This is a genomic window from Corallococcus exercitus (genome assembly GCF_042231735.1).
In the GTDB taxonomy this organism is placed as follows: domain Bacteria; phylum Myxococcota; class Myxococcia; order Myxococcales; family Myxococcaceae; genus Corallococcus; species Corallococcus exercitus_B.
The window spans coordinates 6800280-6913065 of the sequence record NZ_CP102577.1; the positions used below are offsets into that span (position 1 = coordinate 6800280).

Annotated in this window: 103 protein-coding genes (1 of these 103 running past the window's edge); 40 read left to right on the forward strand and 63 right to left on the reverse strand. The window is 70.3% G+C overall.

Annotated elements, in window-relative coordinates:
- The first annotated feature begins 98 nt into the window (after positions 1-98).
- Positions 99-1052 (forward strand): oxidoreductase, encoded by a 954-nt coding sequence (locus NR792_RS27160; protein WP_375755601.1) that lies wholly within the window; start codon positions 99-101, stop codon positions 1050-1052.
- A 127-nt stretch (positions 1053-1179) separates the two neighbouring features.
- Positions 1180-1494 carry a hypothetical protein gene (locus NR792_RS27165; protein ID WP_375755602.1) on the forward strand — a complete coding sequence of 105 codons (315 nt, stop codon included), beginning with the start codon at positions 1180-1182 and terminating at the stop codon, positions 1492-1494.
- Positions 1495-1503: 9 nt separating this feature from the next.
- Here NR792_RS27165 and NR792_RS27170 read toward each other — a convergent pair whose 3' ends face one another.
- Positions 1504-2466, reverse strand: a complete 963-nt coding sequence (locus NR792_RS27170) for a helix-turn-helix transcriptional regulator (protein WP_375755603.1) — start codon at positions 2464-2466, stop codon at positions 1504-1506.
- A gap of 3 nt (positions 2467-2469) precedes the next feature.
- Between NR792_RS27170 and NR792_RS27175 the strand changes: the two genes are divergently transcribed.
- The gene (locus NR792_RS27175) at positions 2470-2778 is read left to right on the forward strand and encodes a hypothetical protein (RefSeq protein WP_375755604.1); all 309 of its coding nucleotides are present in this window, start codon (positions 2470-2472) and stop codon (positions 2776-2778) included.
- Between the two features lie 6 nt (positions 2779-2784).
- Here the strand turns inward: NR792_RS27175 and rsmG are convergent, their stop codons facing one another.
- From rsmG to NR792_RS27205, 6 genes are all read right to left on the reverse strand, one after another.
- Complete coding sequence (rsmG, locus tag NR792_RS27180; protein WP_375755605.1) at positions 2785-3438, reverse strand: 16S rRNA (guanine(527)-N(7))-methyltransferase RsmG; 654 nt, start codon at positions 3436-3438, stop codon at positions 2785-2787.
- Positions 3439-3514: 76 nt separating this feature from the next.
- Positions 3515-5356 (reverse strand): tRNA uridine-5-carboxymethylaminomethyl(34) synthesis enzyme MnmG, encoded by a 1842-nt coding sequence (gene mnmG, locus NR792_RS27185; RefSeq protein ID WP_375755606.1) that lies wholly within the window; start codon positions 5354-5356, stop codon positions 3515-3517.
- Positions 5357-5829: 473 nt separating this feature from the next.
- Complete coding sequence (locus NR792_RS27190; protein ID WP_375755607.1) at positions 5830-6384, reverse strand: hypothetical protein; 555 nt, start codon at positions 6382-6384, stop codon at positions 5830-5832.
- A gap of 129 nt (positions 6385-6513) precedes the next feature.
- A complete protein-coding gene (locus NR792_RS27195) occupies positions 6514-7191 on the reverse strand; it encodes a glutathione S-transferase family protein (protein WP_375755608.1) in 678 nt (225 codons plus the stop codon).
- A gap of 37 nt (positions 7192-7228) precedes the next feature.
- Positions 7229-7690, reverse strand: a complete 462-nt coding sequence (locus tag NR792_RS27200) for a macro domain-containing protein (protein ID WP_375755609.1) — start codon at positions 7688-7690, stop codon at positions 7229-7231.
- 12 nt (positions 7691-7702) lie between these two features.
- Positions 7703-10525 carry a M16 family metallopeptidase gene (locus NR792_RS27205; RefSeq protein WP_375755610.1) on the reverse strand — a complete coding sequence of 941 codons (2823 nt, stop codon included), beginning with the start codon at positions 10523-10525 and terminating at the stop codon, positions 7703-7705.
- A gap of 251 nt (positions 10526-10776) precedes the next feature.
- Between NR792_RS27205 and NR792_RS27210 the strand changes: the two genes are divergently transcribed.
- Positions 10777-11208, forward strand: coding sequence for a hypothetical protein (locus NR792_RS27210; RefSeq protein WP_375755611.1), 432 nt, complete (start codon positions 10777-10779; stop codon positions 11206-11208).
- Positions 11209-11229: 21 nt separating this feature from the next.
- On the opposite strand, the gene NR792_RS27215 is transcribed toward NR792_RS27210, so the two are convergent.
- Positions 11230-12216 (reverse strand): aldo/keto reductase, encoded by a 987-nt coding sequence (locus NR792_RS27215; protein ID WP_375755612.1) that lies wholly within the window; start codon positions 12214-12216, stop codon positions 11230-11232.
- 289 nt (positions 12217-12505) lie between these two features.
- Here NR792_RS27215 and sppA point away from each other — a divergent pair, with 289 nt between their 5' ends.
- Positions 12506-14302 carry a signal peptide peptidase SppA gene (gene sppA / locus NR792_RS27220; protein WP_375755613.1) on the forward strand — a complete coding sequence of 599 codons (1797 nt, stop codon included), beginning with the start codon at positions 12506-12508 and terminating at the stop codon, positions 14300-14302.
- 6 nt (positions 14303-14308) lie between these two features.
- Here sppA and NR792_RS27225 read toward each other — a convergent pair whose 3' ends face one another.
- Positions 14309-14872: a cysteine dioxygenase family protein gene (locus tag NR792_RS27225; protein WP_375755614.1), complete on the reverse strand. Its 564-nt coding sequence runs from the start codon at positions 14870-14872 to the stop codon at positions 14309-14311.
- Between the two features lie 325 nt (positions 14873-15197).
- On the opposite strand from NR792_RS27225, the gene NR792_RS27230 reads away from it, so the two are divergent.
- Positions 15198-16205, forward strand: a complete 1008-nt coding sequence (locus NR792_RS27230) for a hypothetical protein (protein WP_375755615.1) — start codon at positions 15198-15200, stop codon at positions 16203-16205.
- Positions 16206-16220: 15 nt separating this feature from the next.
- On the opposite strand, the gene NR792_RS27235 is transcribed toward NR792_RS27230, so the two are convergent.
- The 11 genes from NR792_RS27235 to NR792_RS27285 all read right to left on the reverse strand — a co-directional run bounded on the left by NR792_RS27235 (position 16221) and on the right by NR792_RS27285 (position 26443).
- Positions 16221-16829 (reverse strand): Uma2 family endonuclease, encoded by a 609-nt coding sequence (locus NR792_RS27235; protein ID WP_375755616.1) that lies wholly within the window; start codon positions 16827-16829, stop codon positions 16221-16223.
- Between the two features lie 76 nt (positions 16830-16905).
- Complete coding sequence (locus NR792_RS27240; RefSeq protein WP_375755617.1) at positions 16906-18333, reverse strand: tRNA modification GTPase; 1428 nt, start codon at positions 18331-18333, stop codon at positions 16906-16908.
- Positions 18334-18382: 49 nt separating this feature from the next.
- Positions 18383-19564, reverse strand: coding sequence for a hypothetical protein (locus NR792_RS27245; RefSeq protein WP_375755618.1), 1182 nt, complete (start codon positions 19562-19564; stop codon positions 18383-18385).
- Positions 19565-19834: 270 nt separating this feature from the next.
- Entirely contained in the window at positions 19835-20062 is a 228-nt protein-coding gene (locus NR792_RS27250) for a hypothetical protein (protein WP_375755619.1), read from the reverse strand.
- 59 nt (positions 20063-20121) lie between these two features.
- Positions 20122-20919: a hypothetical protein gene (locus NR792_RS27255; RefSeq protein ID WP_375755620.1), complete on the reverse strand. Its 798-nt coding sequence runs from the start codon at positions 20917-20919 to the stop codon at positions 20122-20124.
- Positions 20916-22736, reverse strand: a complete 1821-nt coding sequence (yidC, locus tag NR792_RS27260; protein ID WP_375755621.1) for a membrane protein insertase YidC — start codon at positions 22734-22736, stop codon at positions 20916-20918. The genes NR792_RS27255 and yidC overlap by 4 nt, the downstream gene beginning before the upstream one ends.
- A gap of 52 nt (positions 22737-22788) precedes the next feature.
- Positions 22789-23007, reverse strand: coding sequence for a membrane protein insertion efficiency factor YidD (gene yidD, locus NR792_RS27265; protein WP_120526631.1), 219 nt, complete (start codon positions 23005-23007; stop codon positions 22789-22791).
- The gene (rnpA, locus tag NR792_RS27270) at positions 23004-23423 is read right to left on the reverse strand and encodes a ribonuclease P protein component (RefSeq protein WP_207053737.1); all 420 of its coding nucleotides are present in this window, start codon (positions 23421-23423) and stop codon (positions 23004-23006) included. Before rnpA ends, yidD begins: the two co-directional genes overlap by 4 nt.
- A gap of 15 nt (positions 23424-23438) precedes the next feature.
- On the reverse strand, positions 23439-23591 hold the full coding sequence (rpmH, locus tag NR792_RS27275; RefSeq protein ID WP_120526629.1) for a 50S ribosomal protein L34: 153 nt from the start codon (positions 23589-23591) through the stop codon (positions 23439-23441).
- A gap of 225 nt (positions 23592-23816) precedes the next feature.
- Positions 23817-25529, reverse strand: coding sequence for a serine/threonine protein kinase (locus NR792_RS27280; protein WP_375755622.1), 1713 nt, complete (start codon positions 25527-25529; stop codon positions 23817-23819).
- Positions 25526-26443 carry a DUF2381 family protein gene (locus tag NR792_RS27285; protein ID WP_375755623.1) on the reverse strand — a complete coding sequence of 306 codons (918 nt, stop codon included), beginning with the start codon at positions 26441-26443 and terminating at the stop codon, positions 25526-25528. Before NR792_RS27285 ends, NR792_RS27280 begins: the two co-directional genes overlap by 4 nt.
- A 510-nt stretch (positions 26444-26953) precedes the next feature.
- Between NR792_RS27285 and NR792_RS27290 the strand changes: the two genes are divergently transcribed.
- Positions 26954-27796, forward strand: coding sequence for a protein-glutamine glutaminase family protein (locus NR792_RS27290; RefSeq protein ID WP_375755624.1), 843 nt, complete (start codon positions 26954-26956; stop codon positions 27794-27796).
- A 436-nt stretch (positions 27797-28232) separates the two neighbouring features.
- Positions 28233-29588 (forward strand): chromosomal replication initiator protein DnaA, encoded by a 1356-nt coding sequence (gene dnaA, locus NR792_RS27295; protein WP_375755625.1) that lies wholly within the window; start codon positions 28233-28235, stop codon positions 29586-29588.
- Positions 29589-29593: 5 nt separating this feature from the next.
- Here the strand turns inward: dnaA and NR792_RS27300 are convergent, their stop codons facing one another.
- Positions 29594-30034, reverse strand: coding sequence for a CBS domain-containing protein (locus tag NR792_RS27300; RefSeq protein WP_375755626.1), 441 nt, complete (start codon positions 30032-30034; stop codon positions 29594-29596).
- Between the two features lie 185 nt (positions 30035-30219).
- Here NR792_RS27300 and NR792_RS27305 point away from each other — a divergent pair, with 185 nt between their 5' ends.
- The 3 genes from NR792_RS27305 to NR792_RS27315 all read left to right on the forward strand — a co-directional run bounded on the left by NR792_RS27305 (position 30220) and on the right by NR792_RS27315 (position 32766).
- Entirely contained in the window at positions 30220-31011 is a 792-nt protein-coding gene (locus NR792_RS27305) for a hypothetical protein (protein ID WP_375755627.1), read from the forward strand.
- A gap of 155 nt (positions 31012-31166) precedes the next feature.
- A complete protein-coding gene (locus NR792_RS27310; protein WP_375755628.1) occupies positions 31167-31982 on the forward strand; it encodes a hypothetical protein in 816 nt (271 codons plus the stop codon).
- A gap of 10 nt (positions 31983-31992) precedes the next feature.
- Positions 31993-32766, forward strand: coding sequence for a hypothetical protein (locus tag NR792_RS27315; RefSeq protein WP_375755629.1), 774 nt, complete (start codon positions 31993-31995; stop codon positions 32764-32766).
- A 10-nt stretch (positions 32767-32776) separates the two neighbouring features.
- Here NR792_RS27315 and NR792_RS27320 read toward each other — a convergent pair whose 3' ends face one another.
- Positions 32777-33610, reverse strand: coding sequence for a B-box zinc finger protein (locus NR792_RS27320; protein WP_375755630.1), 834 nt, complete (start codon positions 33608-33610; stop codon positions 32777-32779).
- A 132-nt stretch (positions 33611-33742) separates the two neighbouring features.
- Here NR792_RS27320 and NR792_RS27325 point away from each other — a divergent pair, with 132 nt between their 5' ends.
- Positions 33743-35149 carry a M16 family metallopeptidase gene (locus tag NR792_RS27325; protein ID WP_375761702.1) on the forward strand — a complete coding sequence of 469 codons (1407 nt, stop codon included), beginning with the start codon at positions 33743-33745 and terminating at the stop codon, positions 35147-35149.
- 2 nt (positions 35150-35151) lie between these two features.
- A complete protein-coding gene (locus NR792_RS27330; protein WP_375755631.1) occupies positions 35152-36663 on the forward strand; it encodes a M16 family metallopeptidase in 1512 nt (503 codons plus the stop codon).
- A 66-nt stretch (positions 36664-36729) separates the two neighbouring features.
- Here NR792_RS27330 and NR792_RS27335 read toward each other — a convergent pair whose 3' ends face one another.
- Positions 36730-37014, reverse strand: a complete 285-nt coding sequence (locus NR792_RS27335; protein WP_375755632.1) for a hypothetical protein — start codon at positions 37012-37014, stop codon at positions 36730-36732.
- A gap of 459 nt (positions 37015-37473) precedes the next feature.
- Here NR792_RS27335 and thrA point away from each other — a divergent pair, with 459 nt between their 5' ends.
- Genes thrA through NR792_RS27350 form a run of 3 tightly spaced genes read left to right on the forward strand, consistent with a single transcriptional unit; the run spans position 37474 to position 41360 of the window.
- Positions 37474-39930: a bifunctional aspartate kinase/homoserine dehydrogenase I gene (gene thrA / locus NR792_RS27340; protein ID WP_375755633.1), complete on the forward strand. Its 2457-nt coding sequence runs from the start codon at positions 37474-37476 to the stop codon at positions 39928-39930.
- A 24-nt stretch (positions 39931-39954) separates the two neighbouring features.
- Positions 39955-40605, forward strand: a complete 651-nt coding sequence (locus NR792_RS27345; protein WP_375755634.1) for a TIGR02269 family lipoprotein — start codon at positions 39955-39957, stop codon at positions 40603-40605.
- A gap of 26 nt (positions 40606-40631) precedes the next feature.
- Positions 40632-41360: a double-CXXCG motif protein gene (locus NR792_RS27350; protein ID WP_375761703.1), complete on the forward strand. Its 729-nt coding sequence runs from the start codon at positions 40632-40634 to the stop codon at positions 41358-41360.
- Between the two features lie 19 nt (positions 41361-41379).
- Here the strand turns inward: NR792_RS27350 and NR792_RS27355 are convergent, their stop codons facing one another.
- Positions 41380-41877: a hypothetical protein gene (locus NR792_RS27355; RefSeq protein ID WP_375755635.1), complete on the reverse strand. Its 498-nt coding sequence runs from the start codon at positions 41875-41877 to the stop codon at positions 41380-41382.
- Between the two features lie 98 nt (positions 41878-41975).
- On the opposite strand from NR792_RS27355, the gene NR792_RS27360 reads away from it, so the two are divergent.
- Both NR792_RS27360 and NR792_RS27365 read left to right on the forward strand, forming a co-directional pair.
- On the forward strand, positions 41976-42623 hold the full coding sequence (locus tag NR792_RS27360; protein WP_375755636.1) for a TIGR02269 family lipoprotein: 648 nt from the start codon (positions 41976-41978) through the stop codon (positions 42621-42623).
- A 29-nt stretch (positions 42624-42652) separates the two neighbouring features.
- Positions 42653-43381, forward strand: a complete 729-nt coding sequence (locus NR792_RS27365) for a double-CXXCG motif protein (protein WP_375755637.1) — start codon at positions 42653-42655, stop codon at positions 43379-43381.
- 3 nt (positions 43382-43384) lie between these two features.
- Here the strand turns inward: NR792_RS27365 and NR792_RS27370 are convergent, their stop codons facing one another.
- Complete coding sequence (locus NR792_RS27370) at positions 43385-44065, reverse strand: hypothetical protein (RefSeq protein ID WP_375755638.1); 681 nt, start codon at positions 44063-44065, stop codon at positions 43385-43387.
- A gap of 32 nt (positions 44066-44097) precedes the next feature.
- Here NR792_RS27370 and NR792_RS27375 point away from each other — a divergent pair, with 32 nt between their 5' ends.
- Both NR792_RS27375 and NR792_RS27380 read left to right on the forward strand, forming a co-directional pair.
- Positions 44098-44742 carry a TIGR02269 family lipoprotein gene (locus NR792_RS27375; protein ID WP_375755639.1) on the forward strand — a complete coding sequence of 215 codons (645 nt, stop codon included), beginning with the start codon at positions 44098-44100 and terminating at the stop codon, positions 44740-44742.
- Between the two features lie 27 nt (positions 44743-44769).
- Positions 44770-45495, forward strand: coding sequence for a double-CXXCG motif protein (locus NR792_RS27380; protein WP_375755640.1), 726 nt, complete (start codon positions 44770-44772; stop codon positions 45493-45495).
- A 3-nt stretch (positions 45496-45498) separates the two neighbouring features.
- On the opposite strand, the gene NR792_RS27385 is transcribed toward NR792_RS27380, so the two are convergent.
- From NR792_RS27385 to NR792_RS27405, 5 genes are all read right to left on the reverse strand, one after another.
- The gene (locus NR792_RS27385) at positions 45499-47292 is read right to left on the reverse strand and encodes an alkaline phosphatase D family protein (RefSeq protein ID WP_375755641.1); all 1794 of its coding nucleotides are present in this window, start codon (positions 47290-47292) and stop codon (positions 45499-45501) included.
- A gap of 33 nt (positions 47293-47325) precedes the next feature.
- On the reverse strand, positions 47326-47748 hold the full coding sequence (locus NR792_RS27390; RefSeq protein ID WP_375755642.1) for a VOC family protein: 423 nt from the start codon (positions 47746-47748) through the stop codon (positions 47326-47328).
- A 15-nt stretch (positions 47749-47763) separates the two neighbouring features.
- Entirely contained in the window at positions 47764-48672 is a 909-nt protein-coding gene (locus NR792_RS27395) for a helix-turn-helix domain-containing protein (protein ID WP_375755643.1), read from the reverse strand.
- 7 nt (positions 48673-48679) lie between these two features.
- Positions 48680-49699, reverse strand: a complete 1020-nt coding sequence (locus tag NR792_RS27400) for an alpha/beta fold hydrolase (protein WP_375755644.1) — start codon at positions 49697-49699, stop codon at positions 48680-48682.
- Between the two features lie 71 nt (positions 49700-49770).
- On the reverse strand, positions 49771-50208 hold the full coding sequence (locus NR792_RS27405; RefSeq protein ID WP_375755645.1) for an SRPBCC domain-containing protein: 438 nt from the start codon (positions 50206-50208) through the stop codon (positions 49771-49773).
- Between the two features lie 56 nt (positions 50209-50264).
- Here NR792_RS27405 and NR792_RS27410 point away from each other — a divergent pair, with 56 nt between their 5' ends.
- Positions 50265-50594 (forward strand): ArsR/SmtB family transcription factor, encoded by a 330-nt coding sequence (locus NR792_RS27410; RefSeq protein WP_375755646.1) that lies wholly within the window; start codon positions 50265-50267, stop codon positions 50592-50594.
- A gap of 7 nt (positions 50595-50601) precedes the next feature.
- Here NR792_RS27410 and NR792_RS27415 read toward each other — a convergent pair whose 3' ends face one another.
- The 8 genes from NR792_RS27415 to NR792_RS27450 all read right to left on the reverse strand — a co-directional run bounded on the left by NR792_RS27415 (position 50602) and on the right by NR792_RS27450 (position 59017).
- Positions 50602-51882, reverse strand: coding sequence for an MFS transporter (locus NR792_RS27415; RefSeq protein ID WP_375755647.1), 1281 nt, complete (start codon positions 51880-51882; stop codon positions 50602-50604).
- A gap of 215 nt (positions 51883-52097) precedes the next feature.
- Positions 52098-53834: a CapA family protein gene (locus NR792_RS27420; protein WP_375755648.1), complete on the reverse strand. Its 1737-nt coding sequence runs from the start codon at positions 53832-53834 to the stop codon at positions 52098-52100.
- Between the two features lie 110 nt (positions 53835-53944).
- A complete protein-coding gene (locus tag NR792_RS27425) occupies positions 53945-54451 on the reverse strand; it encodes a DoxX family protein (protein WP_375755649.1) in 507 nt (168 codons plus the stop codon).
- Between the two features lie 115 nt (positions 54452-54566).
- Positions 54567-55346 (reverse strand): tRNA1(Val) (adenine(37)-N6)-methyltransferase, encoded by a 780-nt coding sequence (locus tag NR792_RS27430; RefSeq protein ID WP_375755650.1) that lies wholly within the window; start codon positions 55344-55346, stop codon positions 54567-54569.
- Positions 55347-55348: 2 nt separating this feature from the next.
- The gene (gshB, locus tag NR792_RS27435; RefSeq protein ID WP_375755651.1) at positions 55349-56302 is read right to left on the reverse strand and encodes a glutathione synthase; all 954 of its coding nucleotides are present in this window, start codon (positions 56300-56302) and stop codon (positions 55349-55351) included.
- A 71-nt stretch (positions 56303-56373) separates the two neighbouring features.
- Positions 56374-58119: a serine/threonine protein kinase gene (locus tag NR792_RS27440; protein ID WP_375755652.1), complete on the reverse strand. Its 1746-nt coding sequence runs from the start codon at positions 58117-58119 to the stop codon at positions 56374-56376.
- Between the two features lie 309 nt (positions 58120-58428).
- Positions 58429-58755: a hypothetical protein gene (locus NR792_RS27445; RefSeq protein ID WP_375755653.1), complete on the reverse strand. Its 327-nt coding sequence runs from the start codon at positions 58753-58755 to the stop codon at positions 58429-58431.
- Between the two features lie 7 nt (positions 58756-58762).
- Positions 58763-59017, reverse strand: coding sequence for a hypothetical protein (locus NR792_RS27450; protein ID WP_375755654.1), 255 nt, complete (start codon positions 59015-59017; stop codon positions 58763-58765).
- 325 nt (positions 59018-59342) lie between these two features.
- On the opposite strand from NR792_RS27450, the gene NR792_RS27455 reads away from it, so the two are divergent.
- The 3 genes from NR792_RS27455 to NR792_RS27465 all read left to right on the forward strand — a co-directional run bounded on the left by NR792_RS27455 (position 59343) and on the right by NR792_RS27465 (position 63302).
- Entirely contained in the window at positions 59343-61469 is a 2127-nt protein-coding gene (locus tag NR792_RS27455; RefSeq protein WP_375755655.1) for a tenascin-X, read from the forward strand.
- A gap of 84 nt (positions 61470-61553) precedes the next feature.
- A complete protein-coding gene (locus NR792_RS27460) occupies positions 61554-63104 on the forward strand; it encodes an anti-phage dCTP deaminase (RefSeq protein WP_375755656.1) in 1551 nt (516 codons plus the stop codon).
- Positions 63105-63302, forward strand: coding sequence for a hypothetical protein (locus NR792_RS27465; protein ID WP_375755657.1), 198 nt, complete (start codon positions 63105-63107; stop codon positions 63300-63302).
- A gap of 75 nt (positions 63303-63377) precedes the next feature.
- On the opposite strand, the gene NR792_RS27470 is transcribed toward NR792_RS27465, so the two are convergent.
- The gene (locus NR792_RS27470) at positions 63378-64115 is read right to left on the reverse strand and encodes a DUF429 domain-containing protein (protein ID WP_375755658.1); all 738 of its coding nucleotides are present in this window, start codon (positions 64113-64115) and stop codon (positions 63378-63380) included.
- Positions 64116-64193: 78 nt separating this feature from the next.
- Here NR792_RS27470 and NR792_RS27475 point away from each other — a divergent pair, with 78 nt between their 5' ends.
- Positions 64194-65213 carry an aldo/keto reductase gene (locus tag NR792_RS27475; protein ID WP_375755659.1) on the forward strand — a complete coding sequence of 340 codons (1020 nt, stop codon included), beginning with the start codon at positions 64194-64196 and terminating at the stop codon, positions 65211-65213.
- Between the two features lie 432 nt (positions 65214-65645).
- On the opposite strand, the gene NR792_RS27480 is transcribed toward NR792_RS27475, so the two are convergent.
- Positions 65646-66368: a head GIN domain-containing protein gene (locus NR792_RS27480; RefSeq protein ID WP_375755660.1), complete on the reverse strand. Its 723-nt coding sequence runs from the start codon at positions 66366-66368 to the stop codon at positions 65646-65648.
- A 120-nt stretch (positions 66369-66488) separates the two neighbouring features.
- A complete protein-coding gene (locus tag NR792_RS27485; protein ID WP_375755661.1) occupies positions 66489-69518 on the reverse strand; it encodes a protein kinase in 3030 nt (1009 codons plus the stop codon).
- Positions 69519-69734: 216 nt separating this feature from the next.
- Between NR792_RS27485 and NR792_RS27490 the strand changes: the two genes are divergently transcribed.
- Positions 69735-71633 carry a ribonuclease R family protein gene (locus NR792_RS27490; protein WP_375755662.1) on the forward strand — a complete coding sequence of 633 codons (1899 nt, stop codon included), beginning with the start codon at positions 69735-69737 and terminating at the stop codon, positions 71631-71633.
- 171 nt (positions 71634-71804) lie between these two features.
- On the opposite strand, the gene NR792_RS27495 is transcribed toward NR792_RS27490, so the two are convergent.
- Both NR792_RS27495 and NR792_RS27500 read right to left on the reverse strand, forming a co-directional pair.
- The gene (locus NR792_RS27495) at positions 71805-72548 is read right to left on the reverse strand and encodes a hypothetical protein (protein ID WP_375755663.1); all 744 of its coding nucleotides are present in this window, start codon (positions 72546-72548) and stop codon (positions 71805-71807) included.
- Between the two features lie 70 nt (positions 72549-72618).
- Complete coding sequence (locus NR792_RS27500) at positions 72619-73095, reverse strand: YkgJ family cysteine cluster protein (RefSeq protein WP_375755664.1); 477 nt, start codon at positions 73093-73095, stop codon at positions 72619-72621.
- A 420-nt stretch (positions 73096-73515) separates the two neighbouring features.
- Between NR792_RS27500 and NR792_RS27505 the strand changes: the two genes are divergently transcribed.
- The gene (locus NR792_RS27505) at positions 73516-75558 is read left to right on the forward strand and encodes a PilZ domain-containing protein (protein WP_375755665.1); all 2043 of its coding nucleotides are present in this window, start codon (positions 73516-73518) and stop codon (positions 75556-75558) included.
- A 21-nt stretch (positions 75559-75579) separates the two neighbouring features.
- On the opposite strand, the gene NR792_RS27510 is transcribed toward NR792_RS27505, so the two are convergent.
- Positions 75580-76569, reverse strand: coding sequence for an NYN domain-containing protein (locus NR792_RS27510; protein ID WP_375755666.1), 990 nt, complete (start codon positions 76567-76569; stop codon positions 75580-75582).
- A gap of 205 nt (positions 76570-76774) precedes the next feature.
- Between NR792_RS27510 and NR792_RS27515 the strand changes: the two genes are divergently transcribed.
- Positions 76775-77209: a hypothetical protein gene (locus NR792_RS27515; protein ID WP_375755667.1), complete on the forward strand. Its 435-nt coding sequence runs from the start codon at positions 76775-76777 to the stop codon at positions 77207-77209.
- A 22-nt stretch (positions 77210-77231) separates the two neighbouring features.
- Here the strand turns inward: NR792_RS27515 and NR792_RS27520 are convergent, their stop codons facing one another.
- The 4 genes from NR792_RS27520 to NR792_RS27535 form a co-directional block, all read right to left on the reverse strand.
- On the reverse strand, positions 77232-78245 hold the full coding sequence (locus NR792_RS27520; protein ID WP_375755668.1) for an ABC transporter substrate-binding protein: 1014 nt from the start codon (positions 78243-78245) through the stop codon (positions 77232-77234).
- A 68-nt stretch (positions 78246-78313) separates the two neighbouring features.
- The gene (locus NR792_RS27525) at positions 78314-79075 is read right to left on the reverse strand and encodes an ABC transporter permease (RefSeq protein ID WP_375755669.1); all 762 of its coding nucleotides are present in this window, start codon (positions 79073-79075) and stop codon (positions 78314-78316) included.
- Between the two features lie 14 nt (positions 79076-79089).
- Positions 79090-80007 carry an ABC transporter ATP-binding protein gene (locus tag NR792_RS27530; protein WP_375755670.1) on the reverse strand — a complete coding sequence of 306 codons (918 nt, stop codon included), beginning with the start codon at positions 80005-80007 and terminating at the stop codon, positions 79090-79092.
- A gap of 139 nt (positions 80008-80146) precedes the next feature.
- Positions 80147-80692, reverse strand: coding sequence for a hypothetical protein (locus NR792_RS27535; RefSeq protein WP_375755671.1), 546 nt, complete (start codon positions 80690-80692; stop codon positions 80147-80149).
- A 226-nt stretch (positions 80693-80918) separates the two neighbouring features.
- On the opposite strand from NR792_RS27535, the gene NR792_RS27540 reads away from it, so the two are divergent.
- The 4 genes from NR792_RS27540 (at position 80919) to NR792_RS27555 (ending at position 85758) form a co-directional block, all read left to right on the forward strand.
- Positions 80919-82013, forward strand: coding sequence for a glucose 1-dehydrogenase (locus NR792_RS27540; RefSeq protein WP_375755672.1), 1095 nt, complete (start codon positions 80919-80921; stop codon positions 82011-82013).
- The gene (locus NR792_RS27545) at positions 82010-83863 is read left to right on the forward strand and encodes a glycoside hydrolase family 15 protein (RefSeq protein ID WP_375755673.1); all 1854 of its coding nucleotides are present in this window, start codon (positions 82010-82012) and stop codon (positions 83861-83863) included. The genes NR792_RS27540 and NR792_RS27545 overlap by 4 nt, the downstream gene beginning before the upstream one ends.
- A 32-nt stretch (positions 83864-83895) precedes the next feature.
- Positions 83896-85038 (forward strand): App1 family protein, encoded by a 1143-nt coding sequence (locus NR792_RS27550; RefSeq protein ID WP_375755674.1) that lies wholly within the window; start codon positions 83896-83898, stop codon positions 85036-85038.
- 126 nt (positions 85039-85164) lie between these two features.
- Entirely contained in the window at positions 85165-85758 is a 594-nt protein-coding gene (locus NR792_RS27555) for a hypothetical protein (RefSeq protein ID WP_375755675.1), read from the forward strand.
- Between the two features lies 1 nt (position 85759).
- Here NR792_RS27555 and ppk1 read toward each other — a convergent pair whose 3' ends face one another.
- On the reverse strand, positions 85760-87925 hold the full coding sequence (ppk1, locus tag NR792_RS27560) for a polyphosphate kinase 1 (RefSeq protein WP_375755676.1): 2166 nt from the start codon (positions 87923-87925) through the stop codon (positions 85760-85762).
- Positions 87926-88136: 211 nt separating this feature from the next.
- Here ppk1 and NR792_RS27565 point away from each other — a divergent pair, with 211 nt between their 5' ends.
- A complete protein-coding gene (locus NR792_RS27565) occupies positions 88137-88634 on the forward strand; it encodes a hypothetical protein (protein WP_375755677.1) in 498 nt (165 codons plus the stop codon).
- 42 nt (positions 88635-88676) lie between these two features.
- Here NR792_RS27565 and NR792_RS27570 read toward each other — a convergent pair whose 3' ends face one another.
- From NR792_RS27570 to NR792_RS27580, 3 genes are all read right to left on the reverse strand, one after another.
- Positions 88677-89876 carry a peptidylprolyl isomerase gene (locus NR792_RS27570; RefSeq protein ID WP_375755678.1) on the reverse strand — a complete coding sequence of 400 codons (1200 nt, stop codon included), beginning with the start codon at positions 89874-89876 and terminating at the stop codon, positions 88677-88679.
- Positions 89877-90023: 147 nt separating this feature from the next.
- Positions 90024-91037, reverse strand: a complete 1014-nt coding sequence (locus tag NR792_RS27575; protein ID WP_375755679.1) for a hypothetical protein — start codon at positions 91035-91037, stop codon at positions 90024-90026.
- A 134-nt stretch (positions 91038-91171) separates the two neighbouring features.
- Positions 91172-93406, reverse strand: a complete 2235-nt coding sequence (locus NR792_RS27580) for a tryptophan synthase alpha chain (protein WP_375755680.1) — start codon at positions 93404-93406, stop codon at positions 91172-91174.
- 274 nt (positions 93407-93680) lie between these two features.
- Between NR792_RS27580 and NR792_RS27585 the strand changes: the two genes are divergently transcribed.
- The gene (locus NR792_RS27585) at positions 93681-95954 is read left to right on the forward strand and encodes an ATP-binding protein (protein ID WP_375755681.1); all 2274 of its coding nucleotides are present in this window, start codon (positions 93681-93683) and stop codon (positions 95952-95954) included.
- 25 nt (positions 95955-95979) lie between these two features.
- On the opposite strand, the gene NR792_RS27590 is transcribed toward NR792_RS27585, so the two are convergent.
- Together NR792_RS27590 and NR792_RS27595 are read right to left on the reverse strand one after the other, a co-directional pair.
- Complete coding sequence (locus NR792_RS27590; RefSeq protein ID WP_375755682.1) at positions 95980-96879, reverse strand: MBL fold metallo-hydrolase; 900 nt, start codon at positions 96877-96879, stop codon at positions 95980-95982.
- Positions 96880-97056: 177 nt separating this feature from the next.
- A complete protein-coding gene (locus NR792_RS27595; RefSeq protein ID WP_375755683.1) occupies positions 97057-97500 on the reverse strand; it encodes a cupin domain-containing protein in 444 nt (147 codons plus the stop codon).
- 382 nt (positions 97501-97882) lie between these two features.
- On the opposite strand from NR792_RS27595, the gene NR792_RS27600 reads away from it, so the two are divergent.
- The gene (locus NR792_RS27600; protein ID WP_375755684.1) at positions 97883-100441 is read left to right on the forward strand and encodes a hypothetical protein; all 2559 of its coding nucleotides are present in this window, start codon (positions 97883-97885) and stop codon (positions 100439-100441) included.
- Between the two features lie 100 nt (positions 100442-100541).
- Here NR792_RS27600 and NR792_RS27605 read toward each other — a convergent pair whose 3' ends face one another.
- Positions 100542-101024, reverse strand: coding sequence for a hypothetical protein (locus tag NR792_RS27605; protein WP_375755685.1), 483 nt, complete (start codon positions 101022-101024; stop codon positions 100542-100544).
- A gap of 155 nt (positions 101025-101179) precedes the next feature.
- On the opposite strand from NR792_RS27605, the gene NR792_RS27610 reads away from it, so the two are divergent.
- Positions 101180-102256: a hypothetical protein gene (locus NR792_RS27610; RefSeq protein ID WP_375755686.1), complete on the forward strand. Its 1077-nt coding sequence runs from the start codon at positions 101180-101182 to the stop codon at positions 102254-102256.
- A 91-nt stretch (positions 102257-102347) separates the two neighbouring features.
- On the opposite strand, the gene NR792_RS27615 is transcribed toward NR792_RS27610, so the two are convergent.
- Positions 102348-103799 carry a metallophosphoesterase gene (locus tag NR792_RS27615; RefSeq protein ID WP_375755687.1) on the reverse strand — a complete coding sequence of 484 codons (1452 nt, stop codon included), beginning with the start codon at positions 103797-103799 and terminating at the stop codon, positions 102348-102350.
- Positions 103800-103907: 108 nt separating this feature from the next.
- Between NR792_RS27615 and NR792_RS27620 the strand changes: the two genes are divergently transcribed.
- Positions 103908-105266, forward strand: coding sequence for a restriction endonuclease fold toxin 5 domain-containing protein (locus NR792_RS27620; RefSeq protein ID WP_375755688.1), 1359 nt, complete (start codon positions 103908-103910; stop codon positions 105264-105266).
- Between the two features lie 14 nt (positions 105267-105280).
- The gene (locus NR792_RS27625) at positions 105281-106003 is read left to right on the forward strand and encodes an immunity 52 family protein (protein WP_375755689.1); all 723 of its coding nucleotides are present in this window, start codon (positions 105281-105283) and stop codon (positions 106001-106003) included.
- 6 nt (positions 106004-106009) lie between these two features.
- Here NR792_RS27625 and NR792_RS27630 read toward each other — a convergent pair whose 3' ends face one another.
- The 3 genes from NR792_RS27630 to NR792_RS27640 form a co-directional block, all read right to left on the reverse strand.
- Positions 106010-106405, reverse strand: a complete 396-nt coding sequence (locus NR792_RS27630) for a VOC family protein (protein WP_375755690.1) — start codon at positions 106403-106405, stop codon at positions 106010-106012.
- A gap of 30 nt (positions 106406-106435) precedes the next feature.
- Positions 106436-107368: a TIGR02266 family protein gene (locus NR792_RS27635; protein ID WP_375755691.1), complete on the reverse strand. Its 933-nt coding sequence runs from the start codon at positions 107366-107368 to the stop codon at positions 106436-106438.
- A gap of 74 nt (positions 107369-107442) precedes the next feature.
- Positions 107443-108801, reverse strand: coding sequence for an RtcB family protein (locus NR792_RS27640; protein WP_375755692.1), 1359 nt, complete (start codon positions 108799-108801; stop codon positions 107443-107445).
- A gap of 236 nt (positions 108802-109037) precedes the next feature.
- On the opposite strand from NR792_RS27640, the gene NR792_RS27645 reads away from it, so the two are divergent.
- Positions 109038-109319, forward strand: coding sequence for a hypothetical protein (locus tag NR792_RS27645; RefSeq protein WP_375755693.1), 282 nt, complete (start codon positions 109038-109040; stop codon positions 109317-109319).
- A gap of 81 nt (positions 109320-109400) precedes the next feature.
- Here the strand turns inward: NR792_RS27645 and NR792_RS27650 are convergent, their stop codons facing one another.
- From NR792_RS27650 to NR792_RS27665, 4 genes are all read right to left on the reverse strand, one after another.
- Positions 109401-109751: a DUF2019 domain-containing protein gene (locus NR792_RS27650; RefSeq protein ID WP_375755694.1), complete on the reverse strand. Its 351-nt coding sequence runs from the start codon at positions 109749-109751 to the stop codon at positions 109401-109403.
- Entirely contained in the window at positions 109751-110482 is a 732-nt protein-coding gene (locus NR792_RS27655; RefSeq protein WP_375755695.1) for a hypothetical protein, read from the reverse strand. Before NR792_RS27655 ends, NR792_RS27650 begins: the two co-directional genes overlap by 1 nt.
- A complete protein-coding gene (locus NR792_RS27660; RefSeq protein ID WP_375755696.1) occupies positions 110479-111039 on the reverse strand; it encodes a hypothetical protein in 561 nt (186 codons plus the stop codon). The genes NR792_RS27655 and NR792_RS27660 overlap by 4 nt, the downstream gene beginning before the upstream one ends.
- Positions 111040-111177: 138 nt before the next feature.
- The gene (locus tag NR792_RS27665) at positions 111178-112386 is read right to left on the reverse strand and encodes a BTAD domain-containing putative transcriptional regulator (protein ID WP_375755697.1); all 1209 of its coding nucleotides are present in this window, start codon (positions 112384-112386) and stop codon (positions 111178-111180) included.
- Between the two features lie 326 nt (positions 112387-112712).
- On the opposite strand from NR792_RS27665, the gene NR792_RS27670 reads away from it, so the two are divergent.
- A protein-coding gene (locus NR792_RS27670) for a pilus assembly protein N-terminal domain-containing protein (protein ID WP_375755698.1) crosses the window boundary here: on the forward strand, positions 112713-112786 show its beginning. 253 nt of this gene lie beyond the right edge of the window; the window shows 74 of its 327 coding nt (coding positions 1-74); its start codon is at positions 112713-112715; its stop codon lies off the right edge, out of view.

Below are 112786 nucleotides of genomic sequence, written 5' to 3' on the forward strand. Positions count from 1 at the left end.
CGCCACCCTCCCCTTCCGGGACCTTCATCCGGGTGGCGCCACACATAGGATGAATTGACGCTCTTTTCGCGCGGGGCCCAGGCCTGCACCTTGCGCCCATGACCACGAAACAGCAGCCCCTGAACTCCGGCTTCGGCGCGACCACCACGACTCGCGAGGTGCTGGGCAACACCCGACTGGATGGCACGGTCGCCATCGTGACCGGTGGCTACGCGGGCATCGGACTGGAGACCACCCGCGCGCTCCAGGCCGCCGGTGCCACCGTCATCGTTCCCGCCCGGACTCCCGACAAGGCCCGCGCCGCGCTCGCCGGTTGGGAGCGCGTGGAGCTGGAGCCGCTGGACCTCATGGATCCGGCCTCCATCGACGCGTTCGCCTCGCGCTTCCTCGCGTCCGGCCGGCCCCTGCACCTGCTCATCAACAACGCGGGCGTCATGGCCAGTCCGCTCAGCCGTGACGCGCGCGGGTTCGAATCCCAGCTCGCCACCAACCACCTGGGCCACTTCCAGCTCACCGCCCGGCTCTGGCCCGCGCTGAAGCAGGCGAACGGCGCGCGCGTGGTGTGCCTGTCGTCACGCGGCCACTTCTTCTCCGACGTCGACTTCGAGGACCCGAACTTCCACCAGCGCCCCTACGACAAGTGGGTCGCCTACGGGCAGTCGAAGACCGCGAACATCCTCTTCGCCGTCGGGCTCGATGCGCGCGGCGAGGCCCACCGCGTGCGCGCGTTCGCCGTGCACCCCGGCGGCATCCTGACGGAGCTGGTCCGGTCCATGTCCGAGGAAGAGGTCCGCGCCTCCATCGAGAACTCCCACAAGATGGAGCCGCTGAAGACCCCGGAGCAGGGCGCGGCGACCACCGTGTGGTGCGCGACCAGCCGCCAGCTCGAGGGCATGGGCGGCGTGTACTGCGAGAACGTCGACATCGCCCCGGTCGCGCCTGCGGAGTCCACCGTCCGGCGCGGCGTGAAGGCCTGGGCCGTGGATCCGCAGCGGGCCGACCGGCTGTGGACCGCGAGCGAGGCGTGGACCGGCGTTCGCTTCACCCCGTGATGCGCGGCGCGCGATGTAACCGGGATTTTCGCCGCCACGTACCCGCTCCGTCTTGAACGAGGCGGTGTTCGAACCCCTGTCGAACACCGTCCCCTCGCCCCGGCTGGGGCATGACTGGAGCCATCCCATGATGAAGCTGAAGAAGAGCCTGCGGTTCGCGTTCGCGCTCGCGGTGACGACCCTCGCCGTCGGCTGCGGTCCCGAGGGGGACATGGCGGACGAGGCGGCCATGCAGGAACAGGTCGTCGCGACCGAGGCCCCCGCGGACCTCGCCACGGCCGAGCAGGAGCTCACCGTCTACCGTTGGGTCAGCACGACCAACCCCTGCAAGATCCCCATGAACGTCTACTCGGCGTGCGTCGCGCGGGGCTATGACGGCGGATCCGCCAGCCAGTGTGGCAAGACCGGGACGACGCTCATCCAGTGCTACGTCCGGACCTGATCAGGTGACTCACGGCCGCGGAAACAGCTTCCGCGCGCGCTCCAGATTCAGGCCGGGACGCGGTGCATAGAAGGACACGCGCAGCTCCCGGCCGGCCGGCTCCGAGTACGTGAGCGTGACGTTCTCGAACTCGATGGGCCCCAGCTCCGGAAGCAGGATGACCTTCAACATGGAGGGGGTCTCCACCACGTCGTGCTCGCTCCAGAGGCGCGCGAACTCCGGGCTCGCGGCCTGGAGCTGTGCCACCAGCGCGTCGAACTCGGAGCGGTCCGCGGCCCTCGCGGCGTCCAGCCGGAACCCCGCCACGGCCCGGCGCACCGCGGCCTCCCACGAGGGCATGCTCGCGCGCCGGTCCGGATTCATGAACAACGCCCACAGCGCGTTGCGCCCCTCCGGCGCGGGCCGTGACAGGTCCGGGTAGAGGACCGTCGCCGGTGCGTTCCACGCGATGATGTCCCAGCGTCGCGTGGAGACCAGCGCTGGAAAGGGATGCGTGTCGAGCAGCCGTTGAAGCGCGTCGCTCACCGAATCCGGTGCGCTCACGGCCCTGGGCGCGGGCCGGCCGTGCGCCAGTTCGAAGAGGTGCAGGCGCTCCGTCGGCGTCAGGCGGAGCGCGACCACCAGGCGCTCCAGCAACGGCTCCGAGACGTGGATGTCCCTCCCCTGCTCCAGCCACGTGTACCAACTGACGCCCACGTCGGCGAGGCGTGCCAGTTCCTCACGGCGCAGTCCCGGTGTCCGCCGCCGAGAACCGGAGGGGAGTCCCACGTCCTCCGGCCGCAAGCGCTCACGGCGGCTGCGAAGGAAGCGCGCGAGCTCTGCGCGCCCGGGGCTGCGGGAGGAGTCCGTCACGCGGCGGGATGTAACCCGGATTTTCGTCCCCGCGTACCCGCTCCGTCTGAAACGCGGCGCGGTTCGAACCCCTGTCGAACACCGCGCCCCATCGCCCCGGACGGGGCACCCTGGAGCCATCCCATGATGAAGAAGAGCCTGCGTTTCGCGTTCGCGCTCGCCGTGACGTCCCTCGCCGTTGGCTGCGGTCCCGAGGAGGAGATGATCAACGAGGCCTCTGCCCAGGACCCGGTCGTCGCGACCGAGGCTCCCGCCGACCTTGCCACCGCCGAGCAGGAGCTCACCACCTACGTCTGGGTCGGTACGGGCAACACCTGCAAGGGCATGTTCAACATCAATTCGATGTGCCTCGCGCGGGGCTACGACGGTGGATCCACCAGCAGGTGTGGCAAGTTCGGCAACCTGGAGATCCAGTGCTACATCCGGTCCTGATCCGCCCTACCCCTTCGTGAACACGGCGACCTGGCGCTCGGCGCCGGAGAACGGGAGCCGGTACGCCCGGGCGGACACCACGCGCAGGTGGCGCTCCGCCGCGCGGGCCTGAAGCTCCGCGTCCGTCTGCGCCTTGCCCAGCATCGCCACCACGCGCCCGCCCTCCTCCACGTACGCGGGCGCCAGGTTCAGCCAGTCCGGCAGGTCCATGAACGCGCGCGCGATGAGCACCTGCGCGCGCGGAATCCCTTCCGTCTCCGGCTTTCCTTCCGCTCGCGCGTGCAGTCCGCGCACGCCGGTGAGCCCCAGGCTGGCGGCGGCGGCCTTGATGAACGCGATCTTCTTGCCCACCGTGTCCACCAGCGTCACGCCCAGGCCCGGGAGCGCCAGCCGGAGCGGCAGCCCCGGGAAGCCCGCGCCCGCGCCCAGGTCCAGGAGCGACGTCGCGCCCGTCACCTCCGGCAGCACCGCCAGCGAGTCCAGGAAGTGCTTCTCCAGCACCTCCTCCGGCGCGGTGATGGCCGTGAGGTTCACCTTCGCGTTCCACTTCAGGAGCTCCGCCATCAGCCGCTGGAGCTGGGGCCCCACGTCCGGCCCCACCGTCACGCCCAACGCACTGCATCCGGCTGCCAGCTGATCTGCGAACCGCGCGTTATCCACAACACCTCCACCCCGAAGGGCCCTTCAAGTCCCTGGAATCATTCAGGGGAAATCCATCCCCAGAATTGTCCACACGTTATCCACAGCCCTGTTCCTGATCACTTGACGGCGCCTGCCCGCGCTTGAGCGCGACCAGGAGCAGCGACACCGCGGCCGGCGTCAGCCCCGGAATCCGCCGCGCCTGCCCCACCGTCCCGGGCCGGTGCGCGGACAACTTCTCCACCGCCTCCGTACTCAGCCCGCGCACGTCCGTGAAGCGAAACGCGTCCGGGATGCGCCAGCGGTCGGAGGCCTCGGCCTCGCGCGCCGCCGCCCGGGCGGCCTGGGCGATATAGCCCTCGTACTTCACCTCCACCTCCACCTCCTCCGCGACGTCGGAGGTGAGGGGCGGGAAGTCCTCGCGCCCTTCGGAGAGCTGCGCGTACGTCACCTCCGGGCGCTTGAGCCGCATCGCCAGGCCGGTGCGCTTGAGCCGCGCCACCTCCGCCGTCACCGCGTGGGCCCGCGCCTCGGCGCGCTCCAGGGCCTCCTTCGGCAGGAGCCCCACGCGGTGGCCGTGACGCGCGAGCCGCAGGTCCGCGTTGCCCTCGCGCAAGCGGAGCCGGTGCTCGGAGCGGCTGGTGAACATGCGGAACGGTTCGTCCACGCCCTTGGTGACCAGGTCGTCCACGAGCACCGCGCCGTGCGCTTCGTCCCGCCCCACGACGAGCGGCGGCTCACCCTTCACCTGGAGCGCCGCCTGGATGCCGGCCCACAGGCCCTGGAAGGCGGCCTCCTCGTAGCCGGAGGTGCCGTTGAGCTGGCCCGCGAAGTACAGGCCCGCGACGGCCTTCGTCTCCAGCGTGGGGTGCAGCTGCGTGGGCGGCGCGTAGTCGTACTCCACCGCGTAGCCGTAGCGGACCACCTCCACGCGGGACAGGCCGGGGATGGTGCGCAGGAAGTCCAGCTGCACGTCCGCGGGCATGCTGGTGGACAGGCCCGCCGGATACACGAGCGGCGACGTGGGGCCCTCGGGTTCGAGGAACACCTGGTGCCGTTCGCGCGCGGCGAAGCGCACCACCTTGTCCTCCAGCGACGGGCAGTACCGGGGCCCCCGCCCCACGATGTCCCCCTGGAACAGCGGGGAGCGGTGCAGGTTGTCTCGCAACAGCCGGTGCGTCGCCTCCGTCGTCGCGGTGAGGCCACACATCACGGCGGGCTGCCGCGGGAACGGCAGGCCCTCTTCCATCCGCGTGCGCCAGGAGAACGGCCGCACACTGGTGTCCCCCGGCTGCGGCGTGACGGCGTCCCAGTCGATGCTGTCCCGGGACAGGCGCGCGGGCGTGCCCGTCTTGAAGCGGCCCAGCGTGAAGCCCAGCGCGTGCAGCGACTCCGACAGGCCGCGCGCGGCTTCGTCTCCCAGGCGGCCGCCGACCTCCTTCTGCTCGCCCACGTGCATGAGCGCGCGCAGGAAGGTGCCGGTGGTGAGGAGCACCGCGCGGGCCACCACCTGCGTGCCGTCCCCCAGCACGACTCCCTTCACCCTCCCCTCTTCCGCGACGACGGCGGCCACTTCGCCCTCGCGCACGGTGAGGTTGGCTTGCGTGAAGAGGACGGCCTGCATGCCGGCGGCGTAGGCGTCGCGGTCGCAGAGGACGCGGGTGGCCTGCACGGCGGGGCCCTTGGAGGGATTGAGCGTCTTGACGTGCGTGCCCGCGAGGTCCGCCGCGCGCCCCATCTGGCCACCGAGCGCGTCCAGTTCGCGCACCAGGTGGCCCTTGGCGGTGCCCCCCACGGCGGGGTTGCAGCTCATCACGGCGGCGCGCTCGCGCTTGAGCGTCACGCCCAGGGTGGACAGGCCCATGCGCGCGCACGCGAGCGCCGCCTCGCAGCCCGCGTGGCCCAGCCCCACCACGACGATGTCGTATCGGAGTTCCATCGCGTCCCGGGGGGTATCACGCCCGGACGTGTCCGTGGCAAGCCGGGGCAGGGGGACGCTGTCCACCCGGCTGGCTCCTCCCCTGCCTGGGCCATGGCCCAATCACAGACATGCCCGGGAGTTCGGGAGCACGCGAGGCGGACGGTGGGAGGGGTAACAACGCCGCCCGCCTCGCGCGCACCAGTCATCGTGGATCCGTCAAAGGCGCGCCGGACACACCGGTGGCGTCTCTGGCCCTCGACGGCGATGGCATCCATGGGACCTGCCCGCACGAGTCCCCCGGCCCTCGTGCCTTCACATGGCGTCGCACACACGGGAGCCAGACCTGCCCGTGCGGTGAGGGCGCATGGGATTTCGGACTCGAACCAGCGAGGCCGGCGGACCTCCCGTGTGCGCGACGGGGAAGGGTATAGCGGGGGGGTCTGACATTCCGGGTTCCGGGCCCTTTCACCGGGGCCCGGAACCGCGCGGCGTCAGCGGGTCTGGAGGGGCTTCGCCGTGGGGCAGTGCACGTTGTCCGGGCAGCGCCCCTCGGACTTCGGGATGCACGTGCCGCAGCAGTCCATCTCCTCCGGCCCGCACGAGGGGACGCACGCACCGCACTGCACCTCACCGCCGCAGCCGTCGTCCGCGGTGCCGCACTTCAGCCCCAGCGAGGAGCACGTCGCGCGCTGACAGACGCAGCGGTCGTCCACGCAGGACTCGTTGGGTTTGCACCCGGGAGTGCAGGTGCTCAACGGACCCGAGGCGTCCTTCTTCGGCTCGACGGGCACGGGCGGCGCCACGCAGCGGCCGTCCTTGCACGTGCCGGCCTGACAGTCGCCGCAGTCGATGAAGCCGCCACAGCCATCCGGCGTCCGGCCACAGGCCACCATCGCCTGCGAGCACGTGGCCGGCGCGCAGCCATCCGGCGCCACGTTGTCCCGCGACGCGCGCACGGCGCCGCCACCGCTCGGCGTGCACGCGCCCCACAGTCCCAATGCCAGACACAGTCCGGCCCACCGGCCCAGGCTCCGCACCGCTTCCATGTCTTCCACTCCCCGGGCGCCCGGAAGGGGCCATACCGGCCGGCCCGGGAGCCTCGAACGGCCCCATCATGTGCACGTCCGGCGCGGATGTCCGGGTCCATGCGAGGGGGCAGGGGAGGGGAGGGTGCTTCAGCGCTGGATGAGGCCGCGAGCGCTCTCGATGCGCTGCGCGGCGGTCCGCGCGTCCTCCTGCTTGCGCGGCGTGGGCACGTCCAGTCCGCGCTGCGAGGCAGGACGATTCTCGATGGCGGCCAGCCACCGCTGCACCCCGGGCAGGCCGTCCAGGGACACGCCGGCCCAGTCGTGCGAGCGCACCCACGCCCAGTTCGCGATGTCCGCGATGCTGTAGTCCCCGGCCAGGTACTCGTGGTCCTTCAGCCGGCTCTCCAGCACGGTGTAGAGGCGGCGCGTCTCGTTCTGGTACCGGTCGATGGCGGGCTGGAGCTTCTCCGGGAAGTAGCGGAAGAAGACGTTGGCCTGCCCCTGCATGGGGCCCACGCCGGCCATCTGGAACATCAGCCACTGGATGACGCGCGAGCGGCCCTTCGCGTCCGTGGGCATCAGCCGGCCCGTCTTCTCCGCCAGGTAGAGGAGGATGGCGCCGGACTCGAAGACGGCGAAGTCCCCCTCCGCGCGGTCCACGATGGCGGGGATGCGGCCGTTGGGGTTGATGGCCAGGAACGCGGGCTGCTTCTGCACGCCGGTGGAGATGTCCAGCGGATGCACGGTGTACGGCAGCGCCAGCTCCTCCAGCGCCACGGACACCTTGAAGCCGTTCGGCGTGCCCCACGTGTACAGGTCGATCATGTCACCCTCGCTTCGCGTGTGAAGAGGTGCGCTCCGTCTAACGGCGGAAGCGCACCACGCGCACGTCGAAAGCGGGGGCGTCCCCCAGGGCCTCGCGCATCAGCTCCAGCGCGCGGTCCTCGTTGAAGCTCCCGGAGCCCGCGCCGATGATGGGGAACGCCACGGAGCGAAAAGCGTGCTCCTCCGCGCGCTCCAGCGCGTGCCGCACCGAGTCCTGGATGGACCGCGCGGACGCACGCCAGAGCAGGTTGATGCCCGCGACGTGGATGATGCCCTTGAACGGAAGGCGCCCCGCGCCGGTCACCACCGCCGAGCCCAGGGGCATGGGCCCCGCGCGCGCCAGCTCCCGGAACGGGGCCGTGCCGCCCCGGCGCTTGATGGCCCCGGACACCCCCTGGGGCAACAGCAGCCACCAGGGGATGATGTTCCGGTTCCACGCATTGACGATGGCGTCCACCGGCTGGTCCAGCAGGTCGCCTTCCACCAGTCGCACTGGCATGCGCCGCGGACTCTAGTGGGCCGCCGCCGGAGCCGGAACCGGGGCCTGCTGCTTGGACGCGCCCGCGAAGTCACCCGCGCGCACGACGGTGGCCTTGCTGAAGTCCAGGTGCCTGGACAGGGCCTTGCGCACGTCCTCGGCGGTCAGCTTCTGGAGCTTCGCCTCCACGGCCGCGTCGAACGCGAGCGTGCGCCCGAAGTACAGGCCGTTGGACAGCTGCCGCGCCAGGTTGCCGTCCTGCGCGCGAGCGGACTGGCGGTACTCCAGGAGGCCCGCGCGCGCCTTGTCCAGCTCCTGCGGCGTGAAGCCCTTCTGCACCGCGCGAGTCACTTCCTCACGCATGGCGGCCTCCAGCTTCTGCGCGTTCTGCGGCGCGTGGATGGCGTAGGTGAGGAACCAGCCCACGGTGTCCAGCTCCTCGGCGGAAAGGCTGCTGCCCACGCCATAGGACAGGCCGTCCTGCTGGCGCACGCGCGTGGCCAGCCGCGAGTTGAGGAAGCCGCCGCCCAGCAGGAAGTTGCCCATCATCATGCCGGGCCAGTCCGCGTCGTCGTCGCGAATTTGGATCAGCTGTCCCGCGAGGAAGTACGCGTTGGCCTTGTCCGGTGTCTCCAGCGTGACGGACTTCGGGGCCACGGGCTGGTACGTCCGGGCCACGCGCGCGTACGGGGCCGGGCTCTTCCAGCCGTCGAGCAGGGTGCCCGTGAGCGAGGTGATCTCCTTCGCGTCGAAGTCCCCCACCACCGCGAGCTCCCCGCGCGAGGCGCCGTAGAACTGGCGGTGGAAGTCGCGCGCCTGCTCCAGCGTGACGGCCTTCGCGTCGGCCAGGCGCTCGTCCAGGGTGGGCACGTAGAGCGGGTGGCCCTTGGGGTAGTGCGCGCTCAGCACGCGCCAGAACGCGATGGAGCCCTGGGGCTGCGGCTCGCTGCGCTGCGACTCCAGCGACGCCAGCCGCTCCTGCTTGAGGAGCGCGAACTCCTTCGCGTCGAAGGCGGGCTCGCGCAGCACCTCGGAGACGAGCTTGAGGACCTCCGGGAGGCTCGCGCGCGGGCACTCGATGGAGACGCTGGCGCCCAGCGCCCCGCCGTCCACGCCCACGCGGGCCTTGAGCTTGTCGAACGCGTCGTAGAGCTGCTGGCGGGTGTGCTTCTTCGTGCCGCGCATCAGCATGCTGCCGGCGTAGGAGGCGGCGGGCAGCTTGCCGTTCACGGCCTCCGCGGTGCCCCAGTGCAGGTCCAGCGTGAGGTTGACCATCTCCCCGCGCGTCTTCTTGGGCAGCAGCGCGTACTTCACGCCGGAGGCCAGCTCCCCGCGCTGCACGCGCGACTCGATGTTGGCGGGGGAGGGGTCGAAGGCCTCGCCCTGGGCCACGGGCGCCTTGCCCTGGTAGCCGTCCACCATCTTCGCCACGTCCACCGGGGGCGGCAGCTCCGAGCGGTCCGGCTTGGGCGTGGGCAGGAAGGTGCCCAGGGTGCGGTTGGAGGCCTTGAGGTACGTGGCGGCCACGCGGGTGACGTCCGCGGGCGTGACGGACTCGACGCGGTCGCGGTGCAGGAAGAGCAGGCGCCAGTCGCCCACGGCGGCCCACTCGGACAGGAGGATGGCGGCGCGCTCGGAGTTGTTGAGCAAGAGCTCCGTCTGCTTCGCGAGGCTGGTCTTCGCGCGGTTCACCTCCTCGTCGGTGAAGGGCGTCTTGGAGGCCTCCTCCACGGTCTTGAGCAGCCCCTCGCGCACGGGGGCCAGGGGCTGGTCCTGGCGGGCCTCCGCGCTGAAGCTGATGACGCCCGGGTCGCGCAGCTGGAAGTTGAACGCGCCGGCACGCGCGGCCTTCTTCGTCTCCACGAGCGCCTTGTAGAGGCGGCCCGACGGCACGTCGCCCATGACCTCGGTGAGCACGTCGAGGGCGGCGAAGTCGGGGTGGGCCCCTTCCGGCACGTGGTAGACGCTGGAGAGCAATTGATTGTCGCCCACGCGGCGCAGCGTCACTTCACGCTCGCCGTCCTGGGTGGGCTCCTGGGTGTACGTGAGGGGCACGGGCTCCCTGGGCTTCTGGAGCTTGCCGAAGGTGGACTGCACGAGCGCCAGGGCCTTCTCCGGCTGGAAGCGGCCGGCGATGACGAGCGTCGCGTTGTCGGGGCGGTAGTAGCGCCGGTAGAAGGCCTGGAGCCGGTCGATGGGGACGTGCTCCAGGTCCGCCTTCGCGCCGATGGTGGCCTTGCCGTAGTTGTGCCAGAGGTACGCGGCGCTCATGGTGCGCTTGAAGAGGATGCCGCGCGGGTCGTTCTCGCCGGACTCGAACTCGTTGCGCACGACGGTCATCTCGCTGTCGAGGTCCTTCTGCGCGATGAAGCTGTGGACCATGCGGTCCGCCTCGAAGGCGAGCGCCCAGGACAGGTTGTCGTCCGACGCGGGCAGGGTCTCGTAGTAGTTCGTGCGGTCCAGCCAGGTGGTGCCGTTGGGACGCGCGCCGCGCTCGGTGAGGGCCTGGGGCACGTTGGGGGTGGTGGGCGTGCCCTTGAACATCAGGTGTTCGAGCAGGTGCGCCATGCCCGTCTCGCCGTAGCCTTCGTGCTTGCTGCCCACGAGGTAGGTGACGTTGACGGTGACGGTGGCCTTGGTGGGGTCCGGGAAGAGCAGGACGCGCAGGCCATTGGGCAGGCGGTACTCGGTGATGCCCTCCACGCTCGCGACGGGGGTCAGGGAGGCAGGCTTCGCGGAAGCGCGCGCGGTTGAGGAGGCAGCGGGCTTCGGAAGGGGAGCCGGGGCCAGGGCCCACACGGGCGGGGACGCCAGGAGCAGGGCGCCCAGCAGGGCGAGCGGGGTACGACGCGTCATGCGGTCCTCGGGTGCGAAGGAGTGGGCACGGGACTTCTAACCGCGCCACCGGGTCCTCCCATCCCGAGATTCCCCAGCCCTCCGGGCAGGCGTCCACGGAGGAGGGCCGGGTGGACCGTGGCAGGTCCTGTCCCGCGCTTCCAACCTCACGGGTTGTTAGCTATCCTGGCGCGGATCCGAACCGGAGGTCGAGTGGAATGCCATGTCAGGACAGGGTGGTAGGGGTGCAGCCCATCATCAGGAGGGACGGATTGGCGACGGCGACGGGCGGGGATGTGATGGTGCGGATGCTGCAGGAGTTCCGCGAGCTGCAGGAGGAGTCGAAGGAGCAGTTCGCGCGGACGGAGCGGGCGCTGAGGACGGTCCACATGAAGTGCCGGGTCCTCTTCCGGAAGGCCCAACGCATGTCGGATCGGGTGCATGGCTTCTCGGAACAGGTCAGCGCCTTCGCGCAACAGGTCCGTGCCTTCGATGAAGAGCTGAATGAGTTCCGTGACAACCTCGGTGAACTCACCACGCACGTCTCGACCCTGACGCAAGAAGTGTACGGGATCAAAACCGCGCAGACGTGGATGTTCGGCCAGATGGGCCGCATGGTGCATCACCTCGCGGATGCGCAGACTTCTGACCGCAAACGCATCGACGTCCTGGAAGAGCGCATGGACGACCCCGGGGAGAACTGAGCCCTCCATGCACTCTCGCGCTCAGGCGTAGATGCCCCCCGGCGCCATCGCGGAGCCGGACCCCAGCGCCTCCTCCACCTCGCGGACCTCCTCGGACGTCAGCCGGAAGTCCCCCGCCTGGATGAAGCCATCCACCTGCTTCGCGCTGCGCGCCCCGACGATGGCGGCGGTGACGGACGGCTCTCGCAGCGTCCAGGCAATGGCCGCCTCCGCGGGGGAGCGCCCGTGCCGCGCCGCCACCTCGCGCAGACGCTCCACCAGCATCAGGTGATGCGACAGCTTCGGCTCCTGGAAGTCCGCGCTGCGGCGGCGCCAGTCGTCCTCCGGCATCGCCTGGATGCGCTCGCGTGTCATCGCTCCGGTCAGCAGGCCGGAGGCCATGGGTGAATACACAATCACCCCGATTCCCTGCGTCTGGCAGTAGGGCAGCACGTCGTCCTCAATGCCCCGGTGGATGAGCGAGTACTGCGGCTGCAACGACGTCACCGGCGCGATGCGCCGCACCCGCTCCAGCTGCGAGACATTGAAGTTGGACACCCCCAGCCAGCGCACCTTGCCCTGCCGTTGCAGCTCCGCCAGCGCCGTCCACCCCTCCTCGATCTCCGCTCCGGACTCCACCGGCCAGTGCACCTGATACAAATCAATGGCATCCACCTTCAGCCGGCGCAGGGACGCCTCGCACTCCTCGCGCACCGAGTCCGCCGTGAGCCTGCGGCTGACATGGCCCTCGTCATCCCAGACCATGCCGCACTTGGTGAAGACATACGGACGCTGGCCCCGGCCCTTCAGCGCCTGGGCCACGACCTCCTCGGAGTGCCCCAACCCATACACCGCCGCCGTGTCGATCCAGTTGATGCCTGAATCCAGCGCGCGGTGGATGGCCTCGATGGACTGCGCATCCTCCTGCGCGCCCCAGGCGAACGCCCAGCCGCCCCCGCCAATGGCCCACGCGCCGAACCCCAGCGCGGTGAGGTCCATGTCGGAATTGCCCAACCGTCGCTTCTGCATCCCATGCCTCCCGGGGGCCGGAAGAAGAAGGGCGCGGGCGCCCGCCTGCTGTTCGCGGGCCCGCGCTCGGGCGCCCCTGTTCCTGGAAGGACGGTGTGCACCGCGGCGGCGCTCGCGCTGGCCCGGGTGCCGGCCCGCCCCCAGGCCACCGGGACGGGCGGGCCCTGGCTCCCCGTCCGCCGCCCGTCACTGAATCGCACGCAAGCGTCGTCGGGCGCGCGCGTTGATGGTAGGCCGCCTGAAGGTCGGGGACCGTCCCTCGGGCACGTCACATCAGGAGTCGTTCCGGATGAAACGCTTCTTCATTGGCGCGCTGGCCTTCATCGGAGCGCTGTCCATCCTCTTCGTGGTGGGTGTGGTGGGGTTGTTGATGCTCGCGGCGTCGAGCAAGCCTGGCGTGCCGTCCAACCTGGTGCTGGAGCTGGACCTGCAGCAGCCGCTGCCGGAGTACACGCTGGACACGTCCCTGGCGGGCGCCTTCGGCGAGGAGCCCACGTCGCTGCGGGACGTGGTGGAGGGGCTGGAGAAGGGACGCACGGACCCCCGGGTGAAGTCGCTGGTGGTGCGGATTGGACAGCCCGGCAGCGCCGCGCAGGTGCAGGAGCTGCGGGACGCGGTGAAGGCCTTCCGCGCGGCGGGCAAGCGGGCGGTGGCGTACGCGGACGGCTTCGGCGAAGCGGGCAACGGCACCGGCGCCTACTACCTGGCGACCGCCTTCGACGCCGTCTACATCCAGCCCTCCGGTGACGTGGGGCTCACCGGCCTGGTGATGGAGACGCCCTTCGCGCGCGACGCCTTCGCGAAGTTCGGCGTGAAGCCGGAGTTCAGCAAGCGCGCCGAGTACAAGAACGCCGTCAACACCTTCACCGACGAGTCCTACGGCGCCCCCCAGCGCGAGGCCACGGAGGCCTATGGCCGCAGCCTCTTCAGCCAGGTGGTGAAGGGCGTGGCGGAGGGCCGCAAGCTGTCCGAGGACGAGGTGCGCGCCCTCATCGACCGCGCGCCCTTCATGGGCCAGGCGGCCGTGGACGCGAAGCTGGTGGACGGGCTGCGCTACCGCGATGAGATCCACGACGAGCTCAAGAAGGAGGCCGGCGAGGGCGCGCAGCTGCTCTACGTGGACAAGTACCTGGAGCGCGCGGGCCGGCCGAACCAGACGGGCCCCACCATCGCGCTCATCTACGGCGTGGGCGAGGTGCTGCGCGGCAAGAGCCAGTCCAACCCGCTCTCCGGCGGACAGGTGATGGGCGGCGACACCGTGGCCGCGGCCTTCCGCAAGGCGGTGGAGGACCCGTCCGTGAAGGCCATCCTCTTCCGCGTGGACAGCCCGGGCGGCAGCTACTCCGCCAGCGACACCGTCCGCCGCGAGGTGCAGCGCGCGCGCGAGGCGGGCAAGCCCGTCATCGTCACCATGGGCACGTACGCGGCCAGCGGCGGCTACTTCGTGGCCATGGCCGGGGATAAAATCGTCGCGCAGCCGGGCACGCTGACGGGGAGCATCGGCGTGTACAACGGCAAGTTCGTCACGTCGGAGCTGTGGGCGAAATTGGGCGTGAACTTCGACACCATCGCCTTCGGGAAGAACGCCACCTTCGCCAGCTCCGACCAGGAGTTCACCCCCGAGCAGCGCGCGCAGCTGGAGTCCGAGCTGGACACCATCTACCTGGACTTCACCAGCCGCGCCGCCCAGGCCCGGAACATGCCGCTGGAGAAGCTCCAGTCGGTCGCCAAGGGGCGCGTGTGGACGGGCGAGGACGCGCTGGAGCGCGGGCTGGTGGACGCGCTCGGTGGCTACCCGAAGGCGCTGGAGCTGGCGAAGGAGGCCGCGAAGCTGGAGAAGGACGCGCCGGTCCGCATCGTCGTCTTCCCGCGCCCCCGGCCCACCGGGCAGGTGCTGTCGGAGCTGCTGGGCAAGCACGACGCGGACAACAGCGATGACGAGGCCGCCGGGAGCCAGGCGGTCCTGTCGTCCCAGATGCTGGAGCAGGTGCGGGCCGTGTACCGCGTGGGCGCGAAGCTGGGCCTCACGGGGCAGGGCGCGGAGGGGCGCATGCTGTACGCGCCCGTGCCGGAAGTGCGCTGGTAGCCCACGTCAGACGTGCAGGGGCAGGGGAGTGCGGCCTTCCGTGGGCCGCACCGGCCTGCCGAAGATGCTGTGGTAGCGCAGCGAGTGCGACGCGCAGCGGTGACGGCGCGGATCGAACACGAGGCACTGGGCCACCGGGCCGGCGTAGACGTGCAGCGTGATGCCCGGGACGTTGCCGGCGATGCTCACGCGGTGGATGGAGGCGCGCGGATCGCGGAAGTCCACGTGCCCGGCGCCCACCGGGCCCACCCGCGTCGGGGCTCCCAGCCGCGCCAGGCCAGGCTCCGTCCCGCCCTCCAGCAGCGGGTAGTTCTCCAGGAGGAACTCGCCGCGCTGGATGCTGAACCAGCACTCCTGCCCGTCATGGTCGTGGATGGGAGAGGCCGTGCCCGGCGACCAGCAGTTGACGATGATCTCCATGCCTTCGTCCCGGTGGACGAGGTTGCGCGTGTAGCGGCCCGGCAGGAAGTGCAGGTAGGGCCGCAGGCTGGACGGCTCCAGCTGGAGCCCCGCCATCTCCGCGCCCACCCCCGCGAGCCCCCCGGGGGCAGCGCGGCGCGCGCGGAGCATCCGCACGAACTCTCTCAGGCACGCATCAGCCATGCTTACAGGCTAGGAACGTCTCCGACATCCGGCCACCCTCGGGTCTTCCGGTGAACGTCCGCTTTGTCGTCCCCCCCTCAAGGTTTGGGGCGGGGTTCGTTGAAGAACGGTGAAACCTCGGGAAGACGTGGCCGAACGGCGCCTTCTGGGTCCGAGCAGGCAACCGGCACCTACCTGCACCTCTTCCTCTTTGGTTTCGCTGTAATTTTGCACCCTCCTGGCATAGAGGGGAGGGCGTGATGGGCAGGTCGTCCCGGCCGAAGCACGGAGGGGGGCCGGAGGAGAGCGTGCGATGAAGAAGCGTCTGGGGGACATCCTGCTCGCGCGGGGTGTGGTGGATGCGTTGCAGTTGCAGTCCGCGCTGGCGTACCAGCGCAAGTGGGGCGTGGCGCTGGGGCAGGTGGTGGTGGACCAGCGCTTCTGCACCGCGGAGGCGGTGCTGTCCGCCCTGGCGGCCCAGTCCGGCGTGGAGGCGGTGGACCTGGACGCCCAGCCGCTGGACCCGTCGCTCGCGAGGCTGATTCCGTGCAAGGTGGCGGAGGCGCACCGGGTGGTGCCGCTGCGGCTGGAAGGGCAGGGGCTCCGGGAGGTGCTGGTGGTGGCCCTGGCCGCGCCGGCGAGCCTGGCGACGCTGGACGTGGTGAAGAGCGTGTCCGGCAAGGCGCGGGTGGTGCCGCTGCTGGCCACGGACGCGGCGCTGGGGCGGGCCATCGGGCGGCTGTACCGGGGCGAGCCCGCGACGCCGCAGCGCCGTCCCGGGATGGAGGGCTTCTCCCTGCCGGAGTGGGACGAGTCACTGCCGCTGGTGGTGGGGCAGTCCCTGGCGGAGCTGACGGACATGCCGGCACCGGAGCCCGTACGGGAGCCCGTGCGGGACGCGGGTTTGCCCATGCTGGCGCCCCTGGAGCCCGCGTGGGCACCGATGCCGGCCCCGGCACCGCGCGTGACGGTGCGCGAGCAGGTGCTGGTGTACGGCTGGGGCGCGGACGCGGCGGCCGGCCTGGTGCAGGTGCTGGGCGGGGCGGGCTTCACGGTGAAGGTGGCGAGCACGGGCGACGTGTGCACCGCGAACGAGACGCAGGTGGTGGTGGCGCCGCTGCCCGCGATGGAGGTGCTGGCGCAGCGGCTGCGCGCGCAGGTGCTGGTGGCGGGCAAGGCGCCGGAGCGGGACCTGCCGCGCGCGCAGGCGGTGCATGCGCGGGGCTTCGTGGCGGCGCCGGTGGATCCGGATCTGCTGCTGCGCGCCGTGCGGCGGCTGTCGCGCGCCTCCGAGGAAGCGCGCCTCAAGCGCGCGAGCTGATTCCCCCGGCGGAGGTCAGGGCAGAGCGACGAGCCGGGGCAGCTCCTCCGCCGCGTCCGGGAGCCACAGCGAGCCCAGCTCCAGGGGGACGGAAGGGAAGGGCTCGGCGCGCACCAGGGCGTCGTCCTCGTGGCTCGCGGTGAGGAGCCAGCCGCGCTTGAGGCGCTGGTAGACCTCCAGCGTGCGCGCCACGGGGTCCACCAGCCAGACATGGGACACGCCGGCCCGCGCGTACAGGGGCAGCTTGCGGGCCCGGTCCAGCGCGGTGGTGGCGGGGGTGAGGACCTCGCAGACCCAGTCCGGCACCAGGGTGAAGAAGGCGGCGCCGGGCTCCGGCGGGGCGGCCACGCGCTCACGGCGCCAGCCGGCCAGGTCGGGCACGAGGACGTCCTCGCCCAGGTGCAGCTCCGGCGCGCGCAGGAAGCACCAGCGGCCGTTGCCGCCGCGGCGCGGGTCCAGCCGCTCTCCCAGCTCCACGCCCATCATGAAGGCCGCGCGTGCGGGCGCCACGGAGAGGCGGGGCGAGGCCACCAGCTCGCCATCGAGGATTTCCCCCACCCAGCCCGACGGCAGCGCCGAGAGCAGGGAGTGGGAGGTGGGTTGAAGCTGCTGGAGTGCCGTCATGAATCCTCGGGGAGCGCCGGTGAACGCGAGGCATTCTAGGGAGGGGTCTGACATGCGGACCGCCTCCCGCTGGGCACTACTTCCCGATGCAGAAACGCTGGAAAAGGGTGTCCAGGAGGGCATCGGACACGCTCGTTCCAGACACTTCCCCCAGGGCCTCCAGCGCGAGTCCGACCTCGCCGGAGAGGACCTCCAGGGTGGACACGCGGGAGGCCTCTTCCGCGCGGCCCAGTGCCTCGGCGGTGCGACGCAGGGCGTCCGCGTGCCGCTCGGAGACGAGGGCCACCGCGGAGGGAGTGCCACCGCCCCACAGCCGCGCGAGCACGGAGGTCCGGAGCGCGTCCACGCCTTCGCCCGTGAGGCCGCTGACGCGCGGCGGGGCAGGGGAGGGCGGCGCGGTCCTCCCGTCAGACGCCGCATCGCCGTGCGGCGGGGGCACGGGGCGGGCCGCGTTCACGCTGTCGTTCTCGAAGCCGTGTTCCTTCAGCGCCCCGGTCAGGACGTCGCACTTGCCGGTGACGACGAGCACGGGCGTGTCACCGGCCTCGCGCGTCCATGACGCGGCCTCGTTCCGCGACGTCTCCGGCGGCAGCACGAGCACCGCCAGGTCCACGGCCGCGAGCAGCTCCTTCGTGCGCGCGATGCCCAGGGCCTCCACGCGGCCGGGGGCCTCGCGCAGGCCGGCGGTGTCGTAGAGCGTGACGCCCAGGCCGTCCCACTCGACGCGGGCCTCCAGGGCATCGCGGGTGGTGCCGGGCTCGTCGTCCACCAGCGCGCGGGCCTCGCCCACCAGCCGGTTGAACAGCGTGGACTTGCCCGCGTTCACCGGACCGTACAGCGCCACGCGCGCGCCCTGACGCACCAGCCGCCCACGTCCCACCTCCGCGCGCAGCGCCTCCGCGACGGAGCGCAGCGCGGCGACCCGTGAGCCGGCCTCCGCGTCCGCGCCCTCCGCCTCGTCGGGGAAGTTGAGGACCCCTTCCAGGTCCGCGTGAAGCTCACGCAGCGGCGTCTCCAGCGCGCGGATCCGCTCGGACAGGGCGCCGGACAGCCCGGCCGCGGCGGCGCGCACGGCCGCCTCCGAGTCCGCGGCCACCAGGTCCGCCACCGCCTCCGCGCGGGTCAGGTCGATGCGGCCGTGGAGGAACGCGCGCCGGGTGAACTCACCAGGAAGCGCCGGACGCACGCGCTCGTCCTCCAGCACCCGCGCGAGCAGCAGCCGCAACAGGCGCGGGCTGCCATGCGCGTGCAGCTCCACCACGTCCTCGCCGGTGAAGGACCGGGGCGCCTGGAAGTAGAGGAACAGGCCCTCGTCCAGCACCGCCCCGGCCGCGTCCACGAACGACGTCAGGTACGCATGGCGCGGAGTCGGGGACGCGGGAACCCCGGGCGCGAGCCCACGCCCCACCTCCAGCGCGGCCGGCCCGGACAGCCGGAGGATGCCCACCGCCCCCGCGGCGGGCGCGGTGGCGAGGGCAACGATGGTGGCGGACTCAGGCGTCATGGCAAGGCAGGGGCGGGGGCCGGAGGGCGGCCCCCCACCCGATGAAAGCTCAGGTGCAGTCGCCGGCCAGCGCCCGGGTGTCATCCGACGTCATGACACAGCCAGGAAGCGCCTGGGGCTCCGCGGTGAGTCCTCCGGAGAGCGTCGACTGGGACATCCGCACCCAGGTGTTGGCCGTCACGAAGACGTTCTGCTCGAAGAGCGAATGGCTGACCCGCACGGCGGACTCCAGCTGGGAGGAGGGCGCATCCACGACCATGCTGCGCGAGGACCCCTTCGCACGGACGTACCGGACCTTCGCACCCGGGCTGAGCACCGTCACGCCCACGCCGTTCTCCGTTCCCTCGCCGGAGACATCCGACTGGGCAAGGAGCATGGGACCCGCGGCATACACGCCGTGGCCGCGCGGCCCCCCGCTCGCGGTCGCCGTGACACGCCACGCTTCGACGGCGCCGCCTTCGGCCAGCAGCCCGAACACGTCTCCGCTCCCCGGCGCTCCCCGGCCCTCGAGCAGGCTGTCCGTCACCTTCAGGGTGCATCTGCTCAGGTACATCCCGCTGACCTGCCCCGTCGAGGAGTTCCCCAGTGCCCGCACCCGGACGAGCCCGTCCGCGGGCAGGCCATCCACGTCCTGGTACAGCACGCCATGGGTGAGATTCTGGCCATTGCGCGCCTCGGCCACGACGTCGCTCACCACGAAACCACTGCTCTGATTGAAGAGCGCGACGGCTTGAAAGCCCCCGCCGGTGTTGCCGACGAAGAGGTCTCGCAGGCCCGCGCCGTTGGCGCCCAGCACGGTGCCCCCATCCGCGGTGGAGGAGACGACGCGGGACACCTGGGTCCCACTGCCCACGAGGAACACGCCCCGCTTCAGCATGAGTCCCGTGGCGCCCAGGTCATACGTCCCCGCCCCGAGCTTCAGCACCCAGGTCTCCGAACCATTCGAGGGCACGGCGTCCACCGCCGCCCGCAGCGCGGCGCCGGACTCCAGCGCGGTGGCGCCCAGCGGAACCAGGCGGATCCGCGCGGTCGCGAGCACGTCCGCGGCGGAGGGCCCCGTTTCACCCTTCGGGCCGGTGTCGCCCTTCTCGCCCGGTTCACCCTTCGCGCCGGTGTCGCCCTTCTCGCCCGGCTCACCCTTCGCGCCCGGTTCCCCCTTCGCGCCGGTATCGCCCTTCGGACCGGTCTCACCCGTCAGGCCCTGGAGCCCTTGTGGCCCGGTCTCACCCACGGGCCCCTGGCTTCCCTGAGCGCCTTGCGGCCCGGTCTCACCCACGGGCCCCTGGATCCCTTGTGGCCCCTGAGGGCCCTGCTCACCCTGGGCCCCCGAGGAACCCATCTCGCCCGCCTTGCAGGCGGACACGAACAACACCAATGGCAACAGCGCACGACGCACGGACGGAATACCCAAGGATGCAGCCCCCTCTTGATTGGAGGCTCGCATTCTCACCTCGGAGGCGCCCGCGGCTGCAACCTCGCGGCGTACCGGGTCCCTTCACTCCTAGCGGACGCCCTGCGGCGGCGTGGATCCGCGCGCGGCGCGCTCCACGTCGTCGCGGTGCTCCTCGATGTACTTCTCCACCTCGGCGTCGTCGACCTCCAGGTCGCGCAACACGCCCGGGTAGACGAAGCGGAAGGCCGGGGACTCTTCATCCCCACGCAGGCGGAAGCTCATCTTCAGCACCGCCGCGCCGTACAGCTTGTCTTTCAGTCCCTTCGACTTACCCATTCGCTCCTCGTCCCAGGCGCCCGCCGGCGGCTCCGAGCAGGCCCCTCGAGGGCACCCACTCAGGCGTCGACGTCGTCCTCGTCGTCGTCCGGCAGCAGGCTCCGCTTGGGCATCGGGGCAGGCTTCGCCGGGGTGAACACCACGCGTCGGTTGCGGCCTTCACCTTCCGCCGCCACCTTCACTCCACCCACTCCTTCTACTGCCTTCAGGACGCGCGCGCGGTCCTCAGTCTTCATCGCGGCGAATGCATAGAAGCGCCCCAGGCTGGCGGACTTCTCCGCGAGCTTGCGGACGGCCTCCCGGAACACCGGATCCTCTTCGACCTGCAGCGAGCGCTCGTCCGCCTCCGTGCCCTTCGCGGCCGCCTGCGCCTGCGCGGGCTTCGCGGTCTGCTGCGCCGGCTGCCCACCCCGGGCGTTGCGCTGCTGCGGCTGCGCGGCCGGAGCAGGCGCCGCGGCCCGGGCCGGCTGCTGCGCGGGCGTGGAAGCCGCCACCTGTGCCACGGACGCGGCCGGAGCGGAGGCGGGGGCCTGCGCCTGCTGCGGTGCCTCACGGCGCGGCCGGGGCTCCGGGTGCGCGCCCGCGCCCAGCATCACCCAGCGGCGCTCCACGCCAGGGCGGTGGAGCATCTTGTTGAGCAGGAACTGGAGCGAATCCAGCACCTGGCTGCGCTTGCCCGGCTCCACGCCCGGAGGCGCGCCGGACTCGAAGTGGAGCGCCACGGACAGGCTGCCGTCGGTGGCGTCCTGCAGGTCCAGCCGCGCCGGGAACCCCATCAGCCCGAGGATGTCCGTGAGCAGCTTCTCCACCCGGGGGCGGAAGTCCCCGCCGCCCGCCACGCCCTGTGTCCCGCTCACTTGCGTTTGCCTCCCCCGGCGGCCACGACCGCCGGCGTCCCGCCGCCCGTCTGGTTCTTGTTGCGGTCCAGCCACTTGCGCAGGCCCCACTGCTGGCCGATGGAGAGCACGTTGTTCGTGAAGATGTAGAGCGACAGGCCCGCCGGGTACTGCAGCAGCGTGAACGTGAAGATGATGGGCATGACCCAGGTCATGATCCGCGCCTGCGCCGCGTCCATCATCTGCGGCTGCATCTTCTGCGTGATGATCATCGACACGCCCAGCGCCAGCGGCAGGATGTACGTCGGGTCCTTGTAGGTGAGGTCGCGCCAGATGGGGCCGAAGAAGGGCTCGCCGTAGATTTCGAAGCTGTTGCGCAGCGACGTGAACAGGGCGATCCACACCGGCATCTGGATGAGCAGCGGCAGACAGCCGCCCAGGGGGTTCACCTTCGCCTCCTGGTACAGCTTCATGATCTCCATGTTCTGGCGCTCTTTGTCGTCCGCGAACTTCTTGCGGATCTCATCCATCTTCGGCTGCAGCACCTTCACCGCCTCCATGCTGACCATGGAGCGGTAGGTGAGCGGCAACAGCGCCAGCTTCACCACCACGGTGAGCAGGATGATGGCGACGCCCCAGTTCCCCACGATGCCGTGGAAGAACTTCATGACGGCGAGCAGCAGCTTGCAGACCACCGCCCAGATGCCGAAGTCGACCGTGTCCTCCAGCATCGGGTGGAACGCCGTGGCGTTCAGGCCGGCCACGCCGCGCAGCTCCGGACCGGGCACCAGGCGCAGCAGGTCCGGATCCTTGGGCCCCAGGTAGCCGCCGAAGCGGAACGTGGCCACCTGGCCGGGCTCCACCTTGAGCGGGAAGCCCGCGGACACCTCGCGCGCGGTGGGCGTGGCGGTCAGCGTGCAGTGGCCGTTGAGCGCGCCGTCCAGCGGGTAGAGCGCGGACAGGAAGTACTGCTGGTTGATGCCGAAGAAGGAGATGGGGCCGCGCGTCTCCTCGGGCGGCTTGTCGCCCGGGGACAGGTTGTGGAGCTCCTCACCCACCTGGCACGAGGCGCGGCTCAGGTTGCCCACGCCGCCGAAGAAGGACGGCGCGTGCTCGAACTCCGGGTTGATGGCGCGGCTGTAGTGCAGCTTGAGCTCGCCCGTCTGCGGCTGGGCGGAGGTGTTGCGCACCTGGAGGGTGTAGGTGAACTCGAAGCCGTCGCGCGGCCACAGCACCGTCTTCGTCACCTCCCACGGGCCCTGGCGGCCGGTGAACGCGACGCTGCCGCCGTTGTCGGTGGGGCCCTCCTGCACGGCGTAGCGGGTGTTCGCCGCCAGCGGCGCGCCGCCTTCAATCGTCACCGCGAGCGGCAGGGGCTGGCCGGCCACCGGGTGCGCCACGTTCATCTGCGGCGGCGGGGGGATGTCCTTGCCGAAGAGCTTCTCGAAGCCCTCCTTGACGGTGAGCGACTGCTGCTCGCGCATCTTCGTGCCCTGGAGCACGGCGGAGGTGAGGCCGGCGCCCTCGGAGGAGAAGGTGTACTTCACCTCCGGCCGGGCGAAGTCCACGGTGCGCGCGGGAGGCGGCGGCGCCTCCGCGTGGGTGCCCGCGTCCTCGCCGCCCGCGCCCGGCGGGGGCACGGCGGCCATGCCCGGGGTGCCCGCGTCCAGCGTGGCGGCGACCTCGACCCCGCCGTCCGTGCCTTGCGCGCCCGGCAGCGGCTCCTTGGGGGCGAAGAAGAAGGTGTAGGCGGCGGTCGCCGCGAAGGAGAGGGCGAGCGCCAGGAGCAGCCGCTTCTGCGAATCGTTGGACTGGGGCGACAGCGGGTCGTTCGTCATGGATTTCCCTGTGCCGGCGGCGGACGGCCGGAGGGCGGGCGGAAGCAAACCGTCAGGGGACGGGATCGAATCCACCGGGGTGGAATGGCTGGCAGCGCAGCAGGCGCCAGACGGTGAGGGCGCTGCCCTTCACCCCGCCGTGCTTCTCCAGCGCCTGCATGGCGTAGGTGGAGCACGAGGGGTGGAACCGGCACGCCTTCGGCAGCAGCGGCCCCAGGAACCGCCGGTAGAAGCGGATGGGCAGGGCGATGACGAAGGCGAGTGGACTCATGGGGCGGGCTCTTTAGGGGGCACGCGAGGTGCCGGAAAGAGCCGTTGCAGCTTACGGGTGACGCCGTCGAACGCACGGGAAACTTGCGCGAAGGAGGCTTCCTTCGCCGAGGAGCGGACGACCAGGACTACGTCGAGACCGGGGGGCCATTGCCCGCGCTGCTTGCGGAACAGCTCGCGAAGCAGTCTGCGAAGGCGAGCGCGCACCACCGCGTTGCCCACCTTGCTGCTGACGGTGAGCCCTACGCGGGAGTGCGCCCGGGAGTTGCGTTGAACGAGGGCCAGGAGGCAGTCGGACGGAATCTTCTGACCGCCCTCCTGGACCTCCAGGAACTCACGCCGCTGGAGCAGGCGAAGGGCCTTGGGGAAGCGCTCGTCGGTTGCCTGAGGCACCCGCGGCGCCGCTCCCTCGGCCATCGTCCGTGCGTCCAGTTACTTCTTGAACGACGACACCACCAGGCGCTTACGGCCCTTGGCCCGGCGGCGCTTGAGGACATCCCGGCCGCCCTTGGTGGCATTCCGCTTACGGAACCCGTGGGCGCGGTTGCGCCGGATCTTCGACGGCTGGTACGTGCGCTTGGACACAACGACTCCTGAGAGCTGAAGGCAGCGCCTGGACCATCCGGCGCGACCCGTACATTGGAAAGGGGGCGTCCGTAACCCTATTTCCTGGACAAGTCAATCAAGGATCACCAGCGCCGACCGTGCAGCCCTGCGCCGGGTGGACCGGGCGATCATGTAGGAAAAGGGGGGACGGGGCAAGGAACGGCGAGTCTTGGCCACTGTGAGCCAGGCCTCATGCGGACGTGCTCAGGGCCAGCCCCAGACGGCGTCCGCCGGGAGTTCCCGGGGAAGGACGGCGGAGCCAGTCTTGGATCCCGGCTGCTTCGGGACACGGCCATCAGGCCCCCCCAGCACGATGCAGACGGGATAGCTGCTCCCATCCGGAAGCCGGGCTTCGGTGTAACGGACGATGGCGGCCTCCTTGCCCTGATCGTAGACACCTGGGTCCGCCCACAAGCGTCCGTAGAGCAATGTGCCGTCGGGCAGCGCCGGATCCGTCCAGGCGTAGGCAACGATGCGCCCAACGACGGGGCCCTCCTGATACGTGCCGAGTTGGCTCTGGTCGCCCGGCTGGTTGATGTCGACGACGGCATTGAGTTCCTTGCGGATCTTGAGGCGCTGGAACATGGCCTGCGTTGAAGCCTCGGGGCAGAGCACGCCGCTGTCGGGCCGCATGGGCACGCTCGGGCAGGCAAGCCCGGCCGTGGCGCACACCAACGCGGCAACGTGCCGGGACAAGGGAAGGTGCCGGAGGGCGGAAACGGTGGAGGGAGGCACGAACGAGCTTCCTTTCTCGAATGGGGGCGCGAGCATGCTGAGCGCGAGCCACAGGGCCAGAAAAACCGCCAGCGCGCTACATAGCGCCCATGCCACTGCGCGCCCCCGGCTCCACCCTGGAGGCGGAACCGCTGGCCTGGACTGAGCATCGTCTTGCGGCGCGTCTTCGGCGGCGGCGATCGGAGCCTTGGAGTGCTCCGCATCTCTCTGGACCGACGTCTCCGAGGTGCCCACCTCCTCTGGTAACGGCGGCTCCAGGGAGGACTGCCACTCCGGCTTCTTCTTCTCCTTCGCTGCGTCCCAGAGGGCCTGCAGGAGGGCTTCGGTGCCGGCATACCTGTCCTCGGGGCGCTTCGCGAGCAGACGCAAAGCAATGTCACCCAGCACTCGCGGAACCCTCGGGTTGAGGACGTGGGGGGGCGAGGGAGCCTTCGTCGCGATGGCGAGGACGAGCTTGTCGTAGGGCAGCTGCGGGTCGAAGGCGTAGCCATCCGTGAGTGCCTCGTAGAGCAGTGCTCCCAAGGCATAGAGGTCTCCTGCAGGGCCAGGCTCGAAGGCGGCACCCTCCTTCCAGGAGCCTTCGGACAGGAAGGCCAGGGACTCTGGAGGAAGGAGGTGGGGCGAGGTTGGGGGCACACCTACCGTCAAGGTGGCCATGCCCGGTTGCCGGGCCACGCCGAAATCGATGAGCACCGGCTGCCCATCCTGCTTGCGGATGAGGATGTTGGACCCCTTCAAATCCCGGTGCCACAGCTGGCGCCGATGCAACTTGCCGACGAGCCTCACCACCTCGGTGAAGACGTCGAGCAGTCGCGCGGCGGTGGGCTTCACTCGCCAACACCACTCAGTGAAGGTCTCCCCTTCCACGTAGTCCGTCACGAAATAGAGGTAGCCGGAGGGGCCCAACCAGTGGTCCAGCGCATGGACCTTCAGCCCCGTGTCGTAGGCCATGTGGATGGCGGCCTCGCGCGAGACACGGCCATCCGCGTTTTCTTCCTCACGCTCATGCTGGCCTGCGGGTCGCAGAGCCACCTTCAGCGTGAAGGGCTGTCCGGGATGTTCCTCGCGCTCCACCTTGAAGAGGCGGCCGCCACCGCCTCCTCCCAGAAGTTCGAGGATTCGCCAGGGGCCTACCTGGTTGCCGGGCGCAAGATGGTCGGGATGCAGGGGCAACATCGTCATGGACCGGTCCTCCTCAACTGTTGGCTCGCCTGCAGCCACACGCCGCTGATGCGCAGGGTCCGGCCGCTGGTTGGATCCGACAACTCGAGTCGTAGCTCTTCTGAATGCTGCTCCGAGGGTGCTCCGATTTCCACGAGCACCAGGCCCGCTTCACCTGGTCCGAGTTGAGCCTTCTCCATGCGCACGGACTTCACCGGGACCGACTGGCCGCGCATGGTGACGAGGCGAACACCTCCAGCGCTCCAAGCTCGTTGTCCCCCGGCGTTGAGTACCCAAAGCGCGACGACTGCCCAGATGCGGGTCCTGTAAACAACGCCGCTCTTCAGTTTGAGCCCATTCGCGTTATCCGGAGGAGCGGTCGTGTCCAACCGCATGACGCTGATAGAGGGGTCCAGGAGTCCGGAGAGGATGAGCCCCGATGGACCGCCGTCACCGCACCTGCCTTGAAGCGCGGACAGTTGAGCCTGCACCTGGGCCAGTTCCTGTTGGAGCGCCTCCGCGCTGCGTGCGCGGCGAAGGACCTCGACCGCGGCGTCCACCTGATCGCTGGCGGGGACGAGTACGAAGATGACCTCCTGCGGCGCAGCCCCATCCGCGAAGCGGACGGTGAGCAGGAGCCGCTCGTCATCGGACAGGTCCACCTTGGGCTTGAAGGTGACGGTGCGCTCCTCCACGACGAAGCGCTCGAAGTGGGTGTCTCGGCCCTGCACGACGACGCTCCTGGGGAGGAGCGGCGAGTCGAAGGTGAGGGTGGTGAGCGTCCCCTTCGCCACCTGGACGGAGGCATCCACCGGACTCGAAAGCAGGGAGAGAGCACGCTGCCGGAGTTGCCGGGCAGAAGGGGAGGGCTGGGCAACTGCAGCGCCTGCTATCAGCAACACCAGAAGCGAGAGCCGACATGGAAAGTAGGGCACGTCCGGAAGGACCTCCAGGGTTCCACCCTAGCAGGGTCGTCCTGCGGATCCCTTTTCGGCGCGACTGCCGGCTCTTCGCCACCCTGAACAACTTGACCGGCTCCACCTCGAAGCCTTTGGCGATCCGCGCGAGGGTCGTGAGGGTGAGCTTGACCTCCTCTCCCTCTACGCGGGTAGACGCGCACCGTCACGCCGCTCCGATGCGCAACCTCCTCCTGGGTCCATTCCATCTGATGGCATAGACGACGTACACCAGCTGTCAGCCATCTCTGGAGGTCCGATACACAGGGGCTCGCACTGCGCCGCCTTCGCGGGGCGGCGTTTTCCTTGGGCCGGGCGCCGCACCATCATTGAGCCGTAGCACAGGCATCCGCACGTCCCCAGGCAACCAAGGCCAGCACACGACCAGCGATTGGAGAGGAGTGGGCACGGGATATGGCGCGGCCTACTTCCTCAAGGCCCTTTCTCCCGTCTAGGATTGGTCGCGCCGGAGTAACAGGGGGAGTAGAAATGCGGCCTTTGATGGTTCTTGCCTGCGCTGCGGGCATTGTTTCGCTGATGGCATCGGCAGAGGCTCAAGAGGCCTTTCCAATTTATCAGCCAATTGAAGAATTCGGCACCTACGGCCCGCAGAATGCGTCATCCGCGCCTGCTTTGACCCACGCGGAGACGATGCAATTCGAGCAGGCAGTGAGCGCGATGGAGCAGTTCCCACCTTATCTCTACAGTGGCTGCCACGACCGGGCGCATGCGGCGTACATGATGCTTCCAGAGTCCTTGAGGCTCAAAACCAAGAAGATATGGGTGGTGGGTCCTTCTCGCTATACAGCCGCGATCCAGGGCACCATTGGTCTACGAGCCACTGACTCCGCCAGTCAGAAGGTCGACTGGGGCTATCATGTTGCCCTCGCAGTTGAAACCCCGGTTGGGATGCGCTTGTTCGACCCTGCGCTCCAGCCCGGCGCGACTCTCACACGTGATGAATGGTTCGCGCTCATGAAGCTGCCGCGGATGTCGATTTGGACCATCACCACAGGCGAATTGTACCTATTCAACTATGCGACATTGAACATGGCTGCGAAAAACGGGACGGAGATCTGGAACGGAAACGCCAATTATTATCATTTGTACTCGCCGAAGGACCGGATCATCCCAGACAATCTGGCGCGAGATGCAGTGGGCGTCGACGCGCTCAGGGGCCTGACTTGTTCCGCCATCCAGTTGAGATTGGCTGATCCCCAGGAACTGTTGAACCTGCTGAATGGCGGCGTGGCCAATGTGCCCACCGACTGCGTGTCCTCTGTTCAGAAGTTCGAGGCCGAGAAGGCACGCTGGACCGCCAAACTGCACTGATCTCGCGCCAGAGCTGGCGGACAGCCTCCTCGGCCTCCGCTTCAGAATGAAGCCGTGGTGAGGGTGTCGCAGAGGAGCAGTTCCCTTGGCACGGGCACAGATAAGGTCAGTGGGTCCCGGGAGGATTGTACCGGCGCAGTGGGAAAGAGCATCGGGAAGGGGAGGCCCCCAGACCACCGCCATCCGTCCAACGCAGGACGTCCCGGCACCTACGGTGGATCCGTTCAGGTGGCCTCACCGCCCACCTCGCGCAACCCACCGGAACGGCTCGCGCCGGTGGCGGAAAAGCGGATCCACCGCGGGTGATCATCCCCACCCGGCAGGGCGTCCCGCTGATCCGTGCTACAGGCCGGTTCCTTGATCAGCCGGAGAGCGGGTGTTAGCACCGCCAGACGTCCGCGGGTTCCCTCCTTCCGCGCCGTTTCTGAGCCTCCAAGTGAACGCCCTCGCCCAAGCCCCTTCGCCTTCGCTGCCCAGTGCCGGCGTCATCTGGACCCGCACGCTGGAAGCCATCCGTCAGGAGGGGCTGCACTACGCCCTCACCTGGCTGGAGCGGATGCGCCCCATGGAGGTGCGCGAGAACGCCCTGGTCCTGGGCGTGCCGGACCGCTTCTTCCGCGACTGGGTGGATGACCACTACCGCTCCATGCTGGAGACGCACATCGCCCGGCTGGAGCCGTCCCTGGGCCGCGTCGCCTATGAGGTCGTCGTCGGACCTCCGCCGTCCTCGGACCTGCCGCCCACGCCCACCGTCAAGGTGAACTCGATGCGGCCCGCGCGGCTCAACCCGCGCTTCACCTTCGACACCTACGTGGTGGCGGACAGCAACCAGCTCCCCGCCGCCGCGGCGCAGGCCGTGGCCCACCGGCCGGGCCACAACTACAACCCGCTCTACATCTACGGCGGCACGGGCCTGGGCAAGACGCACCTGCTCCAGGCGGTGGGCAACCACATCTGGGAGAAGGACCCCACCCAGCGCATCGTCTACCTCTCCAGCGAGCAGTTCACGAACGAGTACGTGGAGAGCGTGCGCGAGCACCGCATGACGGACTTCCGCCGGAAGTTCCGTGAAGAGTGCGACGTGCTGCTCATCGACGACATCCAGTTCCTGGGCAAGCGCGAGGAGACGCAGAAGGAGTTCTTCTACACCTTCGAGACGCTCTTCGGCCTCAACAAGGCCATCGTGCTCACCAGCGACATGGTGCCCGCGGAGGTGCCCGGCATGGAGGACCGCCTGCGCAGCCGCTTCGCCATGGGCCTGATGGCCGACATCCGCGAGCCCACCTACGAGACGCGCGTCGCCATCCTCCAGAAGAAGGCCGAACAGGAAGGCCTCAACCTGCCGGACCCCGTGGCGCACTTCATCGCCAAGCACGTGCAGAAGAACGTGCGCGAATTGGAGGGGGCGCTCGTGAAGCTGTCCGCGATGCACAGCCTGACGCGCCAGCCGGTGACGGAGGAGTTCGCGTCCCAGGTGCTGCGCGACATCCTGCCCGCGCAGCGCACCGTGGACGTGGAGGCCATCCAGCGCGAGGTGGCCCGCTTCTACAAGGTCACCGTGGAGGCGCTGAAGGAGGACCGGCGCCACAAGGCGCTCGCGCACGCGCGCCAGGTGGCCATGTACCTCAGCCGGAAGCTGACGAAGAGCTCCTTTCCGGAGATCGCCTCGCGCTTCAACAAGGACCACTCCACCGTCATCTCCGCCGTGCGCAAGGTGGAGGGCCTGCGGGAGACGGACGCGGCCGTGCACCGCGACCTGTCGGAGCTGGAGACGAAGCTCGGCGGCATGTAGCCGCTTCAGTGCTGGGCCGGCTGCGACGGCGTGGACACCGCCCCGAGCGTCCTGCCGCTCTCCTGGTCCCCCAGCTCCTCCGCGATGTCCCCCAGGGCGAGGATGCCCACCAGCCGCTTGTTCCGGTTCAACACCAGGATGCGGCGGATCTGCGAGGCCCTCATCTTCTGGGCCGCCTGGGAGAGGTCGTCGTCGTCGTAGACGTACTCCACGCCCCGGGTCATCGCCTGGGCCACCTGGGTCCGCTCCGCGTCCAGGCCCTGGGCCACCGCGCGGATCACGATGTCCCGGTCCGTGACGATGCCCACCAGCTGGTCGCCGTCACACACGGGGATGGGGCCCACGTTCAGGGTGCGCATCTTCTCCGCGGCGACCCTCAAGGAATCAGACGAGCGGACGACCTCCACGTCCGACGTCATCACGTCACTCACTCGTTGTGTTGCCATGGCGTCTCTCCTGCCGGGGTTCCTCCTTCAGCGTGGACACCGCGCGGGCGGATGACAGGAACCGTGGACGGGAATGTCTGTCCATTCCCCCGGGTGCCGGGCATGCTGCGGCTTCACGGGCCCTTCGGGTCCGCGAGTCCGGAAACGCCTGGCCGGAAGCACTTCCCCCACGTCGCGCCGCTCCCATGCCTCCATTCCTGAAATCTCGCGCCTCCGGCCTCGCCGCCGCCGCGCTGTGTCTGTCCGCGTGCAGCGATGGACCGGACGTCTACGCGCTGCGGTTCAACCTCGACTCGAACCTCGTGCGCGCCTTGCGCGATCCCGCACCGGATCCTGAGTACCTCTTCGAGTCACCGGACGGCGTCACCTTCCATGTGGCCAGTGCCACCTCCACGCTGGTCGACCTCCGTCTGGAATTGCCGCCGGATGTCCGGTGCGCCGACTACGAGGGCACACTGTCCCCGTTGATGACCTGCGAGGACGCGGCGGAGGGGCAGCCGGGCCGGTTGACCGTGCCGGGCCCGCTGACGGTGGACTGGAAACTGGGGCTGACCCGCGAGGCCGCGGGGCTGCGCATTCCCCGGGGCGTCTATCCCCGCATCGAGGCCCGGTTGAAGCCGGGCACGCCGGACCGGCCCAGCTTCAGCGCCCGCTCGAGCTTCACCTGGCGGGGCCAGCCCCACGAGCTGGCGGTGGACTTCCAGTCCGACGCGGTCCTCCGCTTCGAGCCCCGGGGAGGGGAGGGCTCACTGGACTTCGCCTCCGCGGGGGATGGCTCCGTCCTGCTGGGCTGGCTGTTCGTGAACCGCTGGCTGGGTGAGACGCGCGTGGCGGCCTGCCTGGAGTCCGGCGACCTGACCCTCACGGGCAACACGCTGCGGCTGGAGACGGGCCGGGGCGTCTGCGAGGGCGCGGCGGACCGGATGCGCGCCGGCATCGAAGGCAGCGCCGCGATGGGGCTGTCCCCCCATCCGTGAAGAGCGCGTGAAGTGTCTCCCCATGGATGCCCGGGGCTGGAAAGGGCTGTTCCCTTCCTCGGGTCCTGGGGCATGCTGCGGCTTCGCGAGCCCTTCGGGGCTTGCGCATCGGGACGCCCGGCCGGAAGCGCTCCCCCTCACGCGTTGCTTCCGACATGCCCTCCATCCCCTGGTTGCGTGCTTCCGGCCTTGCTGTCGCCGTGCTGTGTCTGCCTGCTTGTGACGGCGATCCGGACACCGTCGAGCTGCGCTTCGGCATCTTCTCGGACACCCTAACCCGGCCGCGAACCGAGGAGTCCGCGCCCTCCCGCCGGACGGCGTTGGAAACGCCGCCGGCGTTGCCCACCTTCCGCTCGGATGACGGCCTCCTGTTCACGGTGGAGTCCGCCCACGCCACGCTGTTCGACGTGCGTCTGGAGTTGCCGTCCGGACGCGAGTGCTCGGACTACGAGGGGGTGCTGGCCCCGTTGATGACGTGCACCGACGCGGCGAAGGGACAGCCCGGGACGTTGAGCGTGCGGGAGCCCCTCGACGTGGACTGGATGGACGCCACCATCATCCCGGATTGGCCGCTGCGGATTCCCCGGGGCACCTATCGCCGCATCGACGCCCGCCTGGGACAGCACACCCCCGTGCTCGCCAGCTTCAGCCTGGAGGCGAGCTTCATCTGGGAGGACCAGCGCAACGTGCTGAAGCTGGCGTTCGCGTCCACCGCGCCCCTGCGCTTCGAGCCCCGGAGCCCCTTCGACATCGACGGAGCCTCGGACGACGCCTTCGTGGTGGGCGGCTTGGACCTGATCACCTGGCTCGACGGAGTCCCCGTGGCGGCCTGTCTGGCGTCCGGAGACCTGACCCTGGATGGCTCCACGCTGCGCCTGGAGTCCGGGAAGGGCGCGTGCGAAGGCGCCGCCGAGCGCGTGAAACACAACATCGAAAACAGCTCCAAGCTTTCCCTCGCTTCACCCCGGTGAGCCCATGTCCATGCCTTCCCGTTGGCTGTGTCTTTCTTTGACGACCCTGGCGCTGTCCGGCTGTGGTGATACCGGAACCCATACCCGGCTCATCTTCTCGCTGAACGCGGACCTGCTGAACGCGTCCTCAGGGGTGGCTCCGGCCTCCGGCGTCCGGGCCATGACGTCTCCGCCGTCGCCTCCCGACATCAAGTCCGGCGATGGCATGCGCTTCCAGATGCAGACCGCCCGCGTCCGGGTGTCCGACATCCGTCTGGAGTTGGCCGGGAGGCCCGGCTGCGAAAGCGTGCGCGAACAGCTTCCCGAGGGCACGGGGTGCGAGCAGTCCGGAGACTCCCCGACCACGCTCACGCTCGCGGGCCCGTTCGCCATCCACCTGCCCTCCGGAGAGCCCTACGAGGCCGTGATGGAGCTTCCTCCCGGCACCTACCGGCGGATCGACTTCGTGCTGGGGGCGGACGGCTTCACGGCCGAGACCCGCCACTTCGAGGAGTCCGTGTCCCAGAGCTGGAGCATGGACCTGACCCTGCCGGCAGGCACGGCCATGGGCATCGAGGCCGCCTCCGACCTCACGCTGAAGGAAGGCGGCTCCCTGCGCGTGATGTTCAACCAGGACGCCTGGCTGAAGGAGCTGCCGCTGGGGGCGTGCTTCCAGAACGGGGACCTGCCCCGGACCAACGCCGAGCTGAGCCTGGACAGCGCGAGCGGCCAGTGCCAGGGCGCGGGGGACCGGGCGCGCGACGCCATCCGCACCCAGCTCAAGCTGGAGACCCGCTCCTTCTGAGTGCCGTCCGCTACTTGTAGACCATCGAGGTCAGCCACCGGTCCAACACCGGCAGCAGGATGAACCCCCAGACCGCCGGGCTGACAAGCCCCAGGACGATGCCGGCGACGGCTTGTCCCCGGCGGTCGATGGGCGGGGTGGCCTTCAGGTCCACGCGCGTCAGCGCCACCGCGCCGCAAATCAAGGCGACGGGCGCGAGCAGGGGCATGAACACCGCGCTGAAGCCGAACCTCAAAGCCTGACGCGCCAGCGGGTTGTTGAAGCGCAGGTCCCACAGCGCCTTCAGCGACCCGGATGACACCGGCAGCCGGAAGAAGAGCTGGTTGCGCACGTCGCGGTGGATGCGCAGCGCGGTGAGCAGCCCGGGGATGGCGCACAGGAAGAAGAGGAAGCGGCCGTCCCGGTGCAGGACGTCCGCCGCCACCGCCATCACCAGCGGCGTGGGCAGCAGGGCGTGCCGAGCCCAGCGCTGGCCCAGGAAGAAGGCCACGCCCACCGGCACGGGCAGGAGCAGCACCAGCGGGAACAGCGACTGCTTCGTCGCGCGAAGCCCCCACTGCGCGACGGCGGCGGCCGCGCCCACGCAGAGCAGCAGCGTCACGCCGCCCACCACCCAGGCCCACTCGTCGCGGCGGCCCTGGTAGCGCTGACGCAGGGCCTCCAGGTAGTTCACGTCCGGACGCGCCGCGCAGGCCGCGCAGTACAGCCGTGCCTCCAGGCCCGGCACGGACGTGGCGCAGTCCGCGCAGATGAAGCTCCCGCAGCGGGTACAGGTGCCGCCCGCGGGCTGGTCCGGGTGGGCGGCGCAGCGGCCTTGCTGGGAGAGAGGCACCTCCAGGCTCATGGGCGCAGTGTCGCACGGCGAGCAACACCCGGCACCCTGATGCCCACCCGGTCGCCTTCCGGCTTACAGGCCCCGGGGCGCGTGCTAAGCGCGCGAGGCACCGTCCTGAACCGTGGAGGAACCTTGTCCCGATTGAAGGCCCTCGCCGCCGCGGCCCTGTTCCTGGGGCTTCCGGCGCTCGCGCAGACCCCCGAGGCGAAGCCGCTGGAGCCCGGCCGCGAAAACCTGGCCATCCCGTATGAGAAGTACACGCTGCCCAACGGCCTGGAGGTCATCCTCTCCGTGGATCGCAAGCTGCCCGTGGTGGCCGTCAACGTCTGGTACCACGTGGGTGCCTACGACGAGCAGCCGGGCCGCACCGGCTTCGCGCACCTCTTCGAGCACATGATGTTCCAGGGCTCCAAGCACGTGCCGGACGACGTGCACATCGGCCTGCTGGAGCAGGCGGGCGCCACGGACCTCAACGGCACCACCAGCTTCGACCGCACCAACTACTACGAGACCGTGCCCAGCAACCTGCTGGAGACGGCGCTGTGGTTGGAGAGCGACCGCATGGGCTTCCTGCTGGACTCCCTCACGGAGAAGAAGCTCCAGACCCAGAAGGAGGTCGTGAAGAACGAGCGCCGCCAGGGCGTGGAGACGGCCCCCTACGGTGAAGCGCAGGAGAAGGCGTGGCAGGCGCTGTTCCCCGCGCCGCACCCGTACTCCGGCAACGTGATTGGCTCCATGAAGGACCTGGACGCGGCCACGGTGGACGACGTGAAGGCGTTCTTCCGCACCTGGTACACGCCCGCCAACGCGACGCTCGCCATCGTGGGCGACTTCGACCCCGCGAAGGCCAAGGCGCTGGTGGAGAAGTACTTCGGCACGCTGCCCTCGGGCCCCAAGCCCAAGCGCCCGGACGTGGCGCCCGTGAAGGTCACGCGCGAGACGGTCATCCGCCACGACGAGAAGGTGGCCACGCTGCCCCTGCTCACCATGGCCTGGCTCACCGCTCCGTACCTGAAGCCCGGGGACGCGACGGCGGACGTGCTCGCCACCGCGCTGGGCACGGGCCGCGCGAGCCGCCTGTACCGCCGGCTGGTGCTGGACAAGCAGCTGGCGCAGAGCGTGGAGGCCGTGCAGCAGAGCCAGGGCGCGCAGTCCGTCTTCTCCATCGAGGCGGTGGCCCGGCCCGGCGTCACCACGGACCAGCTGAAGAAGGAGATCGACGCGGTGCTGGACGAGGTCCGCAAGGACGGCGTCACGCAGGAGGAGATCGTCCGCGCGCGCACCCGCTATGACACGCGCCAGCTGGCGGGCCTGCAGGCCGTGGGTGGCTCCGGCAGCAAGTCCGACACGCTCCAGACGTACAACCAGTTCGTGGGCGAGCCCAGCTACGTCGCGCAGGACCTGGCCCGCTACCAGGAAGTCACGCCCGCCGCGGTGAAGCAGTTCGCCACGGACGTGCTGCGCCCCGACGCGCGCGTCGTCCTCCACGCGGTGCCGCCCGCCAACAAGGCCGCGCCGTCTTCCGCCCCGGGCAAGGAGGCCCGCTAGTCATGCACCGCCGAATCCTCACTGCCCTCCTCACGCTGTCCGTCGCTGGCTGCGCCACCACGAAGCCCGCGGAGACGCCTCCCGCCCAGACGCCTCCCGCCACGCAGCCGCAATCCCAGACACCGGCGCAGGACGCGGAGGCCTTCCGCGCCCAGCAGCCCACGCCCGGCAAGTCGCCGGAGCTGGTGCTGCCCACGTTCGAGCAGGCGAAGCTCGACAACGGCCTCACCGTCATCGTCAGCACGCGCAAGGAACTGCCGCTGGTGTTCGTGGGCATCGCCTTCGCCGCGGGCGTGTCGCAGGAGCCCGCCGCGAAGCTGGGCATCGCGGACCTGTCCTACCGCATGCTGCTGGAGGGCGCGGGCAAGCGCGACACGGTGGCGCTGGACAACGCGTTCGCGGACCTGGGCGTGTCCCCCGCGCTGTCGGTGGAACCGGACGGCGCCTTCGTGGGCGCGCGCGTGCTCACGACCAACGTGGACGCGGCGATGGGCCTGCTGGCGGACGTCGTCCTGCGGCCCACCTTCGACGCGAAGGCCTTCGAGCGCCGCAAGAAGCAGCAGCTGGGGGAGCTGGTGCGCCGCATGGGCGACCCGAACTTCCTGGCGCAGCAGGCCTACTACCAGGCCGTGTTCGGCGCGGACCACCCCTATGGCCACACGTCCGGCGGCACGCCGAAGACGGTGGAGGCGCTGACGCTGGCGGACGCGAAGAGCTTCTACACGAAGAACACCGGCCCTCGCGCCGCCGCGCTCATCATGACCGGCGACGTGACGCTCCAGCAGGCGGTGGAGTGGGGGAAGAAGTACTTCGGCGGGTGGAAGGGCGGGGCCGTGGCGCCCAAGCCGCCTCCCGCGCCGCCCGCGCCCCCGCGTCAGCAGGTGCGCCTGGTGCCCAAGCCGGGCCTGGAGCAGACGGTGGTGCTGGTGGGCCGTCCCGGCCTCGCCGCGGGCCACCCGGACGAGTACCCGCTGGAGCTGGCCACCACGGTGTTCGGCGGCTTCTTCGGCAGCCGGCTCAACATGAACATCCGTGAGGACAAGGGCTACAGCTACGGCGCCAACGCGAACCTGGGCACGCGCCTGGGCGTGGGTCCGCTCACCGCGTACGCGGCCGTGCGGCAGGACGTGACGGGCCCGGCGCTCAACGAGTTCATCAAGGAGCTGGCCGGCATCAAGTCCAACCCCATCACGGAGAAGGAGCTGGCCGCCGCGCGCGAGGGCCTCATCCGCGCGTTCCCGGGCGCCTTCGAGACGGTGGAGGGCCTGGGCGGCAGCGCCGCGCAGCTCTACTTCCACCGCCGGCCGATGGATGAGTTCAAGCGCACCGTGGAGGGACTGGAGAACGCCAGCGCCGCGGAGGTGCAGCGCGTGGCCGAGTCCTACCTGGACCCGGCCAACATGCAGGTGGTGCTCGTGGGCGACCCGCTGGTCATCCAGGAGCAGGTGACGCCGCTCAACCTGGGCAAGCTCACGCTGGTGGAGACGCCGGCGTCGGACGCGGCGCCCAAGTAGCGGAGCGCTTCACTTCGAGGTGTTGAAGCCGGGGTCCCGACGTGGGTGTCGGGGCCCCGGTTTTTTTCATTCCCGGGTGGGCTCCCTGTCGGCGGCCTCGCGGGCGTCTGCCCTGCGGCGGCCTTCCAGCTCACGCTCCTCGTCATCCGCGTTGTCGAGGACGCTCTGGGGGTTCGTGATGGGCCCGCCCACGGGGCCGTCGCTGTCGAGGGAGAACTTCTGCTCCTCGGTGGAGTGCTTGGCGTCGTCCGCGTACAGGGGCTTGGTGTCGTCCGCCTCCAGCCCCCGCTCCACGCGGTCCTTGGCGAAGCCAGGCTTGTGGGCGGTGTCGCTCTTCTTGCGGGTGGCCATGGGTTGCTCCGGAAGGTGGTGGGACAGCTCACACACGCTCAATGTCGGCAGTCCCAGGCGCCTGCACCACGGTGGGGACCGTGGGGCGGGGGGCCGGTTGCCTGCCCCCTGACCAGGAACATGGGAAGCGGCTAGGATGGGGACTCCATGGCCGGACGCAGCGGGAACAGCCAGCGGCACGAGGGGACGACGTCCTCCGTGGGCGCGCGCGTCCAGGCCGTCCTGACCGAGACTCGCACTCGCACCGGCCTGACTCCTCGCGGAGCGCGGACCGCCTGACTTCCGAAGCGGACCTCCTGAAGGTCCCCCTTCCGAACCCGGCCCCGCGCTCCTCCCGAGCGCGGGGCTTTTTCGTTGCCCCACTTCCGTCCGTCGCCAGCCCCCGAGGACCCGCATGACGCCGCTTCCGATGAGTCCCCCCAGCCACCGAGCCCCGTCGTCCCGCGAGGAGGCCGTGTCATGCGCGTGATGAAATTCGGTGGCACCAGTGTCGCGGATGCGGAACGGATGCGCGGGGTGGCGGCGCTGGTGGAGGAGGCGCGCAAGACGGAGCGCGTGATGGTGGTGGCGTCCGCGGTGTCGGGCATCACCAACCTGCTGGTGGAGGCGGCGAGGGTGGCGCAGGAGGGCGAGTCCGTGCAGCAGGCCTGCGCCCGGTTCGACGAAACGCACTCCGCCATCGCGAGGGCGCTGGGCTCGGACCTGAAGCCCGCGCAGACGCGGCCGCTCGCGGAGGGGCTGGTGGCGCTGGGAGTCGAGCTGCGAGGGCTGTTGCAGGGCGTGGGGCTGCTGCGGGAGTGCTCGCCGACGGTGCTCGCGCACCTGTCGGGGCTGGGGGAGCGGGCGTCGTGCCTGCTGCTCGCGGCGCTGCTGGAGGCGCGGGGCCTGGCGCCCGTGAGCGTGGACCCGAGGCAGGTGCTGGTGTGCACGGGAGACCCGCTCCAGGCGACGCCCCGGGTGGAGGAGATCCGCGCGCGGTTCGCGACGCTGCGCGAGAACGGGCCGGGGCTGATGTTGATGCCGGGCTTCTTCGGAGGCGACGCGCGGGGCAAGACGCTGTCGCTGGGGCGGGGTGGGTCGGACTACTCGGCGGCGCTGGCGGCGGCGGCGTTGGATGCGCGGCTGTTGGAGATCTGGACGGACGTGGACGGCATCTACAGCGCGGACCCGCGGCTGGTGCCGGAGGCGTTCGCGCTGGAGGAGGTGAGCTTCGAGGAGGCGATGGAGCTGGCCTACTTCGGCGCGAAGGTGCTGCACCCGAAGTCCATTGCCCCCGCGAGGGAGCGCGGCATCCCGGTGCGCGTGTGCAACAGCTTCCGGCCGGAGCATCCGGGCACGCGGGTGACGGCCACGGCGCCGTCGTCGAGGCACCCGGTGCGCGGACTGTCGTTCCTGCCGGACATCGCGCTCATCAACATCGCGGGGGCGGGGTTGAAGGGCGTGCCAGGCACGGCGGCGCGCGTCTTCGAGGCGATGGCGCGCGCTTCCATCTCCGTGGTGCTGATTACCCAGGGCTCCAGTGAGTCCTCCATCAGCTTCTGCGTGGGGGAGGCGGAGGCCGCGAAGGCGGTGCTGGCGCTGGAGGACGCGTTCGAGGTGGAGCGCGAGGCCGGGAAGGTGGACCCCATCGAGCACCAGCCGGGGCTCGCGGTGTTGAGCATCGTGGGGGACGGGATGCGGCACCGGGTGGGCGTGGCGGGGACGTTCTTCAGCGCGCTGGCGGATGTGGATTGCAGCATCGCGGCCATCGCGCAGGGGTCCAGCGAGCGAAGCATCTCCGCGGTGATTTCGCGCGAGGACGGGCCGCGAGCGATGGCGCACGTGCACCGCAAGGCCTTTGGCACCACGGAGGTGGTGGAGCTGCTGGTGGCGGGCGTGGGCACGGTGGGCGGGGAGCTGTTGCGGCAGATCCACCAGCAGGCGCCGAAGCTGCGGGCGCATGGGTTGGATTTGCGGGTGTGTGCCATTGCCAACAGCAGACACAGCCTGGTGGCCCCGGAGGGCGTGGCGCTGGACGGCTGGAAGGCGCGGCTGGAGGCGAGCGAGTCCGGCTTCACGCTGGACACGTTCCGAGCATGGGCGAAGGCGCGCAGGCCGGGCCGGCCCATCTTCGTGGACTGCACGAGCAGCGAGGACGTGGCGCTGGGCTATCCCGAGCTGATGGCGTCCGGGCTGCACGTGGTGACGGCAAACAAGAAGGCCAACTCTGGGCGGCAGGAGCACTGGACGGCGCTGCGAGAGACGGCGGTGCGGCACCAGCGGAAGTTCCTCTACGAAACGAACGTGGGGGCGGGGCTGCCGGTCATCGACACGTTGAAGAACCTGCTGCGCACGGGCGACACGGTGCACCGGGTGGAGGGCATCCTGTCGGGTTCGTTGTCGTTCATCCTGGGGCTGACGGAGGCCGGGGTGCCGCTGTCGAAGGCGGTGGGCACGGCGATGGAGAAGGGCTTCACGGAGCCGGATCCGCGAGACGACCTGGAGGGCACGGACGTGGCGCGCAAGGTGCTCATCCTGGCGCGTGAGCTGGGGCGCACGCTGGAGCTGGAGGAGGTGGCGCTGGCGTCGCTGTTGCCGGAGGAGTTCGACGCGAAGGGGCCGCTGCCGGAGTTCCTGGCGCGGCTTCCGCAAGTGGATGAGGTCTTCCAGCGCAGGGTGGACGCGCACCGGAAGGAGGGGAAGGTGCTGCGCTACGTGGGCAGCGTGGGACCGGAGGGCGTGAGCGTGGGCCTGGTGCCGGTGCCGCTGGAGCACCCCTTGGCGGCGGTGAAGGGAGGAGAGAACGCGCTGAGCTTCCTGTCGGAGCGGTACAGCCCCACGCCGCTGGTGATTCGAGGATACGGCGCGGGAGCGGCGGTGACGGCGGCGGGAGTGCTCGCGGATGTGTTGCGATTGGTGGAGGGATCGTTGCTCTGACTGTGAATGCTAGGCTTTTCCGCCATGAGGAAAAGCCTGACGTTCTGTGCGCTGGTGCTGTGGCTGGCGGCGTGCGCGTCCAGCACGCCGCTGCAGCAGCGGTGGGACGAAGCCGAAGCCGAGTGCGGTGACGCGAGTGCTGATGCCTGTGTGACCCTGGTCTGTGGGGACACGGCGTGCGGCTTCTTCCGGTGCGAGGACGTGCCTGGGGAGGTGGTGCTGGCGCGCGGGTTTCCGCCAAGGCCGCCACCCGCGGCGGTGGCTCCCGCGCCGGGGAGCGGTCCCCGGCGCAACTGGGGCGGCAGCATGGGCCTGCCGGGCGATGCGGAGCCCGTGATGGTGTTCCCCTGGCACGGGAGCCCCAAGCCCGTGCCTCCTCAGCGGCAGCTTCCGGCGGGGAAGTTCGAGAAGCACCACATCTTCCCTCAGGCCCCGGACCTTGCCCGGTGGTTCAAGGATCGAGGTGTCGACATCCACCAGTACACGATCCCCATCCCCGTGCATGTCCACCGGCGCATCCATAGCGGAGGGCCCAAGGGTGGCCTGTGGAATGAGGCGTGGCGTGAATTCAGCACAGACAACCGAGGTGCTTCACCACAAGAAATCTTTCGGCACGCTGGAGAGCTCATCTACCGCTTCCAGCTTCTGAGCGGTCCCATCCAGCAGTACAACTGACCGTCCATCGTGAGGATCAAATGGCCATGACGCGCTTTTTCAGGATGCGCACTGACAAGGTGGTCAGGAACTCCTTCACGGGTGACTTCGATGCCGCGCCGAAATGGGGCTTGCCCGGTATCAAGGACTGCCCGGGATGCGGTGTGACCTGGGGCACCTGGGGGGACCATTACCCTGCGGTGGACCTGTCGAACCTTCCTGAACGAGCCAAGTTCGAAGAACCCCGGCCCGAACCGTTCCACGAGTTCGCGCGTCTCCGGGAGCTGGTACGCCCACTGGCGCCCCCAGGCTCCGAGCTTGCCCCTGGGACGACCTTCGGCCCGCTGGTCGGCCGTGCATCGGGTCAGTTCGCTCCCTTCTCGGGGCTCGAAAGCTGCTGGATCCTCGTGCGACGTGACGCCTTCGACAGCCTCCAGGCCGCGGGCATCCGAGGGCTGCTCGGGTGCAAGACGGAGCTGCGGTTCCGGCAGAAGGCCCCCCCGGAGATCCTCGAGCTTCAACTCGAACTGCGCGGCCGGATGCACCGCGACTGCCTTCCGCCTGACCTGGCGCCGCCCTGTCCCACCTGCGGACGTGTGGGCCTTCGCCTTCCGGAGGACCTCATCCTCGACGGAGCCTCACTGCCCACGGACATCGACCTCTTCCGCCTGGGCGACTACGGCACCGTCCTCATCGGCACGGACCGTTTCAAGGACGCGGTGGAGCAGGGCGGTTGGACGGGCGTCTCCTTCCGAGAACTGCCCGTGCGGTCCTGAAGTCCTCACCGTTCGATTGTCATTCTCGAACGTCTTCGGCTGCTCGTGTGACAAGCACGTCTTGGAGCATCCCAGGAAGGCGGACGAGCCCGAGGTGCGTGAAGACGCGGTGACCCGCGTTCGGCGTATACCCCTCCGTGTTGATCCGCCCGGATTTGACGGCGAAGTAGCCGACGATGTCCTCTGGAGGCACGCCCTCCTCACCGGGAGGCCGCCGTTGATCCACGATATAGAGCCAGCCCTTGCCAATGCGTTGTGCCTCGGCCTGGGCGCCTGGATCGGTGGGCGCGCACTCGCGGACCACTCGGTGGAGGAGTGCCACGAAGGCTGGATTCGCTTCGAAGGCATCAGGCCCTTTGGAAGGGCTGTGCAGCGTGCCCGCGATCGCGTGCAGCGGAAGTCCTCCGGCCAGGACCCTGTCTGGCGGCAGCGGAGAGATGACCTTGGAGGCCACCCGACCCTCCTCGCGGCTGTCCGCACCCGCGTGTTTCCCCAGAAGCATCTTCCAGAAGCCCATGGGCTGACGCTACCCCGTGGCAGGGACGCACTGACAGGAGGCGAGGAAGAAAGCCTCACCGCGCGGCATGAGACCGAATCTGAGTAGGTTTATCCCCTATGAGAAGCCTGACGTTCTGTGCGCTGGTGCTGTGGATGGCGGCGTGCGCGTCCAGCACGCCGCTCCAGCAGCGGTGGGATGAAGCCGAAGCGGAGTGTGGTGACGCGAGCGCCGATGCCTGTGTGACCCTGGTCTGTGGGGACGCGGTCTGCGGCTTCTTCCGGTGCGAGGACGTGCCTGGGGAGGTGGTGCTGGCGCGCGGGTTTCCGCCAAGGCCGCCACCCGCGGCGGTGGCTCCCGCGCCGGGAAGCGGGCCCCGGCGCAACTGGGGCGGCAGTATGGGCCTGCCGGGTGATGCGGAGCCCGTGATGGTGTTCCCCTGGTATGGGAATCCCAGGCCCGTGCCTCCTCAGCGGCAGCTTCCGGCGGGGAGGTTCGAGAAGCATCACATCTTCCCGCAGGCTCAGGACCTGGCCCGGTGGTTCAAGGAGAAGGGCATCGACATCCACCAGTATACGATCCCCATCCCCCTACACGTCCACCGACGCATTCACAGTGGAGGATCCAGCGGCGGCTTGTGGAACAAGGCTTGGCGCGAGTTCAAGAACGCGAACGACCTCGCTCCTCCTCAAGAAATCTTCAAACATGCCGGGGAACTGATCTATCGCTTCCAGCTCCTGGGTGGCCCCATCCAGCAGTACAACTGAGCCTTCATCCATCCGAGGCATGACGGTCCATGATCCACTTTTTCTGGCTGCGCGACGACGAGGCAGCCACCTCCCGTTACAGCGGAGACTTTGATGCTGCACACAGGTGGGGACTTCCTGGCCTCAAGGATTGTCCGGGGTGCGGCCTGACTTGGGGTGGATCAGGGCATCAATACCCCGCCGTGGACCTTTCACTCATCCCCGAGCATCGGGAATTCGAAGAACCCCGGCCCGAGCCGTTTCACGAGTTCGTCCGTCTTCGGGAACTGGTGCGCCCTCTGGTGCCACCCAATGCAGTTCTTCCTCCCGGAACAAGCTTCGGTCCGCTCACAGGCACTGCATCCGGTCAGTTCGGACCGTTCACCTGGCAGGGGACCTCGCTGATGCTCGTCCGCCGCGATGCGCTCGACGGTCTCCAGGCCGCGGGCATCCGTGGACTGCTGGGCTGCAAGACGGAGCTGCGGTTCCGGCAGAAGACGCCTCCGGACATCCTTGAGCTCCAGCTTGAACCGCGCGGCTTGTTGCACCGTGACTGCCTTCCGCCCGACCTGGAGCCGCCCTGTCCCACCTGCGGACGACAGGGATTCCGCCGTCCGGACGATCCCATTCTCGACGGTGCTTCATTGCCTACGGACAGGGACCTGTTCCGAGTCGGCAACTTCAGCACCATGATCATCGGCACGGACCGCTTCAAGGACGCGGTGGAGCAGGGCGGATGGACGGGCATCTCCTTCCGCGAGCTGCCCGTGCGGTCCTGAAGTTCAGACTGTCTTTCTGGAAGACAGTCGCAGGGGAAAGCGCTCTTCGACGCCGGGCAGGAACAGGGGCTTCCCGGCGCGTGCGGCTTCAATGGCCTGACGGAAGTGGAGGTCTCCGTAACGGTCGAGCACCGAGGGGTCGAAGAACCGGGCGCCGTCCCCCGTGCCTTCGTTCTCGATGTCCGGTGTCAGGGACTCCCAGCTTCCTTGCGGCGCGTATATCAGGGACCGCATGCCTCCGTCCGCGTAGACACGGGCACTGTGGTCGAGGAAGACCGCCCGCGCCCGGATCTCACCCTTGGCACTGAGGACCGCGTTGCGGTCCCCGTACTGGCCGAAGAGACAGTCCTCCACGAGGACGGAGCCCTCGACGAAGATCCGGGCTCCGTTGCCGAACGACAGCGTTCGGGCGTGAAGATCTCCCCGGACGATGACGAGCCCAGGAAGGTAGTCGTCCGTCCAGAGATGGAGGTGGTCCTTTGTCTTGAGTGGACCGTTGATCTGGATGACGTAGGGACCGTCACCCGTGTCGATGCTTCCAGGGACATCCACACCTGTGTCGATGTCCCGGAAGGTGCAGGGATTGAGGTCCTCGAAGGCACGGAGCTCCGGTTCCCACCGGGGATCGCGAAGGGCGGCGAGGGTCGTTGCGTTGCCCAGGTCTTCAAGTCTGACGTTGGTCACAGGGACGCCGGATATGAGTAGGTTTTTCCGCCATGCGAAAGATGCTGACATTCCTGGCGCTGTGGCTGACGGCGTGCGCGTCCAGCACGCCGCTCCAGCAGCGCTGGGATGAAGCCGAAGCGGAGTGCGGTGATGCCAGCGCCGATGCCTGTGTGACCCTGGTCTGTGGGGACACGGCCTGCGGCTTCTTCCGGTGCGAGGACGTGCCTGGGGAGGTGGTGCTGGCGCGAGGGTTTCCGCCCAGGCCGCCTCCCGTGGCGGTGGCTCCCGCGCCAGGAAGCGGGCCTCGGCGCAACTGGGGCGGCAGCATGGGCCTGCCGGGTGATGCGGAGCCCGTGATGGTGTTCCCCTGGTACGGGAATCCGAAGCCCGTCCCTCCTCTGCGGCAGTTGCCGGCAGGGAAGTTCGAGAAGCATCACATCTTCCCGCAGGCCACGGACCTTGCTGGGTGGTTCAGGCTCAAGGGGATCGACATCCACCAGTACACGATTCCCATCCCTGTGCATGTCCACCGACGCATCCATGCTGGCGGGTCCAGAGGTGGCTTGTGGAACAAGGCCTGGCGCGAGTTCCAATTGACGAACGGAGATGCCAAACCTCTGGAGATCTACAGGCATGCTGGGGAACTCATCTACCGTTTCCAGCTTCTGGGTGGCCCCATCGAGAAGTACAACTGACCCTCGCTCGTTCGAGGACCGACCTCCATGACCCGTTTCTTCTGGCTGCGCAATGACGAGGCGGCTCAGGCGCTCTACAGCGCAGATTACAACGCCGCTCACAAGTGGGGGCTGCCCGGCCTCAAGGATTGTCCGAGCTGCGGCGCCACATGGTCGAGTTGGGGACATCAATACCCCGCCGTGGATCTGTCCGGCCTTTCCGAGCGAGGAGAGTTCGAAGAAGCCCGCCCCGAACCCCTCCACGAACTCGCCCGCCTTCGCGAGCTGGTACGCCCCCTGGCTCCTCCCGGTGCACGACTGCCACCCGGTACGTCCTTCGGTCCATTGGTGGGTACCGCGACGGGTCGGTTCGCCCCCTTCTCAGGGCTCGAAAGCTGCTGGATCCTCGTGCGGCGTGACGCCTTCGACAGCCTTCAGGCCGCCGGCATCCGAGGGCTGCTGGGATGCAAGACGGAGCTGCGGTTCCGTCAGAAGACGCCTCCGGAGATCCTCGAGCTTCAACTCGAACCGCGCGGCCAGCTCCATCCGGACTGCCTTCCTCCCGACATGGAACCGCCCTGCGCCACCTGCGGACGACTGGGTGTCCGTCTTCCGGAGGACCCCATCCTCGACGGGGCCTCACTCCCCACGGACACCGACCTCTTCCGCGCAGGCAACTTCAGCACGCTGCTCATCGGCACGGACCGCTTCAAGGACGCGGTGGAGCAGGGTGGATGGACGGGCATCTCCTTCCGCGAGCTCCCGGTCCGCTGACCTTCAACCCACGGTGGGGAAGGGCGGTGGCTCCACCACCACCTCCATCGGCAGGACCTCCTTCTCCGCGATCCACTTCACCCAGAGCTTCGGACGCGCGGTCGTGTCGTGGTGCTTCGGCCGCTCCAGGCGGATGGACAGCCAGTTGCGGTCCCGCAGGTACAGCTCCTTGCCCACCGGCAACAGCTCCGTCTGCAGGAACCCCGGCAGGTCCTCCCGCGAGTCCTCCGACAGCGCCAGCATCCCCTTGAACGCGAGCCACCCCGGCGGGGGATGCACGATGGGCGAGGACGTCACCTGCTCGATGAACACCTCTCCCACCGTGCCCAGCGCGGGGACCAGGTGGTCCGGGTTGCGTGACCGCACTCGCGCCCTCGCCCCCACGTGCACGTCTCCGGACAACACCGTCACCGCGCAGTAGGACTTCTTCGCCAGCGAGAACAGGTTCATCAACATCCGCGTGCGCTCGCCCCGGTGCACCGCGGACTCCCACTGGTCCAACAGGTCGTCGCGCAGGTCGACGCCACCTCCGCTCATGCGCTCCATCGCCGGCCCGAAGCGCAGGTGCACCAGCGGCACCGACGACACCACCAGCACGTGCCTCGCCTTCTTGCCGTTCTCCGGCCGCTGGCGGTGCTCGTCCCGCCAGGCGTCGAACGCGTCCCACTGTGACCGGCTCATCACCGTGAACTCGGACTGCGGATGCGCGTCCTCTGTATCCATCACCCGGCTGGTCCGCCCGCTCCTCAGGTCCAGCAACACCACGTCCAGGTCGCAGTCCGCCGTGGAGAAACAGAACGTCTGGAAGTAGTGCTGCACGGGCCGCACCACGCCCCGGTCGTCCGGCTCGCGCGCCGTCGCCGGCTGGTCCAGCCAGCCTCGCTGGAAGGCCTCGAAGGCCCTCGCCGCCGCGCTGTAGATGGCCCGGTACCAGGGGGCCCGCTGGAGCTCCTCGTGCGAACCCCACCCGTCGAAGATGTCGTGGTCGTCCCACATGAAGAGGCCCGGCACCCGCCTGAGCATCGGCGCGATGCCCTGGCTCCCGCCCCACCGCTCCCGGTAGAGCCAGACGTATTCCACGAGCAGCCGCTCCTCCAGCCCGTCCGGAACCGGCAGCGTCATCCGCTCCGAGCGGCACAGCTTCATGAACGCGTTCAACACATCCATCGTGTTGTGCAGCGAGTCCGCGTAGAGCTGATCCCCACCGCCAATCAGCAGCTGGAACCCCGGCGTCTTCGCCGGGTCCGCCGGGTCCTTCTGGTGGTGTTGCAGCATCCGCTCCCAGAGCGCGAAGGGCTGTGCCAGGTCGCTCCAATCACTCGCACGGCTGGCGCCGTTGCAGGAGAAGAACGCGATGTTCGGCGACACGCCCCTCGCGGGGACGACCACGTCGGACACCACCAGCGGCTCCGGCGGGATGACCCGCGAGGACCACGGCCGGTCATCCCGCGGCGGCGGACGCTCGAAGGTCACCGGCACGCCGGGCGTGTCGGGCGATTCGAAGTGATAGGACAGCCGCTGGGCCACGTCCGTGCGCGGCAGGACGACCTCCCAGCGCCACACCACGCCCCGGGTGCTCTTGGGCAACGCGGTGAAGTCCACGGCGGCCGTCGCCTGGTCGAACACCGCGACCCGCTGGCCCTTCGCGTCCTTGAAACACAGCCGCAACGCCGGAGGCTTCTTCGCCGACGTGCTGTCGAGGAACACGTTGACGAAGAAGCTCCACACGTCGTGGGACTTCGGGTCCGGCGTGGCCTGCGCCCTGGCGTACAGGATGGGTCCCAGCAAGAGCTTCATGGGGAAAGCCTTGCATGGACGCACCTTCCTGTCTCACCCCTTGGGCGCAGGCGCGGCGAGCGGCTGGTACGTGCCGAAGCTCCAGACGTTCCCTTCCGGGTCCAGCGCGCTGAAGTCCCGCGAGCCGTAGTCCGTGTCGTGCAGCTCCATCGCGATGCTCGCGCCCGCGGCCTTCGCCCGCGCGTAGAGCGCATCCGGGTCCGTCACCACCACGTAGATGCCCTGGTTCTTCACCGGCACCTGCTTCGACGCGGTCATCTTCAGCCGGCTGTTGCCGGTGCCTCCGAACATCACGAGCCCATGGCCCAGCGTGAGCTCCGCGTGGCCGATGGCGCCGTCAGGCGAGCGGTAGACGACCCGCTCCTCGCAGCCGAAGGCCTGCTTCAGGAAGCGCAGGGCGGCCTCGGGGTCCGCGTAGTGGATGAAGGGATAGAGGCTGGGCAGGGGTGTGGACATGGCGATGTCTTCCTTTCACCGCGCATCCTGCCCATCCCCCTGGGGCGCTTCTTGTACGGATTTCACCTGCGAGCCGGATTCGAAGCCCCCCGCGTCGGGCAGCGAGCGGCGCAGCAGGGCGGACGGCGGTCCCCCGGTGAACTGGCGGAAGTCCCGGTTCAGGTGCGCCTGGTCGAAATAGCCCAGCTCCACCGCGAACTCCGCCCAGCGCACCGGACCTCCGGCCTTGATGCGCTCCACCGCCCGGTCGAAGCGCAGCAGGCGCGCCAGCCGTCGCGGCGGCAGCCCCACCTGCTCATGGAACTGGTGGATGAGGTGCTTGTGGCTGTGCCCCAGCTCACCCGCCAGCGTGGCGATGTCCACCTGGCCCCCCGTCCGCTGGATGCGCTCCACCGCCCACCGCACCCCGGCCTCCACCTTTGGACCGCGCTCCACGCGCTGGAGCAGGAACGCGTCCGCGCGAGCGAAGCGCGTCTCCCAGTCCGGCGCCTCCTCCAGCTGCTCCACCAGCCGCCGCGCCTCGCCGCCCCAGAGGTCCTCCAGGCCCGTCACGCGGTGGGACAGCTCGTGCATGGGCACGCCGAAGACGCTGCGGGCTCCCAGGGGCGTGAGGTTCACCTGGAGCCCGTGGGACACGCCGCCGTGCTCGGTGGTGCTCCAGCGCTCGTCCAGGCCCGCGACGAAGCCGGAGCGGTGGCGCGTCACCCGGCCCGCGTCGTCCAGGTGCTTCAGCAGCGGTCCGAACTCCAGGATGAGCACCACCTGCACGCCGGGCAGCTCCTGCCGGCGCATCGGCTGGGGCATGGCCTCGCGATAGCCGCAGTAGTCCCGGACGAGCGGCGCCAGCGCCGGCGGCGGCGTGGCCAGCGCCATCTCCCATCCGCCCCGCGCGGACGCGTGGCGCACCACCCGGACGCGATGCATGCGTGGACTATTTCGAGCCCTTGCGCAGGAAGTCCAGCAGGGCCGCGTGCCACTTCTCCGGCGACTCGAAGTGGGGGATGTGGCCCACGTTGGGCAGCTCCACCAGCGTGGCGCCCGGGATGGCGGCGGCGGTCTTCTTCCCCAGCGCGGGGTACTGCCCCAGCTTCGGCAACAGCGCGGGCGGCACGCTGCCCTTGCCCACCACCGTGCGGTCCTCCTGGCCAATCACCACCAGCGTGGGCACCTTCACGAGCGGGAACTCATGGACCACGGGCTGCTCGTAGATCATCGTCTGCGTGGCGGCGGAGACCCAGGCCAGGCGCGGGTACTCGCCGCTGAGCGTCTGGCGGTAGAGGACCTGGACGTATTCGTCGTACTCGGGCTTCCACTTCACGTAGTAGCCGCGCTGGTACTTGCGCAGCCCTTCCTCCGTGGCCTTGAGGTTCTCCTGGTAGAGGTCCTCGGTGGACTTCCAGGGGACGGCCTCGCGGTAGTCCTCCAGCCCGATGGGGTTCTCCAGCACCAGCTGCGTCGTCACCTCCGGGTACATCAGCGCGAAGCGCGTCGCGAGCATGCCGCCCATGCTGTGGCCCACCACCGCGGCCTGCTTCACGCCCACCGTGTCCAGCACCTGCTTCGTCAGCGACGCCAGCGTGTGGAAGCTGTACGCGATGGCCGGCTTGGACGACTTGCCGAAGCCCACCTGGTCCGGCACGACGACGCGGTAGCCCGCGCCGGTGAGGGCGCGAATCGTGTCCTTCCAGTACGCGCCGAAGAAGTTCTTGCCGTGCAGCAGCACCACGGTGCGCCCGTTGGCGTTGGCCGTGGGCTTCACGTCCATGTACGCCATGCGCAGGTCCTGGCCCTCCAACTTCACGGGCAGGAACTGCACGGGGGCGGGGTAGGGGTAGCCCTCCATGCCCAGGCCCAGCGCCTCCGGCGCGCGTTTCGCCTCTTGCGCGTTCGCGGCTGGAGCGGACAGGAGCAGGGCGGAGAGCAGCAGGGCGGGGACGCGGACGGAGGACATGGGGTCTCCTGGAAGGAACGGGACGCGCGGGAACGGCAGTCTGGCCGGGACATTCCCCCGCGTCGCGGATTTCAGAGCGCCCCGCCCTCCCGGAGGTTGATGCCGAACTCCAGGTAGCCCTTGAGGCACGTCATCATGTGCATCCAGCCACCCGCGTTGCCGTAGGACGCCTCGAAGCCCTTGTCGTCCGGCTTCCACCCGGACTCGCTCACCTTCACCAGAGTGTTGCTTGCGTCCAGCGGCACGAAGGACATCTCCACGCGCGTGAGGGCGCCACGGTCCGAGGGCCACTCGAAGACGATGCGCTCGTTCGGGACGACCTCGCGCGTGATGACGTCGAACTCCCCCGGCGCCTCCGCGAAGCTCCACTTCACCGTCGCGCCCGCCGCCAGCGGCCCGCTGCTCGTCTTCACGAAGTAGCCGCTCAGCTTCGAGGGGTCCACCACCGCCTCGAAGACCTGCGCCACCGGCTTGCGGATCTTCAACTGCACCTGGAACTTCGGCTCCATGAGCCACCCCTTGCTGGGAACTGGTCCGGCCCCGAAATATGTTATATAAATATAACATGTCAAGGAGCGACCAGGACGATCTCATCTTCAAGGCGCTGGCGGACTCGCGCCGGCGGGCCATCCTGGACCTGTTGAAGGACGCGCCCCGGACCACGGGTGAGCTGTGCGAGCACTTCGAGAAGACCCTGGACCGCTGCACCGTGATGCAGCACCTCAAGGTGCTGGAGAAGGCGGAGCTGGTGCTGTCCCACAAGGATGGGCGCACGCGGTGGAACCACCTCAACGCGGCGCCCATCCAGGACATCCACTCGCGGTGGATCTCCTCGTACGCCACGCACGCGGTGAAGCTCTTGTCGAAGCTGAAGCGGGACCTGGAGGAGGACTGATTGCGCGTCAGTGAGCGCTGTCGGAGAACGGCTGGACGTCCGCCTGGGCCGGGGCCAGGGGCTCGTTCTCGAAGCGCGCGGGCTTGAGCAGGCGCGTGGTGAGCACCAGCGCGAGGAAGACGGCCGCCGAGCCGATGGTCACGAAGCGCAGGTTCATGCGGTCCGCGAGCGCGCCCTGGAACCAGACGCCCAGCGAATAGCCCGCGCCCAGCACCATGCTGTAGAGGCTGCCCATGCGCGCCTGGAGCTCGCGCGGCACGCGGCCCTGGCAGGCCGCGCTCAGGCTGCTCATCAGCACCAGGTAGTTGGCGCCGAGGAAGAAGATGCACACCGCGGCCACCTGGAGCGTGGGCGCCAGCCAGTACACGCCCGCCAGCACCGCGATGGTCGTCGCCGCGTAGCCGCGCAGCTTGCGCTGTCCGAAGATCTCCGCGAGCGTGCCCACGCCCAGCGCCGCCGTCACCGCGCCCGCGCCCTGGCACGTCACCAGCAACGACGTGGCCGCCGCACCCTGGCCCAGCTCGCGAATGGCGAACACCGGCACCAGGCCGATGAAGGGCGCCACCAGCGCGGCCACGAAGAAGGTGGCCACCAGCACCAGCGAGATGTCCTCGTCGTCGCGCGCCACCGTGATGCCGCGCCGGATGCCGTCCCAGAGCGGCTCGCGCTTCGCGGCGGGGTCACGCGCGGGCGGCACCACGCGCCACAGGGCCACCAGCACCGCGAAGAAGGACAGCGTGTTCGCGAGCAGCGCCCACGCGGGCCCACCCGCCTGCAACACCACCGCGGCCAGCGTGGGGCCCAGGATGCGGCCCAGGTTGAACTGCGCGGAGTTGAGGCTGGTGGACAGGTGCAGGTCTTCCGGCGGCACCAGCTCCGCGAGCAGCGCGGAGAAGGCCGGATAGGTGAGCGTGCTCACGCACCCGTTGAGGAACGAGATGACGCCGATGACGGGCACCGTCAGCTGCCCCCGGAACGCCAGCACCGTCAGCACGGCCGCGAGCGCCGCCTGGAGGATGGCGCCCAGCCCCGCGTACGCGCGCCGGTCGAAGCGATCCGCGAGCGCGCCGCCCACCGGCGCCAGAATCACCGCGGGCAGGAACGACAGCGCGACGACGGCGCCCGTCCACTCGGCCTTGCCGGTGGTCTGCGTGACGTACACGCCCATCGCCACCGTCTCCATCCAGGTGCCGATGTTGGAGATGAGCGCGCCCAGCCACACCGCGAAGTAGCCGGGGGAGTCGAACGGGCGCAGCGAGGTCAGTCGTGGGAGTCGATGGGCAGGCACGTCGGAGTCTGTCTTAGCGCACGCCGCACGCTCGCGCCTTGCACGGCGCGGCACGCTTGGAGGCGCAATGAAGCGCATGACAGCCGAGGCAGCAGCCCGGCTTCAGCGAAGCGCGCATTCCCTGACGGTGAGGCGCGATGCGTGACATGCAAAACACCCACGAAAGGCGCGGCCTTCCGTGGGTGTGGGTGCGGCGTTGTCAGGAAGGCTCGGTGCTACGGCACGGTGTTGGTGACGGTGGCGGGTGACTTGCGCGGAGAGAGGCGGCCGTCGTCGGCGATGCGGGCGCCCGTGTCGGGGAAGTCCTCGAGGGTGAGCTTGCGCACCAGCGAGACGACGTTGGCGTCCGGGTCCGGCTGGGTGATGCCCTCGCCCACCTGCTTCGTGGGGAGGATGCGGCCGTTGGAGAAGCGGCCGTTCGCGTCCAGCTCCACCTCGAGGATCATGCCCAGGCCCTGCGGACCCTTGAGGTTGAAGCGGCCGTAGGTGGCGAAGTTGCCCATGGAGTAGGCGATGAGGCGGCCCTGGTAGAACTCCATGGCGCGCGCGACGTGCGGGCCGTGGCCGAGCACCAGGTGCGCGCCCGCGTCCACCACCGCGTGGGTGAAGGCGCGCAGGTCGCCGCGGTCCTCGCCGAAGAACATCTCCTTGCCCTGCGGGACGTGCAGGGCCTTGCCGCCCTCCGCGCCGCCGTGGAAGGAGACGATGACGATGTCGTGCGTGGCGGCGGTCTGCTTCACCAGCGCGGTGGCGGTGGGCAGGTTGTTGAGGTGGTTGCAGCCCGGGGACGTGTGGAAGGCCACGAGGCCGATCTTCAGCCCGTTGCGCTCCAGCGTGGCGACGCTGCCCGGCGGACCGCTCCAGGCGATGCCCAGCGCGTCCAGCGTGGACTCGGTGGCGCGGCGGCACTCCTCGCCGAAGTCGCCGGAGTGGTTGTTGGCGGTGGAGACCACGTCCACGCTGGCCTGCTTCAGGTACTCACCGAAGGACGTGGGCGAGCGGAACGCGTAGCAGTTCGCGGGCGAGCGGCACTTGGTGGTCTTGCCGGTGTCACACAGGGGCCCTTCGAGGTTCACGAAGGTGAGGTCCGCGTCCTCCAGGAGGGGGCGCACGGCCGCGATGACGCTGCCGCCGCCCTCGGGGGGCAGGTAGCCCTCCGGCACGGTGGTGCCGAGCATCAGGTCACCGGCGGCGCGGATGCGCAGCTTCGCGCCCGGGGGCGGGGGAGGGCGGGGCGTGCTGTCCACGGGCTGCGCGAGCTTCGCCTGGAGCGCGGCCTGGTTGCGGGCCTGCGTGAGCGCGCCCTCCAGGTCCGGCTGGTTGGGATTGAGCGCGCGCACCTGCGTCCACTGCGTGAGCGAGTCCGCCCAGCGGCCTTCCACGGAGTACGCCCAGCCCAGTTCCCAGCGGCAGTCGGCGCGGGACGGCGCGGCCTGCACGCACGCGGACAGCTCCGCGATGGCGGTGCGGGAGTCCTTGGACTGGAGGGCGGCGACGCCCCGGGCGTAGTGCTCGTCCGGGTTGCCCACGGCGAGTCCGGGCGCGGTGCCGGCCTTGCCGTGCATCGCGATGGCGGCGGCACGCAGGGCCCCGACGCTGGCCTCCACGGCGATGCGGCCGGCCTCGGAGAGGGAGTCTGTCTGGCTTTGCGCCGTGGCGCCCGTGGCGGGGACGGTGTCCGATGCAGGGGAGGACGGAGGGGCCTCGGCGAGGCCCGCGGGCATCCGCATCGAGACGGCCGTGCCCCCCGCTTCCCCCATCGCGAATCGCACGGACGCGAGGCCCGCGGCTTCCAGCTGTCCGGCTCCCGCGTTCCGGATGACGGAGCGCACGGAGGCCGTGCCCGCTTCGTTGAGGCGGGCGGCGCTGGAGGACTCGGCTGTGGAGAAGTTGGGGACGGAGGCGGCGGGCGCGGCGAGCGCCAGCATCAGCAGGACGGACGGGGGGGCCATGGCCCGCGCATCTTACGGGATGGGACGGGGGCAGGGGCGCCACCCACGGGCCCGGTTCACCAGCAGCCGGGCAGGCGACACCCCCACACCCCTCCAAGGCCCTGCCCCGCCTACCCCAGCGCGTCGAGCAGCATCGAGCCCCGGCGCTGACGCGGCAGCAGCCGGAAGTGCTTCAGCTCCTTACGCTTCACCCGCCGCTCCAGCGCGCTGTGCAGCGACACCCGCCCCGGCCCGCGCATCAACGTCCCCAGCGCGATGGCGATGAGCGCCAGGTTGAACTCGTAGCCGCCCTTCGTCATGTCGAAGCCGTTCTTCCTGTGCACCTTCGCGATGGCCATGGCCTGCGTGACGATGACCGACACCGCCGTGAAGCGCGTCGCGATGCCCAGGATGGAGCTCACCCCGGCCACCAGCTCCGTGATGCCCGTGGCCAGCAGCCACGGCTTGCCGGGCTTGATGCCCAGCTGCTCGAACATGCCCACCTGCTGCTCCATGCCTTCCTTCTTCAGCTTCGCCAGGCCGTGGTGGATCATCGTCGCGCCCAACGACAGACGCGGCGGCAGCAGCGCGGCCGACTTCAGCAACGATGGTTGTTCGTTCAGCATCGCCACGTTCATGGGGCTCTCCTCGTCGGGACGCACGCGTCCGGTGGGTGAAGTGCCCCATACGTTGTGACGCATTGGCTCATCCGGCCTCGACGCTCGCAGGCCCCCACGCCCCGCGGCCGGGCACTCAACCCCCGTCCCGCTCCGCCAGCGGCACGTCCATCAGCGCCGCCACCTCCGCGCTGTACCCGCCAGGTCCCTCGCCGTGAACGATGAGCGGCGCTCGCACGGACAGCCCCCGGTCCTGGTCCCTCAGCGCCTGCACCAGGAAGCGTGTGGCGGGCGCGTCCACCCGCGCGTGTACCGAACGAAGCACCCGGGGGAACAACCGCGCGCCCGCGAGCACCCCCAGCACCTCCGCCAGCCGCGCCGCCGGATACACCAGGCTCACGCCGCCCCCCGGCCGCAGGGCATGCCGCGCCGCCGCGACCACGGAGGGCGCGTCGCACGCCACCTCCGACTTGGACACGGCCCGCTCCGCGTCCGGGCTCACCACGCCCGCCTGGGCCCGGCGGAACGGCGGGTTGGACACCACCTGCCCGTAGGCCCCAGGCGTGAACAGCATCCGGGCCTGCCGCAGGTCCCCGAGCAGCGGCCGCACCCGGCCCTCGCACCCGTTGAGCGCCACCGCGCGCGTCAGCCGTGCGTGCACCGCGGGCTGCAGCTCCAGCGCATCCACCGGGCCCGAGACGCCGAACTGCTTCACCAGCAGCAGCGACACCACGCCGCTGCCCGCGCCCAGCTCCAGCACCGGCCCGGGCAGGTCACCGCCTTCGGTGGCCGCGAAGTGCGCCAGCAGCACCGCGTCCAGCGTGAAGCGGTAGCCCGTCCGGCGCTGGAACACGCGCACGTCCGCGGTGCCAATGGAGTCCAGCGTCTCGCCGTCCTCCAGCGTGACAGGCCCCACGTTCAGCGCGCGCCGTGCATCCGCTCGGCCACGTCCAGCACGCGCGCCTCGCAGGAGACGCCGTCCAGGTGGCTGGCCTCCACCAGGCCCGTGGGGCTGGTGACGTTCACCTCCGTGAGGTAGTCGCCCAGCACGTCGATGCCCACCAGCGTCAGCCCCTTCTCCTGGAGCGCGGGCTTGAGGCGCTGGCAGATGTGGAGGTCGCGCGCGGTGATCTCCGCCTTCATCGGCGTGCCGCCCGCGGCCATGTTGCCCCGGTGGTCCGCGTCCGACGGCACGCGCAGCACCGCGCCCACCGGGTCTCCGTCCACCAGGATGATGCGCTTGTCGCCCAGGCGGCTCTCCGGCACGTACGCCTGCGCGAGGATGGGCTCCTTGCCGCCCTGCGTGAGCAGCTCCACCATGGAGCGCGCGTTGCGGTCCCCCGGCGCGAGGAAGAGGATGCCCTTGCCGCCGAAGCCGTCGATGGGCTTCAGGATGGTGCCCTGCGCGTTCTTCGCCGCGAACTCCAGCACCACGGACAGCTCCCGCGTCACGCGCGTCTCCGGCATCAGGTCCGGGTAGTTCAGCGTGAAGAGCTTCTCGTTCGCGTCGCGGATGCCGGACGGGTTGTTGATGAAGATGGGCATGCGGTCCGGACACAGCTCCACCAGCTGCGTGGCGTGCAGATAGTCCGCGTCCACCGGCGGGTCCTTGCGCAGGAAGAGCACGTCCAGCTTCGACAGGGGCCGCACGTCCTCCGCCAGCACGTCGAAGTGGTGGCCTGGTTCGCGCCGCACCTTCACCCGGCGCATGCGCGCCTCCGAGCACCGGCCGTTGAAGCGCAGCCACCCCTGTTCGAAGTAGTAGACGTCGTGCCCCCGCCGCTGGGCCTCCAGCATCAGCGAGAACGTCGTGTCGTGGTCCACCCGCACGCTCTCGAGCGGGTCCATCAGGAAGCCAAGGGAGAGGGCCATGAGGGGCGGAAGATAGCGGACCCCTTCCGCCCGTGCCGCTCCTTCGCGCGCCCCTTCGTCCACCCCGGGACTCAGCGGCCCGGCAGCTCCCTCAGCTTGAGGTTGAGGCGCACGGGCTTGCCCGCCTCCACCGGCACCGCGAGCACCCGGCGCTTCTTGTCCTCGCCCACCAGGATGAGCTCCGCCTGTCCCACCGGCAGCGAGCGCTTCACCAGCGGCGCGTGGCCCAGGGACTTGTTCTTGAGGAAGACCTCCGCGGGCTCGTCCAGGAAGAGCGTCACCTCGCCCTTGTTCTTCCGGCTCCGGCCGCCACGCTCGGAGTCGTCCCGGTCCGGGTCCCGGTCCTTCGTTCCCCGGTCCTTCGTTCCCCGGTCCCTGGTGTCCTTGTCCTTGTCCGCGTCCGCGATGGCCACGCCCGCGTCGGGCACGGGGGACTGGGGCGGCCGGATGGGGAGCATGGGTCCCATGCCCATGGGGGCGGGCGGGGAGGTCTTCTCCTCGTCCTCCAGCAGCTTCGTGAGCCGGAACGCGCCGTAGGCCAGCCCCAGGATGAGCGACAGCGACAGGAGCGCCCAGACGACGCCCAGCCTGGAGCGCTTCACCGGGAGCGCGGTCTCGTCGCTGCCGGACTCCTCCGCGCGCAGCCTGGCGATCTCCGCCTTCTTGCGCGCCTCCACGACGCTGAGCGCGGTGGCCTTGCGCTCCGGCAGGTAGGGGCCGTCATCCTTCTGGAGCGCCCGCTTCGCCGACGCCAGCACCTGGCTGCTCGTCGTGACGTCCGCGCTCTCCAGCAGCGAGCGCGTGGCCGCCATGCGCTCCGCGAACAGGCCCTTCATGAGGGCGGCGCGCTGCTCGGCGTCCATCAGCTTGCCGCCGGCCGCCTTCTCGATGGCGCGCGCCATGTCCCGCCCGGACGGATAGCGGCGGTCCACGTTGCGCTCCAAGGCGCGCATCACCACGCGGGAGATGTCCTCGGAGATGTGCGGCAGGAGCACCGAGGGCCACGGGATGGGGTCCTCGAGGATCTTCACCATCTCGTCGCGCTCGGTCTTGCCCGCGAAGAGCCGCTCGCCGGTGATGAGCTCGTGCATCACCACGCCCACGGAGAACAGGTCGCTCCTGCCATCCAGCGGATCGCCGCGCACCTGCTCCGGGGACATGTACCCGGTGGTGCCCTTCACCGTGCCCACGCTGGTGCGCTCCAGGCTGTTCTTCGCCTTGGCGATGCCGAAGTCGAGCAGCTTCACGGTGCCGTCGTACGTCACCATGATGTTCTTCTGGGCCACGTCGCGGTGGATGACGGGGCTCGCCTCGCCGCCGGGGGACGTGAAGGTGTGCGCGTAGTGCAGCGCCAGGCACACGTCGCGGGCCACGGACAGGGTGAAGGCCAGCGGCACCGGCTGGCGCTTCTTCAGGCACGCGCTGGTCACCTGGTTGAGGTTCTGCCCGCCGATGAACTCCATGGCCAGGTAGAGCCCGTCGTCCTCCTCCCCCAGGTCGAACACCTGCGCGATGTTCGGGTGGTTGAAGGCCGCGGTGATGCGCGCCTCGTCCAGGAACATGCGGACGAACTGATCATTGGAGCGCGCGTCCGGGAGGATGCGCTTGATGACCACGTACTTGCGGAAGCCGCCCGGGCCCGACGTGTAGCCCAGGAACAGCTCCGCCATGCCGCCCACGGTCAGCTGCGTGAGCACCTCGTACTTCCCGATGCGCTCGCCCCGATGGAAGTCGATGAGCTCATCCTCCAGCGCCTTGGAAGAATGGCGCCCGCGTCGTGAAGAAAGCCGGGCCGGACCATAACAGGGCTGTTGCATCCGGGGTCCTTCCTTGCCGCTCGGATGCCCCCCAGGTCCCTGTGGATCACCTGTGGATGGTGTGGATGGACCTGTGGACAACCGGGGGCCTGGAAGCAGCGCTGTGGATGCCCGGGGGAAACCGGCAATTTGCCCACATGTAGCAGATCGCCGATTCGTGAATGAATCCGGAGGCTTGCTGACTTGTCCCCAACTCGGCTTCCCCTACCGCTTCCACCAGTTGATCAACACTCCAATTAGACTGGTGAAAAGAAGCGGGGCCCGTGCACAAGTCGGAAACCGGCAGGCACCCGGCGAAGCGCCATGCTGCTACAGGAGCGTGGCGCGCAGCCGGTCCAGCAGGCCGGGCAGGTCCTGGAGCAGCTGCCGGTCCATGTCCTCCAGCGCGGCGCGGAGCATGACCAGGTCCTCCGGCTCCCGTTCCGCGGACACCATGCGCTGCAGGGCGCGCAGGCGCTGGTTGCGCATGACCAGGCGGGCCAGGGTGTCGTCCAGCTCCTCCGCGAGCTCGGCGTCCAGGTGCAGCTCCTGGCCCACCAGCTCCCGGAGCTGCTCCACGCGGTAGGTGAGCTCCCAGCTCTCCTCGTAGCCCGCGCGCCGGGGCATCATGGGCCCATACGTCCACCGCTCGTTCACGGTTCCTCTAGTGCGGCCGGGGCCGGGTGAGGCCGGTCAGGGACAGGCGGGTGCGCATGGGGTCCAGCTCCACGTGTATCCGGCAGTCCGCCACGTCCAGGCGCAGGGTGTAGGGAGGACAGGGCGTGTGCCCCGAGTGGTTCTCGGAGGCCTGCGTGCCCATGCGGAACAGCTCGGCCAGCACCGCCTGCCGGACCTCGGCGGACAGCCCGTTCACGGTGGACTGCACGCCCCGGGCGATGAGCACCGTGAACGCCTGCAATCCTGGAGAATCGTGCGAAGGGCCGGCCAGGGTCATGCCCGCGCCCGTTGCCAGAACCGTACCCTGCGACAGGCCTGTCGTTCCGGGGGTTTGGAGTGACTCAGAACCCTTGGGGCTGAAAAAAACTCAGGCATCAAAGTGCCCAATCCTGAAACCCCGGGGGGTGGGGTGCCGTGGGACAGGGGGATGGAGAGGGGTGTAAAGGCAGGGGGCAGGAGGCTCGATGGCACGCACGCGGACGGTGGGCAGTGGGGGCCTGACGGGCCTTCCGGAGGCTCCAACGGGCTGGCCAGGGGTTGCCGCCCGGCCGCCTGGAGCCCTGGCAATGGCCCTGGCCGCCCTGCTGGCCTTCGTGGGCGCCTGCCGGGACGAACCCCCGCTGACGGGCGCCCGGAGCCTCCTGCGGGTCTCCCAGGAGTCCGTGGCGTTCCCGCCTGGCTACCCCCAGGTGGAGCGGGTGGTGGAGATCCGCGTGGTGAACGCGGGCCGCACGACGCTGGACGTGGACTGGACGTCGCTGGCGGCGCCCTTCTTCGCGGACGGGCTGCCCGCGCGGATGGCGCCGGGCGAGGTGCCGGTCCGGCTGTCCTACCGGCCGGAGGCGACGGGCGTGCTGACGGCCACGCTGGTGGGCCGGGCGCCCGGAGGCGGGGAGGTGCGGGTGGAGCTGCGCGGGGAGGCGAACCCGTTCCCGGACTGCCCCACGCCGGTGGCCTGCCACACCTCCACGTTCGACGTGACGACGGAGACGTGCGTGGAGGCCGAGGCGCCGGACGGCACGGCGTGCGACCCGGGCAACGCGTGCATCCAGGGCGCCACGTGCACGGCCGGGCGGTGCAGGGGCACGGAGCGCGTCTGCGACGACGGCAACGCGTGCACCACGGACGTGTGCAGCCCGCTGGATGGCTGCACGTCGGTGCCGGCGCCGCCGTGTCCGGGGGACGGGAAGTGCCAGGTGGGTGCGTGCGACCCGAAGGTGGGGTGCACGCTGGCGAAGGCGCCGGACGGGACGTTCTGCGGCCCGGAGCGCGGCTGTGACGCGGCGGACGTGTGCCTGGACGGGACGTGCCAGCGCCGCGACCCGCCGGACCACTTCGCGTGCGCGCCGGCCAGCCCGTGCCAGGGGCCGGGCAGGTGCAAGGGCTCCGTGTGCGAGCGCCCCGCCGCCACGGCGGTGGTGCCGGACTGGACCTACGACGCGAAGTCCAACGGCGAGGCGCTGCACGACCTCCTGGTGGGGCCCACGGGGGACGTGACGCTGGTGGGCTTCTTCGTGCCGGCGCTGCTGGACGCGGCGGGCCCGGTGCCGGTGCGCGCGAGCGTGTCCGGGCGCCGGTGCATGCTGTGGAACGACCGGCTGTTGTGCATGGACCTGCCGAACTCCGGGCAGGTGTCGCTGCTGGACCGGGTGACGGGCTCGCCCCGGTGGACGTTCGACCTGGCGGCGGCGCGGCCGGACTTCACGCAGGGGCTGACGACGGTGTTCATGGCGCGGCTGGGGGTGATGCAGCCGGACCGGCTGGCGGCCCTCTTCGAGGCGTACCCCGCGGGCACGGCGCGCGACACGCTGTGCCGGCGGTACTTCCTGGTGGTGCTGGATGCCTTTGGCGGGATGGTGTCCGCGCAGGCCTTGCAGGATCCGCTGCTCGCGGAGTGCAACCACCCGCATCCGTACGGCGTGGCGTCCGACGCGGCGGGGGATCTGTACGTGGCGTTCGGGCAGACGCAGAACGTGGGGGCGCCGCTGTATCCGGGGGCGCCCACGCTGTTGATGGCGTTCTCCCAGGACGGGGTGCCGCGCTGGCGCAAGACGGAGGCCTTCGCCGCGGGCGAGCTGGCCATCGTGAACGGGCTGCTGCTCAACGAGCGCTCCACGCAAGCGCTGAGCACGCAGGACGGGCAGCCGGTGGGCTCGCAGACCTTCCCCCGGGGGCTGGGCCGCGCGCTGGCGACGTCCGCGCACGTCATCCCCTCGCCGTCCGAGGATTCCACCGCGGGCGGTTGGACGTTGGAGGGCTACGCGCTGCCGGGGCTCGCGCCGTCCTGGACGTATGGGTTCCAGGGGTGGCCGGGCCCGGTGGCGCCGGAGGTACGGCTGGCGAGCTGGACGTCGTGGCCCGGGCAGCCTCCGGAGACGGTGGTGCTGGGCACGGGCATGGATGCGACAGGGCCGGTGCTGTTCGCGGTGAGCGCGAAGGACGGCACCGAGGTGTTCCAGTGCCCCGTGTCGAACGCGGAGACGCCCGCGCAGTTCCTGGAACTGGGGCCGGACAGCGTGGTGATGATGGACGGGGCGCAGACGTGCGGCGATTGCGATCCGCCGTACGCGTACAGCCAGGCGCGCTTCCGGCGCTTCCCCATCCCGGGCCTGAAGCCCGCGGCGGAACCCTGGCCCGGAACGTTCGGCGGGCCAGGGCACGACCATCACGAGGACCCGGTGCGCGGGCGCTGAAGGCCTCCTTCGGAAGGGTCCCTGCGGAGCCCATGTCGGAAGGGGGTGCTATCCCCCCTGCTTGTGATTGCAGGGGGAGGACGGATGGGGATTTCGGGTGATGGGACCCTGGAAGGTTTTGACCATCAGCGCACGGAGGTTGTGCTGGGTCTGGTGGGAGCAGTGGGGACGGATCTCCGACGAATGGAGAGCTTCCTGACCGAAGGGCTCCAGCGCTTCAACTACGAGCCCCGGGTCATCAAGGTGACCCGGCTGTTGGAGACGCTGCAGACGTCGAAGCTGGGTTTCACGTTGAAGGACTCAACAGAGGACGTGCGCATCGCCAGCCGTATCGAGGCTGGCAATGAGTTGCGACGCCTTTCGAAGCGGAATGACATCTTCGCGCTCTATGCCGCGCAACAGATAGCCGAACTCCGGGTGCGCCACGGGGAGGAAGAAGTCCTGTTTCCGCGCTCGCAGGCCGTGTACCTCGTGCACTCGCTGAAACATCCGGCGGAGGTGCGCACCCTTCGACGCATCTATGGCCCGGGATTCTTCCTGATGGGGGTGTACTCGCCGGAGTCGCTGCGCCTGCGCAATCTGGTGGACCGTCACCTGATTCCAGAGGAAAGGGCCCGCGAGCTCATCCGGAAAGACGAGAACGAGAAGGAAGGGCACGGGCAGCACGCGCGCGACACCTTCGAGCTGTCCGACGTCTTCATCCCCATGACAGGCAACGAGGAGGAGTCCCGCAGTCAGGTCTTCCGCTTCCTGGACCTCGTCTTCGGATCGCCCTGGACGACGCCCACCCAGGAAGAGCACGCCATGTTCATGGCCTTCGCCGCCGCGCAGCGCTCCGGCAGTCTGGCGCGTCAGGTCGGGGCCGTCGTCACCAGCCAGACGGGCGACGTCATCGCCACAGGCGCGAACGACGCTCCGCAGTACAGCGGTGGCCAATACTGGCCGGGCCTTCATGACCAGCGGGACAGTGCACGCGGCGTGGATTCCAATGATGTCCTCAAGCGCAAGCTCGTCGTGGGCATCATGCGCAAGGTGAGGAAGCACTTCGGCCAGGACTCCAGGGCACAGGATGGAGACAACGCCCTCTACGAGGAAGGCCGGGAACTCTTCGCGGACACGGGCTTGCTGGACATCACCGAGTACAGTCGCGAGGTACACGCTGAGATGGCGGCCCTGTCCGCCTGCGCCCGGATGGGAGCTCCCACGCGGGGAGCCCACCTCTACGCAACGACTTTCCCCTGTCACAACTGTGCGAAGCACATCGTGGCCGCGGGAATCGAGCGGGTGTACTTCGTCGAGCCCTATCCGAAGAGCCATGCCCTCCGGCTGCACGATGACTCCATCGCGTTGATGGACGGCCAGGACGTCAAGGGGAGGGTCGTCTTCGTTCCCTTCATGGGCGTGGGGCCCCGCAGGTTTTTCGATCTTTTCTCGATGCAGCTGAGCTCCGGTCGGCCCGTGAAGCGGAAGAACAAGGAAGGCCGCAAGCTCGAGTGGACGAGCACGAAGGTCTCACCGCGCATGCCACTGCTCCCCTATGCTTATGTTCAAATCGAGCGACTCGCCGCGGACGAGTTGTTCCTGGTCATCCAGCGAAGGACGCAGGAGCCAGCGGGTTCCGGAGGAGAGGGTTGAATGTCTTCCATCAGGCGGATGGACACGGAGGAAGCCCGGCGGTTCTGGGAGTTCCTGGAGCGCAACCATCGCGTCGTGGCGAAGTGGCCGGACTGGATGCGGCGCGGCTCCGTGGGTGAAACGCTCTCGCGAGAATGGGAAGAGCTGCCGACAACCCTGATTCCTCCCGAGGAGGAAGCGCCTCCCGAGCATTTCTGAGAAGTCGTCCGTGCCGTGGGTCCATCACAGGCCGGAGGGCCCCAGCTGGCTGCTGTTGCCCGTGGTGACGGGCGGTCAACGCTGGCGCGGCGCGGCTTGAACGCCGCGATCCACGTCCAGGATGCGCCCCTCGCGCAGCGTCCCGTCCGCGTCCCGCGTGAGGGGCAGGCCCACCGCGGTGATGTCCCCGGGCCGGGTGCGCGTGAGCCAGCCCAGCCAGGCGCAGAGCGCGGCGTCCAGCTGGTCGTGCGTGCACGTCCCCGCGTCCATGAAGCGCAGGCCGGCGGACTCCAGCAGGGCCTGCCTCCGGGCGCGTCCTTCGGGCGAGGCCTTTGCCCCCAACTTCTCCACAGCCAGCGCGCGCCAGGTGGCGCCGGGGAAGGCCTCGAAGAGACGCGCGTGGGACAGCGCCGGCGTGTCCAGGTCCAGGAGCGGCACCCGCGCATGGGCCCGCAGCGCGGCGAACAGCAGCACGCTGCCGCGCACGAAGCCCGCGAACGGCAGTCCGGGCAGGGGCAGCACGTCCGGCGTGCGGCCCGGAGCCCGCAGCTTCCGCTCCGCGTCCCGCACCCGCTCGCCGGGGTTCGCCAGCGCCTGCGGCCCGTCCACCACCACCACGTCACCGGGCTGGAGGGCGAAGGCCTCCGCGAGCGCCTCCGGGTCCAGCCCGTGCTTCGCCTGCACTCCGGGCCAGACGCGCTGGGAGAAGCGCACGCGGCCGTCCCCGTCCACGACGGCTTCATCCACGGGGCGGGGAGCGCGGGCGAACGGGTCCGTCAGGTCCCAGCCCACGAAGCGGCGCGCAGACGTCATCGCGTGCCTTCCTGCTGCGGGACCGCGCACCGGGCGTTAAGAGGGGCCGCCTTCACTTCCACCCAAGGTGACACGCGCATGCACTACCGTCCGCTGGGCCGCACCGGCCTGTTTGTCTCTGAACTGTGTTTCGGCGCCATGACCTTCGGTGGCGAGGGCTACTGGAAGAACATCGGGCAGCAGGGGCAGGCGGAGGCGGACGCGCTGGTGGGCCGGTGCCTGGACGCGGGCATCAACTTCTTCGACACCGCGAACGTGTATTCGTACGGGCAGTCGGAGGAACTGCTCGGCAAGGCGCTCGCGGCGAAGCGGTCGCAGGTGGTGCTGGCCACCAAGGTGCGCGGCCGCATGGGCCCGGGCCAGAACGAGGTGGGCCTGTCGCGCTACCACATCTTCGACTCCGTGCACGCGAGCCTGAAGCGCCTGGGCACGGACCACATCGACCTCTTGCAGATCCACGGCTACGACGCGGCCACCCCGCTGGATGAGACGCTGCGCGCGCTGGATGACCTCGTGCGCGAGGGCAAGGTGCGCTACCTGGGCGCGTCCAACCTGGCCGCGTGGCAGCTGATGAAGGCGCTGGGCCTGAGCGACCACCGCGGCCTGTCCCGCTTCGAATCACTGCAGGCGTACTACTCCATCGCCGGCCGCGACCTGGAGCGCGAGCTGGTGCCGCTGATGAAGGACCAGCAGGTGGGCCTGATGGTGTGGAGCCCGCTCGCGGGCGGCTTCCTGTCCGGCAAGTACCGCCGCAACGCCGAAGGCCCCGAGGGCGCCCGCCGCACCACCTTCGACTTCCCGCCCGTGGACCGCGAGCGCGCTTACAACGCCATCGACGTGATGGACGCGGTCGCCAAGGAGACGGGCACCACCGTGGCGCGCGTGGCGCTCGCCTGGCTGCTGCACCAGCCGCACGTCACCACCGTCATCCTCGGCGCGAAGACGCAGGCCCAGCTGGACGACAACCTGGCCGCGTCCGAGCTGCGCCTCAGCCCCGAGCAGCTCTCGAAGCTGGACGCCGTCTCCAGGCTGCCCGCCGAGTACCCCGGCTGGATGGTGGAGCGTCAGAACGCGGACCGCTTCCCCCAGGCCCGCTGAGGCGGTGACCCAGGGAGTCCCATTCGTACGGAGTTTTCCATCATCGCTGGATGAACCCGACCTGCTGCGTTCCAACGACGCACCGTGTGAGCGCGGTGCGTGCGCCCCCACGGCCGGTCTGGGACGGCAGGCGCCGCATGACGCGGCATCCCCTGCGAGTCCGGTGGCGAAAGACACCGACGGTGTTTGGGATTGGGACGGACTTCCAATATCTTGGGGACTGCGAAGCGTTCGGTCACTCGAGCGCGTTCCATGGGGCCCACGCGCCTGTCCGGCAGCACACCTGTGCGGTCGGCATCCACGTGGAAGGAGCACGGTCGCCCGGATGACCTTGGAGGTCCGGTGTGCGGCGTCTCTGATGCCTCGTGGGGGGCCTGTCCGGGCCCCGGGTCACTCCCGGGGCCCGGGTAACCTTTTCCCGGTGCGCGGCGGCTAGTTCGACGTGTCCAGGCGCGAGCCGCCGCTGACGTCCAGGTCGGCGTTCTGGGGCCGCTTCGACAGGCGGACGATGCTGCCGCCGGACGCGTCGCCGGTGACGCTGTCGGAGGCGTTGGCCTCCACGATGGCGCCGCCGCTGGCGTCCACGTCCAGGGTGCTGACGCCCTGGAGCTGCTGGGCGTGGAGCTGCGAGCCGCCGCTGACCTCGGCATCCAGCTCCCGCGCGCGGCCGGTCAGGGTGATCTCCGCGCCGCCGCTGGCCTCGGCTTCCACCTTCTTGGCGTCCACGCCGCGCACGGTGAGCACCGCGCCGCCGCTGGCCTCGGCGTCGAACTCGTCGGACGCGGTGACGTCCGCGTTCATGTGGCCGCCGCCGCTGACCTCCACGTGGTCGATGCGGGGCGAGGACACGATGATCTTCACCCGGCCGTTGAGGCCGCTCCAGCCCTTGCGCTCCACGCGCGTGGTGAGGATGCCGTCCTCCACCTCCAGCTGGATGCGGGACAGGTTCTCGGCGGAGCCCTCCAGGCGGACGGACTTGGGGCCCACCTTCACCTCCGCTTGCATGCCGTGGCCCACGGAGACGCCGTGGAAGTCCTTCACCTGGCGCGTCTCACCGGAACCCTGGGAGGGCTTTGCCGCGTCCTCCGCGTGAGCGGTGCAGGCGGTGGTGGCGAGGCAGCAGGCGGCGAGCAGGGACAGCGAGGAAACCCTCATGGTCGGCTCCGGGCAAAGCGCGAGGACGTGGGAGCACGTCCGGGCGGAATGCCTCGGGTACGGAGGACGCCAGCGGGTGATTGCGTGAGGGGCCGAAACCTGTCCGACAGTCGGACAGGTTCAGGGATTGGCCAGCAGCTCCAGGGGGACCCGGACGGAGGTGGTGTCGTCGGGTTTGATCTCCACCAGGAGCTTCAGGGGCCGGCCGGTGCCATCCATGAGCTTCAGGGTGTGCCTGCCCACCGGGAGGGCGACCTTGGTGAGGGGGGTCTCGCCCAGGGAGCGGCCACCCAGGGAAACGCGGGCGGAAGGCTCGGTGACGAGGGTGAGGAAGCCCTGGGGCGCGGCCTCTTCGGTGGCGGTGTCCGGCGGGGCAGGGAGGTCGGCTTCCGGGACGTCCGCGGGCGCGGCGGAGGTGCGGGGCTTTGCGCGAGCCGGGGTCGCCGGGTCGTTGGGGTCGCGCTTGGCCTTGCGGACGGGGGCGCGCGTCTTCGCCTTCGGGGCCTCGGCGTCGGCGGTGTCGTCAGCGGGCGGGGAGACGGAGTCGCCGCTGGGAGGCGCCGGGTCCGAGGGCGCGGCGTCGGGAGGCGGGGTGCCGGTGGGAGGCTCGGCCTGGGCCACCGCGGTGGAGGGTTCCGGCGCGGCGGGCTCGGTGGGAGCGGGCTTCCGGGCCTCGGGTTCGGCGGGAGTTGCCGGTGGAGAAGTTGTGGAGGAGTTCGCGTCGGGCTTCGGCGCGCGCACGGAGCTCCACAGCGAGGCCACGCGGCCGCCGTCGAGTCCCAGGGCGATGGTGATGCCGAGGCCCGCGACGCCGAGGAGCACGACGCCGGCCGCGATGAGTCCACCCCGGCGGCGGGGCGCGGGGGACTCGGCGAGGAAGTCGTGGGGTTCGGTGGGGCGGACGGAGGCGCGAGCCGGAGGCGAGGACTGCTTGCGGCGGGAGGAAGGCGAGCGGCGGACCGCGGGCGTCTTCTCCGGGGCCTCTTCGGGAGGCAGGGACGGCACGCGGGAGATGGCCGTCTCGTTGTCGTTCAGCAGGGCCTGCGGCGCGGTGTGGGGCTGGGTGACGCGGATGCTGTCCTGCGTGGAGGACCGTGAAGGCCGGGGGCGGGAGTCCTCGGAGCTGTTGTTCGCGGCGTCGCGCCCGGCGCGGGACCGGGCATCGTCGGTGGCTCCGTTCGCGGCGTCGCGAGGAGGACGAGGCCGCGAGTCTTCCGCGCCGCCATTCGACGCCTCGCGAGCCGAGCGAGCCCGTGCATCGTTGGCCCCATTCGCTGCATCCCGAGGAGGACGGGGCCGAGAGTCTTCAGCACCCCCGCTCGCGGCATCCCGCGCGGGACGGGCCCGCGCATCCTCACCCGGCGCGCTGAAGGCCTCACGGGGCGGCTTGGGCCGTGCGTCCTCGGGAGGCACGTTGAAGGCTTCACGCGGCGGACGGGGCCGCGAGTCCTCCGCGTCCCGTCCAATCCTGGGCCTCAGCTCCTCGGTACGGGCCTCCGAGGCATCACGCCCGGAGCGCGGACGCGAGTCCTCGGAGGAGCCATTGCCGGAGTCCCTCGCGGAGCGCTGCCGCGAATCCTCCGGTGCCCCGTTCGCCGCATCCCGCCCTTCGCGTCCACTCCGGGCCCGGGGCTCGTCGGGCGGCGCCACGAAGGTTGGAGGCTCCTTCGGGGAACGCGCCTTCGGCTCCTCGGGGGGCTGGGCACCCACGCGCGACAGCGGCGTGAGGATCGTCTCACCCTCGACGTAGCCGGGGGACGTGGTGGCCTGGGCCGCCGTGATGCGCAGCGATGAGTCCAGCATCACCGGCGGCAGGGACGGCTGGGTGCGCACGCCCGGTTCAGAATCATCCGGCCGCGCGGACATCTCATCCGTGGGCGGAGGCGCCGCCGGAGGAGGCGACACCCGGCGCGAGGACGGCGGCGGCGCGGGCTTGCGGATCGCCAGCTCCTCCGTCGTGTTGCGGCGGCCCGTCCCCAGCGGAGCGGCCGCCTTCGCCGGAGCGGGAGCCTTGGGAGGCGCCGCGGGCGCGCGAGGCGGCAGCGTGGAGGAGATCTGCGGCAGCGCTCCCGTGGGAGGCACCGTCACGGGCTCCGGGACGTCCACGCCCCGGGCCAGCACCTGCGCCACCTGCGTCTCGCTGGAGGTGCCATCCCCGGTCGACTGACCGCTCATGAGCAGCAGGCGGGTCTGGTCGCGGCGCTCGGCGAACAGGCGCAGCATCAGCTCGCTGCTCTGTTCGGGGTGCCAGATGCGAGGGCCCACGGCGCGCTCGATGGCGCGGGCGAACTCCAGCGTGGAGCCGTAGCGGTCTTCACGCCGCTTCGCGAGCGCCTTGAGGACGATGGCGTCCAGCTCCGGCGGCACCTCCTTGTTCACGCGAGAGGGCGGGGTCACGTCGCCGCTGAGCACCGCGTTCATCATCGCTTCGGCGGTCTTCGCGTAGAACAGCCGCATGCCGGTGAGGCACTCGTGCAGCACCACGCCCAGACTGAACAGGTCGCTGCGGGCGTCCAGCGGGTCGCCCATGATCTGTTCCGGGGACATGTAGCCGCTGGTGCCCTTCACCATGCCCACCTGCGTGCGGCCCGCGCGCGCCAGGCTCTTGGCGATGCCGAAGTCGAGCAGCTTGGTGACGCCCTCGTACGTCACCATGATGTTCTTCTCGGCGACGTCGCGGTGGACGACGGGCGAGGGCCGGCCCAGCGGGTCGGTGAAGCTGTGCGCGTAGTTGAGCGCCACGGCCGTGTCGCGCACGGCCATCAGGCTCAGGCCCATGGGGATGGGCTCGTGGGCGGAGCGGCACGCGCGGGCCACCTCCACCAGGGTGGCGCCTGGGACGAACTCCATGGCGAGGAACAGCTCGCCGTCCGCCACGTCCAGGTCGTACACGTGGGCGATGTGCGGGTGGTTGAACGCGGCCGTGACCTTGGCCTCGTCCAGGAACATCCGGACGAACTCCTCCTCGCCGCGGATGTCGGGGAGGATCTGCTTCAGCACGACCATCTTGCGGAAGCCGGCCAGGCCCTTCTGGGCCGCGAGGAAAATCTCCGCCATCCCGCCTGTCGACAGGCGGCAGAGCACCTCGTACTTGCCCAACACCCGGCCGCGGAACCCGTCCGGAGTGAGCGTCAGCGTCGTCCCAGCCATTGAAGGGGTCCGACTCTACACCGGTGCAGGCACCCGCGCGAAAGGCCCGGACCCCCGTTTCTGGCCGGATGCCAGGGTTTACGGGCAGGAGCCTCCGTCCAGGCGAGGACAGGGTTTCCCGAGGGGTCGCGCACGAACTGTCCGACACCGGAGGACGGCCCCCCGGGACGGACGGACAGAGACGTTCGTCCCGCCGTGGGCTACGACGGCGCCGACATGGACACCTCCGCCTCCCCGCGCACCGTCACCGGCCGCGTCGACGTGCATCCCCGTGGCTTCGGCTTCCTCACCGTGCAGAAGCCCGGCACCCCGGAGGTGCTGTCCGCCTTCATCACGCCTCCGGACCTGAACCCCCTCTTCGCGGGCGACATCGTCTCCGCCACCGTGACCGCGTCCGGCGAGGGCCGGTGGACCGCGTCCGGCCTGTCGCTGGTAGAGCGCACCCGCACCGTCGTCTATGGGGAGGTCGTGTCGCGCAAGGGCGCCTTCTTCCTGCGCATCGACAAGGAGGTGTCCAACACCGACTGGCCCCTGGACCCGGGCTCCACCCCCGTCCAGCACAACGACGCCGTCGTCGCCCGCATCGCGGACGGCAAGGTCGTCCTCCTCTACAAGCTGGAGCCCGGCGCGGACCGCTCCCTGGAGCGCGTCATCGCGCGCCACGGCCTCCACCGGGACTTCCCCCCGGAGGTCATCGAGGAGGCCCTCCGCGCGAGGCAGACGCCCCACGCCCTGGGCGGCGCCCGGCGCGACCTGCGCTCCATCCCCACCGTCACCGTGGACGCGCCCTCCACCCGAGACATCGACGACGCCATCTCCGTGCTGCCCGCGGGCCCGGACGGCGCGCTGCGCCTGCTCGTGTCCATCGCGGACGTGGGCGAGTCCGTGAAGGAAGGCACCCCCCTGGACCTGGAGGCCCGCGCCCGCGCCACCAGCGTCTACCTGGCCGGCCGCGTGCTCCCCATGCTCCCGGAGGAGCTGTCCGCGCACTGGCTCAGCCTGGTCCCCAACGAGGAGCGCCACTGCCTCACCGTCGAGCTGCGCATCGACCCCGACGGCCGCGTCACCGCCGCGGATGTCTATGAAAGCCTCATCCGCTCCTGGGCGCGGCTGAACTACGACGAGGTCGCGGAGTTCCTCAACGACGGCACCGTGTCCCCCGCCATGGAGCCCGTGCGCGACGCCATGCCCTGGTTCCGCCTGGCCTCCGCGCGGCTCGCCGTGTCCCGCGCGGCCCGCGGCGGCATGACCATGTCCCGCGACGAGGCGCGCTTCACCTTCGACACCGCCACCGGCGCCCTGTCCGGACTGGCCGGGGAGAAGGACACCTCCGCGCACAACATGATCGAGCGCTTCATGGTCGCGGCCAACGAAGCCATCGCCACCTGGCTGATGACCCGAGGCGTGCCCACCGTGTACCGCGTGCACGAACAGCCGGACCCGCAGCGCGTGGCGGACGTGAACGCGTTCGCGCTGCACTCGGGGTTCGCGGCGGGCTTCGGCGCGCAGCTCACCCCGCTGGCCCTGGCCGCGTTCGACCGGCAGATCGCCGGCGCGAAGGCGGAGGCCGCGCTGCGCTCCGTGCTGCGCCGCTCGCTGGGCCCGTCCCGCTACACCGTGATGCCGGGCCCGCACTTCGGGCTGGCCGCGCCCCTGTACCTGCACTTCACGTCGCCCATCCGCCGGTACGCGGACCTCGCGGTGCACCGGCTCATCAAGGCGTACCTCCACGGCCGGCGCGACTTCGTGCACGAGGACCCGGAGATTGAGAAGCTCTCCCAGCACATCAACGTGCGCGCCCGCTCCGCCAACCGCGCGGAAGCAGACCGCCACCACGAGCTGGAGGCGCGCTTCATGTCCACGCGCATCGGCCAGCAGTTCCCCGCGCGCGTCGTGCGCGTGAAGCCCTTTGGCCTCGTGGCGCAACTGGATGGCATGTGGGTGGAGGGCATGGTGCCGGCGGAAGGACTCGCGGGCGGTCCCTACCGTCCGGACGCGCGTGAGCTGTCCATGGTGGGCAAGACGCGGACCTTCACCGTGGGCATGCCCATCACCGTGAAGGTCGTCTCCACGGATGAGCAATTGGGCCGGGTGGAGTTCGCCCTGGTCGAGTAGTCCCGGGCGCGAAGACAGCCAGCGACGTCTGGGGTTGCGAATCCGACGGGCTCGCGTGCGATGGCGCGGGCCACGTCGGTTTCCTCAGCACGGGCTCTCCACGAAAGGCATTGCAGCCAAAGGCAGCTCATGGACAGAGCTCCCCGGAGGCCGTGGACCTGCCGGCGTAACTTACCCCGCCAGCGGCAGGCCGTCCGTGGACTCCACCAGGACGTTGCCGCGCACCCAGCCCAGCAACCCGGTGGAGGACTTCACCAGGTACCAGACCTCCCCCTTCGCGGGGACGCTCGCGGCCAGCACCCGCACCTTGGAGCCCTGCGCCGTCGTGGCCACCACCGCGGACCCCGTGCGGCCCTGCGCCAGCGGGAAGGACTTCTTCACCGTGGCCTCCACGCCCGCCGCGCTGGCGTCCACGCCCACCGCGTACAGCTCCTGCGGCACGTGCACCAGCTTCCACGCCTTGCGGTCCAGCGTGTACTTGTCGCGCTTCTGCCAGAAGCCCATCCACCTATCGACCAGGACGATGCCGTTGCCCTTCGCCTCCGTCAGCGCGTGCACGTCCCCCAGCGACTTCAGCGCCTTGCCGTCGTAGCCGTAGAGGAAGAAGCGGTGGTCGTCGTCCGTGTTGCCCAGGGAGTGGACCAGCAGCTCCTTCCACTTGTCGCCCGTGTCCAGGTCCACGACCGTGAAGCCACTCACGTCATTGCCGGACGCGTTGGCCTGCAACGTGGCGGCGCCGGCCTTCAGCGTGAACTGGCCGTCCTTCCCCGCCGTGAACGACACCGCCTCCGGCTTGCCGTCCCCGTCCAGGTCCACGCTCGCGGACGTCACGGGCTCGTCGTTCTTCTGGGCAAGGGCAGGCGCACCGGTGAACAGCACGGCGGAGGACAGCACGGCCAGCAGGGGTGTCTTCACGGAAGCGGGACCTCAAGAGAAGAAGGACCGCGCCACGCTAGCCGCCCACCAGGCCCCCGGACACGCGCTTTCACCCCGAGCGGCGGAAGCGCCCCCGGAAGTGCTTGTCCAGATACACCTCCGCGTGCGCCAGGGCCTCGCGCGCCTCGGAAGGCAGCTCCAGGGAGGCCGCGGCCACCCGCGCCTGACGCATCGCGGAGCCCCTTCCGTCCCCAGCGGAACCCACGGCGTCCACCTTCGCGTGCGCGGCGTCCACCACGCCCTTCGCCTCCTCCAGGGACACCTCTCCCTCCGCCAGCGCGGTGAACAGCTGGCAGCGGTAGCGGCGGCAGGCCTCCGGGCGCTCCTCATAGACGGTGCAGCACAGCCCGTTCAGCGCGGCGCAGCGCTGGGGCAACACCTCCGTGCCGTCCTCCCGCGTCCCGAGCGGCAGGCCGCGCTGGCGCAGGGCTTCCGCCTCGCCGGGCTTCAGCGGCACCTGGGTGAAGAGGGTGCCGTCACAGCACATGCCGCAGTGGAGACAGAGGGTGGACAGGGCGGAGGACATGGCGCGTGCGGGATAACGTCTCGCGGGGGAGCGAGTCATCCCTGACGTGTGTGTTCGCCCGGACCTCCGTCCTCCAAGGCGAGCCATGTCTCACCAGCCGACATGCGACAATCCCCCGTGTTCCGTGTGTCGGAGTCACCCTGTTTTCATGGGTTGCGGACGACCCGAGGGGAGGGACAGGTCTGCACCTGTCTCAAAAGGCCATGCGCCTGTCCGTGATGGAAATTCTCCGGAAGTGAGAAGCCAGTTCGTGACAGTCCAGCGGGCGCCGGAGGACACAGCCCGACGGTCGGAGTGCAGGCGGGGTGAATGATCTCCACTCTGTGGGAATCCGAGTTCCCCGGGTCACCTGCAACTTGGGGACAACACGGTTTCTTCGGACGTCGTAGGATCATGCCCCGCAGGACATCAGGAGCCCCCATGCACACGGACACTCACGACGCGCTCGCTGGCCGCGAAGCCCTCCTCGGATACCGGGTGGGGACGGAGCTCAGCGCGGCGGCCTCGTTCGGCGCGGACTTCTCTTCCGGGCGTCTGGTGCAGCTGTCGCTGGAGCACCTGACGCTCCACCTGGAGTCGCGCGCGGTGCCCCGCAAGGGACAGGCCGCGTCCGTGGTGGTGGGGCAGGGCGAGCGGTGGGCCACCGCGCTGGACGCGGAGGTGATTGGCGTCAACGCCATGCGCCCGGAGGTGAGCCTGCGCTTCGTCGCGCCGCCGCTGGACGCGGGCCGCCGCATCGTGGGGCTCCTGGAGTCGCTGCGGGACAACGGCCTGTTGCTCACGCCGGAGACGCGGCCCGTGTGGCGCGAGCAGATTGACCGCGCGGAGCGCATCACCCGCATCTGCGAGGCGCTCGCGTCCCGCCAGGCCCGCGGCGTCCTGCGCTCGAGCGACGGCCAGGCCGTGGCGGAGGTCACCTGCGCCTTCTTCGAGCCGCTCCAGGACGCTTTCGCCTGGAACCTGCACGGCACGCTGCCCCCGGGCACCTTCACCCTGGAGGCCTTCGGCTACTCCAGCGTGGTGCACTTCCAGATGGACGCGGCGCGCATGGAGGGCGGCCTGCTGGTGATGCCGACGCCCACGTCGCTCGTGCGCTTCCGCCACCGGTGGCTGCGCCGCACGCAGGCCAGCGCGTCCTGCACGCTGGAGTTCGACCATCCGCTCTGGCCCCAGGTGCACGTGCACCGCGGCCTGCTGGATGTCTCCTACGAAGGCCTGTCCTTCCTCACGCAGCCCGGCGAGGACCTGATGTACCCGGGCCTGCGCCTGCCGGTGATGCAGGTGTCCCTGGACGGCTGCGCGCCGGTGCGCCTGCGCGCGGAGGTGCGCAACATCTCCAGCACGCCCCACGGCCGCCGCTGCGGCGTGAGCGTCCGGCCCCTGGACGCGGACGGGGCCCGCGCGTGGCGCGCGCTGGTGGAGGCCCAGGCCCACCCCACCACGAAGGTGGAGGGCGACTGGAACGACGCCACCTGGAAGCTCTTCGAGCGCTCCGGCTACTTCCGCCTCCCGGGCAAGGAGCCGGAGAAGTTCACCAGCCTGCGCGACCAGTTCGACCGCGCGCAGAACAAGCTCCAGGAGGCGCCGCTCCTGGGCTACCGCGTGGTGCGTCCCGCGGAGGACGGCATGGAGGCCTCGCTGTCCGTGCTCAAGCCCTACGCGGGCAGCTGGATGGCGCACCAGCTGGCGCGCCACCAGCCCCCGGGCAGCCGCTCCACCGCGCGCGAGGCCCTGCGCGACATCTACCTGCGCGGCTACGAGCCCACCCAGGTGGACCCGGAGGTGAAGTGGTTCTTCGCCTACTGCGAGGCGAACGTGCGCTGGGTGCGCTACACGAAGTTCGACTTCGCCACCTGGTACGCGGACACCGGCCAGACGTGCCTCGTGCCCTTCCGCCTGATGGAGGGCGAGGTGGACAGCGTCTGGACGAAGCCCGCGAACATCGCCCTGGGCTCGCCCACCCGGGAGGAGCGCGCCAGCTTCTTCGCCCACGTGGCGGGCACCCGCCCGGAGGCCTACCGCGAAGCGCTGGACCTGGTGCCGGAGCGCTTCGACCTGGAGACCACGCGCACCGGCTGGGGTGACGCGGGCCTGGCCCGCGAGCGCGAGCTGGTGGTGGCCCGCCATGAGGGCCGCGCCGTGGCCTTCGCGGTGTTCGAGTCCGCGCAGCCGGGCCTGAACCTCTTCAACGTGCTGGACGGCGTGCGCCTGGTGCCGCTGGAGGACGACGCGAAGCCGGAGGTGCAGGACGCGTTCGTGGCGCTCCTGGGCCACGCGGCGGAGTGGTACCGCGCGCGCGACCGCAAGGTGTTCGTCCACTACGTGGAGGCCGCCTGCGTGGAGTACGCGGAGCGCGTGTCCCTGGCGGACCTGGGCGACGGCAAGCTGTGGGTGATGTCCGCCCGCCTGCTGCCGGAGTTCCTGGAGCACCTCTGCGAGTCCACCACGCCGCGCGCGGCTTGATGGACTCGCGGGCGGGGGGCTCTAGAGCCCCTCGTCGTCCGGGTCCGGATAGGACTCCAGCTCCTCTTCCTCCTCCTCCACCGGGGCGGGCGCCTTGGCGTGACGCCCCTTGCCGCCCTTGGACTCGTGCGCGGGAGCGCCGAAGTCCGAGTCCGGGCCCACGATGTAGCCCTGGCGCCCCTGCTGGATGCGGCGCAGGAGCCCCTCCTGCTCCAGCGCTTCGAGCAACCGCGCGAAGGTGGAGAAGCCGTGGTCGCGCTCGTCGAAGTCGGGCTCCTTGCGGACGATGGTCTCCTTGACGAGCGACGGGTTGAGCGGGCCGGTCGCCCGGCGCAGCAGGCTCTGCACCACCTCGCGCGCGACGGCGGGCACCTCCGCCTTGGGCTTGCCGCCCTTGGACTCGGCGCCTTCCTTGGCGCCCTTGCCCTCGTGGCCCTTGTCGTGGCCCTTCCCGCCCCGCTTGCCGCCCTTGCCCTCGTCGGACTTGGAGCCCCGGCCGCCGTGGTCCTTGTCCTTGTCCTTGTGCGAGGACTCGCCCTTGTGCTTGGGCTTCATGTAGATGAACTGGTCGCACGCCCTCACGAACATCTGGGAGCTGGCCTCCCTCACCGCCAGGCCAATGACGGTGCGGCCGTTCTCACGCAGCTTGTACGCCAGGGGGCAGAAGTCGCTGTCGCCGGAGGCGATGACGAAGGTGTCGATCTGCTCGCGCGCGTAGCACAGCTCCAGCGCGTCGATGACCAGGCGCATGTCCGCGCTGTTCTTGCCGGCGCGGGTGGAGGGGGGCACGTCCACCAGCTCCACGCCCACGTCGTGCAGGCGCTGCTTCGCGTCCTCGAAGCGCGTCCAGTTGCAGTAGGCGCGGCGGAAGACGACCTTGCCCTGCTCCAGGAGCTGGTCCAGCGCGGGCTGCAGGTCGAACTGGCTGGCGCTGATGCCGGTGTTGGTGACCAGGTTCTCGAAGTCGATGAAGAGTGCGATGCGGTGCTGCTCGTCGGTACGTCCAGCCAAAGGTGCCTCGTATTCGGTGTGCGAGCGGTCCTTGGCTCGCGTGCGCTCCACCCTACTGTGTGGACGCTGCCGCGCGCACGGTCCGTGTTCCGCCCTGAACATTCAGTGCCACCCACCCTACGTTTGGGGTGTGGGCCCGGGGGCAGCGCCCCCGTGACACGGAGGTATAACGATGATGCACGGATTCCCCCGACGATGGCGAGCCATGGCGTGGACCGCGCCGACGCTCGGCCTCTTGTTGTGCGCGGCTCCCGCCCTGGCGCGCGACCCCCAGATTGGCAGGGGGGACGACACGAGCCCCGCCTACGGGTCACAGAACGCCGAGCGCGCGAGCACCAGCCCCTCGAACGTCGTGAGCACCGTCCCCACGACGTCGCCGGAGATGATTTCCCCGGACATGTCCGCGCGGCAGTTCACCCCGGACCCGGACCGGCTGCTCCAGGTGAGCGGCCCGGTGGTGAAGCGGTCGGGGATGATGCTGTACGTGCAGGACGTGACCGGGCCGGTGGTGCCCCTGGACATGAGCGCCCTGCGAATCCACCGGCAGCCGGAGAAGGGGCAGCAGGTGCTGGCCCTCTACCAGGTGGAGGGAGGGACGAACAACATGGCCGTGTCCCTCAGCGGTGAGGTGCCGCGTTGAGGACCGCCGCGCTTCCTGCCACCTAGTCCGGCTTCGCGCCGCCGCGCACCTCGTCCAGGACGCTCAGGTCCACGAGCCCCGCGATGTCGTCGCTGGGGATGAACCCCAGCGCCTTCGCGTGCTCGGCGGACGTCTTCAGCGCGGAGGGCACGGGGTCCAGGCTCGGCTCCAGGCGGGAGAACGCGTCCTGGAGCACGGGCGCGGGCAGGGGCTTGCGCGTGAGCTGGCCGAAGGCGGAGTTGACCGACGTGGCGAAGGCGGCCGGGTCCGCCTTCCAGCGCTCGGTGAGCCGCACGTGCGTGCGCAGGAGCGCCGCGATGCGCGGGCGCTGCGTCTCCAGCACCTTCTTCGTCGTCACCACCACCGTGGTGGGGAAGCGCTTGTCCGGCCAGAGGTCGCGCTCGTCCACCAGGATGTGACCGCCCCCTTCGGCGAGCATGCGCGCGCCCCAGGGCTCGGGCACCCACGCGCCCTCGATGGCGCCCTGGAGGTACTGGGCCAGGATGTCCGGGTTGCTGATGGGGATGACCTGCACGTCGCCGCCCGCGTCCGCGGTGATGCTCAGCTTCTGGGCCTTGAGCCAGGTGCGCAGGGCGATGTCCTGCGTGTTGCCCAGCTGCGGCGTCGCCAGCTTCCTGCCCTTGAGCTCCTGGGCCGTCTTCACGTTCTTCACCACCAGCACCGCGCCGTCGTTCACCGCGCCCGCGATGATGCGCAGCTCCCTGCCGGCCTTGAGGTACGTGTTGATGGCGGGGCCCGGGCCCACGTAGGCCACGTCCACGGAGCCCGCGACCAGCGCCTCCATGGCGGCGGGGCCCGCGTTGAACGGCCGCACCTCCAGGTGGCCCATCCCGGGCTGCGACGCGAAGAGCCCCTCCGAGTTCGCCACCAGCGCCTGCGCGTGCGTGATGTTGGGGAAGAAGGCCACGCGCAGGGGCGCGTTGGCGCCGGAGGGCGTGTCCTTCTTGCAGGAGGCGACGCCGGTCAGGAGGACGCAGACACCGAGGAGCAGGGACAGCGGACGCGCGGAAGACATGGTGCGTCACGCTAATGGAGATTCCCCGCCCCTTTTCAATGCCTGGGAGCGCGAAAGCGTCCTGGGGCTCACACGGACGCCGTCAGGCCCCACCGGCGCCTCAGGCGCGTCTCCACCGTCTGGAAGAGGACGCGGTCCACCGTGATGCCGATGAGGATGATGGCCAGCATCACCGCCATCACCTGCGCCACGTCCATCAGCTCGCGGCCCATGGTGAGCAACTGGCCCAGGCCGCCGGAGACGAAGAGCAGCTCGCCCGCGAGCAGCGCGCGCCACGCGAAGCTCCACCCCAGCTTGAGGCCGGTGACGATGCCGGGCAGCGCGCCGGGCAGCAGCACGCCGAAGTAGAAGCGCAGGCCCCGCACGCCCAGGGTCCGCGCCACGCGGGCCAGCTGCGGGTCCAGGCCGTTGACCGCGTCCTCGGTGGCGATGGAGATGCCCAGCACGCTGCCCATCACCACCACGAAGAGGATGGCGCCGTCGTTGAGGCCGAACCACAGGAGGGCCAGCGGCAGCCAGCAGATGGAGGGCAGGGCCTGCAGCCCCATCACCACCGGCTTCACCGCGTTGCGGAAGAAGGCCAGCCGCGCGATGAGCAGCCCCAGCGGCACGCCGATGGCCACCGACATGAGGTAGGCGCGTGACAGCCGGCCCAGCGAGCGCAGCGTGGCGCCGCCCAGCTGTCCGTCGCGGGCCATGCCGATGAGCGCCTGGATCACCTCCAGCGGCCCGGGGAACAGGTGCTCGTTCCACACGCCGGAGCGCGACAGCACCTCCCAGACCGCGAAGAGCAGCGCGATCATCCCCAGCTTCTGCGCCCACTTGAGCATGGCGGTGTCCCTCTCTAACGGCCGGTCACGACGCTCGGGCGGGGCAGGCTGGACGGCGTGCGCGTGCGGCGGCTCAAGGGCTCCGTGGGCGGGGTCTCCAGGGCCGGCCCTTCCGCGGCGCGCAGGCGGTGGCGGATGTCGCGCGCCATCGCGTCCAGGGACGGGTCCTCCAGCGAGCGCGGCATGGGCAGGTGGAGCTCCAGGTCCTCCACCACGCGGCCCGGGCGGGGCGCCATCAGCACCACGCGGGTGCCCAGCATCAGGGCCTCCTGCACGTCGTGGGTGACGAACACCACCGTCTTGCCGGAGTTCAGCCAGATGGACTGCAGGAGCTCCTGCATGTGCACGCGCGTCTGGGCGTCCAGCGCGCCGAACGGCTCGTCCATCAAGAGCACGGTGGGGTCCACCGCGAGCGCCCGGGCGAGGCTGGCGCGCATCTTCATGCCGCCGGACAGCTCATGGGGCAGCGTGTCCGCGAAGCCCTCCAGGCGCACGCGCTGGATGAAGGTGTCCGCCCGCTCGCGGCGCTCGGCGCGGGGCACGCCCCGGGCGCCCAGCGCGAAGGTGATGTTGCCGCGCACGGTGAGCCACGGGAACAGCGCGGCCTCCTGGAACATCAGGAGCCGGTCCGGCCCGGGCCCATGGATGGGCTTGCCGTCAATGGCCACGCTGCCGCCCGTCGGGGCCACGTGGCCCGCCAGCGCGTAGAGCAGCGTGGACTTGCCGCAGCCGGAAGGGCCGAGCAGGCAGACGAACTCCCCCGAGCGGACGTTGAGGTTCACGTCCCTCAGCGCCACGACCTTGTTGGCGTAGTGGTGGTCCAGCTGGGCGACGGAGATCTTCGCCCGGTCCGCGTTCACGTTCGCGGGCCGGAGCAGGTAGGGCGCCGCCCGGCGCAGGCCCCGCATCCGCTCGATAAGGCGTCGAAGCATTCGCCAGAACCTATTCATCTGCCCCAAGGTCGCACAGGCGGGTCCTGGAAGCGGGCAGGCGCCTTTCACTGTAGGACAGGAAGTGAAGTCCGAGGCGCCCGGCTGGCTGCTTTTTTCCCTCCGCCGGAGGTCTCCGCCGTCAGGGCGTGGCGGCCCGCTCCGCCTTGCGATGCGCCAGCGTGCGGGAGAGCAGCCACAGGCTCAGGGCGAGCACGGCCAGGCCCACGCCGGTGAAGGCGCCGCCCACGCGCAGCGACGCCTGACGGTGGTCCTGGAACACGGCGAGTGTGTCCGTGCGGGGACCCGTGAGGTAGCGCCGCACGGTGTCCGCGTAGGCCCGGGCCTCCGCCTCGTCCTCCGTCCACTGGTAGGCGAGCGGCTGGACGCCGGAGGTCGTCTGCAGCTGGGCCCGGAAGATGGGCGCGGCGCCCTTGCGGGTGCTGCGGCTGCGGGCCACGTCCACGCCCTGGAGGTCCTGGGCCGTGTAGTGGCCCACCTCCTCCTGGCCCAGCCAGCTGGAGCGGGTGAGGACGCACAGGCCCTGGGGCTCGCAGCTCAGGTCCATGCGCGCCTTCTGGCCGAGGAAGAACACCCCCAGCACCAGGAAGGGCAGGGCGAGCATCAGGAAGGCCGTGGCACCGATGGCGGTGGCGCGGCTGCGTCGGTAGGCGGTGGGCGCACGCACGCCTGCGTCTATAGACCCGCGCGCCCCGAGGGGGCAGTGCTTTCACGCGCCCTGGGAGTGCCGCCCTCCAGGCAGGCGGGCGGTCCGGGCCGTCCAGCGCCCGTCCCCTCTGACGGGCCCGGCGGGGAGCCCCGGAGCGGAGGGCAGGCACTTGCGACCTGGGTCCCAAGTCCGCACCCCTTGTCCTGGGACTTTCAGCACTTCGCCCAGAAGGAGTCCGCCGCCCATGAAGGCCGTGGCCATCATGTTCCCCTCGCGCGAGGTGCGCGTCCTCGACGTCCCCGAACCGCGGCTGCACTCGCCCACCCAGGTGAAGGTGCGCACGCTGGAGGTGGGCGTGTGCGGCACGGACCAGGAGATTTTGAAGGGCGGCCACGGCGTGGCGCCCAAGGGGGAGGACCACCTCATCCTGGGCCACGAGTGCCTGGGCGAGGTGATGGAGGTGGGCGCGCACGTGCAGGGGCTGAAGCCGGGGGACCTGGTGGTGCCCCGGGTGCGCAGGCCCTGTCCGCACACGCACTGCCCCGCGTGCCGCCACGGCCACCCGGACTTCTGCGTGACGGGGGACTACACGGAGCGCGGCATCCAGGGCGCGCACGGCTTCTGTTCCGAGCACTTCGTGGAGGACGCGGCCTACCTGCACAAGGCGGACGACAGCTTGCGCGGCGTGGCCGTGCTCACCGAGCCGCTCACCATCGCGGAGAAGGGCCTGCGCGAGCTCTCCCACATCCAGTCCCGCCTGCCGTGGAAGGTGAGCCCCGGCAAGGCGCTGGTGCTGGGCGCGGGGCCGGTGGCGCAGCTGGGCGCCATGGCGCTGATGCGCGCGGGCTTCGACGTGACGGTGTACTCGCGCAGCCCCAAGCCCAACGAGAAGGCGGCCGCATCCGAGGCGGTGGGCGCGCCGTACATCTCCTCCAAGGAGGTGACGGTGGAGGCCCTGAAGAAACAGCTGGGCGGCGTGGCCGTCATCTACGAGGCGACGGGCGCGTCGAAGGTGGCCTTCGACTCGCTCCAGGTGCTGGAGGAGAACGGCGTGCTCATCTTCACCGGGGTGCCCGGACGCGAGGAGCCGCTGGAGCTGCAGGGCGACCAGGTGCTGGGACAGCTGGTGCTGGGCAACCGGGTGATGTTCGGCACGGTGAACGCGGCGGACAGCGACTTCCGTGAGGCGCTGGAGGACCTGGCCCGCTTCCGCGCGAAGTGGCCGGGGAAGGTGGAGGCGCTCATCACCCAGCGCCACCCGCCGTCGGAGTTCGCGAAGGTGGTGGAGGCGAAGGGCGGCATCAAACACGTCATCTCATTCCAGGAGCATGCCCGGTGAATCCCCATCACGAGGACCTGAAGGGCGGCGTGGCCATTGAAGACCACGGCGTCATCGGGGACCTCCGCACGGTGGCGCTGGTCGGCAACGAGGGCACCATCGACTGGCTGTGCTACCCGCACTTCGACAGCCCCAGCCTCTTCGCCGCGCTGCTGGACCCGGAGAAGGGCGGGTACTGGCGCGTGTCCCCGGAGCCGGACGGGGTGATGAAGCGGCAGTTCTACTGGCCGGACACCAACGTGCTGGTGACGCGCTTCTACACGCCCAAGGGCGTGGGGGAGCTCATCGACCTGATGCCCCTGGGACGCGGGGCGAGGGCGGAGGGGCGCGAGGTGCTCCGGCGCATCCGCGTGGTGCGCGGGGAGATGTCCTTCCGCATGGAGTGCTTCCCCGCGTTCAACTACGCGCGGGACGAACATGAGACGCACGTGGTGAAGGGCGGCGCGGCCTTCGTCTCCAAGAGCCTGAGCATGCAGCTGGTGACGCCCATCCCCCTGAAGCAGGAGGGCAACGGCGTCGTCGCGCACTTCACGCTGAAGGAGAGCCAGTCCGCGGTCTTCACCCTGCGCGAGGGGGGCATCGAGGGCTGCCACCACCACCTGCACACGCACGAGTCCGCGGAGCGGCTCTTCCGGGACACGGTGGACTACTGGCGCCACTGGCTGTCCAAGTGCAAGTACACGGGGCGGTGGCGGGAGATGGTGCAGCGCTCGGCGCTGGCCCTGAAGCTGATGACCTTCGAGCCGTCCGGGGCCATCATCGCCGCGCCCACGTGCAGCCTGCCGGAGTCCCCCGGCGGCACGCGCAACTGGGACTACCGCTTCTGCTGGCTGCGCGACGCGGCCTTCACCGTCTACGCGTTCCTGCGCATCGGCTTCAACGAGGAGGCCGCCGCGTTCATGCGCTGGGTGGAGAAGCGCTGCGCGGAGAACGGGGACGGGCCGCTGCCCCTGATGTTCAGCCTGGACGGCACGCCGGTCCCGAAGGAGGAGGAGCTCCAGCACCTGCGCGGCTACGGCGGCGCGCGGCCGGTGCGCATCGGCAACATGGCGGCGAAGCAGCTCCAGCTGGACATCTACGGCGAGCTGATGGACTCCGTGTACCTGTCCAACAAGTACGCCGTGCCCATCTCGTATGACTTCTGGCGGCACCTGCGGCGGCTGGTGGACTGGGTGTGCGACCACTGGCAGATAGAGGACGAGGGCATCTGGGAGATCCGCGGCTCACGCCGGCACTTCGTCTATTCGAAGCTGATGTGCTGGGTGGCGGTGGACCGGGCCATCCGGCTGGCGGACAAGCGCAGCCTGCCGGCGGACCGCGCGAAGTGGCTGAAGACGCGCGACGCCATCTTCGAGGAGATCATGGACAAGGGCTGGTGCCAGGAGAAGGGCGCCTTCATCCAGGCCTACGGACATGACGCGCTGGACGCGGCCAATCTCCTGATGCCGCTGGTGTTCTTCCTGTCGCCGGTGGATCCGCGGATGCTCTCCACGCTGGACGTCATCCGCAAGGCGCCCCGGGACGGGGGCCTCACGTCGGACGGCCTGGTGTTCCGCTACGAACCGGACGAGAAGCTGGATGGAATCAGTGGCAGCGAAGGCACCTTCAACCTGTGCAGCTTCTGGCTGGTGGAGGCGATGACGCGCGCGAGCCCGGTGCGGCCGGACCTGCTGGACGAGGCGCGGCTCATCTTCGAGCGGATGCAGGGCTACGGGAACCACCTGGGGCTGTACGCGGAGCAGACCGGCATGTCCGGCGAGGCGATGGGCAACTTCCCGCAGGCGCTCACGCACCTGTCGCTCATCAGCGCCGCGTACAACCTGGACCGGACGTTGGGCCGCCACGATTGACGAAGGGGACGGTAGACTCGCGCACACCCGCCATGCCCGACCTGTACCCGCTGCTGTTCCGCTTCGCCGTCAAGGCGGATGCCCACTACGACGTGCTGAGCCGCCGCGTGCGCAAGGGGCTGGGCATCGCCCCGCCGCTGCGCATCCTGCCGTACCGGGGCTACGGCACCCCGGAGCGCGTGGTCATCAAGGCGCGCGTGCTGGAGGAGCGCAAGGTGACGCCCCAGCGCCAGCGCCACACGCTGTGGAGCAGCGCCGTGGCCTCCTACAAGCGCTACATGACGCGCGAGATTTCCAGCGCGCGCGTGGCGGTGCGCTGGGGGGACAAGCGCTGGGAGGGCATCACGGACGAGGAGGGCTTCCTGGAGCTGTGGGTGCCCCCGCCGGAAGGGGTGCGCTCCGGCTGGCACATGGTGGAGCTGGAGCTGCTGTCCCCGGAGGCGGAGGGCGTGCCCCGGGTGACGGCGCCGGTGCGGGTGGCGGGGACGAGCGCGGAGCTGGGCGTCATCAGCGACATCGACGACACGGTCATCGCCACGGGGGTGACGGATCCGCTCAAGCGCGCGTGGGCGCTGTTCCTCACGGAGCACCGGGTGCGGCTGCCCTTCCCGGGCGTGGACGCGTTCTACGCGGCGCTCCAGGCGGGCGCGAGCGGCACGGCGGACAACCCCATCTTCTACGTCTCCAGCAGCCCGTGGAACCTCTACGAGCACCTGGACGAGTTCCTCTCCATCCACCGCATCCCCATTGGTCCGCTGCTGCTGCGCGACTGGGGCCTGTCGCGTCACGGCTTCGCGCCGGGCGGGGGACACGGGCACAAGCTGGATAAAATCCGCGGCGTGCTGGAGACGCTGGCGCACCTGCCCTTCGTGCTGATTGGGGACAGCGGCCAGGAGGACGCGGAGCACTACCGCACCATCGTGCGCGAGTACCCGGGCCGCATCCGCTGCGTCTACATCCGCAACGTGCCAGGGCGCTCCAAGCGCGGCGAGGAGATGGAGGCCATCGCGAAGGACATCCGCGACGCGGGCAGTGAGCTGGTCGCGGTGGACGACACGGTGGCCGCCGCGAGGCACGCGGCGCGCGCCGGGTGGATCCGCTGGGAGGAGGTCCCGGAGGTGGAGGCCCACCGCCGCGAGGACGCCGCGCGGAGCGCATTGGGCGAGCGGGGCTGAAGATTTCCAACCCCGCGCGTCACGGCGCGGTGACACGTGCACGGCGGGCATGTTGTGGCTTGAGGGTGGGGAGGGGGCTGTGGCAGACGCGGGCCTCCCTCGCTTCATCCCCCCGAGGTCGTCAACATGATGCGAAACACCCTGAAGTGGTCCGTGCTGGCCTCCGCGCTGCTCTTGGGCGCGTGCAACAACACCCCGTCCGAGCCGGCGCAGGAGCCCACGCAGCCGGCGCCCGAGTCCACCCAGTCCGTGCGCGCGGTGGAGTCGAAGCTGAGCCAGATCGAGCTGGAGTGGGAGGGCCCTACGCCGCTGCTCGAGTCCATCATGGAGGCCGGCAACGACGACTGCGACGCGCACAACAACTGGTGTGACGGCACGCTGGACGTCTACGGCTTCCCCTGGTCGTCCCCGCAGGCGCCCACGCTGTCGGACGCGGTGGAGTCGGTGTTCGCGCTGTCGCAGGACTACAGCTACTTCCCCTGGCAGGACCGGGGCACGGTGCCGTTCAGCACGCTGTCCGACACGCTCTTCAAGTTCGAGGCGCTGGACCCGAGCCTGCTCACGGAGCTGGGCAACGGCACGGAGCAGGTGCAGATCCGCTACTTCTACTCCACGTACCTGGTGGCTCCGGGCGCGTCTGACTGGAACCACCTGTTCATCGTGCTGTTCCCCCAGTCGCACCGCGTGGCGGTGTTCAACCTGGTGAACCACGAGATTTGATTCACCCCACGGGGCGGCCGCTCTGCATGTGGACCATGCGGATGGCGCGCTCCATGAGCTCCCCCTGGGCGGAGCGCTTGTCGTTGGGCGTGGCGGCGGTGCGCCGCCGCCACGTGCCGTCGGAGGCCAGCTCCCACGCGCCGCTGGTGTCCACCATGCAGCGCTCCACCACGTCGCGCACCTGCGCGGCCAGGGCCGGGTCCTCCACCGGCGCCAATATCTCCACGCGGTGGTCCAGGTTGCGCGGCATCAGGTCCGCGGACCCGATGTAGCAGCGCGACGTCGCGCCCCGCTCGAAGGCGTAGATGCGCGGGTGCTCCAGGAAGCGGCCCAGGTTGGACACCACCCGGATGTTCTCCGACACGCCCGGGACTCCCGGCCGCAGGCAGCAGATGCCGCGCACGTTGAGCTCCACGCGCACGCCCGCGCGGGACGCGTCGTAGAGCGCGCGGATGATGCCCGGGTCCACCAGCGCGTTCATCTTCATCAGGATGCGCGCGGGCGCCTCCGGCGTGTGCGCCGCGATGGTCTTCCTGACCTCCTCCATCAACCCTTCGCGCATGGTCAGCGGCGCCACCAGCAGCTTGCGGAAGGAGCGCGGCCGGCCAAAGCCGGTGAGGAAGTTGAAGACGTCCGCCACGTCCGCGCCAATGTCCGGGTCCGTGGTGAACAGCCCCAGGTCCGTGTAGAGCCGCGCCGTCTTCGGGTTGTAGTTGCCCGTGCCGATGTGCACGTAGTGCCGCACCCGCTCGCCCTCGCGCCGGACGATGAGGATGGCCTTCGCGTGCGTCTTCAGGCTGGGAATCCCATACACGACGTGCACGCCCGCCTCTTCCAGCGCGTTCGCCCAGCGGATGTTGGTGCGCTCGTCGAAGCGGGCCTTCAGCTCCACCATGCACACCGCCTGCTTGCCGTGCTCCGTCGCGCGGATGAGCGCGGGCACCAGCGGCGAGCTGTCCGACGTGCGGTACACCGTCTGCTTCAGCGCCAGCACGTCCGGGTCCTCCACCGCCTCGCTCACGAAGCGCTCCACCGACGAGGTGAAGGACTCGTAGGGGTGGTGCACCAGGAGGTCGCCCCTGCGCATCGCGGACATCACCGTGCCCCCGCCGTCCGGGGACTCGTTGTCCGTGCGCAGCCGCGCCTGCGTCACCGGCGTCCATGGCGGGTCTCGCTGCTCGGAGAAGCCCGGCGTCATCGCCAGCGACATCACGTCCGCCAGGTCCAGCAGGCCGTGCTCCTCGTACACCTGCCGGGGCTCCAGCGTCAGCGCCTCCACCAGCGGCTCCAGGAGCTTCGCGTTCATCCCCGCTTGGATCTCCAGGCGGATGACGTCCCCGAAGCGGCGCTGGCTCAGCTCCGTCTCCACCGCCTTGAGCAGGTCCTCCGCGTCCTCGGACACGGTGAAGTCCGCGTCGCGCGTGACGCGGAAGAGGCTCCAGTTGAGGACCTCCATCCCGGGGAACAGGTCCCCCAGGTGCTGCGCGATGATCTCCTCCAGCGGCACGAAGAGCGTGCCCCCCTTGAGCGGCACGAAGCGGGGCAATATCTCCTTGGGCACCTTCACCCGCGCCACGCTCTCCTCTTCCGCCACCGGGTCACGCAGGAGCACCGCGAGGCTCAGGGACAGGTTGGAGATGTACGGGAAGTGCCGCCCCAGCCCGATGGCCAGCGGCGTGAGCACGGGGAAGATCTGCTCACGGAAGCGCTGGTCCACCTGCGCGCGCTGGTCCGCGTCCAGCTCCTTCATGGACAGGATGCGCAAGCCCTTCTCCGCCAGCGCGGGGCGCAGCACCTTCTCGAAGCAGTCCGCGTGGCGCCGGCCCTGCTCCAGGATGCCCGTGTGCAGCTTGTCCAGCGTGTCGCCGGGGGACGCGCCGTCCGGCACCAGCCGGCCCACGCGCGCGGCGATCTGCTCGTGCAGCCGCGCCACGCGGATCATGAAGAACTCGTCCAGGTTGCGCGCGTAGATGGAGATGAACTTCAGCCGCTCCATCAGCGGCACCTCCGGGGACTCCGCCAGCTGCAGCACCCGGTCGTTGAAGGCCAGCCACGACAGCTCCCGGTTGAAGAACAGGTCGCTGTCCGGCACCTCCGTGCCCGGCGGGACGACGTCCCGGTCCAGCGTCTTCTGGGCGGTGCTTTTCGCGACGGCGCGCTTCGCCATGACGTGTGACTCCTCGAGATGAGCCTCAGGGTGTGCCCTCTAGCAGTCCGGCACCGGGCGGATTGTGAACTCGTACGTTCGTCCAGGAACCAGACATCCGGGCGTATCCCACCCTGGACGACCGCGGCGGCGGCCGGCGAGGCGTGCGGGCCGTGGGCCCTCTGTCAGTCCAGCGCTTGAATCCGGCGGGCAGTGGCGGCATTCAAGAAGGGTGAGCACTCCCAACGCCCCGCTTCAGCCCGCCTCGGATGGTGTCCCGGCGGACACGTCCCCGGACGCCCTGTTCACGGCCTTCCGTGAGGGGGCCCGGAAGAAGTCCGGCCGCTTCACCTTCACCTGGTTCGTGGCCGCCGCGGTGCCGGTGGTGCTCGCCCTGGGGTTCTTCTCCCTGTGGCGCCTCAACGGGACGTCCTTCTCCGTCGTCACGCCGCACGGCATCAAGGTGCTGCGCGCGGGGATGACCACCCAGGAGGTGGGGGGCCTGCTGGGCAACCCGCTCACGCTCCAGAAGCAGGGCGACCAGGACTGCTACCGCTACGGCCGGCCCAACTTCGTGAACGAGGTCTTCGTCGTGTACTCCGTCTGCTACGAGCAGGGGCAGGTGCGCGACGTGCTCACGCACCAGTACTCGGCCTGGCAGATAGACCCCGCGACGGGCACCTTCGTCGCCCCGGGGCAGCCGCCCGCGCCCAAGAACCCGGCGGGGTAGCCGCCCGGGCTCCGGGGCAGGGCAGGGGAGCTTCCCCAGCCCTCAGGCGAGCGCAGCTTCGGCGCCCTCGAAGGTCACCCTCGCCTGCGTCATCACGTGCTCCACGGCGAGCAGGTGCCACGCGACGTCCATCATCTGCGCGGACGCGGCCGGATCCATCATGGACTCGCGCAGCTGCGCCTCGGTGATGCCGAAGGGTCCCGAGGACTCCTTCAGCAGCTCCAGCGCGGTCTGCGGCGTGAGCTGGAGCTTGTCCCGCTGCGCGATGGCGCGGAGCACCAGGGCAATCTTGAGCCGGCGCTCCACGTCGTCGCGGATGCCCGGGTGGTGCAGCCAGCCGTCCAGCGCCTCCTGCTGCTCCTCCAGGGTGAAGAACTTCCGCGCCAGCACCTCGCCCTCCATCTGCAGCCAGCGGCGGCGGATCTCCTCGTCCACCAGCGGCTTGGGGACGGTGACGTTGGAGCGGGCGACGATTTCGTCCAGCACCCGGTTGCGCGCGTCCACCCAGAGCATGTCGGCCATCTCGCCCTCCATCTCCTCCACGATGGAGCTCATGACCTCTTCATGCGTGGAGCCGCGGCCCAGCTGCTGGAGGAACGCGTCCGACTCCGTGTCGGGCATGCGCACCTCGCGCGCGGCCTTCACGTCCACCAGGAAGCGCGCGGGCATGCCGCGCAGCTGCTCCGCCGGGTAGTTGTCCGGCAGCACCAGCCCCACCTCCACGCTGTCGCCCACGCTGGCCTCGGCGATGACCTCCGAGAAGCCGGGCAGCATCACCTGGGGGGCCAGCTCCATCCAGTAGCCCACGCGCGTGCTCAGCGGGATGAGGCGGCCGTTGGCGTAGCCCAGGATGTCCAGCTGCACGTCGTCGCCCATGGCCAGCGCCTCGCCCTCCGCGCGCGGCCGGGCCTCCGCCTTCGCGCGGGCCAGCTCGTGGAAGCGCTCCAGGAGGTCCTCCTCCGTGAGGTCCTCGCCCTGCGGCACCCGGATGTTCAGGTTCTCCAGCGAGGGGGCCGTCACCACCGGCAGGTCCGACTGGTGGCCCAGGCCGGGCGCGACGGGCAGCCGCTGCACCAGCTGCCGCACGGGGGCCTCCGCCGGGGCGGCGGGCGCTTCCGCGGGCTTGGAGCTGGCCGGGGGCTTGGGGCTTCCGGAAGGGGCGGCGGCGGACTTCGCCGGCTTCGCCGGGCCGGACGCCGTGGCGGCCGGAGACTTCTCAGGGGGGTTCTTCTTCGTGGCCACCGGAGGGCCTCCTGGCAGGTAGCGACCGTGGTCCCAGAGGGGATTGAAACGAGCGCGTCTCACTCGGTCACGGTGCCTACCAGAAAAGGACCCTCCGGGGACATCCCCGGGCCTTCCAGCCCGGGGCCCTCACGTCACCGCGTCCGCTCAGCCGAACAGGCCGCCGACGAAGCTGGAGACGGCGGAGACGGCGGCGCCCACCTGGCTGACCACCGGGATGTTGGTGGCGGCGGCGATGGAGCCCACGGCGGTGATGACGCCCGTGACCTTCTTGGTGGTGCTGGCGTTCGGGTCGCGCAGGGTGGAGACCGCGTTCGCCGTGTCGAAGGCGGCGATGGCGATGTTGGCGCCCGGGGCGAAGCGGCCAGCGGCCTTGGCCAGGGTGCCCCCGGCGGCGCGGGCGGCGGCGGCCCCACCGGCCTTGGCGGCGGCCTTGCCACCCTCGGACAGGGCGGCGCGGGCGGCGGCGCGGGACGCGGTGCCGGTGGCGGCCTTCAGGGCCACGCCGGACTCGCTGACGGCGGTCTTCAGCGCGGAGCGCACGCCGTTCTTGATGGCGGAGGAAGCGCCACCCTCGAAGGCGGCCTTGGCGGCGGCGCCGGCGGCGGCGCGGGCCAGCTTGGGACCGGCGCCGGGGACGGCGGCCTTGAAGGCGCCGCTGGCGGCCTTGTACGCGCTGCCGAACTTGTTCACGTCACGGGCCAGCTCCAGGCCGCCCTTGACGGTGCTGACCGCGGTCTTGCCGGCGGTGGCGACGGAGCCCAGCGCCTTGTTCCAGTCCTCGCTGGAGCCGGAGCGCACGGCGTTGCGCACGTCGCCGATGGCCGTGCCGGCCTGGCCCACCAGCTTCGCCGCGTTGGTGATGGTGCCCAGGGCGCCGCCCGCGATGCCCAGCTTACCCTTGAGGTCGAGCTTGGTCTTCGGGTCCGTGGCCTTGGAGACCAGCTTGTCGACGTTGCCCTTCAGCGTCGCCTTGAAGCCGTCCGTCTTCAGGCTCTTGACGTTGTCGAAGCCGTCCTTCACGGCCGTCTTCACCTTGTTGAAGGTGTCGTAGCCCTTCTTCGCCTGCGTCCCGATGTCCTTGGCCGCCTTGATGGGGTCCTGCTGCACCTGGCGGATGGTGTTGCTGACGGCACTGCGGGCGCGGTCGATGAGGCTCATTTGGGGGCTCCCTCGTCGGAGTTCGAGGAATGGTTTGGAAGGGCTGCGGACGACTTGCCGGGATTATCGCAGCGGCCGTCGATCAGTTGCGTAGCACCTCACATCTGCTGAGAATGTAGGTTTGGCACGGTGCGTCAGCGCTCGCGGCAGTCCGGGTCCGCGTCGTCGGCCCGGCCGTCCGCGTCGTTGTCCGCGCCGTCGTGGCAGTGGCCGGCCTCGGAGCCGACCCACTCGGTGACGTGGAGAGTGTAGCGGATGGGGGTGTCCCGGTCCGGCCGGGCCATGCCGTCCACCACCACCAGCACCGTCTGCCCCTGGGCCAGGGTGAGCTTCAGCGCCGGGGCCTCCTGTGTCGTGGGATGTGGGTGCGCGGCGCAGCCCAGCTCCGTGCCCCGGCAGCCGGTGAGGAGGTACAGGGCGTGGCCGCCCGCGTCCGGGTCTCCGGCGGGCGAGGTGTCGAAGACGAAGGTGCCGGCCTTGGGCGCCGTCCACAGGTGGGCGCGGTCCTGCTGGAGCAGCGCGCCGCAGGTGCCCTGGAAGCCGTCGCCGGAGAGGGCCGTCTCGCCCTGGAAGGTGACGGGCAGGGCGCTGCCCAGGTCGTGGTGGGCGCAGCCCTGGCCCTTGCAGCGGGGGTCGTCACGGCACTCGGTGTCCGCGCAGTCCACCCAGCGGTCCCCGTCGTTGTCCATGTTGTCGAAGCAGGCGCCGGCCTCGCTGGAGCGCAGCTCGTCGATGTGCAGCTGGAAGGAGCCCTGCGTGAAGGCGCCGTCGGCCACGGCGTCCACCGTCACCAGGACCCGCTGCCCTTGAGTCAGCGTCACCGCCACCCGGGCTCCGCCGCCGTAGCTGATGCCGTCCTTCGCGCACGCCAGCTCCTCTCCGCCGCAGCCGTCCGCGTACACGGCGATGACGGAGCGCACCGCCGAGCGGGCCGTGTCGAAGGTGAAGGTGCCCGCGCGCGGCGCCGTCCACAGGTAGCCCCGGTCCGGCGCGCCCGCGCCTCCGCAGGAAGCGGCGTGGTCGTCCCGGGCCTCCACGGTGGAGCCCGTCAGGGACACCGGCAGCGCGCTGCCCAGGTCGCGGTCCACGCAGAGGGGCCCGGGAGGCGCGCAGACGTTGGGCACGCCCGTGCCGGCGCAGGTCTCCGGCGCCGTGCACGCGCCGCAGTCCAGCGTGCCGCCGCAGCCGTCCGCCACCGCGCCGCACGTCGCGCCCAGGAAGCCGCAGGTGGCCGGCCGGCATCCGGGAGGCGCGCAGACGTTGGCCACGCCGCCCGCGCCGCACGCCTGTCCTTGCGCGCACGCGCCGCAGTCGAGCATCCCGCCGCAGCCGTCCGCGACCTGCCCGCAGTTCTTGCCCAGCGCCTCGCAGGTGGCCGGCGTGCACGCGGCCTTTCCGCAGACGTTGGGCACCCCGGCGCCGCCGCACGACTCGGACCCGAGGCAGCCGCCGCACTCCAGCACCGCGCCGCAGCCGTCGGACACCCGGCCGCAGTTGACGCCCAGGGCCGCGCAGGTGGTGGGCACGCAGGTGCCGGCGCCGCAGACGTTGGCCTCGCCCGCGCCGCCGCACGTCGCGTCCGCCGCGCAGGCGCCGCACTCCAGGACGCCGCCGCAGCCGTCCAGCACCTCGCCGCAGCTCTTGCCCAGCGTGGCGCAGGTGGCCGCCTGGCACTGGGGCGCGGCGCAGACGTTGGCCACGCCGCCCGCGCCGCACGTCTGGCCCGGTGCGCAGGCGCCGCACTCCAGGACGCCGCCGCAGCCGTCGGACACGGGGCCGCAGTTCTTGCCCAGGGCCTCGCAGGTCGTGGGGACGCACGGGGCGCGGCCGCACACGTTGGCGGTGCCGCCCCCGCCGCACGTCTCGCCCGCTCCGCACGCCCCGCAGTCGAGCACCCCGCCGCAGCCGTCCGCGACCTGGCCGCAGTTCTTGGCCAGCGCCTCGCAGGTGGCGGGGACACAGGCCGGGGGCCCGCAGGCATTGGGCACGCCGGCGCCTCCGCAGACCTCCGGCGTCGCGCAGGTGCCGCAGTCGAGGACGCCGCCGCAGCCGTCCGTGAGCGCGCCGCAGGTGGCGCCCCGCGCCGCGCAGGGGGTGGGGACGCAGGGCGTGGGGCCGCAGACGTTGGGCACGCCGCCTCCGCCGCACGCCTGGCCTTGCGCGCACTCACCACAGCGCAGCGTGCCGCCGCACCCGTCGATGGCGTAGCCGCAGTCCAGCCCCTGGGACTCGCACGTCATGGGCATGCAGAAGGACGGGGGCTCCCGGCTCAACCGCCTGGAGGACGTGTCGTCCGGCAGCGTCCGGCCGCACGCCGCCCACAGCCCCAGGAGGACCATCCATCCCGCCAGCCAGCCTGTCCGCCCCATGCCCCGTTCCCGCCACCCGTGAAGGGCCCGTCCGTCATTGGACCCGCGTCCGAGGGTGGGGACCCGCCCCGTGCCCGCGAAGCGGCGGCAAGCCCCGGCGGGTCTCCAGCGGTCGGAAAGGCGTCACTGTCCCGCCCCGCCCGCCGGCAAGGCGCGCACTGGTGGACACAGGCCAGACCCGGGAGGGGGGTGGGCGCGGTGGCGGGGGGCCCCCACCGTGAACGGACGCGGGAGCGCGAACGGACACGCACGTCCGGCGGGGGAAGGGACACCCATGGCAGGTCCCAGGCGCCTGGCACAGGAGGACGGGTGGGGGCTCGGGGCGAGCCTCGTGGTGGCGCTCGTCCTGCTGGCCGTGGCCGTGGGCGCGCTCCTGACGACGCGCGCCTCCGTGCAGTCGCGGGTGATGGAGCGCTCCCTGGACCTGCAGGAGGTGGGGCAGCTGGGGCGGGCCTTCAGCGACAAGGTGTCCCTGGCCAACAGCGCGTTGCTGGCGGGCGGACAGTCGCTCGTCGAGGACACGGCGCGGTCCCGGAAACGCTTCCTGGACACCGCGGACCGGCTGCGCGCGCGGCTGGACTCCCCGGAGGACCAGGCACTGATGGAAGAGGTGCGCGACGCCGAGCAGGTGCACGACACCGCCCTGCGCGCCCTCCTGGACACCCCCTCGCCGCGGGAACAGCAGCTGGCGCGCGAGCGGCTCACCCGGGCCCATGGGCGGGTGCGCGAGGCGCAGGCCCGGCTGGAGCGCAAGGTGCTGGCGCGGCTGGCGCGGGAGAACCATTCGGCGTTGCTGGCGGACCGGTGGGAGACGGGGCTGCTGCTCCTGGCGTCCCTGCTGGGGCTGGGGCTGGCGTCGGCGCTGGCGTGGGTGCTCCACCGCCGGCTGAACCCGCTCAGGCGCGAGGCGGCGGCCAGCGCGCACCGCTTCCAGGCGCTGGTGGAGGGCGTGCGCGACTACGCCCTGGTGCTGCTGGACGCGCGCGGACGGGTGGCCAGCTGGAACCCGGGCGCGGAGCGCATCAAGGGCTGGAGCGAGGCGGAGATATTGGGCCGCCCCTCCTCCGTCTTCTACACGTCCGACGAGGTCGCGACGGGCATGCCGGAGCGGGAGCTGTCCCGGGCCCTCCGGGAGGGACGGCTGCGCACGGAGGGGTGGCGCCAGCGCAAGGACTGCTCGCGCTTCTGGGCGGAGGTGTCCATCACCGCGCTGCGCGACGAGGACGGCAAGCCCCAGGGCTTCTCCGTGGTGACGCGAGACATCACCGAGCAGCGGCGCAACGAGCGGGTGCAGGAGCTGCTCGCGGAGGCGGGCCGCGTCTTCCACCAGTCCCTGGACCCCGACCTGACGGCGGCGGAGGTGGCGCGGCTGCTGGTGCCGGAGGTGGCGGACGGCTGCATCCTCTACCTGCTCACGCCCGCGGGCGAGCTGCGGCCCCGCGCGGTGACGCACGTGCAGCCCGAGCGCGAGGCGAGCCTGTGGGAGTCCCTGCGGCGGTTTCCGCCCCGCGCGGGCATGCCCCCGGTGGTCTGGGAGGTGATGCGCACCGGGCGCTCGCGGATGGACGTGGAGGTGGAGGCGCAGGACGTGGCGGCCTCCGCGGAGACCGAAGAGCACCGGGTGCTCATCGAGCGCGTCGCCATCGGTTCATCCCTGGTGGTGCCCCTGCGCGCGGGCAACGAGACGCTGGGCGCCTTCGTGCTGCTGACGGCCCGGGGCCACCGCCGCTTCACGCAGGCGGACCAGGTGCTGGTGGAGGAGCTGGCCGGCCGCGCGGCGCTGGCCCTGGTGAACGCGCGGCTCCTGCGCGAGGCGCGCGAGGCGGTGGACCTCATCGCCGTCACCGCGCACGACCTGGGCAATCCCTTGCATGCGCTGCAATTGCTGCTCAGCAAGGTGCAGCGCGCGCAGGGCGCCGGCCGTCACGAGGACGTGCGGCAGGGATTGGTGGCGGCGCGCGGACAGGCGCAGCGGCTGGGCCAGCTGCTCCACAACCTGCTGGACCTGTCGCGGCTGTCCTCCGGCAAGCGCGTGCTGGACGCGGCGCCCGTGGACCTGGGGGAGCTGGCGCGCGAGGTGGTGGAGCGCTTCGCGGAAGCCGCCGCGCAGGCGGGCTGCGACCTCAAGCTGGAGGTGGAGCCCGGGCAGGTGGGGCAGTGGGACCGCATCCGCCTGGACCGGGTGGTGACGAACCTGCTGTCCAACGCGCTGAAGTTCGGCCGGGGCCACCCGGTCACGGTGTCCGTGTCCGCGCTGGACGTGGAGCACACGCGGCTGCGCGTGCGCGACGAGGGCGTGGGCATCGCGCCGGAGGCCCAGCGCCGCGTCTTCGAGCGCTTCGAGCGGGAGCGCGCCCGGAAGGCGGAGGCGGAGGCCGGCTACGGGCTGGGGCTCTACATCGCCCGCCAGCTCGTGGAGGCGCACGGCGGCGTCATCCGCCTGGAGAGCATGCCGGGGCGGGGCGCCACCTTCACGGTGGACCTGCCGCGCATGCCCCGGCCGGTGGAGGAGACGTCCAGGGCGGAGGCCCCTCCGCTCCAGCAGTGAGGTCTTCCTTTGCGCCGGGGGCCCGCTAGAGGTGCAGCGACGGCACGGGGGCGACGAGGCCGGGCTGGATGGGGAAGTCCGGGGGCAGCTTCTCGCGCTCCTCCAGCCGCTCGAACTCCAGCGAGTCGTGCGCGCAGAACACCTTCACCTGGTCTCCGTGGCGCTGCACCAGCTCGCGCAGCCGGCGCAGGTTGTACCAGCGCATCCACCCGTCCTTCTGCATCAGCTTCTGGTAGGCGCGCAGGCCGGCGGTGCAGCGGTAGCGGTCCAGGTCCATCTCCCCGTGGTAGAAGTACGCGTCGCCCGCGTGCAGCAGCCACCCGTCCCCGGTGTCGATGGCCACGCCCGCGTGTCCCAGCGTGTGGCCCACGAGCGGCACCAGCAGGATTTCCGGCGGCAGCCCGGTGAGCTCGCGCACGCAGTCGAAGCCGAACCAGCCCTCGCCCCGGTTGGGGACGTAGGTCTCCCAGCGCGTCTCCTTCGACCACTGCATGGGGCGGAAGCGCGCGCGGTCCAGCCAGGACTTCTGCGCGGTGGCCACGCGGTACTCGTCCGCCAGCACGTGCACGCGCGCGTGCGGGAAGTCGTCCAGGCCGCCCGCGTGGTCGAAGTCCAGGTGCGTGAGGACGATGTCGCGCACGTCGCTGGCCTGGAAGCCCATCCGCTCCAGCTGGCGGATGGCGGTGGCCTCCTCCGCCAGGGCGGGGCGGCAGAGCACGTCGCGGAACAGGCCGTTGAGCCGCACGCGGGGCGCGTACACGTCATTGAGGCCGAAGCCGGTGTCCACCAGCACCAGGCCGCGCGGCGTCTCCAACACCAGACAGTGGCAGGTGAGCGCCGCCGGGCCGGTGAAGCCGCGCCGCCCATCCATGAGCCGCCGGCCAGGCGGGCACATCGTGGTGCAGTTCAGGTGGTGGATGCGCATGGCGGCTCCCGCTCCTCGTGAAGGGGGCGGCCGTCCGGCGCTGGCGGGTGCGACCGCCGCGGGAAGCCGCCCTTTCCGTTCGTTCAGGGCAAAAGTGCGCCGTGCGCCCCCTGGGAGGAATCACCACACCCGGGGCGGGGCAGGGGCTCGCCCGCCTGGGGGGCGCTGGAATGGCCCTCAGGGAGCGGGAGACTGCCCGGCTGCTTCACCGTCGAGCGGCGGGGCCGACATCAGCACCAGCGCCTCGCCAGGCGCCACGGAGCGGTGCTCCACGCCCCGGGGGACGATGAGCAGCTCACCCTCCTCCAGGTCCACGGTGCGCTCGCGCAGCTCCACGCGCAGGACGCCCCGGGTGACGAGGAACAGGACGTCCCCGGTGGCGTGCCGGCACCAGGGGCCGGTGCCCGTCAGCCGCACCAGGTGCATGGGCTGACCGTGGAGGGTGCCCACGGGCCGGGCAATGCCAGGCGCCGGCAGGTCGGTGGAGGCGTGGGCCAGGTTCACCTTCTCCACCAGGGGAAGGGACGCGGGGGCCGGTGGATTGGCCGGCGGCCGGCGGCGCGAATCCCAACGGGGGGGACGGCCGCCAGCGAGGGGTGGGGTCCGGAGGATGGTGCTCATGCGACAGGGACTCCTTCAGGGGGGACGCGGTCCCACCCCCTCATGGGTTGTCTTGCTTTCTGCCAGGGTCCGGGCCTGTGTTTCACCCCCTGCCGCGAGGGCCGGTCCGGTATCCGACGGAAAAGCGCCAGTAAGATAGGGTTTGTCCCTTCCAGATGCCTGCCACGCCGGAAAGAAATGGCATCCGGCCGGTGCACGCCGGGTGGCTGGCCCCGCGGAAACCCGGAGCGGGCCCGGTCCTGGTGCCCGGATGTCCACTGCCGGAGGCCCCACCGTGTGGTGAAGAACGGGCGGCCCCGGGGGACGACGCCGTCCGGAGCCGCGCTCCCTAGCGTCCCCTCCGCCGCGCGTCCCCACGCGGGGCTTCCGGGGGACGCCTTCCATGCGCCACATCGTTCCGGTCCGTGCGGCACGGGCCCTGTCGCCGTTCGCGCTCCTGCTCGCGGCGGTGGCCGGCGTCACTCCAGCCCACGCGGACGGCCCACCCACGCGCGAGGAATACTTCCGCTACGTGCCGCTGGCGTACCCGCGCATCGTGAGACAGACGGAGGCGAGCGCGGCCCTGTCGCTCTACGGTGATTCGAACGACCCGGCCTACCGGGACACGTCACCGCGCGACGGCGTGGACGACACCCGCCACCGGCTCCTCCAATCCCTGGCGGTCCGCTTCGCGCCGTTCCTGGTGAAGAACACCTACACCTTTCCCTCCGACCACAAGGTGTTCCGCGACCAGCCTGGGGGGCTGTTGCTCAACCTGGACACCTGGGACCTGGCGAAGGCGGGCGCGGTGTTGATGCGACACGACTCCATCAACTTCTCCACGCTGGGCAGACCGTGCCCGGAGGACGGCGCGCCCGCGGCCACGCTGCATACGGAGGCCGCCGGCCGGGACGCGCGCGACGACTGCCGGCTGGTGGGCCTCCTGCGCGAGTTCCACCCGGACCACCCCACCATTCCCCGGCTGCGTCAGGACGCGGTGGACGCGGAGCAGGCGCCCTTCACGGTGATGTATTTCGACTTCCCCGGCTACGACCCGAAGACGTGGATGGCCGCCTACAAGGGCGCGGTGGACCGCGAGCCCGCGCGCCGCTACCTGGGCACGGAGAAGGTGTACGCGCACCCGTTCATCCACGCGGTGAAGGGCACGCAGCGGACGGCGCCCGGCTACGAGCTGCTCATCCAGTACTGGTTCTTCTATCCCTTCAACGCCGGCGGCAACAACCACGAGGGGGACTGGGAACACATCGCGGTGGCCCTCTCCCCGCGCTCGGCGGTGGGGCGCGTGCTGACGGAAGGCGAGATGCGCCGCATCCTCCAGGGGGACTGGCTCGCGGACGGCGCGGATCCGCTGGTGATGAAGCGCATCGAGTACTTCTTCCACGACAACAGCATGGTGTTCGACTTCGCCCGTCCCAATGCCTACCTGCCCCGCGAGCAATGGCAGGCACAGCTGGACGCCCGGGGCGAGGACCGGCCCGGGGAGAAGAAGCTCATCGCGAGCATGCGCCGCTACGTCTGGGCGGACGAGGCGGAGACGGTCATCAACACGCACCCCATCGGCTACATTGGCGCGGACTCCAAGGGATTGGAGCAGCTGCTGGCCTCACCCGGGCCGCACGCGCGCGAGTCGCACGCCACATACCCCCTGCCCGGCGTCTTCAAGAACATCGGCCCCGCGGGCTCCACGGAGGCGGTGCGGCAGGACTTCGACCACCAGCAGTACCTCACCCACCCGGACAAGCCGCTGCCGGACAACGTGGTGCGCTACGACATGGCGTCGCGCATCGACCTGGTGCCGGACTGGGAGCGCGTCTACGACCTGGCGATGGTGGACGGGCAGGTGCGCCGGGAATGGTCCTGGCTCATCCTGCCCCTGCGCTGGGGCTTCCCCACGGCGAAGTCGCCGCTGTCAGGGCTGGTGGCGCACTCGGACATGGGCAACCTGTCCATCGTGGGGCCGGCCTTCAACGCGGGCTGGAACCGCCCGGCGCCCAACGCGGGGTTCGCGCTGTACACGCCCAGCCAGCTGCCGTGGTTCTTCCCGTTGGACGTCCAGGACGACTTCTCCAACAACCTGGGCTTCCTCAACGCGCCGGTGGCGCTGCTCATCAGCCTGCCGCCCTTCGACTTCCTCTACCGGGTGGTGGGGCTGCCGGTGCGCGCGGTGGTGGAGAACCACCAGCCCGTCTACACGCCGCAGGAGCGGCTGCCGCGCCGCCGCTTCACGGTGGAGGCGGGCGTGGGCGTGCAATTGCTCGACGACGACTTCACGGGGCTGCTGCTCAACGACCGGCAGCTGGGGGAGTGGTACGGGCAGCTCACCGCGTTGGAGCCGGCCATTGCCGGCGGCATCAACGACCCGGACCTCGTGCGGCCGGTGGTGCGCCCCGCGGCGTCGGTGATGCTCAAGGTGAGCTTCTACCTGGGGGACAGGTTCACGTCGGAGAACACGCTGTTCCATTCGCGCAGCACGCTGGGGCTGGACGTGCCGCTGTCGGAGCAGATGAGCGTCTTCCAGCTGCGCACGAAGCTCGACATGTGGGAGTACGCGGGGAGCCTCCGCTACAACTTCCTGCGCGGCGGCTTCCAGCCCTACGCGAAGGTGGGCTACGGGCTGACGTGGTACCGGCTGGAGGACGGCCGCATCAACGGACAGCGGATGGCGACCCCGGACTCGTACTGGGTGCGCCGGCCCGGCTTCTTCCGCAACCTGTGGCCCAACACGCTGCACCTGGGCGCGGGGGCGGACCTCGTCCTGGTGAAGGACTTCATCCCGGGGCTGCACGGCGTGGATGGGGGCCTGCGCGCGGGCTACATCCTGTCGCGCCACGAATTGGGCGTGAAGGACCTGGCTGGCGAGAACGGCCTGCAGGGCATCGTCATCGAGCCGGTGCACGTGTATCGCAACACCTTCGAGCTGCTGGGCACGCTGAGCTTCTGACGGCCCTTTTCGTCCCAGGGCGGAGCGCGAGGAGAGGCCCGGACGCCGCGAGGAAACACGGCGCCCGGATCGCATCGATGTATCGGGTGGAAGCCGTCGCCTACAGACAGTCACCCAGGCCGGCGTAGAGCGTGGTGCTCGTGCCGGGCAGCGTGGCGTAGAGGGGCGACGGGCCGGAGAGCGCCGTCAGCAGCTGGGCCATCGTGGTGCCGCTGGCCAGCGGGCTCTGGCAGGTCCAGGTCTGCGTCTGCACGGTGATGGCGCCCGTGGAGGAATCGAGCTCCTCGTTGCTCGCGGCGAACACCCAGACGCACTGCCCGATGACGCCCGTCTTGCTGTTCACGGAACACTGGAAGCGCAGCGACTGGATGTTGCTGTAGTCGCCCTCGCAGAACGTGTCCCCACAGATGTCGTCGAAGTTCTCCTTCAGGTTCGAGCGCAGCTCCAGCCACGCCGGATACTCCGGCCGGGAAGACAGATACGACGTGGCGTCGATGTAACTGGACCGCGTCTGCGCCAATCCCAGCGGGGCGGACAGCGACAACCCCAGCGTCGACAACACCAGCCACGAACGGGTGTTCATCACGGAGGACCTTCCTGGAAAGGACCGCCCCACGGGCGAGACGGTCACCCGAAGGCCATACGGGTTTGACAAGAATTTCAAGCAAACCATCGTTCACAAAGAATTCACGGTGATGTCTGATGACCGCCTTCCCCTTGAGGAAAGGCCGGTTCCCCATGCGTTCACCGCTGCGCCGTCTTCCCCCTGTCCTGAAGTTCACGGCCGTCACCACGGCCCTGACGTGGCTCTCCGCCTGCGGTGGGGGCGTGCTGGATGAAGAGGAGGAACTGTTCGCGCAGGGCCGGCAGGCGCTGTTGGACGGCGTGGGTTCGTCCGCGGCGCGGGCGGCGCTCACGAAGCGCTGGGCGCCCATCCACTACCAGGACGTGGACGTCACGGGCTCGCACTCGCTCAGCGGCAGGTCGGACTTCCTCACCCGCGTGGACTTCGACGGGGACTGGAGCGGGACGAACAACTGGGACAACACCGGCTCGCGGGCGCTCACCGCGCACGCGTACCAGTCCGTGGTGGAGACCTCCACGCACTGGTACCTGCTCTACACGTTCTTCCACCCGCGCGACTGGTCCGACTCCATCTTCGACACCGAGCACGAGAACGACGGCGAGGGCGTGCTGCTCATCGTGAAGCGCGACGGCAGCGAGTACGGCGCGCTCGTCGGCGCGGTGACGGTGGCCCACAAGGACTTCTTCGCGTTCGTGCCGTCCGGCAGCCCGCTGTCATCCGGGTCGGAGACCCTCGACGGGACGCTGTCCATGGCCTCTTTCGAAGGGCAGCTGCACCCCATCACCGCGCAGGAGGCCAAGGGCCACGGCCTCAAGGCGTGGCCGTACTACGACATCAACGGGGACGGCGTGAAGTACTACCCGTCGCTCACGCTGGCGGAGCAGCCGTCGTCCGCCACGGACGCGGACGTGCGCTACAAGCTGCTGGACATCTTCAGCCCCACGGACGGGCTCTGGACGCGCCGAGACCTCACCACGCTGTTCGTCTCCGACGGCACCTTCCGGGGCGACACCGGCGGCGGCTGCGGGCTGGCGGCGGGCAACTGCGGCACCAACTCCGCGAACGCGCCCTGGGGCTGGGACGACCAGAACGACGGCCCCATCCTGCGCGGCGAGATCGCCAAGGACCCCGCGAAGCTGGCTGCGTACTACTTCAGCCCGTCGTCGCAGTTCTCCACGACGTACACGTTCAATCCCTTCCAGAACATCGGCAATCCCAACCAGCCCTGAGCCCCAGGCCTCCACGGGGCCAGGGCCCGCATGACAGAGCCCGCTCCCTCGAAGAGAGAGCGGGCTCCCGTGTTTCATCCGTGGCGTGCGTTCAGCGCACCCAGTTCACGTTGCTGTACGCCTTCACGCCGTCCGCGCGCTCGGTGTTCGTGAGCGGAGCGTAGACGCGCGTGCTGATGGTGTTGGCGGCGGTGTCCACCTCCACGAGCCGCGTCGGGTTGGTGGTCCCGTCGTGGAACGTGTTGAGCATCTGGTAGATGGTGTTGCCATTCACGCCGGTGTCGGTGCGGTAGGCGGCGTTGCCCACGTGGCCGGAGAAGACGAAGCGCACGTTGGCGTACTGCTTGATGAGGTTGTCGAACACGTACTGGGGGCTGTTGTTGCCGTAGCCACCGTTGGACTGCTCGATGCCGCCGCTGCCGTTCAGGTGCGAGTGGGTGATGATGATGACGTTGTGCTTGGGGTACTGGGCCAGCACGGTCTTCGCCCAGTTCACGGCGTTCGTGCGGGCCCACAGCTCCAGGTTCAGCACCAGCCAGTTCAGGCCGCCCGCGCTGAAGGTGTGGTAGGCGTTGTCGCACTTGCCGGACTCGAACACGCCGCCCAGGGCCTTGAAGCGGGACAGCGGGAAGTAGGTGTTGAAGGTGGTGGTGTTGCGCAGGTTGGCGTTGACGTTGCCGGGGCACGCGCTGCCGCCCTGGCACACGGCCGCCGTGTCGTGGTTGCCCAGCGCGATGGCGTAGGGAATCTGGGCGTTGTCCAGCACCTGGTACGAGTCACTGGCGCGCTGGTAGTGGAGGTGGTCGGGGGTGTCCCAGTCCATCAGGTCGCCGGTGTGCAGCACGAAGCGGATGTCCTGGGCCGTCCGGTTGTCGGCGATCCACTGCATGCGGTGGGTGAGCCGAGTGGGGTAGTAGACGGCCTCCAGCTGCGTGTCGGGGATGACGACGAAGGTGAACTTCGTGTCCACGGTGGTGGGCGCGGCGTAGAACTTGATGCCCTCGTTGGTCCAGCCCGCGGCGGTGAGCGCGTCGCGCTCCGCCTGGGTGACGGCGTGGCGGTGCTTCCTCAGGCCCGGGTTGTCGAAGCGGTAGACGGGCACGAGGCACGCGTCCGCCGTCTTGGAGGCATAGAAGCCCACGCCCTCGTCGGTGGTGAAGCCGGAGGCGATGAGGTTCGAGCGCTCGGTGGCGTCGATGGTGACGATGTGTTCACCCCGGCTGGGGCTGTAGAGCCGGTAGACGGGGGACAGGCCGGTGCCCGAGGAACTCGCGGCCTTGAAGGGCGTGCCGCGGTCGTCGGTATACCCGTAGGTCGTGGCCGCGTTGGCGGCCTCGGTCGCGTTGAGGGTGAGGAGGCTGTCGCCCGAGGACGGACGGACGCGGTGATACACAGGCCTGCTGAGCGCGGCGCAGTCCAGCGCCGCCGTGGTGCTGCCCACGTCCTGCGCGGGCACCTGCCGCGATTCAAGCGCCTCGCCAGGGCCGCAGGCGGACAGCACGCCCGTCAGGGCCAGGGACGCGATGAGAGAAAAACGCTTCAAGGTGACTCTCCCGGTGAAGTCTAGGTGTTCATGTTAAAATTGGATTGCTTGGAGACGAATAGCATTGGTGGGGTGGTCGGAGAAGACGCCTGACGAGGAGTGTCGCGGATGAACGTGCGCAAGGCCGGTGTGTGGGGGCTGCTGGCCGTGCTGCTCACGGGCTGCGCCGGTGGGCCCACGGTGCGGTTGCGCACGGAGCGGGGGACGCGGACGTATGCCCCGGTGACGTGGGACCAGCGGGTGCCGGTCAGCGCGCGGGAGTTCGAGGACGTGTTGGCGCGGCTGGTGTTGGACGCGCCGCTGACGCTGCGGTCACCGAGGGTGGTGCGTGCGGTGGCGAGGAAGGGCGCGGAGCTGGACCGGGGACTCGGGTTCATGCTGCGGGATCGGTACGGCCGGTGGTGCCGTGCGCATGAGGCTCCGGGGGATTGTCTGTCCCTGCTGGAGGACGGCGCGGGCTTTGGTCAGATGGACCGGCTGACGCTCGCGGTGGGCATGTCGCTGGACCCACTGCGCGCGAGTATTGGTGAAGCGCTGGAGGACACGCTGAACCCGGCGTTCTTCGTGTCCGTGGTGTCGGGAGCGATTGCGTCCTGGGTGGCGCTGGCGGCGGTGCCGGAGCCCGTGTTCACCAAGGGCGCGGCGGTGATTGCCGCCGTGTTCCTGGCGTACGTGGGGGTGCAGTCGTTCCTCACGGTGGTGCGGGCGTGTGCTGCGCTGAAGGCCGCGACGGACCGGGCGACGACGTTCCAGGAGTTGGAGGAGGCGGCGGAAGTCTTCGCTCAGGCCCTGGGTCCGGAAGTGGCGCGCATCTTCGTGCTCGCGGTGACGGCGCTGGTGAGTCACGGCGTGACGGTGGGACTGTCATCCGCGCTCACGTTGATGCCGGGCTTCCCGGACGCGGTGCGCTTGGGCACGGCGCAGGTGGGCTTCAACCCGGCGGCCGTGCTGGACGTGAGCGCGGTGGCGGTGGTGGGCGGAGTGGTGGAGGTGACGCTCGCGTCCACGGCGGTGGCCATGGCCGTGAAGGGTCCGCCTCTTCCGAGCAACAGCGGAGGGCTGCCGCCGCCAGGAGGCCCAGGCAAATGGGTGCAGGTGAAGGAGTCCATGTCCCCGCGTGCCCGCGAGTACCAGGCGCAGGTGACGGGAGCACCGGAAGGCTCCGCGTACCGGCTTCAGGAGGGGGACACGGTGGTGGACTTCGACGGCTACGACCTCGTGAATGACGTGCTGCTGGAGGCCAAGGGCCCCGGCTACGCGAAGTTCATCAAGGACAACATGAGCATGAAGGAGTTCTTCAAGGGCTTCGGAAAGATGCTGGATCAGGCGAGACGCCAGGAAGCCATGGCCCAGGGAAGGCGCATCCGCTGGATTGTCGCGGAGGAGCGCTTTGCCATTCTTCTCAAACAGGCCTTCGTGGATACAGAGCTAGGGATAGAAGTCGTCCACATCGCCCCCCTTCCGTGAGGAGTCCTGGAACCATGTCCGAGACGTACTACGCAGGCTGCTATTGGCTGGCGCGACCAGAGCCGGTCGAGGCCTGCGCTCAGCGTCTTGCATCTTTCATCCAACAACTGAGCCCGTTGGAGCCCACGTGGAACCGGTGGCATCAAGCGGCGGCCAACTTCGAGAAGGCCCGGAAGCGTCAGGTCCAGCCGGACGCGGCAACGTTCGAAAAGCTCATGAAGAGCAAGGCCCATCGGTTCATGGACAGCTCCAGCTTCTGGCTCTGGGCGGGTGAGAACGAAGAGGAAACCTCGGGCTTTCACGGCAACTGCGGGAGTGCTTCCATCCATGCAAGCTCCGTCTGTGTCCTCAACGCGCTCAGCACGGGCCAGGTCGCGGAGCGCGTGCTTACCGCTCCGGTCCTCACCGGAGTCGTACGCGCCATGGCCCTCGCGTGGGAACCCGAGGCCGGCATCGCGACCTCCCACGCGCATCGGGAGCAGATCACGGCCGGTCGGTTTCCCGAGGCCGGATCCTTCGTCGGCTGGGTCATGTACTTCGCCGACTTCCGCGGCACCGTCCCGCCGCTCCCGGCGCCCGTCCAGGTGGAACACCTGGAGAACCGGGGCACGCTCATCACCCTCACGCCGGAGAAGTTCACCGTCTCCAACCCGGCCCACGTCGCCCTGGCCGCGGACGTCCAGGCGCGCCTCCAGGACGCGGGGCTGCTCAGGCCCCTGCGCCCCTGGGGCACCTGAAGCCGCTCACGGCGCGCCGTGGTGGACCGCCTCCACGTTGTTGCCGTCCGGGTCCAACACGAACGCGCCGTAGTAGCCCGCGTGGTAGTGCGGCCGCTTCCCGGGCGCGCCGTTGTCCTTGCCGCCCGCCTTCAGCGCGGCCTGGTGGAAGCCGTCCACCGCCTCCGGCCCGCTCGCCGTGAAGGCCACGTGCCGGGGCGACACGGGCGTCTTCGTCTCGATGAGCCACAGCACCGGACGCTGGGGCGGACCGAAGGCCGCCATGCGCCGCGTGGGGAACTCCGCGTCCCAGGTGGCGGTCATCTCCATCACGAGACCCGCGCCCAGCGCGGGCAGGACCGCTTCGTAGAAGGCCTTCGTGGCGGCGAAGTCGGTCGCGTAGAAGCTCAGGTGGTCGATCATGCCCCGGCTTCTAGCAGAGCCCCGCGCCGCTCAGTCCGGGTAGAACATCGGGTCGCGCGTGGCCACGAACGACGAGATGGCGTGAGCCACCTCCGGCGGCAGCGTGGTGAACTGCACGCCCACGCCCGGCATCAGGTCCGGCGTGCGGTCGTTGCCGTCACGCGCCCAGCGCACCACGCCGTTCACCGTCAGCGGCCGGCCTCCCGGCAGCGTGAAGTCCAGCTCCACCGCCGTGCCGCGCGGCACCGCCTCCACCGTGGCGATGAAGATGCCGCCCTCGCTGATGTCCATGGAGAAGCCGGTGAAGAAGTTGGAGTCGCTGCGCGTGTCGATGGTCGTGTGCATCCGCACCCGGCCCGCCTTGCGCCCGTCGCTCTTCGCCGGGGTGGCGGCCACGGGCGCCCGGGCCGGCAGCCGCTCCGCGCGCGTCGGCGTCTCCGTGGACACCTTCGCCCCGGCCGGCTTCAGCCCCGGGGGCGGGACGACCTTCTGGGTCTCCGCTTCCGCCGCGCGGCGGGCCTGCGCCTCGGCCTCCGCGCGGGCCTTCGCGGCGGCCTCCACGCGCTTCAGGTCGGACTCGGCGGACGACAGCGCCTTCTCCACCCGGGCGGCGTCCTCCTGCTGCACGCGCAGCGCGGACTGGAGGTCCAGCCCGGCCTGCCGGCGCGTGTCCAGCGCGGCCTCGCGCGCGTCCAGGGCCTTCTCACGCAGCCGCGCGAGCTCCGGGGACGGCTCGGGGGACTCGGTGTCCTCCAGGCGCATGGCCCACTGGGACAGGCGCGAGTCCCCGGCATGCTCCGGCCGGGCCAGGGCCTGCCGCACGTGGACAAGCCGTTCGGCCAACGCGGCCGCGTCGGCGGTGGCGCGGGCCACCTGTTCAGCGAGCTGTGCTTCCAGCCGGGCCATGTCGGCTTCGGCGCGCGCCAGCTCGGCTTCCCGGGAGGGGGTGGGGGACGGGGGCATGCGTGGGGCTCCAGGCGGACGCCCACTCTAGCGCCGCCCGGGCTCCCCCACGAGCCCCCTCCTGGGTTCCACCCTCAGTCCGCGCCCTTGATGCAGGCCACCGGCTTGAGGCGGTGGGCCACCCGGGCGAGTCCGGCCTGCTCCACCGTCTCCAGCACGTCGTCCAGGTTCTTGTAGCAGGGCCCGGACTCGTCCAGCGGCGTGGTGCGGGTGTTGAGCAGGATGCCGGCCTCCGCCATGCGCCGGTCCGTCTCCTCCTGCTGGAGCTGCCGGCGCGCGGCGGCCCGTGACAGCCGCCGGCCGGAGCCGTGGTTCACCGAGTAGATGGACTTCTCCGCCCCCGGTTCCGCGAAGAGGATGGCGCTGCCCGTCTCCATGGAGCCGGGGATGAGGATGGGGTGCCCGGTGGCCTCCCACGTCGTCCCCTTGAGGGCCGGGTGGCCGGCGGGGAAGGCCCGCGTGGCGCCCTTGCGCGCGACGAACCTGCCGCCCTCCCGCTGGATGAGGTTGTGGCTGATCTCGTAGTAGATGCTCGCGGTCCCGCCGAACACGTCCTCGAGCGCCCCGCACACGGCCTCGCCGATGAGCAGCCGGTTCGCCACGGCGAAGTTGGCCGCCATGTTGTGCAGGTTCCAGTAGTCGCGGCCCAGGGCGCTGTCCGCGTCCAGCCAGACGAAGTCCTCGCTGCGGCTCCTGAGGCCCAGCTGCGCGGCGCCCTCCACGAAGAAGTGCTTGGCGATGTTCCAGCCGAAGCCGCGGCTGCCGGTGTGGAGCATCACCCAGACGCGGCCCTGCTCATCCACCTGCATCTCGGTGAAGTGGTTGCCGCCGCCCAGGCTGCCCAGCTGCCCGCGCTTGTCGTAGGCGCGCCCCGGGATGTCCACGCCGGTGTCCTCCACCGGAATGAAGTCGCGCTCGGTCACGGAGCGGCCGCGGCCCAGGGCCTTGGCGCCGTGGCGGAGCACCTCCTTGAGGGTGGAGTCGTTGACCTTGCGCTGCTTGCGCGCACGGGTGGCGCCCACGCCCACGGCGATGCGTTCGGTCACCTCGTTGATCCACTGGCGGCGCTTCGCGGGGTCGGCCACGTCCTCCACGGTGAGGGAGGTCTGGAGCTGAACCATGCCGCAGCCGATGTCGTAGCCGGCGGCGGTGGGCAGCAGGGTTCCGTCCGTCTCCACGACGGTGCCGATGGGGACGCCATAGCCCACGTGACAGTCGGGCGTGACGGCGACGCGGGTGACGCCCGGGAAGGTGGCGGCGTTGACGACCTGATCGAAGACGGCGTCTTCCAGCGCGGGGGCTTCCGGATTGCCCTCCTCCCCCCAGAGGAGCTTGTCGGAGAGGAACAGGTCCGCGTGCACGCGCATCGTCTTGGTGCGCGGCAGGACGTAGTGGCCCTCGGAGACCTTTTCCAGGTGTTGCTTCCAGCTCATGGTGAATCCCCCAGGTGAGTGAACCCGCGGCAGGGACGAAGCCCTCCCTCATCCCTGACGGTGCCGCTTTCCGGACACACGATTGGCTGCCTGCCTGGCGTGCGTCGAGGGGGAAATCCCGTGCGGTGGACGCAAGGAACGGCCGGGAGTGCACGGATCGGCATTCAGACAAGCCTGGGGGTTGCGGCATCCGATCGGCATTCCCATTTCTCCAGCGTGCATCAAGGGGGTGGGCGATGGGGTTTTTGACGGGGATGGTGCTGGCGATGTCGTTGCAGGCGGGGCCGGTGGAGGTGACCGCGGCTCCGGTTTTCAATCCGTCGCTGTGCGCCAAGAAGCGCGTGGATCCATGCGGGTGCCATCACGTGTACGGCATCCGGCACTGCCACCAGAACCGCAAGAGCAATCACTGCGAGGCGCAGGTCCGCGCGTATGAGCCGGACGTGGAGCAGGAGACCGCGGAGGCGGCGAATCCGCTCCAGAGCCTCATCGATCCGAAGAAGTCCGTGTCGATGTAGGGCGGGGCGGTTCCTGAGCGTGGCGGGAATTCCGGGCGTCCTTCCCAGGGTGGGGGAGGGCGCCACGGTGCGTTGTGGGGGCTATCCCGGGTCCAGGGTCCAGGTGCCTTCGTCCCATCGCTTCAAGGCTTCCGAGGCTTCAAATGGGATGAGCCCCTGGCCTCGGGCGGCTTCCTCCAGGACCGCCCTGGCTTCCGCCGTCCGGTAGCGGAGCAGGGTCGCGGCGGCCGTCACCCGCACGTCCATGCGCTCATGCTTGAACAACACGAGGAGCGCATCCCGCCCGGCATCGCCATGCGCCAGGAGTTGATCGATCGCGGCGCCGTACTTCCTGGCGTGCTTGTTCCCGGTCCTGGAATCGCCTTTCCAGATGGCATCGGTCTGGGCCGCGACATGCTTGGCGACCTGCTCGACCAGTTCCTCCAGCGTCATCACCAAAGCCCCTTCGACACGTTCTCGATGGCCCGCAGTCCGAAGTCGCGCTGGGCCTCGTACGACTGCGTGCTCAACCATTTCCGTACGGTCAGGTTGCCCGTGCCCGTGAGGTTACGTCGGATCGCGGAATAGAGCTCACTGACGCGGGAATGCACCGCCTTGTCCAGCGGGACGACGTTCTCGGTGTTGTGAAGGGCCTGGGGACCGAACCGCTGCACGTTGCCCGGCGTCTGTTCGACGATGTGGTGCCACTCCTTCCCCGGACCCTCCGGCCCCAGGGCTTTCTTGAAGCCACTGAACGAGCCCCAGCCCCTGGGCCCACCCGAGGGAGGCGTGGCCCCACCGCCGTTGGCGGCCATGGCCACCGCGCCCGGCGCGAGCGCGACCGTCACGGTCCCGGCGCTCACCGCCACCGTCTCCACCTCTCCGACCGCCGCGAACCGCAGGCCCAGCTGGGACTCGGCCTGCGCCGTCGCCAGGGCGGCTCCGGGGAGCTTGGGCACCTTCGCCGCCAGGCCGGGGGCCGTGGTGCCGATCGCCGCCGTGGCCAGCAGGGCGAAGGCCCGTGCCGCGTTGCGGCCCATGACCTTGCCGTAGCGCTCGCCCGCCTCGCGCAGCGCTCCGAACGTGGTGGCCCGGTCCGCGGCTTCCACCAGCTGCTTGAAACCCACGATGAGGCTCCAGAAGGTGTCGACGCCCACGTAGGCGATGAGCGTGACGGTCATCACGTCGTCCACGTCCACAGGACTGCCGTCAGCATGGCCTGGGGATCGGCCATGTCCTGGAAGGCCTCCAGCAACTCCTCCAGCACGGCACCCTGGGCAAGGGCCATGGCCAGGGCATAGCGCCCGTCCCCGGTGACGGTGGGGCTCTCCACCAGCAGGCGCAGGCAGTCGCCAGGCCTCTGGGTGCGTTCGCACCAGCGCAGGTAGGCACGCGTCAGTTCCACGTCCGGGCTGGATGCGGAACCTTCCAGGTGCTCATCCGGCCCCAGTGGCGTGATGCGGCGGCTGCGCGGGTCGAACAGGTACGAACCACTGCGCGGCTCCACCTGCCACAAGCGCCGTGTCGCGTCCTGGGGGCGTGTGGACAGACGCACGGTCCGAGCCAGCTCCGCGACGGCTTCCTCGAAGTCGTCCGTGTCCACCTCCACCGGTGTGGCACCCGGACGCGGGGTCATCACGATGGGGGCACCCCTGCCGGTTTCCAGACGCACCGACCGCGTGACGCCGCCACATCCGGTCAGCAGCACGAGCAGGAGCGGAATCAACCACCAGGGCCGCATGCGGAGTCCTCCCGGAGCCAGCGGGGCTCCATGAGAGGCATTTGAGCATGCAATGTCAGACGAGCGGAGAGGGCCTGGCCGGAAGGTGCCAGTCCATGCGCGCTTGGGATTCACATGAAGCGGAGCGTGCCCCCCGCCTCAGTGCGCGGCGGTCGGCTCGACGGGCAGGTCCTCCGAACGGCTCACCTCGAGGTCGCTCTCCGAGCGGATGATGACCCAGCGCGCCTGTGGCGACACCCGCAGCGCCACCACGTTCGGCGCCAGGCGGCGCATCTCCGGCTTGTAGGGCAGCACCGCCATGGGCGGGGCCGTCAGCGCCGATGCGTGCGGATGGCCCACGGGCACGTGCGGCACCGGAGCGGGAGCAGGCGGCGTCGGCACGGTCCCGGGCGCGCGGTTCAGCAGCGCGATGACCTTCACCGTGGGACGCTCCGGCGTCGCCGTGACCGGTGGCACGCTCGGAGGATTCCGCGGCAGCGCGGGCAGGGCCAGCGGCGCGGCCGGCAGGGCCTTCTGGGGCACGGACCTGGCCACCGCGACGGCCGGGATGCCCCGAGGCGTGTTCGCGCCTGGCGCCTGCGTGGCGCTGGCGACCGGCGGATCCGCGAAGGCAGCCATCGACACGATGACCTTCGGAAGCGGCGTTCCCTCCGGCGAACGCGCCGTGCCCGTCGTCTTCGCCATCGAGCGCGACATCGCCTCCGTCGACGCGTCCCGCGCGGGCGTCACGGCCGGCGCGACAGGACGCGGATGGGGCAGCACCGCCTCGCGCCCCGGCCCTGAGCCAGACCCCGGCATCCTCCCCGGCACCGGGCTCCGCACGCCCGGCGCGTTCAGCGGCGCGATGGACGGCGCCACCGGAAGGCCCGCGGGAGCGGCCGGCTCCTGCGCGGCGTTGAGCACGAAGGATGGCGGTGGAGGCGGTGGCACGTTCCGCATCCGCCCGGGCGGCGGCGTCGGCGGCGGCAGCCGGTCGAAGCGGTAGAGCTGCTCGTCCTCCAGCTCCGTCGGCGTCGTCGCGCCCTGGCCCAGCCGCACCACCTCCATCTGCAGCGTCGGGTCCCGCGGATCCAGCTCCAGCGCGGCCTTCAGCGCACCCCTCGCGCGGGACTCGCAACCCAGTGACAACAGCACCCGCGAGGCATCACGGTACGCGGCGATGGCCTGCTCCCGCTGGCCCGCGCGGCGGCAGGCCTCCGCCAGCCGGATGCGCACATTCGCGTCTCGCGGCAGCCGCTTCGCGAGCTGCGCGTACGTTTCCACGCACTGCGCATACCTCCCCCGCTGGTACAGCGCATGTGCGGCTTCCTTCAACTCCCGCAGCTTCATCGACTCGCGCTCGCTCATGGGGGCCCCCGCGTCGGTTGTCGCTCCCCTGAGCTAGCAGGCGACGTGCCGCGCTCCCGTGACGCGCGCTCGCGTTCACTGCCGCGCCCCCACCGCGACCCCGGACCGGAATCCCTGTCCTCCACCCGGCGGACTCAAAGGCAGCTCACCGTGCGCCCGCGCACGCTGTCCACCGCAAGACCCGTCAGAGACCCTGTAAAAATGGGAATCATGCTGTAACAACGCCTGTACCCGTTTTCCGGGGACTCTCCGGAGACGTCGGAGGCGCACGCATGGGACATTGGGACGGCTCCGGATTCCCCCGGAGACATCTGGAGGTCGCACCCATGGCTTCACGCTTCGTGGCCCTGACGTTGGGAACCCTGCTGCTGGGCGCTGGGCCCACATGGGCGAAGGAGCC

Bases quoted from the DNA above. Each gene is read 5' to 3' on its own strand.
- NR792_RS27160 (WP_375755601.1), top strand. From the start codon at position 99: ATGACCACGAAACAGCAGCCCCTGAACTCCGGCTTCGGCGCGACCACC.
- NR792_RS27165 (WP_375755602.1), top strand. From the start codon at position 1,180: ATGATGAAGCTGAAGAAGAGCCTGCGGTTCGCGTTCGCGCTCGCGGTG.
- NR792_RS27170 (WP_375755603.1), bottom strand. From the start codon at position 2,466: ATGGCTCCAGGGTGCCCCGTCCGGGGCGATGGGGCGCGGTGTTCGACA.
- NR792_RS27175 (WP_375755604.1), top strand. From the start codon at position 2,470: ATGATGAAGAAGAGCCTGCGTTTCGCGTTCGCGCTCGCCGTGACGTCC.
- mnmG (WP_375755606.1), bottom strand. From the start codon at position 5,356: ATGGAACTCCGATACGACATCGTCGTGGTGGGGCTGGGCCACGCGGGC.
- NR792_RS27190 (WP_375755607.1), bottom strand. From the start codon at position 6,384: ATGGAAGCGGTGCGGAGCCTGGGCCGGTGGGCCGGACTGTGTCTGGCA.
- NR792_RS27195 (WP_375755608.1), bottom strand. From the start codon at position 7,191: ATGATCGACCTGTACACGTGGGGCACGCCGAACGGCTTCAAGGTGTCC.
- NR792_RS27200 (WP_375755609.1), bottom strand. From the start codon at position 7,690: ATGCCAGTGCGACTGGTGGAAGGCGACCTGCTGGACCAGCCGGTGGAC.
- NR792_RS27205 (WP_375755610.1), bottom strand. From the start codon at position 10,525: ATGACGCGTCGTACCCCGCTCGCCCTGCTGGGCGCCCTGCTCCTGGCG.
- NR792_RS27215 (WP_375755612.1), bottom strand. From the start codon at position 12,216: ATGCAGAAGCGACGGTTGGGCAATTCCGACATGGACCTCACCGCGCTG.
- sppA (WP_375755613.1), top strand. From the start codon at position 12,506: ATGAAACGCTTCTTCATTGGCGCGCTGGCCTTCATCGGAGCGCTGTCC.
- NR792_RS27225 (WP_375755614.1), bottom strand. From the start codon at position 14,872: ATGCTCCGCGCGCGCCGCGCTGCCCCCGGGGGGCTCGCGGGGGTGGGC.
- NR792_RS27230 (WP_375755615.1), top strand. From the start codon at position 15,198: ATGAAGAAGCGTCTGGGGGACATCCTGCTCGCGCGGGGTGTGGTGGAT.
- NR792_RS27235 (WP_375755616.1), bottom strand. From the start codon at position 16,829: ATGACGGCACTCCAGCAGCTTCAACCCACCTCCCACTCCCTGCTCTCG.
- NR792_RS27240 (WP_375755617.1), bottom strand. From the start codon at position 18,333: ATGACGCCTGAGTCCGCCACCATCGTTGCCCTCGCCACCGCGCCCGCC.
- NR792_RS27250 (WP_375755619.1), bottom strand. From the start codon at position 20,062: ATGGGTAAGTCGAAGGGACTGAAAGACAAGCTGTACGGCGCGGCGGTG.
- yidC (WP_375755621.1), bottom strand. From the start codon at position 22,736: ATGACGAACGACCCGCTGTCGCCCCAGTCCAACGATTCGCAGAAGCGG.
- yidD (WP_120526631.1), bottom strand. From the start codon at position 23,007: ATGAGTCCACTCGCCTTCGTCATCGCCCTGCCCATCCGCTTCTACCGG.
- rnpA (WP_207053737.1), bottom strand. From the start codon at position 23,423: ATGGCCGAGGGAGCGGCGCCGCGGGTGCCTCAGGCAACCGACGAGCGC.
- NR792_RS27280 (WP_375755622.1), bottom strand. From the start codon at position 25,529: ATGACGATGTTGCCCCTGCATCCCGACCATCTTGCGCCCGGCAACCAG.
- NR792_RS27290 (WP_375755624.1), top strand. From the start codon at position 26,954: ATGCGGCCTTTGATGGTTCTTGCCTGCGCTGCGGGCATTGTTTCGCTG.
- NR792_RS27300 (WP_375755626.1), bottom strand. From the start codon at position 30,034: ATGGCAACACAACGAGTGAGTGACGTGATGACGTCGGACGTGGAGGTC.
- NR792_RS27305 (WP_375755627.1), top strand. From the start codon at position 30,220: ATGCCTCCATTCCTGAAATCTCGCGCCTCCGGCCTCGCCGCCGCCGCG.
- NR792_RS27310 (WP_375755628.1), top strand. From the start codon at position 31,167: ATGCCCTCCATCCCCTGGTTGCGTGCTTCCGGCCTTGCTGTCGCCGTG.
- NR792_RS27315 (WP_375755629.1), top strand. From the start codon at position 31,993: ATGCCTTCCCGTTGGCTGTGTCTTTCTTTGACGACCCTGGCGCTGTCC.
- NR792_RS27320 (WP_375755630.1), bottom strand. From the start codon at position 33,610: ATGAGCCTGGAGGTGCCTCTCTCCCAGCAAGGCCGCTGCGCCGCCCAC.
- NR792_RS27330 (WP_375755631.1), top strand. From the start codon at position 35,152: ATGCACCGCCGAATCCTCACTGCCCTCCTCACGCTGTCCGTCGCTGGC.
- NR792_RS27335 (WP_375755632.1), bottom strand. From the start codon at position 37,014: ATGGCCACCCGCAAGAAGAGCGACACCGCCCACAAGCCTGGCTTCGCC.
- thrA (WP_375755633.1), top strand. From the start codon at position 37,474: ATGCGCGTGATGAAATTCGGTGGCACCAGTGTCGCGGATGCGGAACGG.
- NR792_RS27345 (WP_375755634.1), top strand. From the start codon at position 39,955: ATGAGGAAAAGCCTGACGTTCTGTGCGCTGGTGCTGTGGCTGGCGGCG.
- NR792_RS27350 (WP_375761703.1), top strand. From the start codon at position 40,632: ATGACGCGCTTTTTCAGGATGCGCACTGACAAGGTGGTCAGGAACTCC.
- NR792_RS27355 (WP_375755635.1), bottom strand. From the start codon at position 41,877: ATGGGCTTCTGGAAGATGCTTCTGGGGAAACACGCGGGTGCGGACAGC.
- NR792_RS27360 (WP_375755636.1), top strand. From the start codon at position 41,976: ATGAGAAGCCTGACGTTCTGTGCGCTGGTGCTGTGGATGGCGGCGTGC.
- NR792_RS27365 (WP_375755637.1), top strand. From the start codon at position 42,653: ATGATCCACTTTTTCTGGCTGCGCGACGACGAGGCAGCCACCTCCCGT.
- NR792_RS27375 (WP_375755639.1), top strand. From the start codon at position 44,098: ATGCGAAAGATGCTGACATTCCTGGCGCTGTGGCTGACGGCGTGCGCG.
- NR792_RS27380 (WP_375755640.1), top strand. From the start codon at position 44,770: ATGACCCGTTTCTTCTGGCTGCGCAATGACGAGGCGGCTCAGGCGCTC.
- NR792_RS27385 (WP_375755641.1), bottom strand. From the start codon at position 47,292: ATGAAGCTCTTGCTGGGACCCATCCTGTACGCCAGGGCGCAGGCCACG.
- NR792_RS27390 (WP_375755642.1), bottom strand. From the start codon at position 47,748: ATGTCCACACCCCTGCCCAGCCTCTATCCCTTCATCCACTACGCGGAC.
- NR792_RS27395 (WP_375755643.1), bottom strand. From the start codon at position 48,672: ATGCATCGCGTCCGGGTGGTGCGCCACGCGTCCGCGCGGGGCGGATGG.
- NR792_RS27400 (WP_375755644.1), bottom strand. From the start codon at position 49,699: ATGTCCTCCGTCCGCGTCCCCGCCCTGCTGCTCTCCGCCCTGCTCCTG.
- NR792_RS27405 (WP_375755645.1), bottom strand. From the start codon at position 50,208: ATGGAGCCGAAGTTCCAGGTGCAGTTGAAGATCCGCAAGCCGGTGGCG.
- NR792_RS27410 (WP_375755646.1), top strand. From the start codon at position 50,265: ATGTCAAGGAGCGACCAGGACGATCTCATCTTCAAGGCGCTGGCGGAC.
- NR792_RS27420 (WP_375755648.1), bottom strand. From the start codon at position 53,834: ATGGCCCCCCCGTCCGTCCTGCTGATGCTGGCGCTCGCCGCGCCCGCC.
- NR792_RS27425 (WP_375755649.1), bottom strand. From the start codon at position 54,451: ATGAACGTGGCGATGCTGAACGAACAACCATCGTTGCTGAAGTCGGCC.
- gshB (WP_375755651.1), bottom strand. From the start codon at position 56,302: ATGGCCCTCTCCCTTGGCTTCCTGATGGACCCGCTCGAGAGCGTGCGG.
- NR792_RS27440 (WP_375755652.1), bottom strand. From the start codon at position 58,119: ATGCAACAGCCCTGTTATGGTCCGGCCCGGCTTTCTTCACGACGCGGG.
- NR792_RS27455 (WP_375755655.1), top strand. From the start codon at position 59,343: ATGGCCCTGGCCGCCCTGCTGGCCTTCGTGGGCGCCTGCCGGGACGAA.
- NR792_RS27460 (WP_375755656.1), top strand. From the start codon at position 61,554: ATGGGGATTTCGGGTGATGGGACCCTGGAAGGTTTTGACCATCAGCGC.
- NR792_RS27465 (WP_375755657.1), top strand. From the start codon at position 63,105: ATGTCTTCCATCAGGCGGATGGACACGGAGGAAGCCCGGCGGTTCTGG.
- NR792_RS27470 (WP_375755658.1), bottom strand. From the start codon at position 64,115: ATGACGTCTGCGCGCCGCTTCGTGGGCTGGGACCTGACGGACCCGTTC.
- NR792_RS27475 (WP_375755659.1), top strand. From the start codon at position 64,194: ATGCACTACCGTCCGCTGGGCCGCACCGGCCTGTTTGTCTCTGAACTG.
- NR792_RS27480 (WP_375755660.1), bottom strand. From the start codon at position 66,368: ATGAGGGTTTCCTCGCTGTCCCTGCTCGCCGCCTGCTGCCTCGCCACC.
- NR792_RS27485 (WP_375755661.1), bottom strand. From the start codon at position 69,518: ATGGCTGGGACGACGCTGACGCTCACTCCGGACGGGTTCCGCGGCCGG.
- NR792_RS27490 (WP_375755662.1), top strand. From the start codon at position 69,735: ATGGACACCTCCGCCTCCCCGCGCACCGTCACCGGCCGCGTCGACGTG.
- NR792_RS27500 (WP_375755664.1), bottom strand. From the start codon at position 73,095: ATGTCCTCCGCCCTGTCCACCCTCTGTCTCCACTGCGGCATGTGCTGT.
- NR792_RS27505 (WP_375755665.1), top strand. From the start codon at position 73,516: ATGCACACGGACACTCACGACGCGCTCGCTGGCCGCGAAGCCCTCCTC.
- NR792_RS27515 (WP_375755667.1), top strand. From the start codon at position 76,775: ATGGCGTGGACCGCGCCGACGCTCGGCCTCTTGTTGTGCGCGGCTCCC.
- NR792_RS27520 (WP_375755668.1), bottom strand. From the start codon at position 78,245: ATGTCTTCCGCGCGTCCGCTGTCCCTGCTCCTCGGTGTCTGCGTCCTC.
- NR792_RS27525 (WP_375755669.1), bottom strand. From the start codon at position 79,075: ATGCTCAAGTGGGCGCAGAAGCTGGGGATGATCGCGCTGCTCTTCGCG.
- NR792_RS27530 (WP_375755670.1), bottom strand. From the start codon at position 80,007: ATGCTTCGACGCCTTATCGAGCGGATGCGGGGCCTGCGCCGGGCGGCG.
- NR792_RS27540 (WP_375755672.1), top strand. From the start codon at position 80,919: ATGAAGGCCGTGGCCATCATGTTCCCCTCGCGCGAGGTGCGCGTCCTC.
- NR792_RS27550 (WP_375755674.1), top strand. From the start codon at position 83,896: ATGCCCGACCTGTACCCGCTGCTGTTCCGCTTCGCCGTCAAGGCGGAT.
- NR792_RS27555 (WP_375755675.1), top strand. From the start codon at position 85,165: ATGATGCGAAACACCCTGAAGTGGTCCGTGCTGGCCTCCGCGCTGCTC.
- ppk1 (WP_375755676.1), bottom strand. From the start codon at position 87,925: ATGGCGAAGCGCGCCGTCGCGAAAAGCACCGCCCAGAAGACGCTGGAC.
- NR792_RS27575 (WP_375755679.1), bottom strand. From the start codon at position 91,037: ATGAGCCTCATCGACCGCGCCCGCAGTGCCGTCAGCAACACCATCCGC.
- NR792_RS27580 (WP_375755680.1), bottom strand. From the start codon at position 93,406: ATGGGGCGGACAGGCTGGCTGGCGGGATGGATGGTCCTCCTGGGGCTG.
- NR792_RS27585 (WP_375755681.1), top strand. From the start codon at position 93,681: ATGGCAGGTCCCAGGCGCCTGGCACAGGAGGACGGGTGGGGGCTCGGG.
- NR792_RS27590 (WP_375755682.1), bottom strand. From the start codon at position 96,879: ATGCGCATCCACCACCTGAACTGCACCACGATGTGCCCGCCTGGCCGG.
- NR792_RS27595 (WP_375755683.1), bottom strand. From the start codon at position 97,500: ATGAGCACCATCCTCCGGACCCCACCCCTCGCTGGCGGCCGTCCCCCC.
- NR792_RS27600 (WP_375755684.1), top strand. From the start codon at position 97,883: ATGCGCCACATCGTTCCGGTCCGTGCGGCACGGGCCCTGTCGCCGTTC.
- NR792_RS27605 (WP_375755685.1), bottom strand. From the start codon at position 101,024: ATGAACACCCGTTCGTGGCTGGTGTTGTCGACGCTGGGGTTGTCGCTG.
- NR792_RS27610 (WP_375755686.1), top strand. From the start codon at position 101,180: ATGCGTTCACCGCTGCGCCGTCTTCCCCCTGTCCTGAAGTTCACGGCC.
- NR792_RS27620 (WP_375755688.1), top strand. From the start codon at position 103,908: ATGAACGTGCGCAAGGCCGGTGTGTGGGGGCTGCTGGCCGTGCTGCTC.
- NR792_RS27625 (WP_375755689.1), top strand. From the start codon at position 105,281: ATGTCCGAGACGTACTACGCAGGCTGCTATTGGCTGGCGCGACCAGAG.
- NR792_RS27630 (WP_375755690.1), bottom strand. From the start codon at position 106,405: ATGATCGACCACCTGAGCTTCTACGCGACCGACTTCGCCGCCACGAAG.
- NR792_RS27635 (WP_375755691.1), bottom strand. From the start codon at position 107,368: ATGCCCCCGTCCCCCACCCCCTCCCGGGAAGCCGAGCTGGCGCGCGCC.
- NR792_RS27640 (WP_375755692.1), bottom strand. From the start codon at position 108,801: ATGAGCTGGAAGCAACACCTGGAAAAGGTCTCCGAGGGCCACTACGTC.
- NR792_RS27645 (WP_375755693.1), top strand. From the start codon at position 109,038: ATGGGGTTTTTGACGGGGATGGTGCTGGCGATGTCGTTGCAGGCGGGG.
- NR792_RS27650 (WP_375755694.1), bottom strand. From the start codon at position 109,751: ATGACGCTGGAGGAACTGGTCGAGCAGGTCGCCAAGCATGTCGCGGCC.
- NR792_RS27660 (WP_375755696.1), bottom strand. From the start codon at position 111,039: ATGCGGCCCTGGTGGTTGATTCCGCTCCTGCTCGTGCTGCTGACCGGA.
- NR792_RS27665 (WP_375755697.1), bottom strand. From the start codon at position 112,386: ATGAGCGAGCGCGAGTCGATGAAGCTGCGGGAGTTGAAGGAAGCCGCA.